102 protein-coding genes (1 of these 102 running past the window's edge) are annotated in these 115,343 nt (G+C 56.4%); 45 read left to right on the top strand and 57 right to left on the bottom strand.

Annotated features, from left to right (window positions below):
- Positions 1-73: 73 nt before the first annotated feature.
- The 3 genes from recA to FAES_RS04130 all read right to left on the bottom strand — a co-directional run bounded on the left by recA (position 74) and on the right by FAES_RS04130 (position 4,879).
- The gene (gene recA, locus FAES_RS04120; RefSeq protein WP_015329938.1) at positions 74-1,165 is read right to left on the bottom strand and encodes a recombinase RecA; all 1,092 of its coding nucleotides are present in this window, start codon (positions 1,163-1,165) and stop codon (positions 74-76) included.
- 28 nt (positions 1,166-1,193) lie between these two features.
- Positions 1,194-4,292, bottom strand: a complete 3,099-nt coding sequence (locus FAES_RS04125; protein WP_148289289.1) for a hypothetical protein — start codon at positions 4,290-4,292, stop codon at positions 1,194-1,196.
- A gap of 122 nt (positions 4,293-4,414) precedes the next feature.
- The gene (locus tag FAES_RS04130; RefSeq protein ID WP_015329940.1) at positions 4,415-4,879 is read right to left on the bottom strand and encodes a hypothetical protein; all 465 of its coding nucleotides are present in this window, start codon (positions 4,877-4,879) and stop codon (positions 4,415-4,417) included.
- A gap of 121 nt (positions 4,880-5,000) precedes the next feature.
- On the opposite strand from FAES_RS04130, the gene FAES_RS04135 reads away from it, so the two are divergent.
- The 3 genes from FAES_RS04135 (at position 5,001) to rlmB (ending at position 8,242) form a co-directional block, all read left to right on the top strand.
- Positions 5,001-5,726, top strand: a complete 726-nt coding sequence (locus FAES_RS04135; RefSeq protein WP_015329941.1) for an ABC transporter ATP-binding protein — start codon at positions 5,001-5,003, stop codon at positions 5,724-5,726.
- 63 nt (positions 5,727-5,789) lie between these two features.
- Entirely contained in the window at positions 5,790-7,196 is a 1,407-nt protein-coding gene (locus FAES_RS04140) for a GWxTD domain-containing protein (RefSeq protein ID WP_015329942.1), read from the top strand.
- Positions 7,197-7,519: 323 nt separating this feature from the next.
- On the top strand, positions 7,520-8,242 hold the full coding sequence (gene rlmB / locus FAES_RS04145; RefSeq protein ID WP_051054363.1) for a 23S rRNA (guanosine(2251)-2'-O)-methyltransferase RlmB: 723 nt from the start codon (positions 7,520-7,522) through the stop codon (positions 8,240-8,242).
- Positions 8,243-8,340: 98 nt separating this feature from the next.
- Here the strand turns inward: rlmB and FAES_RS04150 are convergent, their stop codons facing one another.
- Entirely contained in the window at positions 8,341-8,721 is a 381-nt protein-coding gene (locus tag FAES_RS04150) for a c-type cytochrome (RefSeq protein WP_015329944.1), read from the bottom strand.
- A 231-nt stretch (positions 8,722-8,952) separates the two neighbouring features.
- Between FAES_RS04150 and FAES_RS04155 the strand changes: the two genes are divergently transcribed.
- Entirely contained in the window at positions 8,953-9,165 is a 213-nt protein-coding gene (locus FAES_RS04155; protein ID WP_041257543.1) for a hypothetical protein, read from the top strand.
- Positions 9,166-9,250: 85 nt separating this feature from the next.
- Here the strand turns inward: FAES_RS04155 and pyk are convergent, their stop codons facing one another.
- A complete protein-coding gene (gene pyk, locus FAES_RS04160) occupies positions 9,251-10,690 on the bottom strand; it encodes a pyruvate kinase (protein WP_015329946.1) in 1,440 nt (479 codons plus the stop codon).
- 238 nt (positions 10,691-10,928) lie between these two features.
- Between pyk and rpmH the strand changes: the two genes are divergently transcribed.
- Positions 10,929-11,096, top strand: a complete 168-nt coding sequence (gene rpmH / locus FAES_RS04165) for a 50S ribosomal protein L34 (protein WP_041257544.1) — start codon at positions 10,929-10,931, stop codon at positions 11,094-11,096.
- A gap of 89 nt (positions 11,097-11,185) precedes the next feature.
- Here the strand turns inward: rpmH and FAES_RS04170 are convergent, their stop codons facing one another.
- Positions 11,186-11,815, bottom strand: coding sequence for a hypothetical protein (locus tag FAES_RS04170; protein WP_015329948.1), 630 nt, complete (start codon positions 11,813-11,815; stop codon positions 11,186-11,188).
- A 358-nt stretch (positions 11,816-12,173) separates the two neighbouring features.
- Between FAES_RS04170 and FAES_RS04175 the strand changes: the two genes are divergently transcribed.
- From FAES_RS04175 to tsaB, 3 genes are all read left to right on the top strand, one after another.
- On the top strand, positions 12,174-12,668 hold the full coding sequence (locus FAES_RS04175; protein ID WP_015329949.1) for a ribonuclease P protein component: 495 nt from the start codon (positions 12,174-12,176) through the stop codon (positions 12,666-12,668).
- Between the two features lie 86 nt (positions 12,669-12,754).
- Positions 12,755-14,407: a S41 family peptidase gene (locus FAES_RS04180; RefSeq protein WP_015329950.1), complete on the top strand. Its 1,653-nt coding sequence runs from the start codon at positions 12,755-12,757 to the stop codon at positions 14,405-14,407.
- Positions 14,408-14,490: 83 nt separating this feature from the next.
- On the top strand, positions 14,491-15,189 hold the full coding sequence (tsaB, locus tag FAES_RS04185) for a tRNA (adenosine(37)-N6)-threonylcarbamoyltransferase complex dimerization subunit type 1 TsaB (protein WP_015329951.1): 699 nt from the start codon (positions 14,491-14,493) through the stop codon (positions 15,187-15,189).
- Positions 15,190-15,341: 152 nt separating this feature from the next.
- On the opposite strand, the gene FAES_RS04190 is transcribed toward tsaB, so the two are convergent.
- The 7 genes from FAES_RS04190 to FAES_RS04220 all read right to left on the bottom strand — a co-directional run bounded on the left by FAES_RS04190 (position 15,342) and on the right by FAES_RS04220 (position 20,253).
- Positions 15,342-15,644: a GIY-YIG nuclease family protein gene (locus FAES_RS04190; protein ID WP_041257545.1), complete on the bottom strand. Its 303-nt coding sequence runs from the start codon at positions 15,642-15,644 to the stop codon at positions 15,342-15,344.
- A 145-nt stretch (positions 15,645-15,789) separates the two neighbouring features.
- A complete protein-coding gene (locus FAES_RS04195; protein ID WP_015329952.1) occupies positions 15,790-16,380 on the bottom strand; it encodes a gluconate 2-dehydrogenase subunit 3 family protein in 591 nt (196 codons plus the stop codon).
- Complete coding sequence (locus FAES_RS04200; RefSeq protein ID WP_015329953.1) at positions 16,377-18,101, bottom strand: GMC oxidoreductase; 1,725 nt, start codon at positions 18,099-18,101, stop codon at positions 16,377-16,379. The genes FAES_RS04195 and FAES_RS04200 overlap by 4 nt, the downstream gene beginning before the upstream one ends.
- Before the next feature lie 79 nt (positions 18,102-18,180).
- Complete coding sequence (locus tag FAES_RS04205) at positions 18,181-18,393, bottom strand: heavy-metal-associated domain-containing protein (RefSeq protein ID WP_015329954.1); 213 nt, start codon at positions 18,391-18,393, stop codon at positions 18,181-18,183.
- On the bottom strand, positions 18,390-18,704 hold the full coding sequence (locus tag FAES_RS04210; protein WP_015329955.1) for a DUF3817 domain-containing protein: 315 nt from the start codon (positions 18,702-18,704) through the stop codon (positions 18,390-18,392). The genes FAES_RS04205 and FAES_RS04210 overlap by 4 nt, the downstream gene beginning before the upstream one ends.
- Positions 18,705-18,805: 101 nt before the next feature.
- Positions 18,806-19,270: a hypothetical protein gene (locus FAES_RS04215; protein ID WP_015329956.1), complete on the bottom strand. Its 465-nt coding sequence runs from the start codon at positions 19,268-19,270 to the stop codon at positions 18,806-18,808.
- Between the two features lie 50 nt (positions 19,271-19,320).
- Positions 19,321-20,253, bottom strand: a complete 933-nt coding sequence (locus FAES_RS04220) for a helix-turn-helix domain-containing protein (RefSeq protein ID WP_015329957.1) — start codon at positions 20,251-20,253, stop codon at positions 19,321-19,323.
- Positions 20,254-20,386: 133 nt separating this feature from the next.
- On the opposite strand from FAES_RS04220, the gene FAES_RS04225 reads away from it, so the two are divergent.
- The 6 genes from FAES_RS04225 (at position 20,387) to FAES_RS04250 (ending at position 27,683) form a co-directional block, all read left to right on the top strand.
- A complete protein-coding gene (locus tag FAES_RS04225) occupies positions 20,387-20,821 on the top strand; it encodes a DUF2141 domain-containing protein (RefSeq protein WP_041257546.1) in 435 nt (144 codons plus the stop codon).
- 195 nt (positions 20,822-21,016) lie between these two features.
- Entirely contained in the window at positions 21,017-22,480 is a 1,464-nt protein-coding gene (locus FAES_RS04230) for a gluconokinase (protein ID WP_015329959.1), read from the top strand.
- Positions 22,481-22,547: 67 nt separating this feature from the next.
- Positions 22,548-23,198, top strand: a complete 651-nt coding sequence (locus FAES_RS04235; RefSeq protein WP_015329960.1) for a DUF4230 domain-containing protein — start codon at positions 22,548-22,550, stop codon at positions 23,196-23,198.
- Between the two features lie 32 nt (positions 23,199-23,230).
- Positions 23,231-24,205 (top strand): esterase-like activity of phytase family protein, encoded by a 975-nt coding sequence (locus FAES_RS04240; protein ID WP_158408747.1) that lies wholly within the window; start codon positions 23,231-23,233, stop codon positions 24,203-24,205.
- Entirely contained in the window at positions 24,206-25,294 is a 1,089-nt protein-coding gene (locus FAES_RS04245) for a hypothetical protein (RefSeq protein ID WP_015329962.1), read from the top strand.
- Positions 25,248-27,683, top strand: a complete 2,436-nt coding sequence (locus FAES_RS04250; protein ID WP_015329963.1) for a hypothetical protein — start codon at positions 25,248-25,250, stop codon at positions 27,681-27,683. The genes FAES_RS04245 and FAES_RS04250 overlap by 47 nt, the downstream gene beginning before the upstream one ends.
- A gap of 137 nt (positions 27,684-27,820) precedes the next feature.
- Here the strand turns inward: FAES_RS04250 and rnhB are convergent, their stop codons facing one another.
- Positions 27,821-28,396, bottom strand: a complete 576-nt coding sequence (gene rnhB, locus FAES_RS04255) for a ribonuclease HII (RefSeq protein ID WP_015329964.1) — start codon at positions 28,394-28,396, stop codon at positions 27,821-27,823.
- A gap of 49 nt (positions 28,397-28,445) precedes the next feature.
- On the opposite strand from rnhB, the gene FAES_RS04260 reads away from it, so the two are divergent.
- Entirely contained in the window at positions 28,446-28,766 is a 321-nt protein-coding gene (locus tag FAES_RS04260; protein ID WP_015329965.1) for a heavy metal-binding domain-containing protein, read from the top strand.
- Between the two features lie 124 nt (positions 28,767-28,890).
- Positions 28,891-30,120 (top strand): hypothetical protein, encoded by a 1,230-nt coding sequence (locus tag FAES_RS04265; protein ID WP_041257547.1) that lies wholly within the window; start codon positions 28,891-28,893, stop codon positions 30,118-30,120.
- Positions 30,121-30,200: 80 nt separating this feature from the next.
- Here the strand turns inward: FAES_RS04265 and FAES_RS04270 are convergent, their stop codons facing one another.
- The 3 genes from FAES_RS04270 to FAES_RS04280 form a co-directional block, all read right to left on the bottom strand.
- Positions 30,201-30,782: a GDSL-type esterase/lipase family protein gene (locus FAES_RS04270; RefSeq protein ID WP_015329967.1), complete on the bottom strand. Its 582-nt coding sequence runs from the start codon at positions 30,780-30,782 to the stop codon at positions 30,201-30,203.
- A gap of 110 nt (positions 30,783-30,892) precedes the next feature.
- Entirely contained in the window at positions 30,893-33,190 is a 2,298-nt protein-coding gene (locus tag FAES_RS04275) for a TonB-dependent receptor (RefSeq protein WP_015329968.1), read from the bottom strand.
- Between the two features lie 148 nt (positions 33,191-33,338).
- Complete coding sequence (locus FAES_RS04280; protein WP_015329969.1) at positions 33,339-34,874, bottom strand: P-loop NTPase family protein; 1,536 nt, start codon at positions 34,872-34,874, stop codon at positions 33,339-33,341.
- A 199-nt stretch (positions 34,875-35,073) separates the two neighbouring features.
- Between FAES_RS04280 and FAES_RS04285 the strand changes: the two genes are divergently transcribed.
- Together FAES_RS04285 and bioD are read left to right on the top strand one after the other, a co-directional pair.
- Positions 35,074-37,383 carry an IPT/TIG domain-containing protein gene (locus FAES_RS04285; protein ID WP_015329971.1) on the top strand — a complete coding sequence of 770 codons (2,310 nt, stop codon included), beginning with the start codon at positions 35,074-35,076 and terminating at the stop codon, positions 37,381-37,383.
- A gap of 57 nt (positions 37,384-37,440) precedes the next feature.
- Complete coding sequence (gene bioD / locus FAES_RS04290; RefSeq protein ID WP_015329972.1) at positions 37,441-38,061, top strand: dethiobiotin synthase; 621 nt, start codon at positions 37,441-37,443, stop codon at positions 38,059-38,061.
- 262 nt (positions 38,062-38,323) lie between these two features.
- On the opposite strand, the gene FAES_RS04295 is transcribed toward bioD, so the two are convergent.
- Positions 38,324-38,824 carry a rhodanese-like domain-containing protein gene (locus tag FAES_RS04295; RefSeq protein WP_015329973.1) on the bottom strand — a complete coding sequence of 167 codons (501 nt, stop codon included), beginning with the start codon at positions 38,822-38,824 and terminating at the stop codon, positions 38,324-38,326.
- A 631-nt stretch (positions 38,825-39,455) separates the two neighbouring features.
- Between FAES_RS04295 and FAES_RS04300 the strand changes: the two genes are divergently transcribed.
- Together FAES_RS04300 and FAES_RS04305 are read left to right on the top strand one after the other, a co-directional pair.
- Entirely contained in the window at positions 39,456-42,545 is a 3,090-nt protein-coding gene (locus FAES_RS04300) for a serine hydrolase domain-containing protein (protein WP_015329975.1), read from the top strand.
- A gap of 43 nt (positions 42,546-42,588) precedes the next feature.
- On the top strand, positions 42,589-43,827 hold the full coding sequence (locus FAES_RS04305) for an NADH-quinone oxidoreductase subunit D (protein WP_015329976.1): 1,239 nt from the start codon (positions 42,589-42,591) through the stop codon (positions 43,825-43,827).
- A gap of 38 nt (positions 43,828-43,865) precedes the next feature.
- Here FAES_RS04305 and FAES_RS04310 read toward each other — a convergent pair whose 3' ends face one another.
- Both FAES_RS04310 and FAES_RS04315 read right to left on the bottom strand, forming a co-directional pair.
- Complete coding sequence (locus FAES_RS04310) at positions 43,866-45,323, bottom strand: ATP-binding protein (protein ID WP_015329977.1); 1,458 nt, start codon at positions 45,321-45,323, stop codon at positions 43,866-43,868.
- A 113-nt stretch (positions 45,324-45,436) separates the two neighbouring features.
- Entirely contained in the window at positions 45,437-45,817 is a 381-nt protein-coding gene (locus FAES_RS04315; protein WP_015329978.1) for a DUF4296 domain-containing protein, read from the bottom strand.
- A 144-nt stretch (positions 45,818-45,961) separates the two neighbouring features.
- Here FAES_RS04315 and FAES_RS04320 point away from each other — a divergent pair, with 144 nt between their 5' ends.
- From FAES_RS04320 to FAES_RS04330, 3 genes are all read left to right on the top strand, one after another.
- Positions 45,962-46,828 (top strand): DUF58 domain-containing protein, encoded by an 867-nt coding sequence (locus tag FAES_RS04320; protein WP_015329979.1) that lies wholly within the window; start codon positions 45,962-45,964, stop codon positions 46,826-46,828.
- 124 nt (positions 46,829-46,952) lie between these two features.
- Positions 46,953-47,804 carry a hypothetical protein gene (locus FAES_RS04325; protein ID WP_148289290.1) on the top strand — a complete coding sequence of 284 codons (852 nt, stop codon included), beginning with the start codon at positions 46,953-46,955 and terminating at the stop codon, positions 47,802-47,804.
- A 48-nt stretch (positions 47,805-47,852) separates the two neighbouring features.
- Positions 47,853-48,875 (top strand): VWA domain-containing protein, encoded by a 1,023-nt coding sequence (locus FAES_RS04330; protein ID WP_015329981.1) that lies wholly within the window; start codon positions 47,853-47,855, stop codon positions 48,873-48,875.
- Here the strand turns inward: FAES_RS04330 and FAES_RS04335 are convergent.
- Both FAES_RS04335 and FAES_RS04340 read right to left on the bottom strand, forming a co-directional pair.
- Complete coding sequence (locus tag FAES_RS04335) at positions 48,872-49,726, bottom strand: MBL fold metallo-hydrolase (protein ID WP_041257548.1); 855 nt, start codon at positions 49,724-49,726, stop codon at positions 48,872-48,874. The two genes, FAES_RS04330 and FAES_RS04335, sit on opposite strands and share 4 nt — an antisense overlap.
- 26 nt (positions 49,727-49,752) lie before the next feature.
- A complete protein-coding gene (locus FAES_RS04340) occupies positions 49,753-50,649 on the bottom strand; it encodes a helix-turn-helix domain-containing protein (protein ID WP_015329983.1) in 897 nt (298 codons plus the stop codon).
- A 156-nt stretch (positions 50,650-50,805) separates the two neighbouring features.
- Between FAES_RS04340 and FAES_RS04345 the strand changes: the two genes are divergently transcribed.
- Positions 50,806-51,639, top strand: coding sequence for a phytanoyl-CoA dioxygenase family protein (locus FAES_RS04345; protein WP_015329984.1), 834 nt, complete (start codon positions 50,806-50,808; stop codon positions 51,637-51,639).
- 323 nt (positions 51,640-51,962) lie between these two features.
- A complete protein-coding gene (locus FAES_RS30600) occupies positions 51,963-54,194 on the top strand; it encodes a protein-disulfide reductase DsbD family protein (RefSeq protein WP_229364420.1) in 2,232 nt (743 codons plus the stop codon).
- 99 nt (positions 54,195-54,293) lie between these two features.
- On the opposite strand, the gene FAES_RS30545 is transcribed toward FAES_RS30600, so the two are convergent.
- Together FAES_RS30545 and FAES_RS04360 are read right to left on the bottom strand one after the other, a co-directional pair.
- Positions 54,294-54,707, bottom strand: coding sequence for a hypothetical protein (locus FAES_RS30545; RefSeq protein WP_015329987.1), 414 nt, complete (start codon positions 54,705-54,707; stop codon positions 54,294-54,296).
- A 12-nt stretch (positions 54,708-54,719) separates the two neighbouring features.
- Positions 54,720-56,936, bottom strand: a complete 2,217-nt coding sequence (locus FAES_RS04360; protein ID WP_041257549.1) for an FG-GAP-like repeat-containing protein — start codon at positions 56,934-56,936, stop codon at positions 54,720-54,722.
- A gap of 92 nt (positions 56,937-57,028) precedes the next feature.
- Here FAES_RS04360 and FAES_RS04365 point away from each other — a divergent pair, with 92 nt between their 5' ends.
- The 4 genes from FAES_RS04365 to FAES_RS04380 all read left to right on the top strand — a co-directional run bounded on the left by FAES_RS04365 (position 57,029) and on the right by FAES_RS04380 (position 60,608).
- Positions 57,029-58,333, top strand: a complete 1,305-nt coding sequence (locus FAES_RS04365; RefSeq protein ID WP_015329989.1) for a UDP-N-acetylmuramoyl-tripeptide--D-alanyl-D-alanine ligase — start codon at positions 57,029-57,031, stop codon at positions 58,331-58,333.
- Positions 58,334-58,411: 78 nt separating this feature from the next.
- The gene (locus FAES_RS04370; RefSeq protein WP_015329990.1) at positions 58,412-59,056 is read left to right on the top strand and encodes a GDSL-type esterase/lipase family protein; all 645 of its coding nucleotides are present in this window, start codon (positions 58,412-58,414) and stop codon (positions 59,054-59,056) included.
- Between the two features lie 105 nt (positions 59,057-59,161).
- The gene (locus FAES_RS04375) at positions 59,162-59,614 is read left to right on the top strand and encodes a 3-oxoacyl-ACP synthase (protein ID WP_041257550.1); all 453 of its coding nucleotides are present in this window, start codon (positions 59,162-59,164) and stop codon (positions 59,612-59,614) included.
- A gap of 85 nt (positions 59,615-59,699) precedes the next feature.
- Positions 59,700-60,608, top strand: a complete 909-nt coding sequence (locus FAES_RS04380; protein ID WP_015329992.1) for a manganese catalase family protein — start codon at positions 59,700-59,702, stop codon at positions 60,606-60,608.
- 80 nt (positions 60,609-60,688) lie between these two features.
- Here FAES_RS04380 and FAES_RS04385 read toward each other — a convergent pair whose 3' ends face one another.
- From FAES_RS04385 to FAES_RS04395, 3 genes are all read right to left on the bottom strand, one after another.
- Positions 60,689-60,934 carry a hypothetical protein gene (locus tag FAES_RS04385; protein WP_015329993.1) on the bottom strand — a complete coding sequence of 82 codons (246 nt, stop codon included), beginning with the start codon at positions 60,932-60,934 and terminating at the stop codon, positions 60,689-60,691.
- An 81-nt stretch (positions 60,935-61,015) separates the two neighbouring features.
- Complete coding sequence (locus tag FAES_RS04390; protein ID WP_015329994.1) at positions 61,016-61,528, bottom strand: GNAT family N-acetyltransferase; 513 nt, start codon at positions 61,526-61,528, stop codon at positions 61,016-61,018.
- Positions 61,528-62,289: a hypothetical protein gene (locus FAES_RS04395; protein ID WP_015329995.1), complete on the bottom strand. Its 762-nt coding sequence runs from the start codon at positions 62,287-62,289 to the stop codon at positions 61,528-61,530. The genes FAES_RS04390 and FAES_RS04395 overlap by 1 nt, the downstream gene beginning before the upstream one ends.
- A 233-nt stretch (positions 62,290-62,522) precedes the next feature.
- Between FAES_RS04395 and FAES_RS04400 the strand changes: the two genes are divergently transcribed.
- On the top strand, positions 62,523-63,284 hold the full coding sequence (locus FAES_RS04400; RefSeq protein ID WP_015329996.1) for an SDR family NAD(P)-dependent oxidoreductase: 762 nt from the start codon (positions 62,523-62,525) through the stop codon (positions 63,282-63,284).
- 137 nt (positions 63,285-63,421) lie between these two features.
- Here the strand turns inward: FAES_RS04400 and FAES_RS04405 are convergent, their stop codons facing one another.
- The gene (locus FAES_RS04405; protein WP_015329997.1) at positions 63,422-64,975 is read right to left on the bottom strand and encodes a DEAD/DEAH box helicase; all 1,554 of its coding nucleotides are present in this window, start codon (positions 64,973-64,975) and stop codon (positions 63,422-63,424) included.
- 271 nt (positions 64,976-65,246) lie between these two features.
- Here FAES_RS04405 and FAES_RS04410 point away from each other — a divergent pair, with 271 nt between their 5' ends.
- The gene (locus tag FAES_RS04410; RefSeq protein WP_015329998.1) at positions 65,247-67,475 is read left to right on the top strand and encodes a glycoside hydrolase family 36 protein; all 2,229 of its coding nucleotides are present in this window, start codon (positions 65,247-65,249) and stop codon (positions 67,473-67,475) included.
- A 25-nt stretch (positions 67,476-67,500) separates the two neighbouring features.
- Here the strand turns inward: FAES_RS04410 and FAES_RS04415 are convergent, their stop codons facing one another.
- Together FAES_RS04415 and FAES_RS04420 are read right to left on the bottom strand one after the other, a co-directional pair.
- Positions 67,501-71,037: a DEAD/DEAH box helicase gene (locus FAES_RS04415; RefSeq protein WP_015329999.1), complete on the bottom strand. Its 3,537-nt coding sequence runs from the start codon at positions 71,035-71,037 to the stop codon at positions 67,501-67,503.
- Positions 71,038-71,106: 69 nt separating this feature from the next.
- Positions 71,107-73,536, bottom strand: coding sequence for a TonB-dependent receptor (locus FAES_RS04420; protein WP_015330000.1), 2,430 nt, complete (start codon positions 73,534-73,536; stop codon positions 71,107-71,109).
- Between the two features lie 375 nt (positions 73,537-73,911).
- Here FAES_RS04420 and FAES_RS04425 point away from each other — a divergent pair, with 375 nt between their 5' ends.
- The 3 genes from FAES_RS04425 to FAES_RS04435 all read left to right on the top strand — a co-directional run bounded on the left by FAES_RS04425 (position 73,912) and on the right by FAES_RS04435 (position 77,158).
- Positions 73,912-74,427 (top strand): RNA polymerase sigma factor, encoded by a 516-nt coding sequence (locus tag FAES_RS04425; protein WP_015330001.1) that lies wholly within the window; start codon positions 73,912-73,914, stop codon positions 74,425-74,427.
- Between the two features lie 296 nt (positions 74,428-74,723).
- The gene (gene crtID / locus FAES_RS04430) at positions 74,724-76,214 is read left to right on the top strand and encodes a bifunctional phytoene desaturase/3,4-desaturase (protein WP_015330002.1); all 1,491 of its coding nucleotides are present in this window, start codon (positions 74,724-74,726) and stop codon (positions 76,212-76,214) included.
- Positions 76,215-76,321: 107 nt separating this feature from the next.
- Entirely contained in the window at positions 76,322-77,158 is an 837-nt protein-coding gene (locus tag FAES_RS04435) for a phytoene/squalene synthase family protein (protein WP_015330003.1), read from the top strand.
- Positions 77,159-77,233: 75 nt separating this feature from the next.
- On the opposite strand, the gene FAES_RS04440 is transcribed toward FAES_RS04435, so the two are convergent.
- Entirely contained in the window at positions 77,234-78,940 is a 1,707-nt protein-coding gene (locus tag FAES_RS04440) for a hypothetical protein (protein ID WP_015330004.1), read from the bottom strand.
- A 117-nt stretch (positions 78,941-79,057) separates the two neighbouring features.
- Between FAES_RS04440 and FAES_RS04445 the strand changes: the two genes are divergently transcribed.
- Positions 79,058-80,254, top strand: a complete 1,197-nt coding sequence (locus FAES_RS04445; RefSeq protein WP_229364421.1) for a flavin-containing monooxygenase — start codon at positions 79,058-79,060, stop codon at positions 80,252-80,254.
- Positions 80,255-80,256: 2 nt separating this feature from the next.
- Here FAES_RS04445 and FAES_RS04450 read toward each other — a convergent pair whose 3' ends face one another.
- Positions 80,257-81,510, bottom strand: coding sequence for a TCR/Tet family MFS transporter (locus FAES_RS04450; protein WP_015330006.1), 1,254 nt, complete (start codon positions 81,508-81,510; stop codon positions 80,257-80,259).
- Between the two features lie 160 nt (positions 81,511-81,670).
- On the opposite strand from FAES_RS04450, the gene FAES_RS04455 reads away from it, so the two are divergent.
- From FAES_RS04455 to FAES_RS04470, 4 genes are all read left to right on the top strand, one after another.
- Positions 81,671-82,147 carry a DUF2721 domain-containing protein gene (locus tag FAES_RS04455; protein WP_015330007.1) on the top strand — a complete coding sequence of 159 codons (477 nt, stop codon included), beginning with the start codon at positions 81,671-81,673 and terminating at the stop codon, positions 82,145-82,147.
- A 101-nt stretch (positions 82,148-82,248) separates the two neighbouring features.
- Positions 82,249-84,816, top strand: a complete 2,568-nt coding sequence (locus FAES_RS04460) for a DUF11 domain-containing protein (protein WP_158408748.1) — start codon at positions 82,249-82,251, stop codon at positions 84,814-84,816.
- 66 nt (positions 84,817-84,882) lie between these two features.
- On the top strand, positions 84,883-85,629 hold the full coding sequence (locus FAES_RS04465) for a proteasome-type protease (RefSeq protein WP_015330009.1): 747 nt from the start codon (positions 84,883-84,885) through the stop codon (positions 85,627-85,629).
- A gap of 72 nt (positions 85,630-85,701) precedes the next feature.
- Positions 85,702-86,541 (top strand): transglutaminase family protein, encoded by an 840-nt coding sequence (locus FAES_RS04470; protein WP_015330010.1) that lies wholly within the window; start codon positions 85,702-85,704, stop codon positions 86,539-86,541.
- Between the two features lie 92 nt (positions 86,542-86,633).
- Here the strand turns inward: FAES_RS04470 and FAES_RS04475 are convergent, their stop codons facing one another.
- Positions 86,634-86,969 (bottom strand): translation initiation factor, encoded by a 336-nt coding sequence (locus FAES_RS04475; RefSeq protein WP_041258578.1) that lies wholly within the window; start codon positions 86,967-86,969, stop codon positions 86,634-86,636.
- A gap of 172 nt (positions 86,970-87,141) precedes the next feature.
- Between FAES_RS04475 and FAES_RS04480 the strand changes: the two genes are divergently transcribed.
- Together FAES_RS04480 and FAES_RS04485 are read left to right on the top strand one after the other, a co-directional pair.
- Positions 87,142-87,831, top strand: a complete 690-nt coding sequence (locus tag FAES_RS04480) for a DUF3239 domain-containing protein (protein WP_015330012.1) — start codon at positions 87,142-87,144, stop codon at positions 87,829-87,831.
- 48 nt (positions 87,832-87,879) lie between these two features.
- Positions 87,880-89,094: an MFS transporter gene (locus tag FAES_RS04485; protein ID WP_015330013.1), complete on the top strand. Its 1,215-nt coding sequence runs from the start codon at positions 87,880-87,882 to the stop codon at positions 89,092-89,094.
- A gap of 40 nt (positions 89,095-89,134) precedes the next feature.
- Here the strand turns inward: FAES_RS04485 and FAES_RS04490 are convergent, their stop codons facing one another.
- On the bottom strand, positions 89,135-90,085 hold the full coding sequence (locus tag FAES_RS04490) for a DUF2279 domain-containing protein (RefSeq protein ID WP_015330014.1): 951 nt from the start codon (positions 90,083-90,085) through the stop codon (positions 89,135-89,137).
- A 114-nt stretch (positions 90,086-90,199) separates the two neighbouring features.
- On the opposite strand from FAES_RS04490, the gene FAES_RS04495 reads away from it, so the two are divergent.
- Positions 90,200-91,345 (top strand): T9SS type A sorting domain-containing protein, encoded by a 1,146-nt coding sequence (locus FAES_RS04495; protein ID WP_015330015.1) that lies wholly within the window; start codon positions 90,200-90,202, stop codon positions 91,343-91,345.
- A gap of 8 nt (positions 91,346-91,353) precedes the next feature.
- On the opposite strand, the gene FAES_RS04500 is transcribed toward FAES_RS04495, so the two are convergent.
- The 22 genes from FAES_RS04500 to FAES_RS04605 all read right to left on the bottom strand — a co-directional run bounded on the left by FAES_RS04500 (position 91,354) and on the right by FAES_RS04605 (position 112,031).
- Positions 91,354-92,334 (bottom strand): radical SAM protein, encoded by a 981-nt coding sequence (locus tag FAES_RS04500; RefSeq protein WP_015330016.1) that lies wholly within the window; start codon positions 92,332-92,334, stop codon positions 91,354-91,356.
- 75 nt (positions 92,335-92,409) lie between these two features.
- A complete protein-coding gene (accD, locus tag FAES_RS04505; RefSeq protein WP_041257553.1) occupies positions 92,410-93,252 on the bottom strand; it encodes an acetyl-CoA carboxylase, carboxyltransferase subunit beta in 843 nt (280 codons plus the stop codon).
- Positions 93,253-93,349: 97 nt separating this feature from the next.
- Complete coding sequence (locus FAES_RS04510; RefSeq protein ID WP_015330018.1) at positions 93,350-94,054, bottom strand: DNA alkylation repair protein; 705 nt, start codon at positions 94,052-94,054, stop codon at positions 93,350-93,352.
- Positions 94,055-94,119: 65 nt separating this feature from the next.
- Positions 94,120-95,514: a cell division protein FtsZ gene (ftsZ, locus tag FAES_RS04515; RefSeq protein WP_015330019.1), complete on the bottom strand. Its 1,395-nt coding sequence runs from the start codon at positions 95,512-95,514 to the stop codon at positions 94,120-94,122.
- Between the two features lie 135 nt (positions 95,515-95,649).
- Positions 95,650-97,077, bottom strand: coding sequence for a cell division protein FtsA (gene ftsA, locus FAES_RS04520; RefSeq protein ID WP_015330020.1), 1,428 nt, complete (start codon positions 97,075-97,077; stop codon positions 95,650-95,652).
- Positions 97,077-97,787 carry a cell division protein FtsQ/DivIB gene (locus tag FAES_RS04525; RefSeq protein ID WP_229364422.1) on the bottom strand — a complete coding sequence of 237 codons (711 nt, stop codon included), beginning with the start codon at positions 97,785-97,787 and terminating at the stop codon, positions 97,077-97,079. Before FAES_RS04525 ends, ftsA begins: the two co-directional genes overlap by 1 nt.
- Positions 97,788-97,876: 89 nt before the next feature.
- Positions 97,877-99,223 (bottom strand): UDP-N-acetylmuramate--L-alanine ligase, encoded by a 1,347-nt coding sequence (gene murC, locus FAES_RS04530; protein WP_015330022.1) that lies wholly within the window; start codon positions 99,221-99,223, stop codon positions 97,877-97,879.
- Positions 99,224-99,346: 123 nt separating this feature from the next.
- A complete protein-coding gene (gene murG, locus FAES_RS04535; RefSeq protein WP_015330023.1) occupies positions 99,347-100,465 on the bottom strand; it encodes an undecaprenyldiphospho-muramoylpentapeptide beta-N-acetylglucosaminyltransferase in 1,119 nt (372 codons plus the stop codon).
- Between the two features lie 90 nt (positions 100,466-100,555).
- A complete protein-coding gene (locus FAES_RS04540; RefSeq protein WP_015330024.1) occupies positions 100,556-101,680 on the bottom strand; it encodes an FtsW/RodA/SpoVE family cell cycle protein in 1,125 nt (374 codons plus the stop codon).
- A 99-nt stretch (positions 101,681-101,779) separates the two neighbouring features.
- Complete coding sequence (gene murD / locus FAES_RS04545; protein ID WP_015330025.1) at positions 101,780-103,126, bottom strand: UDP-N-acetylmuramoyl-L-alanine--D-glutamate ligase; 1,347 nt, start codon at positions 103,124-103,126, stop codon at positions 101,780-101,782.
- Between the two features lie 182 nt (positions 103,127-103,308).
- Positions 103,309-103,638 carry a large conductance mechanosensitive channel protein MscL gene (gene mscL / locus FAES_RS04550; protein ID WP_015330026.1) on the bottom strand — a complete coding sequence of 110 codons (330 nt, stop codon included), beginning with the start codon at positions 103,636-103,638 and terminating at the stop codon, positions 103,309-103,311.
- A gap of 87 nt (positions 103,639-103,725) precedes the next feature.
- Complete coding sequence (locus FAES_RS04555; RefSeq protein WP_015330027.1) at positions 103,726-104,688, bottom strand: DUF3078 domain-containing protein; 963 nt, start codon at positions 104,686-104,688, stop codon at positions 103,726-103,728.
- A 45-nt stretch (positions 104,689-104,733) separates the two neighbouring features.
- Positions 104,734-105,567 carry a mechanosensitive ion channel family protein gene (locus FAES_RS04560; protein ID WP_015330028.1) on the bottom strand — a complete coding sequence of 278 codons (834 nt, stop codon included), beginning with the start codon at positions 105,565-105,567 and terminating at the stop codon, positions 104,734-104,736.
- Positions 105,568-105,651: 84 nt separating this feature from the next.
- A complete protein-coding gene (locus FAES_RS04565; protein WP_015330029.1) occupies positions 105,652-105,831 on the bottom strand; it encodes a hypothetical protein in 180 nt (59 codons plus the stop codon).
- Positions 105,832-105,850: 19 nt separating this feature from the next.
- Entirely contained in the window at positions 105,851-106,441 is a 591-nt protein-coding gene (locus FAES_RS04570) for an RNA polymerase sigma factor (protein WP_015330030.1), read from the bottom strand.
- Between the two features lie 170 nt (positions 106,442-106,611).
- Positions 106,612-107,445 (bottom strand): translation elongation factor Ts, encoded by an 834-nt coding sequence (tsf, locus tag FAES_RS04575; protein ID WP_015330031.1) that lies wholly within the window; start codon positions 107,443-107,445, stop codon positions 106,612-106,614.
- Positions 107,446-107,626: 181 nt separating this feature from the next.
- Positions 107,627-108,487: a 30S ribosomal protein S2 gene (gene rpsB / locus FAES_RS04580; protein ID WP_015330032.1), complete on the bottom strand. Its 861-nt coding sequence runs from the start codon at positions 108,485-108,487 to the stop codon at positions 107,627-107,629.
- 186 nt (positions 108,488-108,673) lie between these two features.
- Complete coding sequence (gene rpsI, locus FAES_RS04585) at positions 108,674-109,060, bottom strand: 30S ribosomal protein S9 (protein ID WP_015330033.1); 387 nt, start codon at positions 109,058-109,060, stop codon at positions 108,674-108,676.
- Positions 109,061-109,063: 3 nt separating this feature from the next.
- Positions 109,064-109,507 (bottom strand): 50S ribosomal protein L13, encoded by a 444-nt coding sequence (rplM, locus tag FAES_RS04590; protein ID WP_015330034.1) that lies wholly within the window; start codon positions 109,505-109,507, stop codon positions 109,064-109,066.
- Positions 109,508-109,657: 150 nt separating this feature from the next.
- Positions 109,658-110,773 carry an OmpA family protein gene (locus tag FAES_RS28845; RefSeq protein ID WP_015330035.1) on the bottom strand — a complete coding sequence of 372 codons (1,116 nt, stop codon included), beginning with the start codon at positions 110,771-110,773 and terminating at the stop codon, positions 109,658-109,660.
- An 82-nt stretch (positions 110,774-110,855) separates the two neighbouring features.
- Positions 110,856-111,455, bottom strand: a complete 600-nt coding sequence (gene gldD, locus FAES_RS04600) for a gliding motility lipoprotein GldD (RefSeq protein ID WP_015330036.1) — start codon at positions 111,453-111,455, stop codon at positions 110,856-110,858.
- A gap of 84 nt (positions 111,456-111,539) precedes the next feature.
- Entirely contained in the window at positions 111,540-112,031 is a 492-nt protein-coding gene (locus FAES_RS04605; RefSeq protein ID WP_041257555.1) for a hypothetical protein, read from the bottom strand.
- Between the two features lie 65 nt (positions 112,032-112,096).
- On the opposite strand from FAES_RS04605, the gene FAES_RS04610 reads away from it, so the two are divergent.
- Complete coding sequence (locus FAES_RS04610; protein ID WP_015330037.1) at positions 112,097-113,644, top strand: M20/M25/M40 family metallo-hydrolase; 1,548 nt, start codon at positions 112,097-112,099, stop codon at positions 113,642-113,644.
- Here the strand turns inward: FAES_RS04610 and FAES_RS04615 are convergent.
- A complete protein-coding gene (locus tag FAES_RS04615) occupies positions 113,628-114,083 on the bottom strand; it encodes a MarR family winged helix-turn-helix transcriptional regulator (protein WP_015330038.1) in 456 nt (151 codons plus the stop codon). The genes FAES_RS04610 and FAES_RS04615 overlap by 17 nt on opposite strands.
- 38 nt (positions 114,084-114,121) lie before the next feature.
- On the opposite strand from FAES_RS04615, the gene FAES_RS04620 reads away from it, so the two are divergent.
- A complete protein-coding gene (locus tag FAES_RS04620; protein WP_015330039.1) occupies positions 114,122-114,847 on the top strand; it encodes a carboxylesterase family protein in 726 nt (241 codons plus the stop codon).
- A gap of 145 nt (positions 114,848-114,992) precedes the next feature.
- Positions 114,993-115,343, top strand: partial view of a M13 family metallopeptidase gene (locus FAES_RS04625; protein WP_015330040.1) — the beginning only. It continues 1,749 nt past the right edge of the window; only the first 351 of its 2,100 coding nucleotides appear in the window; its start codon is at positions 114,993-114,995; its stop codon lies beyond the right edge, outside the window.

A 115,343-nucleotide genomic window follows, 5' to 3' on the forward strand; every position in this document is an offset into this window, starting at 1 on the left:
GCTCCAGCAAATGGAGCGGCTTTTTTATTGCAAAAACCTACAAGGTCTCCGAGACCTTGTAGGTTTGACTACTTTAGTCTTCGATAGCGCCTTCGTCGTCATCTTCGGTACCGCCAATGGGATCGAGGAGGGCGTTGGCATCTTCGTTGATCTTCGCCCGGATTTTGGCTTCTAGTTCGGCCATCAACTCAGGGTTATCGAGGATAAGGTCCTTCACGGCGTCGCGGCCCTGTGCAAGGCGGCTGGCCCCGTATGAGAACCACGAACCCGACTTCTTGATGATCTCCATCTCAACGGCGAGGTCGAGGATTTCGCCCACCTTCGAGATACCCTGACCATACATGATGTCGAACTCGACGACTTTAAAGGGAGCCGCCAGTTTGTTCTTCACCACTTTTACCTTGGCGCGGTTACCGATGATGTTGTCGGCGCCTTCTTTGATCTGCCCAATCCGGCGGATGTCGAGGCGAACCGAGGCGTAGAATTTCAAGGCGTTACCACCGGTTGTGGTTTCGGGGTTACCGAACATCACGCCGATTTTCTCACGCAACTGGTTAATGAAAATGCAGCAGCACTGCGTTTTGTTAATCACGCCGGTCAGTTTCCGTAGTGCCTGCGACATCAGACGGGCTTGCAGACCCATCTTGCTTTCACCCATCTCGCCTTCGATCTCGGCTTTGGGCACGAGGGCGGCAACGGAGTCGATGACGATGATGTCGATGGCGCCTGAACTGATCAGGTGTTCGGTGATCTCGAGGGCCTGCTCGCCGTTGTCGGGCTGAGCGATCAACAGGTTATTGGTATCGATGCCCAGCTTCTCGGCGTAAGTCCGGTCGAAGGCGTGTTCGGCGTCGATAAAGGCAGCCAGGCCGCCTGCTTTTTGGGCTTCAGCGATGCAGTGCATCGTGAGCGTGGTTTTACCAGATGATTCGGGACCGTAGATTTCAACCACCCGACCCCGCGGAACGCCACCAATACCAAGGGCCAGATCGAGGCCCAGCGAACCGGTTGAGATCACGGGAATGTCGACGACTTTGCTTTCGCTCAGGCGCATAACCGTACCCTTGCCGAACGCTTTGTCTAACTTTTCAATGGTGGTTTGGAGGGCTTTCAGCTTATTGTCATTAGCACTTGCTGTGGCCGTGGCCAAATCAGATTTTGCCATGTTTGGGAAGTTGTTTAACTGATTAAAATTACGACTTTTTGATGGGTTTTCCAAGCCCGGCTCCTAATGTTTGCGGGATAGTTTTAAGCCGTTTAGGCGGTAAAGAATCAGTGCAGAACGACGAGGTCAGCAGGGTCTTTATCTGGCACAGAACACTCGCCTTCGTTTCGTTTAAACCGGCATGGATGTCGCCCCGTACTTGCTCGCTCATCTTCTCGACGGCGGGTTTCGAGATGTACCAACCCAGTGGGTAATGGTGGCGGCGGGTGTCGAGCGTCAGGCTGGTGTAAGAAAAACTAAGATCTTTCGAGAGGGTGTTGGCGATAAGCTGATCGAGGCCTACGCTGTTACGGTTCCAGGTGTTTAGGAACCCTTTGACGGGTTCGGCCAGGAAACGTAACGTGCTCAACGTACCCGGCGTATCCGCCGCGGCGTAGTTGGGCAGGAAGATGAGAAAGTAACGTACCTGACGGGCAACGGCGCGGCGAGTCGGGCCGATTCGGATGGTGTCGCTGATCCGTTGCAGGCTCTTGATAAGCTGCACGGCCGTCAGGATACCCGTGTTCTCGGCATAGCCGCCGTCGATGACGTGGTAGCTGGTTTGCTGGCAGTTGGCCCCCGTAATATTGGGCAGCGGACCGGTTGCCTTGCCGCCGCTGGTCACGAACGGAAACCGGGCGCAGAGAAACGTCGCGGTTTTATAGGGCACGTCGCTGCGGATGCTGGCAAACAGGTCGGCCACGTCGTAGAAGGGATTGAGCGAATCGGCCGTGTTGCCCAGATTGAGGTTGGTCATGATTACTTTTTGCCCGGTTTCGGCAGCTGCCCCGTTAAGGAGCAGGGCCGGGAGCGCCAGCGGGTTTCCCTTTAGTTCGGCGGTAGATGGCCACAGCCGTAGGAAGGACTGCGGAAGCACCTGGTGCGTGGTTGAATCGAGGCGGACGCTGTCAGATAGCATACCGCGCTCCCACGCATCTTCGAGCCAGCGGTTGCGGTCGAGGGCGGGCACCACAACCGGCATGAGATTATGCACGCCTCCACGGAAGAGCATGGCGGCGGCCGTCGGTGAAATCAGGTCTTCGGTGATCACGCGCTGCACCGGGTTTTTCAGGCTGGCCGCATCATGGCGGGGCTGGCAAGTGAGCGAGTCACGATGGCCGGCCAGCGTAGCCACGTAGGTAGCCGCCCCCACACCTCCGCCCGATACGCCGCTGATGGCAAACAGATGGCGGTCGAAGCAGGCAATGGAGTCGTTGAGGGCGCTCAGAGCTTCGGTCGTCCAGGCCGCCGCGCGAATGCCGCCCCCGGCCGTGGCCACCACAATGACGGGAAGCGGACTGGTGGTATCGCCTTGAAGGCGGGTCTCCAGCCATTGCCTGTAGTAGGCCGCCACATCGGGTCGTTGCAGCGCCAGCGATGAGTCGAGGCTGGGTGTTTGCGCGGCAGATACGTTGCAGGGGGCCGTAAGGGCCGTGTTTGGGCCAGAGGGGATGCTGAGCCGGATGTCGCTGTTGTCGTTGTAGCGCGAGAACAGCAGCACCAACATGACCAGAATCACGATGAGCGGGAAATCGGGCAGGTTGTTGAACTGATAAATGAGCGTGCCCAGATACGCCACCGCCGCTAGCCACAAACAGACCACCGCGTAGAGGCCAATGGTCTGCGCGGCGGGTAAGCCCGTTACCGTCGGCAGAAAGACCATCAGCGTGGCGACCAGCAGCCCTTGCCCGAACAGAATGCTGCGCGGCGCCAGATCGACCAGCAGCGCGTAATCATGCGACGGATTCAAGGGTTCGAACAGGGCGATGTGCTGCGCATCGAGCGACCGGTGATAGGGGCGGAGAATCCAGTAAAAGACCAGCCCACTGGCGATGACCGCCATCAGCAGCGTGATGTAGGCCAGGCCCGCGTTGGCCGTTTGCTCGCCCATGAGTGCATTCAGCCGTCCGTAGTTCAGGATGAGCGTCAGCGCCATGATTACAAACGGAGCATGGGCGAGCCAGAGCGGCACGTTTCGCAGCAACCGCAACTCGGGCTGAAGCGCCAGCAGTTTTGCGGCTGAATCGGCGGGCTGATCGGGCTTGAACTGCCCGAAATAATTGGGCTGGACGAACAGGAGCAGCTTACTGCTGACGTAAACCATGCCACCTAGCAGTCCAAGCGACACTAGCGAAAAGAGCAACACCCAAAAACGCGATTTGCCATCGTTGTTGATGAGCGAATAAAACAGCTCGTCGAACTGATCGAGCTGAAGCAGGCCAAACAGCAACAGCAGCAGATATACGATAAACTGCACGTTGAGAAACCCGCGCCAGATCGTCCGGAAATACCGCCGGAAGGTAAGTGGCGGCAGCGTTGGCTGCGGGTGCTCCAGCGCCCGAAGCTGCTGATTTACCGCCGCTTCGTTCTGGCGATGTTGATCAATATGGTGCAGCAACCCCAGCCGAATGGGTTCCTGATCGTAGTGGTACAGGCCAAAAAGGCGGAAGAACGCTTCACGAAACGAAAGCAAAATGCCCAGCGGATGCAGCAGAATGTACCACAACGCCAGGGCAATCGGAGCCATTTTGACCATGCGAATCGCGCTGAGCAGTCCGCTGCCTACCCAGCCGACCGGCCAGTCGAAGAGCCAGCCAATCAGTACCAGATTCTCGAACACATCGGCGGCGGCCCCAACGAGTGTGCCTAGCATAACGGCCTGCCCCAGCGCGCGCATCAGCCGGGTCAGGCGGGGGCGGCGTGGGTTGGTGACAAACAGCGAGTGTTCGGTATAATAGCCGCACCAGGTCAGCAACGTACCCACGTAGGCCGGAATGAACAGGAACATGTCAAGCAGCATTTCCAGCAGCGCCAGCTGCCATTGCCCGTTCAGGTCGGGCGTGTGGCGCCATTGTTGGAGCAACTCGGTTGGGTTGGGTCCCTTGCTCGCATATTGGCCACCCAGCGCGTTCATGTTCTGCTCGCCCAACTGATTTTCGGCAAAAACCAGAAAACTGGCGATGATCAGCGCACCCACCAGCCAATACACGCGGTTATCGGCCTGTTTGCGAGCGAAGGTAAGCGCGGGCTGAAGGATGGGGGCCAACCGTTGTCTGGTTGAGGCCAGTAGGGTATAGAGCCGATTCATGAACGTATCTGGTCGGTGATTGATGAGCAAAGTACCATGTATCTGCTCATATGTGCCGGCCATTTTAGTAAGCGTCCCGGAGCGTCGGTTGAACGGGGTAACAACGTACCTGGCCCAGGTAACTAATGAACGGGCTGTTCGGTACCAAGGCGGCTGGCGAAGGGCTGCGGTCGATGCTGTTTCAGCGCATTCGACAGAAAATCAGCGATATCCAGCGGCACCGTGCCCGCCTCATACGTGGGGGTGATCCGCACCAATTCGTGCCAGTCGCGGTCAGCTTCGTGCGGATACGCCAGCGCCAGACACGGTAACCCGCAACGGCCCGCGTCGAAATAAAGGCCGTCGTAGAACAAAACGGCGATCAACTTCTTTACCTGATGGACGGTAATGGCGTAGGTGTTCGTCAGCACCGCCTCGCCAAGGCGTTCGCCAAGCAGATAATCATAATACCGGTACTGAATAGCAACTCGTGGCGGAATGCTGGCCGGCAAACCGGGTTGAGGAATAGGGAGGCTGCCAAACGGGGAGCGATCAACGAAGGCGGTGGCCAACGCATCGCTTAGCGGGCCTCTTTCTGGGTTGTTCATGGCTTGATTCGCGTACGTTGTTTACTGGTAGTTCATTAATCACGCGGGCAAGCTACACCCGGCACAACGTAGCCTATTTACGGTCCACCATTTATTTTCGTCTATAGCATCACTATTCGTCATGGCTACACCCGCCATTGTTTTGTCACAGGTAACCAAGCGCTACCATCAGCAGCCGGTCGTTGATTCGGTGTCGTTAACGATTGCGGCCGGCGAAACGCTGGTCTTGCTGGGTACGTCGGGGAGCGGGAAAACTACCACGCTGAAAATGATGAACCGCCTGATCGACGCCGACGAAGGCACGATCGCCATCAACGGCACCGACGTACGGCAGCAATCGCCCCACGAGTTGCGGCGCGGCATCGGCTACGTGATTCAGGAGGCGGGGCTGTTTCCGCACTATACCGTGGCCGACAACATCGCGCTGGTGCCGCGTTTGCTTGACTGGCCCCCCGACCGCATCGCCCAACGTACCCACGAACTGTTGACGATGCTACATTTGCCCGAAAGCCTGCTGACCCGCTTTCCCGATCAGCTCAGCGGCGGGCAGCGCCAACGCGTGGGGCTGGCTCGTGCGCTGGCGGCCGACCCGCCCATTATCCTGATGGATGAACCCTTCGGGGCGCTCGATCCGCTCACACGGGCCGATATTCGCCGGGAATTTCGGGAGCTGGACGCCCTGCAACGCAAAACAATTGTGCTGGTCACGCACGACGTACGGGAGGCTTTTGCCCTGGCCGATCGCGTTGCGCTGATGGATGCGGGCCGGATTGTGCAGCTTGGCGAACCTAACGTGCTGCGTGATAGCCCCGCTACGCCCTTCGTCAGACGATTTGTTGACGCATAGAACCAAACGAAACGGCTATGGTTTTTCGTTGGAAGTAGGTAGATTGACTTGATCTTTTCGCATATGCGTCGCTTATACATCGTTCCGCTGCTTGGCCTGCTGGCCGCCTGTGCGCCCTCAAAGCCCAAATTTCCTACGCCTGATGGCACCGCCGCAACTGGTTCGGCGCCGGTGGGTACGTCGTCGGCTCAAAGCCGCCCCCGCTCGGCTGACCCGGAAGGCGACCGAATGCGGCCGGCTGGCCGGGTTCAACCCCGCTCCATTCCATCAACCGACGTGGGCGCCGCGCCCGTCACGCCCGATCAGCCCCAGAGTGAGTGGTCGGTGCTGGCAATCAAGGGCAAATTTCTGGCCATCGATACCACGGCCCTGCGCGTGTACCTGAACGTGATTACGAGCCAGCCCAATGGGCAACCCATGCCCGTGGCTACGTTTCAGGAGCGGTTTATGGTCAATTTTGTGATCTACCCCGATTACAACAATCGCGAGCGACTGGCCTACGGCAACGTGGCCCTTACGCCCGAAACGCTTACCCGCGACAACGATCATCTGGTGGTGTCGTTCACGATTCCACGGCCTAAAAACGCAGGAAATGCGATTATGCTGACCGAAATTTCGGAGAAGAATACGGGCAAAAAAGCGCTGAACGACCTGCCGCTCCGTTTCAAGACAACCCGCCTGTCCGACCAATATGCGCTTTTCGATGCGGCGGGTCGGCTACCACAATTGCGTAACTTTGCGCGAGCGCAGGACACCGTGGTGATCCGCGACGTATCGGGCACCAAACGTACGTTGTTTGCCTACCGCTACAAACACGAGTTTGACCCGGCCCTGCCACCAATGAGTTCATCGCAACGGCCCGCGCCCCGCACCCTGGCTATCGACACTACACTGACCATCACGACCAACGAACCCGTCCGGCTTCCCGGCGAAGGGTTGTATTACTTTGTGGCCGATACGGCCGATCAGAGCGGTATCGGTCTGCTGGTGGGCGATGGTCGTTACCCCAAAATGACCCGCCCCGAACGCCTCGTGAAGCCCTTGCTTTACATGAGTACGGGTACGGAGATTGCCGAACTGAATGCGTCGAAAGAAGCCAAAAAAGCGCTCGACCGGTATTGGCTAACGCTGACCTCGGGTAATGAAGAGGTGGCGAAGCGGGCGATTCGGGCGTATTATGGCCGGGTCGAAGAGGCCAACGCCCTGTTTACAACCTATAAAGAAGGTTGGAAAACCGACAAGGGCATGATCTACATCATCCTCGGGGCGCCCGACCGCGTGCAGCGCAGCCGCGACCGTGAGGTGTGGGTGTACAACAAGCGCAGCAACCTGTCGGAAGTGAATTTTACATTTAATCGTAAACAAAATCAATTTGTCGAGGACCATTACGAGCTGGTGCGCTATGTCGAATACCAGCCCATTTGGTACCCCGTCGTCGAAGCATGGAGAACCGGCGCAATCCGCGAGTAAATCGCCCCAATACCGAGTGGAACCCCAATGAACACGATCGCGGTGATGAAAATCGGCCGCGTGATTTTACTCGTGATGAGCGGGGCGATGCGCCAGAGCAACGGGATGAAGAACCGCGTCGCCAATCGCCCGTAGGCCGGTCTGGCGGCGGGCGAGAGACTCGGGATTACCCCCGGCGCGACGATCGCGACCGGAACGACGTACCCAGCCGCCCCCGAAATGACCGCGACGATCGGCGCGATAACCGGCCGTCGGGTGGGTATGATAAACCCCGGCCTGCCTACCGCCCCAAAGAAACCCGCCCGGAGCCCGGCCCCGACGAGATGGTCTACGGCATTCAGTCGGTGATCGAAACGTTGCGTTCGGGTCAGCAGATCGATAAGCTCTACATGGAGAAAAGCCTGAGCAACGCCGACATTCAGAATCTGGCGTTCCAGAATCGGGTGACGATCCAGCGGGTGCCGGTGGAGAAGCTCGATCGCCTGACGCGGAAAAACCACCAGGGTGTGGTCTGTCTGGTGGCGGCGGTGCAATACGTGAAGCTCTCGAATGTGATGGCCGACGTGCACGAGCGCGGCGAGGTGCCGTTCCTGCTGCTGCTCGACCGGATCACCGACGTGCGCAATTTCGGCGCCATTGCCCGCACAGCCGAGTGTGCCGGGGTGCAGTGTATCGTGATTCCGGGCAAAGGCTCAGCGGCCATCAACTCCGACGCCATGAAAACGTCGTCGGGCGCCCTAAACCACATTTCGGTCTGCCGGGAGTTTAGCCTGGTCGATACGGTATCGTACTTGCAGAAGTCAGGTGTGCAGGTGCTGGCTTGTACCGAGAAATCGCACCGCGATCTTTACACCTTATCGAATGATTTTAAAGGCCCGCTTGCGATCGTGATGGGCTCCGAAGAAGACGGTATCTCGCCCGACATCCTGCGCGTCGTCGACGGTCACGTCAAAATTCCGCTGCTCGGCGAAGTCGGCTCCCTCAACGTATCCGTCGCCACGGGCGTCGTGCTCTACGAGGTAGTCCGGCAGCGATCGGAGGGGTGATTGATTGATAATGAATGATGTATAATGAATAATGGGGGCTGACGCGTCTTACTTTCGTGTCAGCCCCCATTATTCATTATACATCATTCATTATCAGCCTAGGCTTTCTTGCCCTTGGTCGCGCCTTTTTTGGCACCAGCTTTAGCGGGTTTGCCGTCGAGCGTGTTGATCCAGGTGGCGAGTTTCAGCGCGTCTTCCTTCGGCACCTGCTTCATGGGGGCCATTGCGATGTAGCCCGGCCAGTTGCTTGGTTTTGGATTGTAGATCAGCTCAACGATCTGATCATTGGTGTAGTTGCGTTTAGCCACGTCTTTGTAGGCCGGGCCAACGAGTTTGGTATCGACACGGTGGCAGGCGATACACGTGTATTTTGTCATCAGGGCCTTCATGTCATCAGGAATGTTATCCTGCGCCTGAGCCGTAAACGATGCCGTAGCCAGACCGGCGGTGGCAAGAAGGAAGCTGAGTGCTTTTTTCATTGTAACGAAGAAATGGGCAATTGGTTAGACAAAACACGGGTTCACAGCGACCCCGCAAAAGTAAGTAACTGACCCCTACCGAGCCAATCCGGTATTGGCTTAATGCTATTGTAAAACAGTAATAAGACGCCGATTTACCCGAAAGGTTTAACGAGGCCTCCGAATCTTATCAGGTTGATGGCTCAGGCGCCCGCTTGCGAACTCCCAACGGAGGTCCGTCGTTCATCGGCTATGACGACCTACGATTTCAGGACCTACCACGTTCGGTCTATCAACGCCGCTTCTGCCGAAGAGCGCGCAGCCATCAATCAGGAGTTGAAGGATCTGTATGCTAGCCTGCCCGCCGCCGAGCAGGACAACTTTAACCGGCAACTACAAACCTTCCTGACCCGCGAAGTCGGTCGCCTCAAAAGCGACTACGAAGCGATCAAGGGAAGTGAATGAATAATGAATACTGTAGGATGTATAATGAATTGCTGCGTCAGCAGTCTGCCGCCTGGGCCATTATACATCCTACAGTATTCATTCTTTACTCCACCACGCTCAGCTTCACCGTGTTGGTGCGGCGCTGCTTCGAGAGCGGCATGCTGAGCGTATTAATGAAGATGTCGCCAGAACTTAGTTCGCCCCGGTCAACCAGGGTTTGCTTGATCGCCTCGACAGTCTGATCGACGTTCTGATTCGTTTCGGGGTTATACGGAATGACCTGTACGCCCCAGTAAAGACCCAGCACGTTGCGCAGCCGGGCATCGGGCGAGAATACGAAAATGCTCGCTTTGGGCCGGTGGTGGCTCAACCGCACGGCCGTGTAGCCCGACGTGGTGATGCCGATGATCGCTTTGGCTTTGGTATCGCGGGCGAGGCGGCAGGCGCTCATCACCACGTTATCGTTCAGCACGCTCTCGCTGGGGTGGTCGTTCACCTGCGCGTGGTGCTTGTAATAAATCTTATCCGAGTTGGCTTCGACGTTGCGGATCGTCGCGCTCATGTTCTCGACGGCCAGAATGGGGTAGCTACCCGATGCCGTTTCGGCCGATAGCATCACCGCATCGGCACCGTCCATAACCGAGTTGGCCACGTCGTTGATTTCGGCGCGGGTCGGGCGGGGGGCGTCGATCATGCTTTCGAGCATCTGCGTCGCCACGATCACGGGCTTGGCGGCCCGGTTGCACTTCTCGACCAGCATCTTCTGGATCATCGGTACTTCTTCGGCGGGCAGTTCAACGCCGAGGTCGCCACGGGCTACCATGATGGCGTCGGTCGCTTCGATGATTTCGTCGATGTTGGTGATGGCTTCTGGCTTTTCGATCTTGGCCACCACGCGGGCCAATTTGCCCTTCGACTTGATGTACTCTTTGATTTCGTGAATTTCCCGCGCTTCTCGCACAAACGAGAGGGCGATCCACTCCACGTCATGCTCAAGGCCAAAGTCGAGGTCGGCCCAGTCTTTCTCGGTTACCGACGGCATCGACACTTTCGTGTTGGGCAGGTTTACCCCTTTCTTCGACTTCAGGGGGCCGCCGTAGACGACCTCCGTTACCACGTCGGTGCCTTCCACGCCAATCACTTTTACTTCCAGCTTGCCGTCGTCGAGCAGGATCCGCTCGCCGGGGCGCACATCGCGGTACATCCCTTTGTAGGGTGTACTCACCCGTCCCGACGTACCCACTACTTCTTCATTGGTAAAGACCAATTTGTTGCCTGGTAGAATGGGGACACCATTCTTAGGGTCTTCAACGGCGCCAATCCGAATCTTGGGACCTTGTAAATCTTGCAGAACGCAGAGGTTCAGGTTATTCTCTTCGTTGATCTCGCGGATGCGATTCAGGCGCATGAGGTGGTCTTCATGCGTGCCGTGCGAAAAATTGAGCCGGAACACATTTACGCCCGCACGGGCAAGGGCCAACAGTTGATCTTTGGTTTCTGAGGCCGGGCCAACCGTGGCAACAATCTTGGTTCGTTTAAACATGGAATAGAACTGAAGAGAAGCGGATGCTGAACGTATCGGCCACAAAATTAACCGGATCGTTGAGAATAGCTTAAGAGTTTGGCGTTTGCCGTTTGATGTTTACCATTCATTTGGCACAATCAACAGTAAACCGCATAGGCTAAATACCAAACTCTTGATAGTCATTTGGTGATCTGGATTCGTTCTGTTACTTTTGCGGACTCAATTCAGAAACAGGCATTTTAGTCGCAGCTATACAATGAAAAGAACGTATCAACCGTCGAACCGCAAACGCCGCAACAAACACGGCTTCCGGGAGCGGATGGCAACGCCCAACGGGCAGAACGTGCTGGCGCGTCGCCGGGCGAAAGGTCGCTGGAAGCTGACCGTTTCAGACGAAAAGAAAGGCAACCGGTTTAAACTGTAAGGCCCGACTTTTACCAGTCATTAAAAAAGCCGCTCTGATGATCAGAGCGGCTTTTTTAATGACTGGTAGTCCTGAATACCTACTCATTCTCATTTTGAGCGGGGAGACAGATACCAGTTGACACCAATGCCAAGTAATAAAAATCGATTGAAGGGAGCCAGCTTGCTACTGCGAAAGGCGTCCTGTACGTCGTCAACGCCCAGTGTAGCCGTCGCGTCAACGCTGAGCCGATTGCCCACAAAATAGCTAACGCCTACTCCAGCGTTGGCCCGGATGGTAGCCGGGGTTCGCCCGACTAACCCCGCTACTTGCAGGTCTCGCGTCGAGGTGATAGCGTTCCAGCTATAACTGCCTTCTAGGTGAACGAAGGGCTTGAGACGTCCTTCTGAGAAATAACGCCGGGCGATCAGTGACAAACCGACCGATGAACTGGTAAACTGGGGCGGCTCACCTGACTGGCCCAAAAATCTGTACTGGGTTGTGCCAAACTCGACGGGTACACCGAGGCCGATGAACACGTTCTTTTTGGGAAAGAAACCAGCCGATGGCGTCAGGCGAAAGCTGGAACGGGTCGTAGACGATGATATCGTGTTCGGGTCGTTTGGCCAGATACCCGTTGCCGCGTTCAGGCCCAGCGCCCAGGTGCCTTTTTCGGTTTGGGCGTGTGCTGCATGAATCAAGCCCAGCAGGCAGGCCAGTAAGAAGCAACGTATTTTCATCGTTGAGTTAGTTTGATGGTTAATAATCAGTAAAAGAACCGCTGCGCACTGGCTGCGCCAATCAATTTCTCACCCGTCTGCGCGGCTTCAACATACCCGTACATAGGAGCAGGAGGTTAAGCAAGAGTGTATCGAAAAGGAAAAAGCAAAGAAGGATAAAACAGATTTTATTAAGGGGAGTACCGACGTGGCGAAAGGTCAGATCTGTGCTGGTAACGTGTAAGTAGTTACATGACCGTATTAGCGGATGATGGTTGGAATTCAGTAAATAAATAGCCTAAATTCATAGACTACGTAGTTAGGCCTGACGAATAAGCGGAGGTAGATTCAACTTGCTTAGTGTAGCTTTGCACCCCTCATGCCCAATACGTTTCCCAAAACCGAACGCCTGACGAGCAAAAAGCTCATCAACCGACTCTTTGACCGAAGCGCCCAAACCGGCGCCGATGCGGTGCAGTCGGTCTATGCGCATCCGTTTCGGGTCATGTTTGTGTTGCCCGGATTGGCACCTGCCACCAACGTACCTGACGCCGTCGACGTACGGGCTGTAGATTCAGCCGAAGCAAACGAGGTAACTACCAACGTACCTGAGGTAGTGCCGAAGCCTTCGCCGCAGGCATTGCCGCAGGTACTGTTTAGCGTGCCCAAACGGGCCTTCAAAAAAGCGGTGGACCGTAACCTCGTACGGCGGCGTTGTCGCGAGGCATATCGGCTGAATAAGTGTATCTTGCAGAAGGCCGCTGTCTCTCCCGTTGCGATTACATTTCTGTATACCGCCAAGGTCAAAATTTCGTTTGACGAGATAGATAAAGGCATGAAATTGGCACTCAAACGGATGAACAATGTACGATGACCAATGCACAATGATCCTGCTTCGGCAGCGCATCGTTCATTGAGTAAACCATTGTGAATTGTTCATCATACATTGTTCATTACGTTATGCGGCTCCGTAAAAAACTCATACTTGGCACCTCGGCCCTGCTCGTTGCGGGTGGGCTGACGGCCTTTACGCGCGATGATCGCTTTTTCGAGATCGCCCGGAACCTCGACATCTACGCCACCATGTTCAAAGAGCTGAACATGTACTATGTGGATGAGGTAAACCCGAACCGGATGGTGAAAACGAGCATCGACGCGATGCTGAAATCGCTCGATCCATACACCAACTTCTACGCGGAAGACGACATCGAAGATTACATGACCATGACCACCGGCCGCTATAACGGCATCGGGGCCGTGATCGGTGATCGGCAGGGGCGCAACATCGTGATGATGCTGTATGAAGGAACACCCGCCGAAAAGTCGGGTCTACAGATCGGCGACGAGATTCTGAAAATCGACGGTGTCGACATCAAGACCCGGCAGGATGCCGATCCGGGTAAGTTGCTGCGGGGACAGACCGGCACGGCGGTGAAACTGACGGTGAAACGGTACGGCCAGAAAACGCCTGTCGACCTACAGGTGCAGCGCGATGTGGTGAAGGTGACCAACGTGCCCTACTACGGCATGCTCAATGATGAAGTAGGCTACATCGACCTGAAAGATTTCATGGCTGCTGCTGGCCGCGAAGTGAAAGCCGCCTATCAGGACCTGAAAAGCAAGGGCATGAAAAAGCTGGTGCTCGACGTGCGCGAAAACCCCGGCGGGTTGCTCGATCAGGCCATCGACATCTCGAACGTCTTTATCCCGAAAGGCTCGGAAGTGGTGACGACGAAAGGCAAAGTGTCCGAGTGGAATAAATCGTACTCGGCAATGGCCCCCGCCCTCGATACCGAGATGCCTATTGTAGTGCTCACCAACAACCACTCGGCCTCGGCGGCCGAGATCGTATCGGGTGTGATTCAGGATTATGATCGGGGCGTACTGATTGGGCAACGTACCTACGGCAAAGGTCTTGTGCAGACGACCCGCCCGCTCTCGTTCGGGACGCGCATGAAGATCACGACGGCCAAATACTACATTCCGAGCGGCCGGTGCATTCAGGCCATCGACTACAGCCACCGCAATGCCGACGGCAGCGTGGGCAAAATTGCCGATTCGCTACGCACGGCCTTCAAAACCCGCGCCGGTCGGGTGGTGTATGATGGCGGGGGAGTAACGCCCGATGTCCAGACGGAAGCCCAAACGCCGACGCCCATTGCCCAAAGCCTGACCAGCAAGGGACATATTTTTGATTACGCCGTCAAGTACAAGAGCGAGCACCCGACGATCAAACCGGCCCGCGAGTTCCGCCTTACCGACGCCGAGTATCAGGAGTTTGTGAAATGGGTGTCTGACAAAGAATACGACTACACCACGCAGGTCGAGAAAGACCTGGGTGTGCTAGAGGCATCGGCCAAAAAAGAAAAGTATTTCGACCAGATTCAGGATCAGCTGAAAGCGCTGAAATCGAAAATGTCGCACAGCAAAGATGCCGACATGAAAACCTTCCAGGCTGAGATCCGGACGTTGCTGAACGAGGAAATAGCCAGCCACTATTACCTGCAAAAGGGCCTGAAAGAAGCGTCGTTTGCGACCGATCCCGACATCAAAGCCGCCCTTGACCTGTTCAAAGACATGAACCGGTACAATGGAATTCTGAAAAAGAAGTGATGCTTTCTACATGATGAATGCGCTGCTGATTCTCCACGTTGTGATCTGGCAGCGCATTCATCATGTAGAAAGCATCGTTACGTATGATTCTGTCCCTCGATACATCCACTACCGTTTGCTCGGCCGCGCTGCACACCCTGACGGGCGAGTTGCTTGGTTGTTACGAATTGTTTACGGAGCGCACGGCGTCGTCGCGCCTGACCACACTCCTGCACGATGTGGTTGCTCATGCTGGGTTTGCGTTGGCCGATGTGTCGGCGATTGCCGTAGCCAAAGGCCCCGGTTCTTACACAGGGCTCCGCATCGGGGTGTCAACGGCTAAAGGGCTGTGTTTCGCGCTCGACAAACCGCTGATTGGGATCAACACGCTCGTGGCCATGACCGAGCAGATTCGGCCGTTTTATGCGCCGGGCAACGCTTTGTCAGGTACGTTGTTTTGCCCCATGATCGACGCCCGCCGCATGGAGGTGTATTGTGCCATTTACGATCAGCAGGGGCAGGAAGTTCAGCCCACCTCGGCTACCATTCTGGACGAGCAATCGTTTGCCAATTGGCTGGCTCAGCAGCCGGTTGTCTTTTTCGGCGATGGGGCGGCCAAAGCTCGCCCCGTCCTGACGCACCCCAACGCGATCTTCCCGGCCGTGCAGGTACGTCCCTCGGCGCGCACGGTGGGTACGTTGGCTGTCCAAGCCTATGCTGCCGGGCAATTTGAGGACCTGATCGCGTTTGAGCCCTATTACCTCAAAGAGTTCATGACCACAAAGCCGAAAGCGGTGCTTTGATTTGTACCCTAACGAAGGAGAGATCTTGACGCTGCTTGACATACAAGCTGAATCCGATAAGCGGTTTTCCTTCTAGCCGATTTGCAATAAACACACCTGTCCGTTAGTAAACCTCAAGATCCCTCCTTCGTCGGGATGACAGAGGGGAGTCACTACGGTTGGATAGCTGCGTTTAAAAGCTCCCAAGTTGGGTTGATCGATTCAATCAGGGCAACCTTTTTCGCGCGTCGCCACCCTTTGATTTCTTTTTCACGCTCGATAGCATGGCGCACATACTGGTGAAATTCCCAATAAACCAGCCTATAACAAAAATACTTGCCTGCAAACTTGTCGACCTGTCCTCGTGATTCGTAATGCTCCGCTAGCCGTCGAACCAGATCATTAGTCATACCCGTATACAAAACAGTCTGAGCAGGATTAGTTGTGATGTATACATAGAAGGCATAATTCTTCATATCAGGTTTTAAATGGGGTGGAGGTGTCTTTTTTGTCATCCCGACGCCAGGAGGGATCTTGAAGCATACTAACGAACAAGCCATTATGCTTCAAGATCCCTCCTGGTGTCGGGATGACAAAAGCAATGATGAAAGTAGAAAGCGCTTACTCGTTCCAGGCGTTTTGGCTGTTAAGGGGCATGCAGGCAATGTATTCACCGGGGACGGGGTCGTAGGCTAACACCTCCTTGCCGATCTTTTCGCTGGTGTAGTACCCCAGTAGCGTCAGGCTTTTGAGGCGGCGGAAGAAAGCGGGTGGCCCGGATGGTTTGAGCGTTATGCCCCAAAGCGACGGCGGAAACGGCTCGGCTTCTTTGTCGAGTGCCAGCAACAGGGCCTCGCGCTGAGCGGGCGTACACTCGACAAACGATTTCCCGTATTTCGATTCACAACGCTCGTCCAAGGATTCCAGGCCCGCCAGAAAGTCCTTCTGATCTTCCTCCGACAGTAGATCGTGCAGCATCTTGTCCACAAACTGCGGCACGCCTAGTTCTTTGGCGCCTGGTGTGCTGGTCTTGGGTAGAATCGTCTCGGTAATTTCAGCAATGGTATTGGCCTGTTCAGGAGACAGAAAAACGGGCTTCCAGTCTAGCTTGACCGTTTTCTGGCAGGCTATGAAGGTTTCGGTCAGGGCTGTGGCCGAGACGGCGTAGCCCATAAACAGAGCCGAGGTTTTGAGGGCGTTACGGCGGTTCATAGGTCGTTGCGGTTTTTGGCTTTCGTGGCAAAATCAACGGCGCGGGCTGTTAGGGCCATGTACGTAATCGACGGGTTCACGCACGATGACGAGGTCATGCAGGCGCCATCGGTCACAAAGACGTTGGGGACGCTGTGGAGTTGATTGTTCCCGTTGACGACCGACGTTTTGGGGTCGCGGCCCATCCGCGCCGTGCCCATTTCGTGAACACCCACGCCAATACCGCCCGAATAGTCAAACGTGGTGATGTCTTTAAAACCGGCAGCGTCGAGCATCTCGGCGGCATCGGCCATGATCTGCTTGCGCATTGCCAGTTCGTTCTGCTTGAATTCGGCGTCGAACACTAGCATGGGCAAGCCCCACTGATCGTTCTTGTCGGGATGCAGGGTCACTTTGTTGTCGTGGTAGGGGAGCACCTCGCCGAAGCCCATCAGCCCCATGCTCCAGCCACCCGGCTTGAACAGCGACTCTTTGAAGGCGGCCCCGACACCGGGTGTATTGACGCCCCCGCCCCAGTTGCCGCGGCCTGCTCCGGCACCCTGGTAATCATAACCCCGCAGGAAGTTCGGGTTCTTCGATTTCTCGTCGATGTTCACATACTTCGGAATGAACAACCCGGCGGGTTTGCGCCCTTTGTAGTACTGATCCTCGAAGCCATCGTAGCTGCCCATCGCGCCCACGTGGTAGTGGTGGTCCATGATGTTGTGGCCCAGCTCGCCGCTGTCGTTGCCCATCCCGTTGGGAAACCGCTTCGACGTTGAGTTGAGCAGAATCTGCGTCGTGGCCATTGTGGAGGCGCAGCAGAAGATCAGGTTGGCGAAAAACTCAGTTATCTCCTTCGACTCGGCATCCACCACGCGCACGCCCGTGGCCCGGCCCGTAGCTTCGTCGTACATAATCGAATGCACCACCGAATGCGGCCGGATTGTAAAGTTTTTGGTCAGGTTGGCGGCGGGCAGCGTGGCGGCGTTACTGCTGAAATAAGCGCCGTAGGGGCAACCCCGGCCGCAGCGGTTCCGGTTCTGGCATTTTCCACGCCCCAGTTCGAGGTGCCACGGTTGCGGGTCGGTGAGGTGAGCGACGCGGCCCGGCGTTACGTAGCGATTACCATACTTCGTTTTCATCGCCTGCCGGAAGTGCGACTCCAGGCAGTTGAGCGGAATGGGCGGCAGAAACTCGCCGTCGGGCAGGTGATCGAGGCCCAGCTTCTCGCCGCTGATGCCCACGAACTTTTCGACGTAGCTATACCAGGGGGCAATGTCGGCGTAACGGATAGGCCAGTCGACGGAAATGCCTTCGCGGGCGTTGGCCGTAAAATCGAGGTCGCTCCAGCGGTAGCAGTGTTTCCCCCAGGTGAGCGAACGCCCGCCCACGTGGTTGCCCCGGATCCAGTCGAACCGCTTGGTTTCGATGTATGGGTCGTTGAGGTCGTTGGTGAAAAAGTGCTTGTTGCTCTCGCCTACGAAGCCACTGCGCGTCTGCACGTGATACGCTTTCTGGTCGTCGTGGTTGAGGGCGCCGCGGTGGTCAAACTCCCAGTGGTCTTTCATCGCCGTGGGGTAGTCTTCCACGTGAGTCACCATCCGGCCCTTTTCCAGCACCAGCGTTTTGAGCCCTTTTTCGCACAATTCTTTGGCCGCCCAGCCGCCGCTCATGCCTGAGCCGATGACAATGGCATCGTAGCGGTGCGTTTTGTTAATGGTTGTATTGAGGTTTGCCATGTGAGTAGGTTAAGCCGGTTTTTGATAAAGCCAACCCGCCCTCTAATCTCACCTGACAGAAAATCGCAGGTACTTCTCCTCAAGGCAGCTCTTCGCAGAGAAAGCCCGCACGGCCGACAGCCTGACGGATCACGTCGGCCGAAATGGTGGTCGTTTCAACCCGCAACACCCGGTCGCAATCGTCGAGATCGACCGTCCAGCGAATGGCGTTGCCGAACGTACCCAGCGCCTGCCCAACCGTTTGGCGGCAGCCTGCGCAAACCATATTCGTTCTGAAAACTAACACGTTCATGGCTCCTGGGTCTGTTCGCGCAGTTTCCGAAAAATCACATAGTCGGCGTAGAAGGTGCCGCCAGGCACAAACGAAGCGAGCAACGCCAGCAACGTCTTGCCAAGCGGCCAGCGGTACTCGGTTTTGGCCTGAATAACGGTGAGCGCATACCAGACAAACAGCAACCCGTGAATGGGCCCAATCGCCTGCACGACAGCCGGTTGCTGGTAAAGGTGTTTCATGGGCACGCCCACCAGCAACAGCACCAGCAACGACGTTCCTTCGAGGAAACTGGCCACCCGCAGACGGAATTTGGGAGAGGTAAAGAACATGGGGTTTGGGGTTTGATGTTTAGCGTTTAATGTTTGATGGATTGATTGACAGACAATTGGTTAGATGGTTGAGTGAACGTTAAACCTTAAACGCCAAACTGCTACCAACGTACCCAGGGGCGGGCCGCCAGCGGTGAAAATGGCCAGGGAATCGCCGCCAGAATCAGCACAAGGCCAATGGTGAAATACAGGGCGGTAGTTTTGAACTGCTGCCGGGCGTCGGTTTGTCGTTTGGCTTTGCTCGATCCGATCGTCATCAATACTACGGCGGTGAGCATCAGGCTGATGTGGATAAGGGCGAAGAACGGAAACGCGGCGGCCTCAGCGAAGGAGGGTTTTTCGCGCCAGTAGTAGCGGATGATGGGGCTGATGGCGTAGAGGTAAAAACCAATCAACAGTTGGGTATGGGCAATGGAGGTGGCCATCACCCGGATGATTTGGTCGGCTTTGGTGTAGAAGCGGCGGTTGATCAGCCCCGAAAAAGCACTTACCAACGTACCCAGCAAGCTGAACAGCACCAGCCAGCGCAGGGCATTGTGAATCACTAAAGCAATCTGATACAGCATTTGACAGACGATTTCTGCCCGCAAAGGTCGCACCCGCGGATTCGCTGGCGTTAGGCCATACCCGGCAGAAATTGGTTTCTATCAATCATTCTTCGGAATGCGCCTGGACTGGTCTGCGCGTAACGCCGGAAGAGTTTGCCAAACGTGGCCTGGTCAGCAAAGCCTAGTTCAGCGGCAATCTGCCCCACCGTCAGGGCCGACTGGTAGAGCAGAACTTTGGCTTCCAGCACCCGCCGTTGATCAATCCAGACCGAGGGCGACTGCCGGGTACGTGCCTTCACCACTTTGTTCAGGTGGTTAGGGCTCACGTTGAGCAGATCGGCGTAATCGCTCACCCGAACCCGCCGGTTGTCATGGGCATTGAGTAGGTCCATAAAGCCCTGCACTAGCCGGTCGCCCGCGTCGGTTTGTGTTGGCAACGTACCGGCATACGCCCGGTTTATCTCGGCCAGTAACGCCTGCAGGTACGGCCCAATGAGGTCGGTTCGGCTGGCGCCCGCTTCGTAGTATTCGACGGCCAGCCGGCTGAATAGCGCGTCGATGAATCCGGTTTTGGCGTCGGTCAGCGTAATGAGTGGTTGGCTGGTTAGCTTCAGAAAATCAAAGGCGGCGTTGTGGGTGGCACTGGCCAGCATATCCCGTCCCACAAAACACATATACCCCATCGCCGTTTCGCCAATGGCCGGTATCGAGAAAATCTGCATCGCCGGAACCACGGCCAGTTGTTGCGGCTGCATCGTATAAGCCTGGTGCCCCACCGTCAGGTCGAGGGAGCCGTCGGTGAGCAGAAATAAAGCGTGGTTGCCCGTGCGTGCTGCCGGAACGGGAAGCTTGATCACGGGCCGGGCGAAGGCAATCGAGGCAATGATAAACTGGTCGAAATCGGGTCGGAATCGATGCTCCCATTGATCGTCGCGGATCAGAAAACGGTCCCGTGCGTGGCGGGGGCTAACTGGTGGAAACAGGTCGTTGGCTGGGTCCATAAGCTATCAGAACGGTTAAAGATACGCGTCCTGGCGTGCCATTTGTCCCAAAAACGTGCTGTTTGCCCCTGCCTGTCGGTGATGCAGGCCGTTGATGGATAGGTTTGAGTCAGAAACCAAACCGCGCTCGTTTATGAAAACCCTACTGTACACCATCGCCCTGTTGATTGCCGCCCTGTTTGTGCATCGCCCGCTGCTGGCTCAGAACAGCACCTACAAACTCACCATTACTATTCCGAACATCAGCCAGCGAATGGGGACGATGCACGTCGGGCTGATTATAAAGCCCGAACACTTTATGGGCAAATCGGACCTTGACACGGCGGTGGTGGTGCCTGCCGACGGCCCGCTGACGATCGTGATACCAAATTTGAAGCCGGGCCAATACGCCATCCAGCTTTATCAGGACCTGAACAACAACAACGTGATGGACCGCGCAGGGATGATGCCTACCGAACCGTTCGGGTTCTCCAACATTGCCATGCTGATGGGCCCGCCTTCGTTTGAGCAGGCTGCTTTCGAGATAAAAGACGATACGGAAATTCGCGTACGGCTGCTGGGTAATTAGTTAATTGTTTTTTGGTTAAATCAGTTGATTACGACCGAATTAACGATGGGCAGCGTAGCAGGTTGCGGGTCAGCCGCCCATATACTGTCACGCTGCCTGCGTGCTTCTATACGCGACAATGGATAATGTGTAATAGTTTCGTTTGCTGGAAGTGGCCGTTGAAAGCCACATGTAGTACACCTGATCCACTGACGTATGCTGTTACTTGGCGTCGACATCGGCACGACCAATCTGAAAGCGCTGGCGATTGATACCGAAACGGGCCAACCCATTGCGCAGGCCACCCGGCCCGTAACGACGCTGGTGCCCAAACCCGGCTGGGCCGAACAGGACCCCAACGCCATCTGGCACTTGGTTGGCGAGGTCATTGGCGAATGCCTGACCGAACTGGGACCGCAGGCGAGCAAGGTGGCCGGGGTTTGTTTCAGCACGGCCATGCACAGCCTGCTGGCCGTTGATGATACGGGCCGCCCCCTTACCAACGCGCTGATCTGGTCGGATAACCGGGCCAGCCGCGAAGCCCTCGCCATCCGCACGAGCCATGCCGAGGTAACCAAAGCGCTGAACGTACCTGTGCACCCGATGTTGCCGCTCTGTAAGCTGGCCTGGTTCAGCGCGCACAACCCGCGCCTGCTGAAACGCGCGGTCCGCTGGCTGTCGATCAAAGAATATGTATGGTGGAAACTGACGGGCCGCTACGAAATCGACTACGCGATGGCGGGCGCGACGGGCCTGTTCAACAACGCCAAACGTACCTGGCTGGCTCCTGCGCTGGCCGTCGCTAACGTCCGCGCCGATCAGCTTTCTACGCCCGTCAACACCACGCATACCGTTGCCTATGCCCCAAAAGCAGGTAGTCCGGCCCTTTTCGCGACCGATACGCCCCTCATTATTGGTGCTTCCGACGGCTGTTTGGCCAACCTGGGGGCAGGTGCTATCGAGCCGGGCGTAACCACCATTACCATTGGTACCAGCGGCGCCGTCCGCCGAACGAGTTCCCGGCCTGTGGGCGACGACCGCCTGTTTTCCTATCTGCTCCACGCCCGCGATGCCACCGAGCCTGACCGGTATGTGGTCGGCGGCCCTACCAACAACGGCGCCAACGTGCTCGAATGGTTGTCGGAAAAACTCATTCAGCACGATACCCCGACGGTGCTGACCGAAGCCGCCACCGTGCCGCCGGGCGCCGATGGTCTGCTGTTCCGGCCCTATTTGCAGGGCGAACGCGCTCCTCTCTGGGATGCCAGCGTGCGCGGCAGCTATCACCACGTCGACTGGCTACACACGCGGGCGCACTTTGCCCGGGCGGCGCTGGAAGGGGTGCTGTTCAACCTGCGCCGCACCGAACTGCTGCTGGCCCGCAATGCCGGCCCAACGCGGGTGATTCATGCCAACGGCGGTTTTGCCCAGTCGGCATTCTGGGTGCAGATGATGGCCGACATCTTCAATGTGCCGGTGCGGCTCAACGCCAGCAACGAGAGCGGGGCCATCGGTGCGGTCAAACTCGCTCAGTTTGCGCTGGCCAGTACCACCCGTAAACCACTATCCTTGACCGATTTGGCCGCAACAACCGAATTTGGTCATACCTTCCAGCCTAATTCCGAGGCCGCCGCCTTGTATCGGAAGCAATACAAACGCTTCGAGGAGCTGGGCGAGTAAAGGATCAGCCATGATCGGCCGAGAAAGTGCCCTGGTCACGTAGTTATTATCCACCGTACATTCGTTTATGGACTTTCTGAACACCTTACTGTTACTGACCGTCGGCGGAGCCGGTGGTGTTGGCTTGAGTCTATGGTTGCGCCGAAAGCCAGCCAACACCGTTACCGACGTTCGGCACGAGTCGACGCTGCTGCTCGAACGCATCGAGAAAGTATTCAAAGTCGTGATGGCCGAGGGCTATTTCTCGGAGATCTACAACTACCAGGATCAGCGGACGATCCTGTACGTGTTCAACGATCCCAAAAAGGCCATGATCATCGCCAAATCGAAAGTGCTGGTGGGGTTCGATTTTCAGAAAGTGCGGTTCCGGCAGGTGCAGACTGGCGAGAAAACGCTGATCGTCGAAGCATTTCCCGGGCCCGAAATCTTGTCGATCGATACCGATTATAAGTTTTACGACATTCAGGCGGGCATCTTCAACCATTTCAGCAGCGAAGCCTACACCAGCATTCTGGAAGAAGCCAAGCAGGTCATGCACGAACGCGCCATGCAGAGCGATCTGCCCCGCATCGCTAATAATCAGATTCAATACATGATGTTCCAACTGGCCGCGTCGATGGGCTGGACGCTCCAGCTTCCGGAAGCCGATCAGCGCCGGATCGAACTGCTGGACGAAGGCAAAGCCCTGCCCCCCGGCGAAACCACCGAATCGGCTTGATGAAAGGTTGTTGTAGTTTCTTATTGCTCGCTTTGGCCTGCCTATCGGCGCGGGGGCAGGCGTTTACGTTTGTGTCGAGCACCACCTTCTCGCCCGCCTACAACGGGGGGGCGTTTCGGGGGCTGTCGGGTATCGACTACGTACCTGGCCAGGGCTGGTATGTCGTGAGCGACCGGGGCGGTTCTCGAACGCGCGTCAACGAAGGGAATATCTTTCTGACCGACAAGCTGCCGCCTGACACCGACGCACGCCAGCTTACCCCGAAGGCAATGCCGTTTAGTCTGGAAAGCATCCGCTACGACGCCCGCCGCGACCTGGTTTACCTCTCGGCCGAGCGCGACTCGGCGGCCGCAGGCGAGCAGGATTCAACGGTGGTGCTGGCGCTGAAACGAAGTGAGCTGGGCAATCCGGCGCAGGCTGTTCGGCTCCTCAGCTGGGTCAGCGGCTCGACCAACAAGGGTGTCGAGGGGCTGGCCATCACGCCATCTGGGCAGCTTTGGGTGGCGCCCGAAGCCGGTTGGGCGGGCGAAACGGCCATGACCAATCCGACGGTTCATTTTCTGCGTTACAAAGAACCCGCGCCAGGCAACGTACCTGACTCAATCAGCTACCCCATCGACCGGTTTCCCAACGCCTATTACCGAAACGACAAACCCGGTGGCATTGCCGAATTGCTCGCCATCGACGACTCGACGTTGCTGGTGCTGGAACGGGCTTACCACGTATTTCTGGATCAGGATCAGGGAAAACGGGAAGTCGTGCTGGCGCGGCTGTACCGGGCGCAACTCGATGCAAAAACCGGGGCTTTTGCCAAAACTGAAGTGTTCAATTTTAACGATCCCAACCAGTTTTCCGATGGCATCCGCAATCTGGAAGGCATGGCGTGGGGGCCCGCTTCGGCCGAGGGTAAACGCCGCCTCTACATCGTGGCCGACGATAACTTCGAATACCGGCCGGAGCGGATGACAACCCAGAAAAATCAGCTAATCATCCTGGAAACGCGCTAAATGAACGCTTATCTGGTTCGATGGTGGCTGGTCGGGAGTTGTCTGCTTAGTGCAGCCTGCCACACCCAAACGAAGGAACGTAGCGGGTCGGCAGCCACCGTTGACCCGGCCGATATTCAGCCCACCGTTCCTGCCTTTTACCATTGGAAAAGCACCTATGCACCCACGCCCCCGGAGCTGGCGCTGCTACGCGATAGCAACGTACAAACGGTATACATCCGTTTTTTCGATGTCGATTGGGACGACGCCACGCAGCAGCCGGTGCCAACAGGACCGGTAACGTTCCGGGCCAAACCCGTAGCGAAGCGGCTGGTGCCGGTGGTATTCATCACCAACAAAACCCTACTGAATCTGCGCCTCGCCAACGTGCCTGAACTGGCACGGCGCATCGTTCGGAAAGTGGCGCAAACGGCCCAAGCCGCCGCCATCACGTACCCAGAGCTCCAACTCGACTGCGACTGGACCCGCAGCACCCGAACCCGCTACTTCTCGCTGCTCAAAGCCATTGCCGCCGAGGCGCGGGTGCCGCTGTCGGCGACAATCCGGCTGCATCAGGTGAAGTTTGCGGCGCAAACCGGCGTGCCGCCCGTCGGTCGGGGGATGCTCATGGCCTACAACATCGGCGACTGGAAGCGGCCCGAGACGCACAACTCCATCCTCGACCCCGCCGACCTGCGCCGCTACGTCGATTACCTGCCCGGTTACCTGCTTCCGCTCGACATTGCCCTGCCCCTGTTTCGCTGGACGATCATCTTCCGAAACGGGCGCGTGCTGGCCCTGCGTAACAACCTCAACGCCGAGCAGGTACGTTCTCAACCAGTTGTGAGCCCCACTGCATCGGGCGACACCACCCGCTTCACGGTGCGCCGCGACACCACACTGTGGGGCGTCTCACTCCGGCGTGGCGATTTGTTACGGACCGAAGCCTGTTCGTTGCCGCAGTTGTTAACTGCCAAGGAACTGCTGTTAACCCGATTGCCCTCCCAAACGCGTACATTTACCCTTTACCATCTCGATTCGACGGTTCTCCATTCGTACCCACATGCTGCCCTCAAGCAACTCTTCGGTTCGCCTCCGCCAACTCCGTAGGCCGCTGCTCTTACTCGCCATTCTGATCGGATTCGCCTGCGCCGGGGGCGACGAAGGCGAGTTCTGGAGTCTCTTCCAGCCTGAAACCGCCAACACCCAGCCCGACGATCGGCTGTACGCGTTTACGCCGCTGCTCTACAACACTGATTATAGTGGATTCGACGACGGAGCGACCGATGATTCGCTGTCGAATGAGGCCAACGTAAAAGCCTGGACGGCTTATCTGGGAAATGGCTACACGGCCGATCAGGTTGAGGCGGCCCTGGCCGATAGCGCCGCTGGTCCGTTGGTGGCTCGCCTGGCGCAGACCAATGCCCCAGCGGCAACGTACCTGCGCTTTGCTTACGAGGCCCAGGCGGCGTCGGCACACGGCTCTGCGTGGGAACGAGTTCCCGGCGATACGACCCAACTTCGCTCACTGGCTACCAAAGCCCGGCAGCAGGCACAAACTGCAGCTGACCCGTTTTTGAAAGAACGGTATGCATTTCAGGCCGTCAAACTGGCCGACGAAGCGGGCGAATTTGCCCGTAGCCGCGAGGCATATGATCAACTGGTGGGATCGCTGTCCAAACGCACCTTTATCAGCGATTGGGCGCGGGCCCGGCAGGCGGGGGCCTTGTTATCGCTGGGTGAAAAAGATCGGGCCCTGTTCGAGTTTGCGCAGGTATTTGCCAACTGCCCCAGCCGCCGCCACGCCGCCGAGCGAAGCATCCGGATGGGGAATCTGCATTTCACCGAAGGCGCGCTGAAGCTGGCGAAAACTGATGCCGAACGAGTGGCGATCTACGCCATCTGCGCCATTCAGCCTAAACAGGACGGGCTACCCTTGCTGGAAAAAATGGTGGCGCTGGACCCCAAACATCCGCTGAACGAACTGGTGCTGACTCGCGAAATCAACCGCAACGAGTACTACGCCAAACAAACCCGCTGGACCGGCTACGTTGACGCCGAAAACGACCGGACCGATTCACTTAATTTTGAATCGCGGCGCACGTCGGTGGCCGATTATAACCAGAAATTACTGGCGTTTGCGGAAGGGGCCGCCAAAAACACGGCGTTGGGTAACCCCGCCCTTTACCTGACCGCCGCTGCCTACCTGCACTACCTCGCGGGCGACTATACCGCCGCCAAAACCACGCTCGACGAAGCCGCCAAACAACCAACCTCAAACAGTGCCCTGAAACAGCAGATCGCTCTTCAGCAGATGCTGCTGCTCTCGGCCCAGCCCGACGTACCCGAAGCCCCTACCGAAACGCAGTTTGTGAGCTACCTGACCCAGTTTCAGCAGAACGCCGAAACGCGCTACGACAACGGGGCCGCGCCCTACAACTTCCGGTTTGCCAATGCTCTGTCGGCAGCGGGCTTGCAGATGGCCGATCGGTATCTGAGCGGCGCGGCGGCAACGTCGGGCGGCTGGCTGAGTAGCTGTAGCTCGAAAAAGAAAGCTGAAACGGTGAACGGCCCCAACGCGGCCAAAGCCTTCCTGATGCGGGTCATCGCCGCAAAGGCTCGGTCGACAAACTTCTATGGCGACGATCAACTGACGCTCGAAGATTCCACCGACACACCAACGGCCCAGGCCGTGGCCGATTTTGTTACTAAACCCAGCGGTGAGTTCGACGAACGCCTGGCCAAACTGGCCGGTTTCGATGCCGACGTGGCCTATCAGCTGTTGGGGCGGCGCAACATCGCCGTGGGTAACTACGAAGCCGCTGCGCTGGCCTTCGCCAAAGTGAGCCCCAAAGCGTGGGCCAGTGAAGCCTACACCACCAACCTGACCGTCGACCCGTTTACGGTTAATTTTCCCGATGAGGGCAAACCGGCTTCCAAGGTTAGCCCGCTCCAGTTTGTGCAACGCCTCGCCGACCTGCAGACCAAAGCCAAACAGGCCGCCGCCAGCCAGCAACGTGGCGACGTCGTTGCTCAACTCCATTATGAACTGGGTTGTGGCGCGTATAACCTCAGCTATTGGGGCAACGCCTGGATCCTGAACCGCCGCGCCCGCAGCAGTGCCGAGCCGCTACTGTATGGGCAGACCGCCGCCACGTTCGAGCGCATTTTGCAGGACCCGTATTACGTGAACACCATCGCCCTGCATCACTTTGAGCAGGCGGCTCAGTTGGCACAATCGCCCGAACTGGCCGCCAAAGCAACGTACCTGGCCGCCCGTTGCCAGCACGATGCCCTTCGGGTACGTCGCGAGATCGAGAAAGAAAAGACAGGTACGTATGTCGACGATGAAGACCCGGCCTTCAACCAGAAGATCGCCGGTATCGCCCGCGCCGAATACGATTCGTCAGCCAGCGTATTCCGTCAGCGGTTCCGTAGCACTCGATTCGCGCAGGATATGCTCACCAACTGCGCTCTCTACAAAGACGTGGTACAGTGAAGAATGAGGTACAATGAATAGTGGATGATGAATAATGTATAATGAGACGGGCGATGGACCGCTGACGCGTCAGCAATACAACAGCGCTAGCGGTCTGCCGCCCCTTTCATTATACATTGTACATCATCCATTATTCATTAAACCAACCGAAAGCTCATCCGGTGGTATTCGGTGGGACCGTGCAGGCGGAGGGCGTCGCGGTGGTGGGCGGTGGGGTAGCCTACGTTCTGCGCCCATCCGTAGGCTGGGTACGTTCGGCCCAGTGTTTCCATCAGTTCATCGCGGTACGTTTTGGCCAGCACCGACGCCGCAGCAATCGACAGATAGAGTGAGTCGCCTTTGACGATGCAGGTGTGCGGCACCATCGGGTATGGCCGGAACCGGTTGCCGTCGACCAGCAGGTGTTCGGGGCGGACGCTGAGCGCATCGGTAGCCCGGTGCATTGCCAGAAAGCTGGCCTGTAAAATATTGATCCGGTCGATGTCGGCGGGCGACACCTCGGCAATGGCCCAGGCAATGGCGTCGCGGCGAATATCGGCTTGCAGGCGGTTGCGCTGGGGGCGGCTCAACTGTTTGGAGTCGGTCAGGATGGGGTGCTGGTAATCGGGGGGGAGGATTACCGCCGCCGCCACGACGGGCCCGGCCAGGCAACCCCGTCCCACTTCGTCGAGACCGGCTTCTAATAAGCCAGCTGTATGGTATGATCGGAGCATCAGGTAAATTCTGTCCGTTTATCTTTGAGCCTCATTCAACTCAAACGGTATGCTCGTTACGACTACGCCCAGCATCGAAGGCAAACGCATCATTAACTACATTGGTCTGGTCAATGGCGAGGCCATTATTGGTGCCAATATCGTCAAGGATTTCTTCGCGGGCATCAGCGACATCGTCGGCGGGCGGTCGGGCGCTTATGAACAGGGCCTGCGCGAAGCCAAAAGTATTGCCATCCGCGAGATGATGGACCAGGCCACGCGGCTGGGTGCCAATGCCATCGTTGGCGTCGATCTGGACTACGAAACCATCGGCGGAAACGGCTCGATGTTGATGGTATCGGCCAACGGAACAGCGGTTGTTATCGAATAGTGTTAAAAAGGGTGAAAGAGGCTTTTACCAATGAATTTCGTTGGTTAAATTTGGGTTATTCTAATACGGACTTACCCGATAGTCAGAACCGAAAACAAACGTTAGGCCTCTTTTTCGCCGCTTCATGACCGTACTCAATCCGATCCGTTTCAATGGGGAGAAACGGATGGATACTCACCCACTTCAGTCTACCGAATACACCAGCCAACACGCCGCCGAGGCGAATCATCACTTCGACGAAACCGTCAGACGGTTTCTGCGCCAGTGGATCGAACAGGGTACGGTTTTACATACAAGCGCCGACGACGTGCACAGCGAGTATGCCGCGCACGACCTGGATGCCTTTGTGGAGGGCGGTGCATTGCGCGCCTTTTTCAAACACCATGACGATGCGCTTGAGCAACTGCTCAGCCAGCCCGATATTGCCCGGCATCTGCTCCGCACCGGCAACGACGTTCACTTTGAGCCCGACGCCTACGAACCGCTGCTGTCGCGCTTCGAGCGCCGCATCTACAACCTCGCCGCCCACCGCGAACACCGCGAGGTGCCGTTTCGCTACAGTCCCACTAGTCGGCAGGGTATCCACGGCGATTCGATCGGCTGGACCGACACCGTGCAGGAAGGCGAAAACCCGCCCCGCGAAGACATCGGCTATTATTTTGGTACCCGCCGCTCCGACGAAATGGCGTTGAGCATTCTGGCCCGGCAGCTGCACAACGAAGCGCAGGTAGCCTATGAGCTGCCCATGCACGTGATGACCGATGGCTACATGGAGGACGCCCTCCGGGCCATTCGCACGACAACCGAACAGCTTGGCGAAGCGGGCGAAACAGCTTTGCGGGGGTTTGTGATTCAGCGCCGCCATGCCGCGCATGATCGCCATCTGGGCGCGGCGTTTCTGCTGATGAACCCGGCTCAGCCCGACCAGCCCCGGCGCGTGATTTTCTGCGATACGCTCAACCCCAGCGGCACACCGCCCTGGTGGAATACGTTCAAGCGGGTGCTCGACGCGGTTTTTCCGCAACCCGACGGCACCGCGCCCGTATCGGATCGGCTGGAAGATGGAAGCGTTAACCTGCAACGGCTGCACGATGGCGTGCCTGTTCGTCATCAGGACATCGACTGCGCGTTTTACACGGCGTCGATTGCCAAAGCGTTGATTCAACTGGCGGCGCAGCAACCCGATCTGCTGCTGTATGGACCCATCGAGCACGTCGTGAGCCGCATGACTGAGCGCATGCCCGATTATTTCCTCGAAGCCAACGTACCCAAGCTGCCCACCGTGGTACGCGAAACCAACGTGATCCGCCGCTGGAACACCGGCCGCGAAGCCCTGCTGGAGTATACCAAGTAAGTTAAGTTCAACGATAAGCGGTCCAGTGGGCAAAGTGCTGTATACATTCACTTTGCCCACTGGACCGCTTATCGTTGAATCTATTTCACATACCCGATCAATTGCTCGCGCCAGCGGGCGTAGCCGGCGGGGCTAAGGTGCAGACCATCGGCCTCATACAAGGAATGGTCAGGTCGGCCGTCGGGCGTGAGCATGGCTACGGTGGCGTCGATAAACTGAAACTGCGGTCGTCGGCTTATATCGTCAGCGATGAACCGGTTGGCCAGCCGGATCGAATCGACGAGTTGCCAGCGCGCCGGGCTCGGTTTGATCGACAAAAACGAAACCGGCACGTTGGGCAGGTGTTGTTCAATCTGCCGGGCCAGATCGCGGAAAAAGAGACAGACCTCCTCGGGTTGCCGCCCTTCACCCAGATCATTATCGCCCGCGTAGAGGATCAGCGCGCGTGGCTGGGCCGGTACGACCAACCGCTCAAAATGCCAGGCGCAGGCCGCTAAGGTAGAGCCGCCAAAGCCCAAATTTAACGCGTCAATCTGGGGGAAATCGCGTTCCAGATTTGCCCAAAGCCGGATCGACGAGCTGCCGTAGAACACCGTTCTGCCGGGCGGGGTAGCCTTTACTTTCTTTTCTAATGCGTTAATTTCTTCCGAAAACAGGAGCATACTGGTGACTCTAAAATGACCGTAGGCTAACGTACCTGGCCGTTCGTAACGTGGCCTTTATACGTTGGCCCTGTACGTTATACGGTTATGGCGCTACTTTGTTTGGCCGTTTACCAAAACCAGGTAGCGCTTAGGCGGGCGAAAAAGGGCGTTCCGGGCGTGAAATGAATTTCATTGACGGCAGTGGCCTCATTCCGCAGGCGGCTTTCGGTCGCAAACTGCGTTTCCTTCCAGCGTGTATTGAACAGGTTTTGTAATGACAGACCCAACGTAAACTGACGTCGAGCGTAATTGACTTGCATATCCGTTACGAAATAGCCTTTTGCCATTATCGACCGATCCTCATTGGCAGGTCGATCGGCCATGTAGCGGTAACGGAGTGACCCACTGAAACCCGTCTGGCGTTGAAGCGACAACCCACCCGTAGACGTGAAGGTAGGCGCGAGCGGCAGGTAATTCTGACCCGCTTCGGCGTCGAGTGAGCGGGGGGTAGCCGTGTTGAGATCGACGTCGGCATACAGGTTTCTAGCGAGCTGATAGCGGGCTGATAGGTCGAGCCCGTAGCGGCGCGACCGGCCGCTGGGTTCGACCACGCCCTCATCGCCAACCCACACAAATTCCTGTTGCAACCACAGGTACCAGCCCGCCGCGTTGATGAGCAGGTTGGGCAATGGTTTTACAATCAGCCCCAGGTCGGAGCCGTAGGCTGGTGGTAGAATCTGCCGGCCGCGCTGCGCCACTACCACCCGCGTATCGTTGGAGTGAAAGCCTTTGCCCGTGTTCAGGTACAGTTGCAGCGACGGGTTCAGCGTGTAGTACAGGTTTAGCTTGGGCGAAACAATGGCCGCGTCGGCCTGCTGCCAGGTACGTTCCGTTGGGATGAGGTCGAGGTAGCGGTTCTGAAAATAATCAAGCCGGACACCCGCGTTGAGCGTGAAGCGGTCGGAAAGCTCAAGCGTGGCGTCAGCGTAGGCCGCGGCGTTGCGCTCATTGACACTGCCAAACTGAAGCCGTTCAAGGGTTTCGGTGCGGTTAACCGTATGCGACAGTTCGCTGGCGCTGCCTTCCTCATCGCCCGTAATGTCCTGTCGGTACTGAAGCCCAGCGGCGGCCGTCAGGGGGCGATTGCCCAGGCGGTAGGTATGCGAGACGATGCCGTTATACCCAAACAGATGCCGTTTTTCGCGCTGCCGGATCTGATCACCGTTGATCGAGTCGTTTAAGAAAAACGTGAAGTTGGAGTAGAGTTCAAACGTGTACCGGCTGTAGAAAAACTGGTTTTTGATCGTGGTTTGGCCGGGCGTAACCGTCACGAGTTCGAGGTTGGCGTTGGTGCGGCTGGTTTCGCCGCCTTCGGTCGGGTCGATGGAGCCGAAGAACCCAATCTGCCTGCTGTCGACGGCCCGGTCGGGGATTTGGCCGGAATGATTCCAGCGGCTCCAGAACGTCGAGCCGGTCAGCGTAAGGTCGGTTGTTGGGGACAGATGCCGGTGGTATTTGCCCAACAGGTTGATGCGGTTGAATCGCTGTGGATTCTCGAAATACGAGTCGGAATACGAATACTCGCCCGCTACGTAGGCCGACTGATCGCGGCGCAGTTGATCGGGCGACAGCGGTTTGGGCTGAATAAGGTTGACGCTAAAAACGGTGCGGTAGGTGTTGTATTGACCTATTTCGACCTTGGCGAAACTCCGATCCAACACGGTTTTCGTCCGGAAATCGGCCCAGCCCGCCGTAGTCAGATTACCCTTGTCGGTTTCATAAGGCCCTTTTTTGAACGAAACCCCGGCGACCAGTTCAGGAATAACGAAGTGCAGATCGGCGTAGCCCTGCCCGTGTGCGTGCGACACCATGTTGACGGGCATCCCGTCGACCGTCAGTCGGATGTCGGTGCCGTGATCGAGGTCGAAACCGCGCAGAAAAATTTGCTCGGCCTTGCCGCCGCCCGCGTGTTGCCCGATGAACAGCCCCGGTACCAGCCGCAGAATCTCCTGCGAATTCACAATCGGGCGGGTCGTAATGTCGATAGCGCTGATGAGTTGCTGTCCCTGCGTTTTGCCCGCCGACACCACCACTTCCCGCAGTTCCAGCGTTGACCGGCCTAACGGAATGCTGACGGTCGTGGTTTCGTCGTCGAGGATAGTCAAGTCGATGGTGACCGATGTGTAGCCCAGGTACGTTACCTCGAGTTTGTAGGGCGAAGGCGGTAGGCGGTCGAACACGAATTGGCCCAGCTCATTCGTCGTGGTGCTGCGGCCTAAGCCCGTCAGCTGCACGGTAGCTCCCCGAAGTGGTAACTGCGTCGCCTGATCAATAACCGTCCCGGCTAATCGGCCTAGGTGCGCCCAGGCCGACAGGCTGACCAAAAGCAATGACAACGTCAGGAACAGCGTAGACAATCGGTTCATTAAGTGTATTCTTTGGGCGAAAATAGGTTGGTCAGCGCATTGCTACTGTATCACTAAAAGGAAACAGAGGGGCCGATTGGGCCTTGGCTACCAACAAAAAGGCCCTGACTATACGCCAGGGCCTCCTCTATTCGTTGCAGTCGACGGCTTAATACCGATCGTCGTCGTCCTCTTCCTCATCTTCCTCGCCAAAGTGCTTGGTAGGATCGAACATCGAGCCGACGAGGTCTTTAAACTGTAGACCGGTGTCGAGGGCTTTCTTACCAACGAGCGAGTATTCGGCCACGCCGTGCAGGGCAAACTCCATCATAAAGAGGCGTTCTTCCTTGCTCAGGCGAGGGTGAAACTGATCGACCAGGTCATCGAGACCGTCGATGGTACGGAGGCGGCTTTCGTAATCACGGTTGGGCAGGTCGTTGAGCAAGTCCATGACATTGCCATCACCAAACCAGTCGGTGATTTTCTTGTACGGATTGCCACGCTTGTCTTTTTTGGCTTTCTCAGGATTCGGGAAGTAGTTGAGAAACTGGGTACGTAGCGCTTTGCCAATGAGGTTCTGCGCCACAATCACCGGTCCTTCTACCTCGCCTTCGTACACGAGTTCTACTTTACCACAAATCGCCGGCACCACGCCGTAGAGGTCGGCAATGCGTACGTACGTCTCTTTCTCGCTGTTCAGCAGCGTACGAAGTTCAGCGGCCGACAGGAGGTTTTCGTAGGCCGAAATGGTCATCCGGGCCGATACGCCGGATTTGGCATCGACGTATTCGCTCTGCCGGGCTTCAATGGCGATCTGCTCGATCAGGTCGGCCACGAGGTCGTTGGTTTTCACCAGCCCTTTCTGCTCCGTTTTCACGATGGCTTCCTGCTGCGTGATCTTCCGGCCTGTTTCGATGCTCTTCGGATAGTGCGTCACGATCTGGCTGTCGATCCGGTCTTTCAGCGGCGTCACGATACTACCCCGGTTGGTATAATCTTCCGGGTTAGCCGTAAACACGAACTGAATGTCGAGCGGCAGGCGCAGCTTGAAGCCCCGAATCTGAATGTCGCCTTCCTGCAAAATGTTGAAGAGCGATACCTGAATCCTGGCCTGCAAATCGGGTAATTCGTTGATGACGAAAATGCAGCGGTGCGAGCGCGGAATCAGCCCGAAGTGGATAGTCCGTTCGTCGGAATAAGGCAGTTTCAGCGTGGCCGCTTTGATGGGATCCACGTCGCCGATGAGGTCAGCTACCGATACGTCGGGCGTGGCGAGCTTCTCGGTGTAGCGGTCGTCGCGGTGCAGCCAGCTGATAGGCGTCGCGTCGCCCAGTTCGCCGATGCGGTCATGCGCATAGCGTGACAGGGGGTGTAGCGGATCGTCGTTCAGTTCGGAGCCCTCAACCACCGGAATGTATTCGTCCAGCAGATTGACCATCAGGCGGGCAATCCGGGTTTTGGCCTGCCCGCGCAACCCCAGCAGGTTGATGTGGTGCATCGACAGAATGGCCCGCTCGATATCGGGAATGACCGTGTCTTCGTAGCCCCAGATGCCCGTGAACACGTTTTCTTTCGCCTTCAGCTTCTGAATCAGGTTGTCGCGCAACTCCTGTTTAATGGTGCGGGTCTTATAACCGGCGGCTTTCAGCTCGCCCAATGTCTTTATGGTAAGCAGTTCCTTCGCTTTCAGGTTGCGGTAGCTCATGTAACGTTTGCTAGTTGTCGTCTACGATGTGTCGTTCGTTCGTCAGCAGATCCTGCTCAGGCAAGGGTACCATCGAACGATAAACGACAAACGTCAGACAAAAAGGAAACAGCCTTTTTCCGCAAATGGTTTGTGGGGCCAATGGTTTGGCCTGCCGCACAAAGCTGTTAATTTTGTATACATAGTTTTACGCAGTTGAATGGAAAAACGGGTACGTTTCGCAGTACAGGGGCTTTGCCTGCTGGTCATGCTGATGGCCGCGCTGGCGGGTTGTAAGGTCAATGAGTTTCCGCCCGAACTGTGGAGCGTTAACCCGAGCCAATACGAAATCGGCCGGACGGTGGAGCTGAAAGGCGCGCAGTTTGGCGCTGAGCCGATCGTCACCTTTGGGCAGGGTGCTACGGCCGTTCAGGCGAGTATCCAGAGCCGGTCTGATCAGGTGCTCACGGTCACGGTTCCCCGCATCGCTACCGGCCCAACGCAGGTGCAAGTGGCCAACAGCCAGGGTATGACCCCGCCACTGTCATTCACGGTAGTACAGCCCCGGCCCGTGCTGACGGCCCTTTCGCCCGCTAATACTCCGCCGGGTGGCGTGATGAAAGTAACGGGTGATAACATCGACCGGGTTACGAGCATCCGGTTTGATACCACGCGGGCGGCTTCCTTTACGGTTGTTTCACCCAACGAGGTGCTGGTAACGATTTCGCCGACCCTCCCTAAGGGACAATACATTTTTCATTTTGCGACGGAAGGTGGCGAATTCGGCACGCCCTATCTGGTGGCGGGTACCCCCGTTATCACGGGTTTTACGCCTAAACGGGGGCGCACCGGACAGGAGATCGTGATCACCGGCCGCTACTTGGCTGATGGGCAGGTGTTTGTGAACCGCGGCCTCGCCGACCCGTCTACTGTGCGCGGTACTGATACCGAAATCCGGGCCATCATTCCGCCCGACGCTACGACGGGTCGGGTGAGTGTGCGCACGTTCAATCAATTGACCGGCATTAGCGCCGACAGCATTTATCTGGCCAGTACGCCCGTAATACAGGCCGGGCCGACACCCGCCGAGGGGATTGTGGGCGATAAAGTCATCATCACGGGCCTGAACTACCGCGACGTGAGCGAGGTGAAATTCGGCGCCGTTACGGCGCCTTTCCGCATCTTGAACGACACGCAGCTGGAGGTAACGGTGCCGCCCCGTACCGAGTCGGGCAACGTACCTGTGACCATCAGTGGCATAGGCGGCAGCACGACGGGTAATCAGCCGTTCTTCTACATTCAGGCCCCGACCAACATTGCCTTCACCCCCCTTCGCCGCGCCAAAAACAAGCAGGTCACCATCACGGGACAGAATCTCTTTCGCATCCAGTCGATTACGCTCAATGGGAAGCCGGTGAGCATCCACAGCGCCGTAGAAGGGGTCGAGGTAACCTTCTTTGTGTCGCCTACTGATGTGTCGGGACCCATTACCGTCACCAACCGGGCGGGCACAGCCATCTCGACGCGCTCATTGACAATCATTCAGTCGCCCACCGTGACCGACTATCCTCGACGCGTTGCTGCTGGTGCGCGCATGGTGTTGAAAGGTACCTGGCTGCGCGATGCCGTGGTGCAGTTTAGCGGAGCCGCGAGCCCGGCGCTTATCGATGGCAAAAACGAAGACAACGAACTCTGGATACGGGTACCCGACGACGCGCAGACCGGTTCGTTCCAACTCGTTACCGACTCGCCCGACGTGTTCTCGTCGGAGCAGGTGACGATCATCAGGCCCGTACCCAACATCGCTTTCACGCCCACGTCGGGCAAAGCGGGTGACGAAATCACGGTGACCGGTACGTTCTTCGAAGACGTGACCGACGTGCGGTTCAACGGTGGGGCTTCGCTGCCCGCTACCTTCCGGCGTGAGTTTAATAACCTCAAAGTCATCGTACCAGCCAACGCCGTCACCGGTACCATCTGCCTCACCAATCCGGCGGGTATTGCCTGCTCGGCAGGTACGTTCACCGTGCTGCGGTTGCCGTCGGGCCTGAGTTTCTCGCCCAAAAAGGGGCTGGCTGGTAGCGAAGTGACGATTTCTGGGCAAAACCTGGCCGACGTGACTGAGATACGGTTTAGCGAAGGCAAGTCGCAGCCGGCGGCGTTTCGTCGGGTCGGGGCTACTCTTATTGCAACGGTACCCGCCGATGCCGCCGATGGGTCGATTTGCCTCACCAACGGCGCAGGTACTGTCTGTACAAGTGAGTTTTACGATGTGCTGCTGCCAATCAGTAACGTAGCCGTCGTAACTACGACGGCGAAAGTCGGGGCGGAGGTGATCATTACGGGAACCAACGTGCTAACGGTGTCGGAAGTACGCTTCAATAACGGCCGCTCATCAGCGGCAAAATTCCGGGGTGTCGGCGCTACGTTGGTCGTTACGGTACCCGCCGACGCCGCATCGGGCCCCATTTGCCTGACCAACGAAGCCGGTACCGTTTGTACGAAAGAGACGGTCACTATCGAAAAATAAAGCCGGTAGCTGCCAGCTACCGGCTCAACCATTCATCAATAACTCGTTACACTACGTTTGGAAACCAATCGATTTGTCGTTGCCGGCATCGGCACCGAGGTAGGCAAAACCGTGGCATCGGCGGTCCTCGTCGAAGCACTGCAAGCCGATTACTGGAAACCCGTTCAGTCGGGGTATCCGCCTGACTCGGACACCGAAACGGTTCGTTCGCTGGTAAGCAATACCCAGTCACAATTTCACCCGGAAGTATACCGGCTTCGGGAGCCGCTGTCGCCCCATGCAGCGGCCGCGGCTGAAGGCGTCCTTATCGACCCGGCTCGCCTGCAAGTACCCGAGACCGCCAACCGGCTGTTGATCGAACTGGCGGGGGGGTTGATGGTGCCGCTCACCCCAACGTACCTAAACATCGATTGGCTAGAACAGCTTGGGTACCCGGTGGTGCTGGTGACGCGCAACTACCTGGGCAGCATCAACCACACGCTGTTGTCGGTAGAGGCGTTGCGGGCGCGGCGTATCCCGATAGCCGGCCTGGTTATTAATGGCCCAAGTGTGCCCGCTACGGAGTCGGTACTACTAAGCTACACGGGCTTGCCCTGCCTGCTGCGGCTAGCCGACGAACTTCACCTGACCAAAGAGACCGTAAAAGCGTGCGCAGAACAGGTCAGAATGATTGGCTAAGCTCAATTGAAAAATAAAAGGTACTTTGTATTGCATAGTACAAGACAAAACCTATACCTTTGGGGTATCAGATAACGACATGCCCTATGAAAGCGGTTTTGACTTGTTTGCTGCTGTTGATGACCTGCCAGATGAGCTTTAGCATTGGCCGGCCACATAACCTGTTCGTTGCTCGCAAAGCCCTGCTCGAACGGCGGGCGGCTGTTTCTACGCCAGCGCCGACGGGTATCCGTCCGCTGATGCGCTCGGCGCGGATACGGGTTTACTCGTATACTTTTTCTCCCTGCTTAAGCCAGATGCTCCACGCCCGCGAATAGGCGTGGACGCGTTTTGTGGGTTTCCCCGCCGCATCGACCACGGGGTTTCCTTGGTTAACCCATTCAAACAGGCTGCCGTAGAGGTTGTGCACATTAGTATACCCTGCCGCCTGTAGTTTTTCGCCCACCTTTTCACTACGGTACCCCACCGAGCAATACAGCACAATCGGCGTTGATTTGGGGAGATCGGCCACCCGGCTGATATCAAAATCGTCGTAGCCCACCCAGCGGGCGTTGGGTAGGTGGCTCACCAGGTATTCCTTTTTTTCGCGGGCATCGAGCCGAACCGCAGCGGGCATCTGCTTCAGTTCGTTACAGGTTACCACCGGCACCGACTCCTTAATGAGCGCGTCAACCATGACGCCAAACGCCTTGTTGGTCGTCCGTTGGGCCACAAGCGGGGATGTCAGGCTTAAGAGCATCAGGGAAATAAGCGAACGGATCATTGGCTAAAAGGCATTGGCAAACCGGGTCGGCTACTCAATTAATCTCTCTTCTAAAAAATAGAACGAGGTGGCTATCAGGGCGTGCTCATCATCGAACTCAACGGGCGCCGCTGCCGGCTTGTGAGCTGATAACCAAGTTCAAGGGGCGATATGTTCGAGACAACGTACCCAACCGACAAATTGATGCAGTTGATACCAAACGAATGACGCTTGGTGGGCAGGTTGGCGAAGCATCCAGCAACGATGCATCACAGAGCTGCGTGTAGGTTTATAAGGTGGGTCGCCTGTGCTCTGAACAGGCCTATGTTGGGTCGGTTAGTATCTAGGAGAAGGCTATGCGCAGCCGGAGGGACGTAGGTGGGTACGTTCATGCGTTGACAGTAGTGAGCGTACAAAGCCAGAACAAGCTGGTAACAAAGCGTCGCATGAGGGTGGGAAAGCCGGTACGACGGAGGGGACAGCGAGGCTACGACGGAGGCGCAGGCCGCCCAAATAAACGGTGGAAATCGAAGCTATTTTCCAGTTAGGCTATGGTTTAAACGGCGCATTGGCTAATTTTAGGGTCTCCTAGCCACTTTTGAGCCGAATACCTACCGTGAGATTGTAGAAATTTTTGACCTAAAGCGTACTTATGCGGAAGCGTATCGTTCTGCTGACTGTTGTTACCAGCCTGTTGGTTGTGGCCTATCTAGCGAATGGCGGCACAAACTGGTCCGGTTTTTCGAAGACTTTTCGGCTCCGTCTACCTACCGCCAACCGGAGCCTTGCCATCGGCCCCACAGAAGGCCGTCCGGTGAGCAAGGTCCGCTCGATTCCCCTGGCTACGTTTGATGCGGGCGTCGACGTGCTGGCTATGTCCAACGACGGCGAGCACTGGGTCGACAGCGTATTCAACACCATGACGGTTGACCAGAAAATTGGTCAGTTTTTTATGGTGGCGGCCTACTCGAATCATAGCGACAACCACCGCATCTACATCGAGCACTTGGTGCGCAACTACCACATCGGCGGGGTTATTTTCTTCCAGGGTGGACCGTACCGGCAGGCTGTGCTGACCAACCGGTTTCAGGCGGCATCGAAAATTCCGTTGTTTATCGGTATTGACGGGGAGTGGGGCCTGGGTATGCGCCTCGACAGCACGATGGAGTTTCCGAAGCAGATGACGCTCGGGGCCATCCGCGACAATGAACTGATTCAGCGCATGGGGGCCGAAATCGGTCGGCAGTGCCACCGCTTGGGCATTCACATCAACTTCGCGCCCGTTTCCGATATCAACAGCAACCCGCAAAACCCCGTTATCGGGATCCGGTCGTTTGGCGAGGGGAAAGAAAACGTGGCGTCCAAGGCGTCGGCCTACATGAAAGGCCTGCAAGCAGAGCACATAATAGCCACCGCCAAGCATTTTCCCGGCCACGGCGATACCAACGTCGATTCGCACACGTCGCTGCCTGTCATCAGCCGGTCGTCGGAGAAACTGCACGATATTGACCTATACCCGTTCCGCAAGCTGATTGCCGACAGCCTGATGGGCGTGGTGACGGGCCACCTGCACGTGCCGGTTTTCGACAATCAGATGCCGGCCATTGCTGCCACCTTGTCGGAAAAGGTCGTGACCGATCTGCTGAAGAAAGAACTGGGTTTCCGGGGGTTGGTCTTCACCGACGCCATGAACATGGGCGGTGTAACCCGCATCAACCGCGCCGAGATCGTGAACCTGAAGGCGTTGATCGCTGGCAACGACATTCTGCTGTATCCCGAAAATATCCGCGAAGCTACCCGGGTTATCCGCGAAGCCATTCAGTCAGGTACGTTGCCGCAGGCGTTTGTCGACGAAAAAGTGCGCAAGATCCTGCGCGCCAAATACTGGTCGGGCCTGGGGCAATACAAACCCATTCCGCTGGCCGGGCTTATTCAGGACCTGAACTCGCCCGAGGCCAAAGCCCTCAAACAGGAGCTTTGCGAAAACTCGGTCACGCTTGTTAGCGATCAGAAACAGTTGCTGCCGCTGGTCACGACCGATTCCAGCGAAGTCGTCTCCATTGCAATGGGGGCTACGGCGGGCAATGCGTTCCAGAAAACACTGACCCAACTGGCCCCCGTTCAGCCGATTGCCGTGCCTGACCCGCCGCAGAGCGACGCCGCCGTTACGGAACTGATTGGGCGCACCGGCGCGGCCAACACCGTGATTGTGAGCCTGCACGGCATGAGCACGTCGGCCTTCCGGCGGTATGGGATCAACCTGAATACGATCTCGCTGTTGCAACGGCTACGGGCGCAGGGCAAAAAGGTGGTAGTGGTGGCCTTCGGGTCGGCCTACAGCCTCAATTTGCTCACCGATGCTGATGCGCTCCTGTGCTCATATCAGGAGTTTGAAGAGATGCAACGGGCAACGGCCAAGGTGATTTTTGGTGCTTTGCCCGCAAAAGGCTCACTGCCGATTTCGAGCGGCGACTTTAAAGAGGGGCTCGGCGTGGTGCCAGACCCAACCGGGCGGCTCGTGCCGGCTACACCCGAAAGCGTAGGGATGAAAGCCAGCGAACTGGCCAAAATCGACAAGATGACCGAGCTGGCCGTTCACGATCGGGTTATTCCCGGCTGCCAGATTCTGATCGCCCGTAAAGGCAAAATCGTCTACGACAAAAATTTTGGCGGGCTGACCTACGCGAGTAACGCCGAAAAAGTGAGCGACAACACGCTCTACGATCTGGCTTCGCTGACGAAGGTGCTGGCAACCTTGCAGGCAGTCATGGTGCTGTATGACCGGGGGAGCATCAACCTGTCGGAAAAAGCATCGACGTACCTGCCCGAGTTGAAAGGCAGCAACAAGCAGAACATGACCTTGCAGGACCTGCTCTGGCATCAGGCGGGTCTAATCTCGTTTTACCCCACGCTCTGGGACCGCACCCGCACCTCGTCGGGTGCGTTGAATCCGGTCTATTACAGCAACAAGGCCGACAGCGCCCACACCTTGCAGATCGCCCCCACGCTCTGGGCTGTGCCTGCGGTGAAAGACTCAGTCTGGAAATGGGTGATTCAATCGCCGCTATCGCGGAAAGTCGATGCCGATGGCAAGCCGTCGTTCGTCTACAGCGACCTGAGTTTCCTGATGTTGCAGAAGATTGTGGAGCGCGTCAGTAAGCAGCCGCTTGACCGGTTTGTCGAGCGGGAAATTTACGGACCGCTGGGCCTGAAATGGCTCACGTTTACGCCCTTGCAAAAGCTGACTAATCCACACTGTGCGCCTACGGAGCAGGATACGTATTTCCGAAATCAACTCTTGGTCGGAACGGTACACGATCAGATGGCGGCCGTGCAGGGGGGCGTCTCGGGGCATGCGGGCCTGTTTGGCAATGCCCACGATATTGCCAAGCTGCTGCAAATGAATCTGCAACGCGGGTTGTATGGCGGCACGCGCATTCTGCAACCCCTGACGGTGCCCTACTTTACGCAGACGATCAGCAACCGGAGCCACCGGGCGCTGGGTTGGGATAAGCCTAATGCCGAAAGCAACACCAGTAGCTACCTGGCTCCGCAGGCCTCGGCCCAGTCGTTTGGGCATACCGGCTTCACGGGCAATGTGGTTTGGGTCGACCCCGCCGAAGAGCTCGTCTTTGTGTTTCTGTCGAACCGGCTGTTCCCCACGGGCGGCAACAACGCCATCAACACCACCCGGCTCCGCCGCCGGATTCACGAAGCGATTTACAGCTCGTTGAAGCCGTAATTGCGGGTGTTGCCGCGTTGGGAACCCTTATCTTTGCAGGGTCATGACAACACCAATCAGTGAGCCTACCAATCGTATTCAGTACGAATACAGCCCCGGCCATTTTCGCGCCTCGGAGCCGAACCTGTACGAACCCGAACGGCTGGCCGATGGGGAGCTGATCCTGAACATGGGGCCGCAGCACCCCAGCACGCACGGTGTGCTACGGCTGGAAATCATTACTGACGGTGAGATCATCGTCGACGTGGTGCCGCACCTCGGGTATTTGCACCGTTGCTTCGAAGCCCACACGCAACAGGTGCCATTCAACCAAGGCATCCCCTTCGTCGACCGGCTCGATTACCTGGCCGCCATAAACGGCGAGCACATCTGGGCAATGGCCGTGGAGCGTATGCTGGGTATCGAGAACGACATTCCCAAGCGCATCGAATACATCCGGGTACTGGTAGCCGAACTGAACCGGATTGCCTCGCACTTCGTCGCCATCGGTACATACGGGATCGACATTGGCGCGTTTACGCCCTTTCTGTGGGTTATGCGCGACCGCGAGCATATTCAGCGGATGCTCGAATGGGTGAGTGGCGCCCGCATGCTTTACAATTACATCTGGATCGGTGGGCTGTTTTTCGACCTGCCCGTTGGTTTTGAAGAACGCTGCCGCGAGTTTGTCACGTACCTGAAGCCCAAACTGGTGGAATTGCAGGAGGTGCTGATCGACAACAAGATTTTCATTCAGCGCACGGCCAACGTGGGTGTGCTGCCCCTGCCGGTGGCGATCGATTATGGCTGCACGGGACCGGTGTTGCGTGGGTCGGGGCTGCGCTACGACCTGCGCCGGGTTGACGCCTATTCGGTGTACCCCGAACTCGATTTCGACGTACCTGTGGGCACAGGCAAGGTCGGTACTGTCGGCGATTGCTGGGATCGTAACTACGTACGTGTGCAGGAATGCTGGGAGTCGCTGAAAATCATCGAGCAGTGCCTCGACCGCCTCACTACCGATTACCGACGTACGCCCGATTTCGACCCGCACGCGGTAGTGCCCAAGAAGATCCGGCCCAAGGCGGGTGATTTTTATTTTCGGGGCGAAAGTGCCAAAGGCGAATTGGGCTTCTTCTTCCGCACCGACGGGCGCTCCGACATACCGGTGCGGTCGCACTGCCGGTCGTGTTCGTACCACAACCTCTCGGTGCTGCCCGAGATCAGCCGGGGCAGCATGCTGGCCGACCTGGTGGCCGTTATCGGCTCCCTCGATCTGGTCATGGGCGAAGTCGATCGATAGACTCGTGCAGCGCCCATCGATGAGCAACTGGTCACTGCCTAAGCAACAGCGGCGCGGCGCACCACGGCGGCGTCGGGCGTGGGCGACGTACCCAGCGGAATGGTCACGATGACGCGGGTGCCCTGATCGACTTCCGACGCGAGCCGAAAAACGCCATTGAGTAGCCGGGCTCGTTCGCGCATGTTGTGCAGGCCATGCCCGTTCAGGATCGACTCCGGGGCGGCGGCGGCTACCCCGCGCCCGTTGTCGCTGATGGTCATGAGCAGGTTGTCGCCGCTAATTTGAAGCAGCACATCAATTTCGTCGGCATCGGCATGCCTGATGGCGTTGTTGAGCGCTTCCTGGGCAATGCGGTACAGGCCAATCTCAACGGCGGGGTCCAGGCGGCCTACCTCGCCTTCCGACTCGATCAGGATCGTCAGGCCGGTTTGGCGCACTTTCTGGTCGACGAGTTGGCGCAGGGCCGGTTCGAGCCCAAAATCGCTCAAGACGGGCGGCATCAGGTTGTTCGAAATCTGGCGCGTTTCCTGAATCGTTTTAATGACCAGGTCTTTCAGGTTTGCGTAAGCGCGCTGTTCTTTTTCGGGGAGCAGATGCACCGAACGCACATTTTCGACCAACAATTTCAGGCCCGTCAGCATCTGACCAAGACCATCGTGCAGATCGTGCGACAACCGCCGCCGTTCTTCCTCCTGCCCCTGCATGAGCGCCGCCATCCGCACCACCTGCTCGTTCATCTGTTGCTGGTGCCGCAACGCCGATTCGCGCAACAACTTTCCCTGGGCGTCCTGCAAGGCCTGATTGCTTTGTTGTAAATCGTGATTCATAGATTGAGTAGTCTCCTGGGCGGCGGTTAGCTGGCCGAGTGTCTGGCCCAGCGCCCGCACGGCCGGTCGGAAAATAAAAATCGCTTCCAGCACCAGCACCAGCAGCGTGATTGCCAGGAGCAGCAGTTCGGTTTGGCGGAGCGCCGCAATTTTCTGGCTCGCCTCGGCTTCATATTGCTGCACGATACTGTCCATCTGGCTTAGAAAAGCGGGATCGTGTTGCAGGATGGTGGCTACGGCGCTACGGGCTTCGGCGGGCGAAAGCGTTGACTGCGCAAACCGGCGGGCTTCCTGCTGAATGGCGCCAAAGTGCGGGTCAAGCCTGATAAACATCGCCTGGATGGTCGCGCTGTTGAGCGATTGGGCGTGCCGAACCGTGAGGTTGCCCGACTTTAATTGCTGATGATACGTTGCCCACTGGGTAAGCGTACGGTTCAGCCGGGCGCGCGTCTCTTGTGCAATTGAGGCTACCGGTGCATTCACTAATAACAAGACGTCCTTCACGATCATCTGACTCCGAAAGCGCTGCCGACCGGCTTCGTTAATCAGCCAGGAATCGTTCTCCTGTTTGTCGAGTTGCCGTTGGATCAGCACCTGCCCCCAGATGGTCAGACCGGCAATAAGCGACAAGGCCAGGATGTAGCGGTACGTGAAGAGACGTGTGAGCATTAACCGGACGATTAGCCCCTCAAGTTACGTAAATGCCTAGTTTTTGCATACGGCTGATAAACAATTCGTTTGTATGAACCACAAACGATTAACTGGTTTACGCAGATGTATCCTCAGGAAACCGGCTTTTTGCTCACCACTTTTTCTTTAGCTTTCTGAGCCTCTTTGAGTTGCTCGACCACGCGCTCGTAGATGCGGGCCAGATCGGCCGGCCGGGCCGAATAATAGATGTAGCTCTTGGTATAGGCAGAGGTATCTACCCCATACTGCTTCAAGGTTTTGGCTTGCAGCCGGTTAAACAGGATCGACGCCGAATCAGACGAACTAAGGCCGTATTTGCTGATTCGGGCCTCGTTGAGGTGTACCTGCATCAGTATATTGGCCATGGTCTCTTCGGGAACCAGATTGGCCGGTTTCTCACCCAGCTGACTCTCCGAAGAGCCGCATCCCAACGCCATCAGCCCGAAAAAAACAACAGAAAGGAATCGTAGCATCCTGATTAAATTTGAAAACTGCTTCGCAACCTAAGCACCTGCGGCCCGGCTCCAACAGCGTTGGAAAGCCAGTGTACCCGAGTACAGTACCTTAACGCTGAAGCGCCGTAATTTTAACAGAAAGTGACTGGTAAAATTCGTTAAATGAATGATTTTTTGATCAGGGCCCGCGAGTTCGAGATTCGGATTCGGAAGGCCGTCAGCTCGCAGATGCGGGGCAATTTTCGGTCGGTATTCAAAGGGTCAGGCCTTGAGTTTGCCGATCTGCGCCCCTACCAGTACGGCGACGACGTGCGGGCGATCGACTGGAACGTCTCATCAAAAGGGCACGGGGCCTTCGTGAAGGTATTCCGCGAAGAAAAAGATCAGACGGTTTTTTTTATGGTCGATGTAAGTGCTTCACAGCAAGTGGGTTCGTTTCAGCGGTCAAAACTGGATACGACCAAAGACGTCTGCGGGGCATTGGCTATGTCGGCTATCAACGAAGCCAGCCACGTGGGTATGTACTGCTTTTCCGATCAGAAGGAAAAGTACATGAAACCGGCCAATACGCTCAAACAGGGGTATCAGATGATTACGGCGCTGGGCAAACTGGAGCCGCAGTCGGTGAAAACGAATGTGGCCGACGCGCTGCTGTTTACCATGAATGTGTTGAAGCGCCGCAGCCTGATTTTTCTGCTGTCTGATTTTATCGATCAGGGGTATGAACACAACCTCAAAGCGCTCGCCCGAAAGCACGACCTGGTGGTGATTCATTTCTACGACCCCCGCGAGATCAACCTGCCTAAACTGGGCGTGGTGCCGGTTTTCGATACCGAACTAAGGCAAACGGTCTGGCTGAATACGTCGGCCCCGCGCTTTCGGAATGCCCTCCGCGAACAGTTTGCCCAAAGCCGCACCCGCCTCGAACGCCTCTGCCGCCAATACGATGCCGATTATGTGGCCCTGGACGCACAGGCCGATTTTGTCCCGACCTTAGCGGAGCTTTTCCGGGCCCGGAAGTATCGGTAGCCGGCGATAGGCAATGAACAATGAACGATGCACAATGGACAGTGAACGGTACGCAGTGAGCTGGCTTCTGAACGGCTGGTCACCACGTAACGGCTTGATCTGGCTGGTACATTGTATCGCATTCATGGTACACTGGTCATCGGCAGTGGCTCAGCCCGTGGGTACGTTCATCGACGACACCATCGAGATCGGGCGACCATTTCGCTATGCGCTTTCGGTGCGCCACCCCGCCACGCAGGATGTGCTCTTTCCCGATACGGCCCGGCAATTTGCGCCGTTCTGGGTACGTGGTCTATCGGTGTTCCCAACGCGCACCCGGCAGGGCGTTAGTGTCGATAGTGCCGTATATACGCTGGTTTCGTTTGAAGTGAGCCGGGCGCGGGTGTTGCAGGTGCCTGTCTATCTGATCGCTGGCTCCGATTGTACGGCCGTGCTGTCGTCGCCCGATACGGTGTTTCTTTTTTCGTCGGTACTGGCCTCGGCCCGGCCCGATACGTTGCAGCTAAAGCCCGACACAACGCTGGCCCCGTTGCCACAGCAACTCAACTACGCCAACCTGGTGCTGGTAGTGATGGTGGCGGGGGTCATATTGGCGGCTATTTACATTTTGTTTGGGAAAGCCCTCCGCCAACGCTGGGCGCTATACGTGCTGGGGCGGAAACACCTGCGGTTCATGACAACCTACAATCAGCTAACCCGTAATGTTGGCCCCGAGTCGACGGGCGAGCTAACCAATCAGGCGATCGTGGCGTGGAAACAATACCTGGAGAAAACCGAACGGCAGCCGTATACATCGCTCACCAGTAGCGAAATCGCCCAGCGGATTGGTGACGACCGTGTGGCCGATGCGCTGCGCGAAACTGATCGGATGATCTACGGCGGTGCCTTCACCGATCAGTCGCCGCTGGCCTTACGCGTCTTGCGCGATGTGGCGATGGCTGCCTATCAGCGACGGCGCGAAAAAATTAACCAGTAATCCGACGGCGCTCACCCGTGTCTCGTTTTACGTCGTTTATTCGTCTTTATGCCTTGGTACTCACTTTATTGGCTGATGCCGTCGACGTTGCGGGCGTTCCACTACGATAACCAGTGGGCGCTGCTGCTGATTCCGTTGACAATCAGTTTGTTTCTCTTTCGGAATGTGCTGGGGCAACGCTACCGGCAGCAACTTCGGGTGTCGGGGTTGGGGCTAACGGGCGTACGGCCTGGTGGCTGGGCGCGTTTCGTGAGTCTGCTCCGGCTACTGGTGCCGCTGTCGTTGTGGTTGTCGATGGCTTTCTTATTGGTGGCCTTGGCCCGGCCCCAGACGGTACGGCAGCTGCGCGAAGAGCAATCGGTCGGCATCGATATCATGCTGGCGCTCGACGTGTCGTCGTCGATGCTGGAGACCGATCTGAAGCCCAATCGGCTGGCGGCGGCCCGGCTGGTGGCGCAGCAGTTTGTGGCGGGGCGGCAACACGACCGCATCGGGCTGGTGGTATTTGCGGGTGAAGCGTATTCACTTTGCCCCCTCACGACCGATTACGCCCTTCTCCGGCAATACCTGCGCGAGCTGAGCCCCAATCTGGTGCGCACCACCGGCACGGCCATTGGTGACGCACTGGCGCGCGGGATCAACCGCCTGCGCGATTCGCCCGCCCGCAGCCGGGTGTTGGTGCTGCTCAGTGACGGCGACAACACCGCGGGCAACCTCGATCCGCTGACGGTGGCGCGGCTAGCAACTCCTTTTAATGTGAAAATTTACACCATTGCCGTAGGGCGGCGATCGGCCCGGACCGAAGACGGAAGCCTCGCCTCGCAGTTTGACGAAGGCATTCTGAAATCAATCGCCGAAATGGGGCAGGGGTATTTCTTCCGGGTAACCGACGTGGGGCAGCTCCGGCAGGTGTTTGCCCGCATCGATCGCCTCGAACGGGCACCTACATACGTCGAGACCCACGAAGACGTGCAGGACCAATATCGGCCGTATCTCCGGTGGGGCGTCGTTTTGTTGGTGTTCACACTCTTGCTGAAAAACACACCCCTCGGCAACGTGCTGGAAGACTAGTCGGCGCCGTTCGCCCGGTCGTGCAGAGCAGACCGGATCAGGTACGTTACGGCGACGTCGTTGCTGGTGAAGGCGCGCATAAACCAGTCTTCGCGCAGCCCAATCCGCCGCAGAATTATGGCCTCGCTTAGGCCACGCCGTTGCCCTTCAAGCGACTGATCGACGATGCGTTGCAAGTGATCAATTTTGGCCTGGATGGCAGTCTTGGCATGTTTCAGAACAGGACGGTGGCCGCAGAACAGCGTGTCGAAATCGTAGGTAAGCAGGTGGCGGGCGGCTTCCAACTGCTGGTAGATGTTCTCGCCCCGCCGGAACACGCGCAGATTGCCCACGTAGAAATCGCCCGAAAAGAGCCAACCTTCGTTGGGCTCCAGTAGTACGTGGTGGTCGTCGGAATGGCCGAGGGTGGGGATGGGCAGAAACCGGTAATGCGCCGTTTCGACTGGGGCTGGGTACGTTGCCAGTACCTCCACGCCCACGGCGGCCGAGCAGGCTTCGATGGGGCCAAACCAGTAGCGCTCGTAAGGCAGCAGGTGGTAGGGATAGGCGATCCGCTCGGCCGTGAGCAGACCGCACCGAACCGGGCAGCCGTGCTGCCGGGCTAACGCCGCTGCATTGGCCGCGTGGTCTTCGTGAAAGTGCGTCAGCGCAATCTGCTCGATCTGATGGCGCTCGTAGGTCGCCAAAACGGCCCGCTGCGTGTAGCGGGAGCCCGTGTCGATCAGTAAGCCATCCACGTAATACGTCCAGACCGGAATAGGGCGGGGCCACGGCAGGCGCGCATAGCCAAACTGATGCCCTTCGACGGGGCCGTGTCGTAACGAGCTGGAAACGTGTGTCGCGAGCGCCAAAGCAAATGGTCGGGTTGAGCGGATAACTAGGGCAGGCTCGGCATGGCGGCCCGGGGCGGGGCCATCGTTTCGCGGTAGGTAGCCTGGTACCGCAGGGGCGTGGTGCCGGTTTGCTGCTTGAACTGCCGGTGAAAATGCGAGATATTGTTGAAGCCGCATTCCAGGCCTACCTGCCCCACGCTGAGGTCGGCGTGGGTAAGCAACTTGCGGGCGTGGCTGATCCGCAATTCGTTCAGGTATTCGACAAACGACTTGTTGGTGCGTTTTCGAAAATACCGACAAAACGCCGCCGGCGCCATGCCCGCTACCGATGCAATCTGCTCTACCCGGATCTCGTCCCGAAAGTGGGTCAGCATAAATTCCAGTACCCGCTTCATCCGCTCGGTTTCGGCTTCGCTGGCCGACAGCTGATAACTGTCGGAAGCCAGGAGACGGCTGTCGCGGTCGGTGGCCAACGTATTCAGAATGCCGAGCAGTTCCAGTACCTGATTCATGCCATCGTGCTGCGTGATACCCAGTAGGCGCGGGCGTATGTTGGCGACGGCGGCGGCACTGAAGCGGAGCCCAAACTGAGCCCGCTGCAACAGTTGCCGTAGCGAATACGCTTCGGGGAAAATCCGCAGCAGGCCATCGTTGAGCAGTGCCGTGAATTGTACCACGACGGCTTCCGCCGGTGCGTCGGCGGGCTGCTCGTCATCATTTCGCCAGAAGTGGGGCAAATTGGGCCCAACCAGCACCAGATCACCCGCTTCAAAATCGCTGACATGATCACCCACGAACCGCTTTCCAGTGCTACGGATGATGTGAGTCAGCTCATATTCCGGGTGATAATGCCAGGGTGCGTCAAACGAAGGGAGTTGGAGGTGCTTAACCACAATCGAGTGTTCCTCGTCGATGGTGACCTTTTCATAAAGCGCTTTCATTGGTAAATTTTGACCTATTCGCGGATCACGTTTCGAAAATTAGTCAAAAAATCACACAAAGGGAGCAACAATAGCCGCAACAGGTGCAGCTAACCGTCCTAATTTTGATTGATGGTAACAATCGTAATGTTCTATAATACCAACAAATAGTCTTATATGCAGGCAGTAGCTACCGAAACCACGTTGCAGGCCCGTTTGCAGGAGCCTTACGAATTGTCGCAACAGGCCGTCGCGTTTTACCGAGAGAACGGGTATGTAAAACTGAAAAACGTACTCAGCCCCGACCTGATCGATTACTACGGCGCCGTCATCACCGATCTGGTCATTCGGCTCAACACGCTCACGAAGCCCATGGAAGACCGCACGACCTACGAGCGGGCGTTTCTCCAGATCATGAACCTGTGGACGCAGGATAAGGCGGCTAAAGAATTTGTGTTCAGCAAACGGCTGGCCAAAATCGCCACGGACCTGATGGGTGTGGAAGGGGTGCGCCTCTACCACGATCAGGCCCTATATAAGGAGCCATCCGGGGGCATTACGCCCTGGCATGCCGATCAGTTTTACTGGCCGCTGGCGTCGCCCCACACCGTCACGGTCTGGATTCCGTTGCAGGCAACACCCATGACCATGGGACCATTGGCCTTTGCGGCTAAAAGTCAGCGGGTAGAACTCGGCCGCGATCTGGAGATTAGCGATGAAAGCGAGAACGTGCTATCCGATGAACTGCAAAAGCTGAATTTCGACGTCAACGATACGCCCTTCGAGTTGGGCGAAGTCAGTTTCCACGCGGGCTGGACCTTTCACCGGGCCGGCCCAAATACTGCCAACGAAGCCCGCAAAGTGATGACCATGATCTATATGGACAAAGATCAGGTCGTGATGGAGCCGCGCAACCCCTACCAACAGAACGATTGGACCACCTGGCTTAGCAGTTGGCCCGTTGGCACCACGCCCGACGGACCGTTGAATCCAATTCTCTTTCAGTATTGACTTACAATTTAGTAAGTTGATCGCGTCTGGTAATAAATAATGGGCGTCGCTACGTTCATTGGGCATACCAGGCGCTACTTGGTCAAACCAACGCCCACATGGTTTATGTTGGGTTTTGCAAACACCGTTCTGGCCATTGCCGGACCGGTGTTTTTTTTGGGTATAGACTATTTTTGGTTCAAAATCTGTTACGGTAGCAACACGTACGAAATTACCGACGTAACAAGTCAGTTGCTGTATCTATCATGACTCGGTTTTCTCCCCACCCGAATAGATTATCCCGTTTATTACTGTCGTCACTGATTTGGCTGTCCATGGTAGGCATGACCAGCCAATTAGCTGTGGCCCAGATTCGCAAAGATCCCACACGCTGGACCATTAGCGGCCCGGCCAAACCGGCCAAAATCGGCGACGTCGTTGAACTGACCATTCAGGCATCCATTGCCGAAAGCTGGCATATTTACTCGCCGGATCTCGACCCCAATATTGGCCCGATTCCCACATCCATCAAATTCAAGCCGTCGGCGGCTTACAAACTGGTGGGTGCACCTGTACCAGTGGGCGTTCAGGAAATCTATGTGGAAGTGTGGGGCGCTAAAGTGCGGCAGTTTGAAGGGAAAGCAATAATCCGGCAAAAGGTGAAGGTCTTGGCCGATAACCCTACCATCGAACTGACGACCGAATATCAGGCCTGTTCAGATAAGGATGGCACCTGCCTTCCGCCTGCCGAAGCTGAATTACAAACGATAGTCAAAACAACTGCCGCGGTAACTAGCCCTTCATCAACGACAGCCGGAAAACGTGTTGGCAACGTACCTGCAGTAAAGACTGAAACAGTAGCGCCTGTAGCCTCTGCTACAGAACCATCGCCCGCCGATCTGGCTACCGCCACGACTTCGGCCGTAACAGACACGGATACACTGACTCAGCAAGCCGAAACACGCGCTTCGGCGCAGGCATCGCTCGCGGCTACGCCCGTCGAGGGGCAGGGGCAATCATTATGGGCGTTTGCGCTGGCGGCGTTTCTAGCCGGTCTGGCGGCCCTGCTCACGCCCTGCGTATTCCCGATTATTCCAATGACTGTCAGCTTTTTTACGAACCAGAAAGGTGGCTCGTGGAAGGCGCTGCTCTACGGCGCGTCGATTATTGGTATCTACGTGCTGATCGGCACGGTGGTGTCGCGGATTAACGGGCCGGGTTTTGCCAATTTCGTGAGCACGCACTGGCTGCCCAACCTGCTCTTTTTTGCAGTCTTCTTCGTCTTTGGCCTCTCGTTTCTCGGGCTGTTCGAAATCACACTGCCCAGTTCCATCGTCAATCGGGCCGATGCGGCTTCGGAGCGGGGTGGGCTGGCCGGTATTTTCTTCATGGCCTTCACGCTGGTGCTGGTGTCATTTTCGTGCACGGGTCCCATTGTGGGTAGCTTGTTGGTTGCCTCGGCGGGTGGCGAAGTGGTGAAGCCCATCGTGGGTATGGCGGCGTTTTCGTCGGCCTTCGCCATTCCGTTTACGTTGTTTGCGCTCTTCCCGCAGTGGTTGCAGAAACTGCCCAAATCGGGCGGCTGGCTCAACGCCGTGAAAGTGGTGCTGGGCTTTCTGGAACTGGCGCTGGCGCTTAAATTCCTCAGCATTGCCGATCAGGTATACCACTGGCACCTGCTCGACCGCGAGGTGTATCTGGCCTTCTGGATCGTTATTTTCAGCATGCTGGGCTTCTACCTGCTGGGTAAACTCAAACTCCCCCACGACAGCGCCCCCGTTTCGACGGGTAAACTGAACCTGCGTGAGTTTGCTATTCGCGGGGTCATGAACCAGCCCGTTGGGGCGCTGGTCGACTCGGACGCGGCCGGACAGTTGACCCTGACGGGTACGCCCACCAGCGGCACCGTGCAACTGACGGGCGGTAACGATACAAAAGTGAGCATTCCGCGCCTGCTGCTGGCGATCGTGACCTTCACGTTTGTGGTCTATATGGTTCCGGGCATGTGGGGGGCGCCGCTCAACGCGCTGGCTGGCTATCTGCCGCCCCTGGCCACGCAGGACTTTATTTCACGTGGTGGCCCGGCTTCAGCGACGACCCAACAGTCAACGGCCGTTCGGCATGGTAATCTGTTCAAATTGCCCCACGGCTTGCCGGGCTTCTTCGATTACAAAGAGGCACTGGCTTATTCAAAAACCGTGAAGAAACCTGTCTTTATCGACTTCACCGGTCACGGCTGCGTAAACTGCCGCGAGATGGAACAGCGCGTGTGGAGTGATCCGAAGGTGCTGTCCCGTCTCCAGAATGACTACGTGGTGGTGGCACTGTATGTCGATGATAAAACGGAACTACCCGAAGCCGAATGGTATACGTCGGGCTACGATCAGAAAACCAAGAAGACGATTGGCGCGCAAAACGCCGACTTGCAGGTGGTGAAGTACAACAATAACGCCCAGCCGCACTATTGCCTAGTCGACGGTACGGGTACGTTGCTGGTTTCGCCCATCAACTACAACCTCAGCGTCGATAAGTTCGTCGCCTTTCTGGATGCTGGTAAGGCGGCGTTTGGAAAATAAAGCAGGCTTGATGCGAAAAGGTCCAGGGATCAACGTTAGGTAGCACGTTAGTTTAACGCCGACTCATCGTTGATCCTTGGACCTTTTTTTTGCTCTCTTTTAAGCTCGTCCGTTGAAATTTTCGCCGTATTCGGCGTTGCGGGCGTCGGCTTCTGACTCGCCGCCCTCTTCGTCACCAAGCATGTCCATTTCGGCCTCCATGCGGGCCTCACTAACATTGTCGGGGTCATTGTAAAATTCAGCGGGCAGCGTGTCGTCGGTTTCGGTTTCGGCCACCATATCGGTCATGTCCGTGGCGACGGCATTGTCTGTGTACAGAATGGTATCTGAGGCCTCTTCATCACCGGGGTTCATCACATCGGGCTGACCGTCGAGGCCAAATTCTGCATAAACGGCGTTTTCTTCGTTGACGTCGTTACCCGGCATATTGTTGAACTGCGGCGACATGCCTTCCAGCGGGCCGCCCGTGTTCTGTTCGTTCAGTTGCTGATCGGAGTTATTCAGGTTTTCCATGATCGTTGAGCTTTACCGACCTAACACCACCCGACTCACTTTTGTTGGCTGGTCGGCCGCGCTGAGCCGCAGCAGATACACCCCCGACGACAACGTACCCAGATCGAGCGGCTGATCGATGTGGGCACCCACCCGAATCGGGGTGAGTACAGTACGTCCGTCGATGCTGATGACCTCCACTTGCCCTCCGTGCGGAGCGCGAATGGTCACATAGCGATTGGTCGGGTTCGGAAACGCCCAGGTCGAGACAGGCTCAACGGCCAGCACAGCCGATACTTTATCCGATGTATTACGAACGTACCTGAGCCCCCCGGCCAGACTACCCAGCACCAGATCGGGCAGGCCGTCGCCAGAAAGGTCGCCTGTGGCCAGAATTGGGTTGAGACCAGCGGTTGGCAACGTACCCAGGGTGTCGAGCAACGTGGCCGCCTGCGTGGGTTGGCTCGCCAGCTTATACACCCGCAACTGTCCCGTTCGCGTAGCCAGCATCAACCGTTTCTGGTTATCCCCGTTTACATCGGTCAGGGCCAATGAAGCATTCCGGTTATCGAACGCAAAATCGAAGCCCGCAAACCGGTCGGTCACCAGCGTGAAAGCCGGCTCGCTCACCGATCCGCTGTTCCGATAGTAGCTGATGTTGCCCGCGCTGCCACTCACCAGCAGGTCGGCCTTACCATCGGCGTCAAAATCAGTGAAGAGCACGGGCGATGCCGCTGAATAGCCATCCGACAGTGTTAAGCTCCTGGCCGTGGCGGGTGTGAAGCGCATGGCCGCGCCTTTGGCGGCACTGTTGGGTAGCCACCGCAGTACACTACCAGTTTTGGAAAAACCGGACAGCACCAGATCGAGTGAGCCATTGCCATCGAGGTCGGCGAACGTTGGGCGGAGGTACGTGAGCGAATCGGTGGTGGTGAGGCCGAGGTAATCGGTGGTGACGAGGCTAAACGCGGGGTTGCTGGTTGTACCCTTATTCTCAAACTGCCACAAACTTGCCCGAAAACCATTAGCCAACGGAACGCCGCCATTCCCAACCAGCAAATCCAGATCGCCATCCCCATCGAGGTCGGCGAGTACCGGGGCCGCATTTTCGCCCAGGTCCAGCATGTCACTTTGCAGAAAATCCGTCCTGACCAGCTGGAAGTCGGGAGCTGTGGCTGTCCCCGCATTGCGGTAAAAATGGTTTGTCGATCGGAAGTCGAACAGGCCCCGCTCATTCACATAGACGTTGGGTGAAGCCACCATATCAGTCAGGCCGTCGCCGTCCAGGTCGTCGAAAAAAGCGGCCGGAAACGACGCAAAACGCACCGGATTTTGCTTCGGAAAGTCGTATTCGAACCGCGTAAACGCGGCATTCTGATTACTGGGGCCAGTGTTATGCAGCACCGATAGGTTGTTACAATCAACGTACCCAAAAATCAACTCGGGCTTGCCATCACCGTCGACGTCCTGGAGCCGGATGGTATTGCCCGTGTGGTTGGGTCGGCCGTTGGGATCACCCTGTCGGCCGCCAGTGGCGGCGCAATCGGCGTTAGCCGTGAAATCATTGCAGAATTCTTTCCTGAAGCGCCCCCAGCAGCCCGGCTCCGTACGGAAGTCGAGCCCGGCCGGGGCGGCGGCATTAGTGCGCTGTTTGCTCAGGTTCTGGTAATACACCGCCTGATTGCCCGTTGGGTCAAAGGCCACCACGTCTACGTCGCCGTCGCCATCGAGGTCGGTGATAGCAGGGGTATCCGGCCCGGCCACGTACACGTTCGATCGAATTCCCGACAGCGCATCGGTCTGTAGCGACGGCGTCACCAGCTGCCACGCCAGTGTGCCGTTGGCGGGTGTCGCATTGCGCCACACTTGAATGCCGCTGGGGGCCGACGCAAACAGATCTTTTCGGCCATCGCCATCATAATCGACCAGGTAAAACCAGTTGCCGATGGTCGGGAAAAGGCGCTCATACTGCGGGGCATGTTGCCAAAACAAGGCGTTGTTGGGGCCGGTCGTCGCCAGAAACGTGCTGATCCGGCTGGTAACCCGGTCGAATACCACCAGATCGGGGCGGGCGTCGGCATCCAGCGGCAGGGTGGCAAACTGGCAGGCATTGAGCCCGCCCGCCCAGGCGTTGGGCAGGGTGCGGCCCGCTAGCTCAATGGTGGGCCGGGTGTCGTACTCAAACGCAATGCGTTGCGCCTGACCAGCCAGTGAAAGCAATAAAAAGAGAAAAGTAGACCAACGAGCCATCGAGTGAAAGCGCGTAGTTTTGGGGCACGCTACACGCCTTTCCTGTAAACGAAGTAACCAAACCATTTCGTTGTCAACTAACTGAGAAATTTATGCTGACCACAGCAGCTTTATACGAGAAGTACCGGGAATGTACCACCGTTTCGACCGATACCCGCCAAATCGCGCCCGATTGCCTGTTTGTGGCCCTGCGCGGCGATAAGTTCGACGGCAACCAGTTTGCCCTACAGGCGCTGGAGGCCGGGGCCCGCTACGCGCTGGTCGACAATGCCGACGTGGCCGCTCAGCACGACCGCTGCCTGTTGGTGGCCGATACGCTGCTAGCCTTGCAGGAACTGGCCCGGCACCACCGTCGTACGTTTGGTTTCCCGGTTTTGGGCCTGACCGGCTCGAACGGTAAAACCACCACCAAAGAGCTGATTGCGGCGGTGCTAGCCAAAAAATACGCGGTTGAGGCCACGCATGGTAACCTCAACAACCACATTGGCGTGCCGCTTACCCTGCTGCGCATCGACCCTGCCCGCTGCCAGCTGGCGGTGGTGGAGATGGGGGCCAATCACCAGCGCGAAATCGATCTGCTGAGCCGGATCTGCGAACCCACCCACGGGCTGATTACTAACGTGGGCAAAGCGCATCTGGAAGGTTTTGGCGGAGTCGAAGGCGTGCGGAAAGGCAAGGGTGAACTCTTCGACTACCTGGCCGAAACAGGCGGGACCGTGTTCGTCAACGCGCAGAACGCCGTGCTGATGGCCATGCAGGCCGAGCGCAGCACCCGAACCCCCAACTTTGGTAACGTCGTTTTTTACCTGACCGACAACGTACCTGAACTGCTGACTGAAGCGCCGGTGGCGACGTACCGGACGGCCACGGGCGAGGTGATCCAGACGCATCTGCCGGGTCGCTACAACTTTGAGAACGTGGCGGCGGCACTGGCTATCGGGCAGTATTTCGGTGTGCCCGACGCCGATGCCAATCAGGCCGTGGCCGACTACAACCCGACCAACAACCGGTCGCAGGTGGTAGTGCGCGGTACCAACACCGTACTGCTGGATGCCTACAACGCCAACCCGTCGTCGATGGCAGCGGCGGTGCAGCAGTTTGGGCAAATGCCCGCCGAACGCAAGGCGGTTATCCTGGGCGATATGTACGAACTGGGCGACGAAAGCCCTGCCGAGCACGCCGCCCTGGGTACGTTGATTGCCCAGCAGCACTTCGATCTGGTCATTCTGGCGGGCAAAGACATGCAGTATGCGTTGCCTTCCCTGCCCCAAGCCTACTACTTCCCCGACAAGTTTTCGCTGCACAACTGGATCATGGATAACCCCATGCAACATACCCACGTGTTAATTAAAGGGTCGCGCGGCATGGGATTAGAAAGTGTGCTTCCGTTTATTTAGTGGCGGTAAGCCGACAGCCATACGTGGCTAAACCTCGTTGTGCTTTTCTTGTCTTACTTCACAAACACACAGTTGCTCATGAAAAACTTCCTGATTGCGGTAGCCTTTCTGCTTGGTACGGCTACGGCTTCGTTGGCCCAAAAGGCTGACTTTGAACCAGAAATTGCTGCCTTCGAGGCTCAGCCTGCCCCGGCAGCCAACAGCATTGTCTTCGTCGGAAGCTCGTCCATTCGGGTCTGGAACGGACTGACCGAGGCCTTCCCCGGTAAGACAGTCGTTCAACGGGGTTTCGGCGGTTCGGAGATGAACGACGCCATCAAATACATTGGGCGCATCATAGCCCACGACCGGCCCAAACAGATTTTGCTGTATGAGGGCGACAACGACATTGGTCAAAGCAACGCTTCGGCCCGCGACGTGTATGCCCGGTTTACGACCTTTTTTGCCCTAGCGCGGAAAATGGCCCCATCGGCTACGATTACGTTTATTTCCATCAAGCCCAGTGTAGCCCGCAAGCAGTTTCTGGCCACGCAGGCCGAAGCCAACCGCCTCATCAAGACGTACCTAAGCGGGCAGAAAAACGCGTCATACATCGATGTATACACGCCCATGCTCGATGCAGGCGGACAACCCCGTGCCGAACTTTTCCAGGCCGACGGTCTGCACATGAACGCCCAGGGCTACGACCTCTGGAAGCAGATCATTGGCCCGGCCTTGAAATAAATGAGTCAATTGCCTTTGGCGTTATTGGTAGTCATTCGTTGTAAAAAAGCTATGAATGACAATAAATGACTACCAATGACGCCAAAGGCAATTGACTTTACCCGAATGAACCCACTAAAACAAGCACTCTACGCGGCCTGTATGGCCTATGTGCAGCAACGTATCGATAACGCTGCCGAGGCCATGCGGGCCGCGCAGGAAGCGGCCAATTCTGAGGAAAAGAGCTCGGCGGGCGATAAATACGAGACAGGCCGCGCGATGGCCCAACTTGAACGCGATCGGCACGCCCAACTGCTGGCGCAGGCCCAGCAAATGAAGCAGGAACTGGAATTGCTGGACTACAAGACGGCATCGGACGTGGCGCGGGCCGGTAGCGTGGTCAATACGTCGCAAGGCACGTTCTTTCTGAGTATCAGCGCTGGCCGCCTCACGGTCGATGGGGCCAGCTACATGGCTGTCTCCATCGCATCACCCATTGGTGCCCTGTTGCGAGGCCACCGGGCAGGCGACGAGGTTCGCTTTAACCAGACCACGTATCGAATCGAAGGTGTACTCTAATTATCTATATTTTTGATAGATTAAATAAACTATAGATCAGACGGCGGGTTAGACGGACAAGTATCACGTCAAACTCGCATACGTTATGATCTTAAAAATGGACCGGTTGCCTGTTGAGCTGCCAACACCAACCAACCCGTCGGCCAACGATGCTGCCGCTGTACAGGAACTACTGGGTGGAAAGTTTGGGGAGATGTCGACCCTGATGAACTACACCTATCAGTCGTTCAATTTTCGGGGGCGCAAAAAGCTCCGGCCCTTCTACGATCTGATCTGTAGTATCGCTGGCGAAGAGTATGGCCACATCGAGGTGGTGTCGTATACCATCAACCTGCTGCTGACGGGAGTTAGCAAACGGGGAATCGATCCAACCATCGCTCCGCTTGCCGATGGCGTGAATGCCCGGAACACCTACCATTTCAACAATAGTGGGCAGACCGCACTCCCGATGGACTCGATGGGTAAGTTCTGGTCGGGTGATAACGTCTTCAGCAGCGGTAACCTGAAGCTCGATCTGTTGCACAACTTCTTTTTGGAGTGCGGGGCGCGGGCCGGTAAGATGCGGACCTACGAGATGGTATCTGACCCCACCGCCCGGACGATGGTTGGTTACCTACTGGTACGCGGTGGCTTGCACGTAGTCGCCTACGCCAAAGCGCTGGAATTGCTTACGGGCGTGGAGGTGACCAAACTGCTCCCCATCCCCGATCTGAGCAACGATAAATTCCCCGAGGCTAAGAAGTTCATGGAGGATAAAATGCACCTGAAGCTCTATACCTTCAGTCAGGAAGATTACAAACAGGTAGCGCTGATCTGGAACGGTACCCACCCCGAAGACGGACAACCGCTGGAAGTGATTCAGGGGGCTATTCCCGGCCACGCCGTCCCTGACCTCGACGAAGAGCCCCAACTCAACGCACCCGGCTCTGATGAATACGCCTACGACCCGCAGATGTTCGCCGACATGGCCAAGAAGATGGGGATTAAGTTGTAGGAACGAATACTGTATAATGAATAATGGGGCTAACGCATCTATTCTTGCGTTAGCCCCATTATTCATTATACGTTTACCACTTACTTGTCGAGCGAATCGCGGCGGGCTTCTTTGGCCGCATCGCGATACTCTTTATTGGCCGAGTCGAGGTCCGCTTTTTCGTCGCGAATTTCGCTGGTATCACCTTCGGCGCGGGCTTCGTTCAGGTCTTCCTGAGCGTCCTGTACCTCTTCGGCTTTATTTTCTTTCTTTGAATCGCAGGCTACAAATGTGGTGGTGGCAAGAAAGGCCATCGACAAGGCCAGTACCAATTGTTTGGTTTTCATGGTGTTCGTTTTTTTTGCAAGAACTACCCAACCAACAGGTAAGCGCCGAAAGTTGTTTAAAAAAATCGAGGAATCGGTATGTCAACTGGGTGCTGAAAGGCGCTTTTCGTAGCAAAAGAAACGTAGACCGGGTCGGAAAGCCAGGTCGATTTCACCCGCGTACACGTACCCAAGGGCTGGAAAAAGCCGTTGCGTAACCTGGTTCTGCGTATTGGTGTCGATGCGCAGGATGGCGATACCCCGTTGCCGGGCCACCTCGTCGGCTTGTTGCAGCAGGGCCTTACCTACACCCCGACCCTGATAGGCCGGGTCAACTGCCAGCCGATGCGTTACGATGGCGGTTTCGGTGATATCCCAACCTACCTGGGCATACTCGGCATCCTGATCGGTTGTAATAGCCGCAACACCCGCGATTTGGCCGTCGATGTCGGCTACCCAAAGCTGTTTTTTCGCAATGTCATTGCCAAAAACGGTTTCGTTTGGGTACGTGGCATCCCACTGAAAATTACCAGCCGCCTGCATCAGGGGCACCACCCGTTGCAGGAGCGCCACGAGTGCAGGTAGATCGGCTGTTGTCGCCTCACGAATGCGCATCAGTCTAATCCTGGCCGTTTAAAGGCACGGGCGGTCGGGAAGAGCGCCTCAAGCTGGCTCGTCAATCGGTTCAGGCCAGCCAGCATATCAAGCATGCCATCCAGTTTTTCGGGGTAATAATACAGAATCGTCTGCCACGAAGCGATCGAGCGATCAATGCTAACCAACACCAGTTTGGCCTTGCCGTTGTAATAGTCAAGCAGGTACTCGTCGTTGGTGGGTTCGTCGAGGGCGCGAAGGGTCGCCATCGTTTTCACCGGAATCAGCGTGCGATACCATTTTATCTGCTCGTAGGCGTTTTTCAGCGCCGTCAGTTGCACCATAGCCTGATCTTCCGTGCGCAGGCCAAGGTTTACCTGTTGCAATTGCTGCCTACCGGCCAGTTCGAGCAACCGACGCTCGTCCCTGAGCCATGCGCCGGTTTGTTGCAAATAAACAGAAGCCAGCGTAGCCACCGGATGCTCCTTGGTTCGGTGCCGACGAATCAGCACCTGCTCTTCCAGCGTTTGCTGCTCCGCTTCCGAAGGGCCATTAACCAGCAGCGACGGGTTTTCGCTCTGTAGCTTTTCAATGTAACGTTTGGTCATGTTCAGGGCTTCGGTGAGCTGATCGACCAATGACGCGTTGGTATCAACAGGCTGATCGGTAGCGACCTGCTGTTGCATCTGAAAACTGCGACAGCGACTGGTGAGGCGGCAACGCTCGCACCACGAGTCGCAGAAATTATAGATGCCTGGGATTAAATCGGAGTTGGAAAGCATATGACAGGTACGTTTACAGATACGGCAGTAAGAAGTCCAGCTTAAATATAGATTGCCTAACGGCCGGGCCGTTTAAACAATACCCGCTTTTTTTTGGCTTACTTTGGGCGGTTGGCATACGGGCTATAGCTCATTAGACGCTACGGGCTGCCATCGGCTACAGCCTTGGCGTTCCTTTTTTTACGGCCTGTACGTAGCGACTGGTAATTGCCTCATTCCGGTACATTCATAGCATGACTTCGTTCACTAAACAGGTAGCTCTCGTAACGGGAGCCGGATCAGGAATCGGACGGGCCACGGCCCTCGCCTTTGGCGCGCTGGGGGCCGCCGTTGTCGTATCAGACATAAATGATGCCAACGGGCAGGCAACCGTAGCGCTCATTGAAGAAGCCGGTGGTACAGCTAGTTACACGCGCTGTAACGTGGCCGATGCCGAAGCGCACAAGGCGGCGGTAGCCTACGCGGTGGCTACGTATGGCCGGCTGGATATCGCGGTCAATAATGCCGGTATCGGTGGGAATTTTGCCCGACTCATCGACCAGACCCCCGCCGATTGGGAGCAGATGATGGCCGTAAACCTGGGTGGCGTTTTCTACGGCCTGCAGGCCCAAATCCGGCAGATGCTGACTCAGCCCGAAGGTGGTAAAATCGTGAACGTGGCCAGCATTGCGGGGGTGAAAGGAATGCCGATGGGCGGCCCCTACAGCGCGGCTAAGCATGGCGTGATTGGCCTCACTAAAACAGCGGCGCTGGAATACGTGAAGAAGAAGATTCGGGTCAATGCGATCTGCCCGGTATATACCCATTCGGCGATGGTGCACGACCTGATGAGCCAGATGCCCGATATGGAGGAGCGCATGCGGCGGGTCATTCCGATGGGGCGTTTTGGGCAGCCCGAGGAAATCGCGCAGGCGATTGTGTGGCTTTGCGCCGACGAGAACGCATTCTGCACCGGTCAGGCCATTCAAATGGATGGCGGCATGACGGCGGGGTAATAAGGCAGTCTGAAAAATCAGTATAGTAAAAAAGTCCGAAGTCCGGACAGTCGCTCAGGTGTTGCTTACGCAGGCCTATAAACGACTGTCCAGACTTCGGACTTTTTTACTATACTGACTTCTTCTCCTTAAGAAGCCTATTTCTTCTTATCGAACCGATCGGGCGAGGTCGACAGGTAGGACGTCCAGGGGCGCCAACGATCGTCTTCACTAGCCGATGAACCCGAGTCACGCGGGGCAGGCTTCTGGCCACGGTTATTGTTCGACCGGTTCCGGTTGTCATTGCGGCCCGCAGGCTGTGCGTTGCCCTCGCCACGGGGTTTTTGTCCGTTGGCCGAACGTACCTGATCGGGGCGGCGCGTCGACTGGGTGTCGTCGGTCCGCTGGGTACGTTGCTCCGAGGCGCGAACCAGTTCGGGGCGGTTCTGCTGCTGTGGGCCTTTTTCGGCACGGCGCGGCTGGTTAGCCCGGCCGTTGCGTGCCTCGCGGGGTTCGCGCGGCTCACGTTGGTTTGGCTTGGGCGGCTTGGCCACCTCGATCGGGTCGCGGTTGTCAGACGGGAACGGGTTGTTCGCCACCTCAACCGGCACCTTACGGCCAATCAGCTTCTGAATATCTTTCAGGTACGCCCGCTCATCGGTTTCGCAAAACGAAATGGCGATGCCACTGGCGCCCGCGCGGCCCGTCCGGCCAATGCGGTGTACATAGCTTTCGGGAATGTTGGGCAACTCGAAGTTGATCACGTGCGAGAGGTTATCGACGTCGATACCCCGCGCAGCAATGTCGGTAGCCACCAACACCCGCGTGGTGCGCTCCTTGAAGTTGCTCAGGGCGCGTTGCCGGGCGTTCTGGGCTTTGTTGCCGTGAATCGCTTCGGTTTTGATGCCCTGCTTATTCAGGAATTCGGCCACCTTGTCGGCGCCGTGCTTGGTCCGGGTAAAGACCAGCGCCGATTCGATGGCTTTGTCTTCAAGGATATGGCGCAGCAGATTGCGTTTGTTGTCGCGCTCAACCAGATACACCGATTGGCGAACCGTATCGGCCGTCGATGAAACAGGCGTTACTTCCACCTTCACCGGGTCGGTCAGGATGGTATCGGCGAGCTTGACAATTTCGGGCGGCATGGTTGCCGAGAAAAACAGCGACTGCCGTTTGTTGGGCAATACGGCCAGGACCTTACGCACGTCGTGGATAAAACCCATGTCGAGCATCCGGTCGGCTTCGTCGAGCACAAAAAACTCGATGCCTTTCAGGTTTACGAAGCCCTGGTTCATCAGGTCGAGCAACCGGCCGGGCGTTGCCGTCAGGATGTCGACGCCCCGTGCCAGCGCATCGGTTTGTGGTTTCTGACCAACGCCGCCAAAAATAACGGTGTGGCGAAGGCCTACGTGCCGGCCATACGCCGCCAGACTTTCGTCGATCTGGATGGCGAGCTCGCGCGTCGGTGTCAGAATCAGCGCCTTGATCTTGTTTGACCAGTCGCCGGATTGCTTTTTCGTGTATAAGCGCTGAAGCGTAGGAATCGAAAAGGCGGCTGTTTTGCCAGTGCCAGTCTGGGCGCACCCCAACAGATCGCGACCGGCATTTACGTGTGGAATAGCTTGTTCCTGAATTGGAGTTGGGGTAGTGTATCCTTCTTCGGCCAGCGCCTTCAGGATTGGAGCGATAATCGCTAAGTCGTTAAAATTCATTCATGATGGGTGATGTTGAAGAGGCGCCTGCAAAGGCTATGCCTAACCCGCATCACGAGCAGTAATTACTTCCATTACGAAGAAAGTCAGTCATTTAGTTCCGGACCTACCTTGCCGCCCTTGCCGCCCCCACTCATAGGCCTTTCCCGAACCGCATACACATTCCGAGGCCGACGGCTGCCCATAGGACAAAAACTGTTAGGTATTTTTGTCTGTCAGGTCAATTCAGGTTGATCTGATACGGAGACGAATAGCCTACTAGTCACCATTCATGAAATACAGCCTCACTCTACTCGGGATTCTTTTCGCGTCTGTGGGCGCATTGGCCCAGCCATCAGCGCAACAACGCATCCACTACGATGAAACCAAGCGCCAGTTTAGTCTCGAAAACTCGCTGGTGAAACGGGTGCTTCAACTGACGCCGTCGGGGCTGCAAACGGTAGCCTACACCGATCTGCGCACAAAGACCAATGTGATCCGCGACCCAAATCGAGTGAGGGAGATAGCTTTTCAGGTCAACGGTATACCCTTCACGGGGCGCGGGGCGGCGGGCTTTGCCGTGACGTATAAAACCCACACAATCAGCGAGAAAGTCGGGCAGGGGAGTGTGTTGCGCGTTGATTTACAGGTGCAGCATCCCAACCGGTTTATCGTGTTCGACCTAAGCCTGTACTACCAGATTTACGCCGATCTGCCCCTGACGCGCAAATGGCTGACGATCAGAAATACGGGCGGCGATCCATTGCGTATCAGTGAGCTGGACTGGGAAAACCTGAACCTCGACCTAACGGCGGGTGGAGTGGGTCTCACCACGGCGGTTGATGTGTACGCAGCCTACGGGCGGCTACCGACCCGGCCCCCTTACATTGGGCGTACCGACGATGCTGCGTTGCTGATTCATAACCCCGAACAAAACACAGGTATACTGTTGGGCAATGAAGCCCCGGCGGTGATGAAGCGGACTCATGTATACCGGGATTCTACCGAAGTAGGGATTGGCATGGGGTTCGAAGCCGACGATTTTCCGTTTCAGAAGACCCTACTAACCGACGAAACCTTTACCTCGCCCAAAGCCTTCGTTAGCTTGTTCAAAGGGGCTGTCTGGCAGGATGCCTTTGCGCAGGATCTGGCCACCTACGTGCGTACGCAGCTGGGCACACGGTTGTTTGCGCACAAGAAAACGCCAACGGCTTTCTACAACACCCGGCTTCCGTTTGGGCGTAACCTTAATGGCCCACAACTCAAAAAGCTCGTCGATGAGCTGGCCCCCACGGGCATTGATTACCTGATTCTGGACGACGGCTGGCAGGATAACTACGGCGACTGGAACGTGGATACCCGCAAGTTTCCGAACGGCCTGCGCCCCCTGACTGACTACATCCGCGCCAAAGGGATGACGCCCGGTTTATGGCTGGCACTGGCCACCGCCGCCGATACCTCGGCGGTAGGGCAGGAACACGCCGACTGGTTCATGAACAACCGCGACGGGCAACGCCATTCTTTACAGGGTAGCGGTGCTAAAAACCTGTACACGATGAGCCTCGATACCCCCTGGTTCGATTATATACTTCAGAAAATCAGAACGTTGGTTGATGAGCATGGACTTGGGTACATCAAGCTCGACCTGGCGGCAGCCTGTTCGGCTTATCGGCTCAACAGCAGCGATGCGGGCGACTGGGCCACGGGTGCTGGACGTACCTACGCCAATCAGCGGGAATCGTTGTGGCGGCTTTATGAACGCACGGGTCAGCTTATGGATTCGCTCAAAGCCAGCCACCCTAACCTGCTGATCGACTGCACCCATGAACTGTACGGAAAGGCCAACGGCGTCGATCTGTGGCTGCTACAACACGCCGATTACGCCGGGCTCGCGTCGAACCGGATAGGGGCATCGGCGGGAAGTCGTGCCCTTCGGCAGTTGACCTACGATCGGGGGCAGGTGGTGCCGTCAGGTACGTTGCTGACGGGTAACCTGCGCCTCGATGAGCCACTGGCCAAACAGCAGTACCTGTCGATGGCTTCTTCGACCATTGTCTTCACCGGCGACGTTGCCAAACTGCTTCCTACTGATAAAGCGTGGCTCAAAGCCTGGAACGGCTGGCTGGCGGCGCTCAACGAACGTACCCAGTATACGCGATTCTACCAGACGGGCGATGTCCTGCCCCGACCCGATACGCACAACTGGGACGGTGCCATCCGGTTCAACCCCGAGCGTAACGGGGGGCTGCTGTGTTTTTACCGCAACGATTCCCCTGAAGCAACCCGCATCTTCCCGATCCGAGGCGTGAAACCGGCCGGTACGTACCTGATTCGGCAGGGTGGGACCAACGCCGTCGTGGGTACGTTCACGGGGCAGCAACTGCTCACTACAGGCCTGCCAGTCACGATTCCGAACCGCAACGAAGCCTCCCTGCTCTCCATCGAACCGTTCGTAAAACCCGAAGCCGCCAAAGTTGAGCCCATCGCTGCCAAAGAACCCGCCAAGATGCCGGTGAAGTAGGCGGGGGTAGCCAGAACACTGGTGACTACCCCAAACTGACGAGTTCCTTCAACTGATCATCGTTGAGATCGCCGAGCCAGGTTTCGCCGGTCTGCACGCTGAGGTCGGCGAGTTCTTTCTTGGAGCGGATCATGGCGTCGATCTTTTCTTCCAGCGTTCCTTGGTTCATCAGGCGGTAGACGAGCACGTTTTTGGTTTGGCCGATGCGGAAGGCGCGGTCAGTCGCCTGTGCTTCCACGGCGGGGTTCCACCAGAGGTCGTAGTGGATGACATGGTTGGCCTGCGTGAGGTTGAGGCCCGTGCCACCCGCTTTCAGCGACAGAATAAACGTGTGGTCGGAGCGGTTTTTCTGGAATTGCTCGACCATCTCGTCGCGGTCGGCGCGCGAAACGCCCCCGTGCAAAAAGAGCGGCTCCTGCCCGAACGCCTGCTGAATAAACTGCTGTAGCAACTCGCCCATCTCTTTGTACTGCGTGAAAATCAGTACTTTCTCATGGCTAGCGTAGATTGTTTCGAGCAGGTTGAGCAGCAGTTGTGCCTTGCCACTCAAGGCGGCGTTGTCGGGACCTTTCTTGAGGTACTGGCGCGGGTGGTTGCCAATCTGCTTCAGAGCGGTCATCAGCTTCAGCACCAAACCGCGCCGGGCAATGCCGTCTTTGGCTTCGATGGCCCGCATGCTCTCCTGCACTACACTTTCGTAGAGGGCGGCCTGCTCCTGCGTCAGCGAACAATACTGGTTGTTCTCGATCTTATCGGGCAGGTCGCTGATGATGCTCTTGTCGGTCTTAATGCGGCGGAGCAGAAACGGTCCCGTCACGCGCCGGAACAGGTCGAGTTTCTGGTGGTCGCGCTCCTGCTGAATGGGCTTGCCAAACTCCTCGTTGAACTTGCTCACGCCACCCAGATACCCCCGATTGACGAAGTCCATGATACTCCAGAACTCCGACAGCCGGTTTTCAACGGGCGTACCGCTGAGCGCGATCCGGACGTCGCTTTTGAGCTGTTTGACAGCCTTGGTCTGCTCGGTATCGCTGTTTTTGATGTTCTGGGCTTCGTCGATGATCAGCACCGCCCAGGTGGTTTTCTTCAGCGTGTCGAGGTCGGAGCGTACCACGCCGTAGGTGGTCAGGATCAGGTCGGGCGAGGTCGCTTTTTTCAGATCGGGCAGTTTGCGGTTGGGTCCGTGGAAAACCTGCGCCTTCAGGTCCGGGGCAAACCGGGCAATCTCTTTCTGCCAGTTGGTCAATAGGGTGGTGGGTAGCACGACCAGCCCCTTCTGTTTCTGGAAACGCCCTTCCTGCCTGAATTTTAGCAGCAACGTGATGATTTGCAGCGTCTTGCCCAAGCCCATGTCGTCGGCTAGGATACTGCCCATACCGAGCGCCGTGTTCTTGGCGAGCCAGTCGTAGCCGCGAAGCTGATAGGGTCGTAACTGCGCGTTGAGGTGGTCGGGGAGGGGGTGTGGCTCGGCGTCGGTAAATTGTTTCAACAGGTCGCGTACATCGGCCCCAATACCCACGCGGTTGCCCTGAAACTCTTCGGCCAACGCGGCCCGTAGCAGATCGGAGCCGGTGAGTTCGGGTGGTTTGCTAAGCTGCTTCTGTAATTTGCCCAAGTCGTTGGGGTCGATCAGCACGTATTGATCTTTGATCTTGATCAGGCCCGTTTTGTTACTGACCAGCTGCTCGAACTCGCTGTACGAAATGAACTCGCTGCCCACGGCCACCTGCCAGTCGAAGGTGAGCATGTCGTCGAGTTTCATAAATGACGGGTTGGCTGCCCCGCTGCCCGATTTGGCTTTCAGCCGTACTCCCGCCTGCGGGCGTACCCAGTGTTGCAATGACCGCGGCAGTAGCAGCGAAATGCCCAGCAATTGCATACGGGGCAGCTTTTCGAGCAGAATCTTGACAAAATCGTCGGGCGCGTAGCTCAGGTGCGTTGGCGCGTTTTTCTGAGCGAGCTTGGCCAAATCGGGGAAATGCCGCGACAGCACCAGCAGGTCCTGCAACACGGCCATCCGAATGCGGGCGTGCTTCGGCTCGTCCAGAATTTCGGTGAGCGACACGGGGGCACTGTCGACCTCATTGGCATCGCGGTCACGGATGAGCAGGCTCAGCTTAAACACGTCACCAAACTCCGAATCTTCAACGGCCAGAATGGGTACGAATCGTTTCTGGCCCAGGAAGAAATCATTGAGCCATAGCTGCATGGCCAATGGTTTTTCGCGTTTGCCAAACCCATCGAACCGCAAAATCTCCTGCCCAAAAAACAGGCGGTCGGCGTCTTCGAGCGGCCATCGTTCCCAAAGCTCCACGGTCGGCTGCTTCACGGGCTGGCGCAGCAGCAGGCTACACACCATCAACACCTGTTCGGCGGGCGAAACGGGCGCTAGAATATCTTTCTGCCAATAAACCGAGAGCAACGTTGGGGGCAGTTGTGTACCCAATTGCTCGGTCAGGCGGCGGACGGCTTCGTTGAGCGTAGCTGGTACCCAACGTACCCGGTACTGGTTTTCGTCGGGGCCGATGCGCAGCAACTGAGGCACCACGGCCCCGCGGCGCAGTAGGGCCGCCGTGAACTGACGGGTGAGGTAAAGCGCCCGCACCGAATCGCTCATGTCGGGCCAATCGGCGTCGGTGAGGTCGGCCAGCCAGCCCATCAGGTCGGCAATGCCGAAGTGGGGCAGGCGGCGCGAATCGCCATGCTCGCTGAAAATATTGATCTTCCGCAGGTCGAGCAACTCGTCCAGCTGAAGTTCGAGGCTATCGCTGGGTGCGGGGTGGCTCGTCACCACCTTGTCCTGCATCGGCTTGGTAAATAGCTTGTAGGCCTTGCTCAGGTCCTTGAGGAAATCCCGTTTCGTAAATGTTGTTTCGGGTTCGAGCAGGTCGAGCAGCGAATCGGCCAGCGTAGGCAGTGTTGAGAAGTCGATGGCCGCTCGAGCCGCTTCGTCGGGCTTCCAGTCTTCATCTTCCTCGGGCAGGTCGTCGGTGAGCAGGTCTTTCACCAGCAGTACGCTGTCCATCCCGCCCGATACCCCGGCTGAGTCGTCGGCGCGCAGTTCATCGAGCAAATCGAGGCCCTTGAGCTGAAAAACCAGAAACGGATTCTGGTCGATTTCGTTGGCAATCAGGTAAATGACAGCGGCCAGGTGCTTGCAGGGCATAGCGTCGTCGGGGCAGGAGCAGCCTGCCTGTAATTCACCAAACGAACGCGGAAACAGCCGGATTCCCCGCTGATCAGCAAACTCGATCAGGTCGGGCGGCAGCTGCCGGTTGAGCAACTGAGCCAACAGCGCCGGATTCTGCTGAATTTCGGTCAGCAGGTCTTTTTTGTCTTTAGCATCGAACAAGGGTACCGCCAGTTTCACCTTGTAGGGGCGGGGCTTGCTGCCCTGCACCTGCGCGCTGATCTGATTGACCTCTATTTTGAGCGCCTTTACGGCTCCTTTGTTGGCGTATGTTTTTCCCCTGGGCAGGCGGTTTCCTTCGTCAATGCTGGTCAGTGCCTTAAGCCACTGCTGACCCCACCAGGTTTTGCCATACGTAATGCGCTCGGCCATGCTTTTCCTCGATTGGTATTTCGCGGGCGCAAAGGTAACACCTTCGCGAATGGCTACTGTATTACCCCATCAGAAGCCCCACTTCACTCGGAGGGCGATATTGCGGCCAATATCGTTGGCGTAATACCGGAACCGGTTGAGGTAGTCGCGGTACTGCACGTCGAACAGGTTCGTCGCCGTCAGGCTAACGTCGATATGTTGCTTGTCGGAAAACGCCCAGGTACCACCGACCGACGCGGTCCAAAGGCTGTAGGCGGGTGGAGGCGGGGCAAAATCACTGTTGGCTGGTACGCGGTTTTGCCGGGCTACCAGCAGATTGCCAACGCTCAGGTACGTATCCCGCCAACGGCCCGACCGGAACGTACCCGGCTGGGCCACACTTGGCTGGGCCACTCCTGGCTGGGTACGTCCTAACGCAAACCGGAGGGTGTTTTCCCAACGGTTGGGCGGAATCATCACGATAGCCTGATCGGTGCGCACATCCTGCACGTATAAGTACGAGGGCTTGGTAGTCCAGTTCCAGCGGGTACCGAGCAACACATCCACCGTCGCGTCCAAACCCGTGTAAATAGCGTCAGTCTGGGTGTATTTGAAGAACGGAAAAGCGCCGCGCACCGTCAGAATGGGCTCGGGCTGCGGTTTCAGGTAGATGTAGTTACGGATGTAATTGTAAAACACGCCAACCTCGGCCTGCACGCGCGCCGTGTGCCATTCGGTGGTCAGGTTGAGGCTGTAGTTGGTTTCGGGCCGCAACTGATCGTCGCCCTGCTCGTAGGCCGCCGCTCCGTGGTGAACACCATCGCTGAACAACTCGCTGATATTGGGCGCGCGCCAGGCCGTCCCGATGTTAAACCGGGTGGTCCAATGGTCGTTGTGGTAGTGCGTTGCGCCGATAGTCCCCGACGGGCTGGCAAACAGAAAAACGGGTTCTTCCAACACGCGGCGGCTGCCAGACCCAACGTACCTGAAAATCTGCATCCGCCGCCAATCGATCCGCAGGCCAGCCTCATACTCCCAGCTGCCCACGCGCAGTTTTTCGATCCAGAACGTACCCAGCGTGTAGTTCTGGAAGTTCGGAATCAGCGGACGGCCACTCATGATATTGTACTGGAACAGCCCGCTCACGCCTACTGAACCGCTCCGGTTGCCGCCACCGCGGTGCGACCTGACCAGATCGGCTGTGTAGGTTGTCAGTTGAAAACGAAGTTCGGGGCGGTTCAGGGCGGCGAGGCTGTCGTTTCGGGGAACGTGCAGGTCATATTCCATCCGATCGTCTGACTGCCGGGCCAGCGTCAGGTTCCAGTCGACGCCGGGGTGGGGTTTGTAGCTGGTCTGCCACTTCAACAGATCGTGCGTGATTTGCTGGTTGGGTCGCCCGATAGCGTAGCTAAACCCTGATTTGATCAGCGGCTCGCCGGAAGTAAGTACCTGTTGCAGGTCGGTCAGGCTACCGATGTGCGAACCCGAAAAAATGCCGATCGTTGAGGAAAAACGGCTGTAAAAGACGTCTGATTGCCAATTGGTTGTTCGATACGTTAAGGCCGCAGAGCCATTCAATTCGCTCACGCCCGTATTGTCCAGGTAATAGGTGGGCGTTCGCAGATTCCCGGCTCGTTTGGCGGTCCCCTGCACGCGCCAGCCAAAGCGCGCAGTGGGTGTGGGGAGACTGTCGACCACGACCGCACCGCCAAATGTCCCTTCTACCTGCACCGAGGCCACGCCCTGTTGCCCATTGCTGAACCCCGCCAGATTGACCTGTCCGTGGATGCCGCCCGCCGTGGGCAACACCGCCGGCTCGACCAGGATCACGCCGCCGATGGCATCGGAGCCGTAACGTACCCCGGCCGCTCCCTTAATCAGCAACACCCGGCTGGCCACAAACGGATCAATCTCGGGCCCGTGTTCCGAACCCCATTGCTGCCCTTCCTGCCGAATTCCGTTGTTCAGGATAAGCACCCGGTTACTGTGCATGCCGTGGATCACGGGTTTCACTACCGACGCCCCCGTTTGCAGCGTGGTTACACCCGTCAGGTTACGCAGCGCATCGCCCAAGGTGAGCCCGCGCGTCTGATCGAGGGCACGGCCCTCCAGCGCCACCACCGCCTGACTACTCATGGCGTCGGTTTTCTGGGCCGTTACGTTCACATTCTGAAGGTGTTGTACTTCTTCCGAAAGTAGCATCTCGGCCTGCGCTTCGTCGGCATGGTGTTCCAGCACCACGCGTTGCTCAATTTCTTTGTAGCCGATGATCCGGGCCACGAGCGTGTAGGTGCCTTCACACAGGTTGTCAATGCGGTATTTGCCATCCGGGCCAGCGGTGGTGCCGCGTCCGGTTTCTTTAATCAATAACGTAGCGCCGGGAATAGGCTGGCGGGTTTCCCGGTCCAGCACGTCACCCTTCACGAAGCATTGACAAGGCGTTTGTCCCAAACTGGGGAATGCGTTACCCAGCCCCCACAGAATAAGTGTACCAATCGAAAGAAAGCGGATAGAGCGCAAGGGAAGAAGAGGGCGAATACCTGATAAATTGTTTATACGCAACAAAGTTGCAACAACTTGTCAACTATATTTTGATCAAACAGGCTTGTGTTTAGCGGATTTTTTTGTAGAAAATTTTTTTTGTTGAACTTATACAGTAAGATTGTTCAACAAAATACACAGGGCCTGTTCCACAAAGTGGGGAATTTTCTACCCAGCACCCCGTAAAAGGTGAGTGATCGATCGGAGTGGCACGGGTTTAAATGGATTTTTAAATGCCTGTTTATCAGTGGTTTGTTTTGAAAAAGGGATGAGTGGTTTAAATCCTTGAAAAACTGGTCGGGATTTTGTCTAAGTGGAAGCAAGATCGGTTCAACAAGAAAACTTTTCGTAATCATGACAGCGCTTGAATTTACATACCACATTGGTAAGGTTTCTAAATCCCTTCGTCCGTTCGCGCTCCGCCTGACGAAAGACGCAGAAGACGCCAACGACTTATTGCAAGACACGCTGTTAAAGGCGTTTACGAATCGTGACAAGTACACGGACGGTACCAACCTGAAAGCATGGTTGTACACGATCATGAAAAACACGTTCATCACAAATTACCAGCGGATGATCCGGAAGAATACGTTTATCGATACGACGGATAACCTGCATTATATCAACTCAACCGAGAGCAGCACCGATAACCTCGCGTACTCGTCGTTTGCTCAGGAAGACATTGCTCGGGCAGTAAACAACCTCGATGATACTTACCGGACGCCGTTTATGATGCATTTCCGGGGTTTCAAGTACCACGAGATCGCCGCTAAACTGGATATACCCATCGGGACGGTTAAAAACCGCATTCACATTGCCCGTAAAGAGCTTAAAAGTAAACTGCACGTTTACGCCCACTTCAATTCATAAGGTGTCGTAATGGTTGCATTTCATCAATAGAGAGCACAGTTGAGAGACTGTGCTTCTCCAGACTAATATATTGATTGAGTAGTTTTTGGTTAAAAAAGAGGAAGGTTCCGAAAAGTTAGATGCGCTGCGTCTAACTTTTTTTGTGCTTATAATCAGTTTGATGTTTGTTGCGGTCCGCCGCCGCGGTTTACTGTCTGACGTTTGTGGAAACTTGACACTGACCCATTAGCGGATACACGGCAACGTCAGACAGTAAACCGCGGTGTCGAACCGCGATAAAAATCAAAACCGACTGAATGCCTACACGCGTTACTGTTATTGGGGCCGGCTTTTCCGGCCTATCCGTTGCCACGAGCTTAGCCGACAAAGGCTATGACGTTACCATCCTCGAAAAAAATGAGTCGCCCGGTGGTCGGGCCCGGCTCTTCAAAGCCGAAGGATTCACCTTCGACATGGGCCCTAGCTGGTATTGGATGCCCGATGTTTTTGAAACCTATTTTGCCCGCTTCGGCAAGAAACCATCCGACTATTACAACCTTGTTCGGCTCGACCCTTCCTACAGCGTCGTGTTTGGGCCCGACGAAGCGGTGGATATTCCGGCCAGCCTGCGTGAACTGAAAGCCCTTTTCGACCAGATCGAGCCGGGCAGTGGCGCGCGGTTAGATGCTTTTCTCAATCAGGCCGCCTACAAATACAGGGTCGGGATCCACGATTTCGTGTGGCGCCCGAGTCGCTCCATTACGGAGTTCATGAGCCTGAAGCTGCTCTACGACGTGGCCCGGCTCGATGTGTTTCAGTCGTTTGCCAGCCATGCCCGCAAATTCTTTAAGCACCCGCGGCTGTTGCAACTGATCGAGTTCCCGATTCTGTTTCTGGGGGCTACCCCGCAGAATACCCCCGCCATGTACAGCCTGATGAACTACGCCGAGATGACTGGCGGTACCTGGTACCCGATGGGCGGCATGCACGAGATCGTTAAGGGGATGGTGACGTTGGCCGAAGAAAAAGGCGTGAAGATGCTCTACAACGAAGCCGTTGAGCGCATCGAAACCGTCGCAGAGGCGGGTGGACAGACCTCGGCCAAACGCATTCACACGAATCAGGGCATTTTTGAGGCCGATGTGGTGGTAGCGAGCGCCGACTACAACCACGTTGAAACGACGCTGGTTGCCCCGAGCGAGCGAAACTACAGCGACGATTACTGGAAAAAACGGGTCATGGCGCCCTCGTCGCTGCTGTTTTATCTTGGCGTCAATAAGCGTATTCCGAAGCTACAGCACCATAATCTGTTTTTCGACGAAGACTTCGGCCTGCACGCGCAGGAGATCTACGAAACTCCGAAGTGGCCCACGCGCCCGCTGTTCTACGCCTCGGCACCCTCGAAAACCGACCCAAGCGTGGCCCCGGCGGGCATGGAAAACGTATTCCTGCTGATACCTGTAGCGCCTGACCTGGTTGATGATGAAGCCACCCGCGAGCACTATTACCAACTGATTATGCAACGTTTAGAGGCCTACGTGGGCGAGAACGTGCGCGATCATGTGGTGTATAAACGTAGCTACGCTCACCGCGATTTCAAGGCCGACTACAATGCGTTTCGGGGGAACGCCTATGGCTTGGCCAATACGCTGATGCAAACGGCCTTCCTGAAACCGAACCTCAAAAACAAAAAAGTGCGTAACCTGTTCTATACTGGTCAGCTCACCGTTCCCGGGCCCGGCGTTCCGCCCTCGCTGATTTCTGGGTTAGTCGTGGCCGATGAAGTAGCCAAAGAATTTAACGTTTGATGTTTACATCGTTTCCTACGCCGGAGTTAGTATCTTGCCTCGGCAGGATAGTAACATGAACGTTAAACATAAAACGTTGAACATCATTTTCCTGAGCCTTTAGCCATATGATGTCGTTATTCAACCAGACTGCGCTGGAGTGCAGTAAGCTCATAACCGAGCGGTATAGCACCTCCTTCACCCTGGGTATTCGAACACTTGACAAGAAGTTTCATCTACCCATCTACGCCATTTATGGCTTCGTTCGCTATGCTGATGAAATCGTAGACACCTTCCACGACCACGACAAGCAGGACTTGCTGAACCGGTTCCGGGCGGATACCTACCGCGCTATCGAAGAAGGCATCAGCCTGAACCCGGTGCTCCACTCGTTTCAACTGGTGGTGCGGCAATACCAGATCGAGCGTGACCTGATCGATGCCTTCCTGCGCAGCATGGAAATGGATTTGCACCGGCACGACTACGATACCGCGGGCTACTCCGAATACATTTACGGCTCAGCCGAAGTGGTTGGTCTGATGTGCCTGCGCGTATTCTGCGAAGGCGATTGCGACGAATACGACCGCCTGCGTGAACCCGCCCGCAAACTGGGGTCGGCTTTCCAGAAAGTAAACTTCCTGCGCGACATCAAAAGCGACTATCAGGAGCGGGGACGTACCTACTTCCCCGGTGTCGACTTCACGGATTTCAGCCGCGATGCCAAGCAACTGATCGAAGACGACATTCAGCGCGACTTCGACGACGCCTACAAGGGAATCCTGGCTTTGCCGCGCGGAGCCAAAATGGGGGTGCATCTGGCCTATACCTATTACCTGAAGCTTTTCAACAAAATAAAAGGGGTGCCCGCCTCGCGCATTCAGAACGAACGCATTCGGGTGCCTGACCCGCAGAAGCTGGCGCTGTTGGCCAAAACCATGCTGCAATACCGGTTGAACTTGCTGTAAATGACCCTGTACTAAAAAAGCTGGCGCAACTTTGTGCGTCAGCTTTTTTATGGGTAATCGATACGGTAGTGGAGCCTATATTTTGTTGAGGCGGGGGAGTACGTCGCTCAACTGCTTCACCTGCCTGGTGGTCAACTGTAGCGATTTGTCGAGTTCTTTCAGTAGTTCATCAACGCCGCGTCTGGCCCCCACGTTGAACGCCTCGGTGATGGTTTCTTCATTCATCTCGCGTTTTTCATCGACGGCTCCATCGTCCATCTTGTAGCCCAGTTCCAGCAATTCGCGGGTGATCCCGCCCAATACGTACTGTTCGATCAGCTCAAAAGGCGGGCAGGTCAGGCAGGGGTTGGGCTCGGGGAAAGGGGCCACCTGAAACAATTTGGGTAACTCAAGGGGGAGCACATCAAGCACCCACCGTGAAATGATACACTGGCTGGCACGCAGCCCCAGCGCATCATAGGCCGTACCGCCCAGTTCCCAGATGGGCATTTTTGGGCTCAGTCGTTCGAGAAGTGGGTACCGAAGCACCATGCCCCAGGTAGCGCGTTTAAACATGCACTGCTGTTTGGCTTTGGGCGATAGCCAGATGGCCACATTGCGGAAATAATTGTCGATCCGGGCTAGTGCATTCAGGCCTGCCGGCGTAGCCCGGAAACCCAATGTTTTGGGATTGGTACCGTTCATTGGCGCTGAATCCAAGTTGCCTATGGGTCGGCCAATCAGATTGACATCAAACCAGTGGTGCCAGGTCGAATCAACTACAACCCGCCCCGGATGCTGGTCGGCATCGCTAGCCAGAAAGCCATCGTAAGCGCCGATGACGCCAAACGTCTTGGCCGTGGCGTTACCCTTGTTGAGGTCGCTTCCTAGGAAGTGGTCACCCTGCACGACGGCGGTAGCAATGCGTTCGGGTGCGGCCGTGCCGCTGTTGGGGTATTCGTCTCGGTTTGCGTAGGCCCCAAATGTGAACTTGCGGTTCAGGTCGATGGCGCCCGTGTCGAGCACTTCGCCTTCGTGAGGGTGATCGGGCAGGATATCGATAACACCCTCCTGACCGCACAGAATGGGGTGCGGGCGACTCCGGCGGATAAACGGACTCCAACCGCTCAGGTAATAGCGTTTGGGCGTAATTGACATCGGCTGATCGTCCGATTCATCGTCGAAGGTATACGTGGTGTCGGCTCCTTTGCGGAGGGTATCGTGCCGGTCGACGCCGGTGGGTTGTGGTACGCGCTGCCCAGTGGTCCATTTACGCATGGTACTTACGCGCGGAATCCGCGAGCATAAAGCGGCACCCAGATCGGCATGATCACCAGTGGCAAAAACCCCGCCACCCTTGTCCATCCAGCGCGACAGAATTTCCAGTTCAGCATTGGTCAGGCCGGTAGGGTGCCCTTCGCCATAAAAACCAAAAAACCAGACCTGATCGAAAACGTCCAGGTTAAAGCCGGGCTGCGTAAAGCGGAAGCCTTCGAAATGGGGCCCGTAGCGTTCCCAGGCGACAGGGTCCTGCGCCTGGTTTGGTTTCATCAAATCGGTATTCCGGTGAGCGCGGGTTACGTCGAATTTGACGTAAAACTCGGGATTGGTTCGCAACACGTCGAGCACGTGTGAAAGGCCAAAATAGGCATGGCTGAAGGAGATAGACGCATCAACAACCATCAGTATCTTTACCCGGCAGGGGCGCAGATTGGGAAAGAAGACCAGGTCGCCCCGGTCGGCCAGCTCAAACCGGTTGAAGGGCTTGCCGCTGAGTAGGTCGAACGATTGAAAATCAGGCATGGAGTATGTGGGTTTTAGTGAGACACAAAGGTCTAACTAAGCACACGCGGCGCCATCCCATATTCGGGTGACGTGGAAACTACCTGTACCCCAAGTGTTTATACTTTATAAGCGATTATGAAAACTATGCCTGCTCAACCCGATCGTTCCAATAAATCATCAACGTTGATTCTGGGCGCCGGGCCGGGTGGTCTGGCTATGGCTGGCCAGTTGGCCTACCGAAAGTGGCCGTTCACCCTCCTCGAAGCCAGTGATAAAGTGGGCGTGGCCTGGCGAAATCACTACGACCGGCTGCACCTGCATACGGTGAAAGAGCACTCGGCACTGCCGTTTTTGCCGTTCCCGGCCGATTACCCTACCTACGTCTCCCGCGCCGAACTGGTAACGTACCTGGAACAGTACGCACACCACTTCGGCATTCAGCCCCGCTTCAATCAGGTTGTAACGAGCATCGAACGTACCCGGTACGGAGGTACGCAGCCGGGGCGATGGACCGTTCAGACAACAACCGACACCTTCATTGCCGACCAGCTCGTGGTGGCAACGGGGTACAACCGCGTCCCCAACGAGCCGCAACTACCGGGCTTATCCACATTTAAGGGCGACGTTATCCACAGTCGGACCTACCGCAACGGCGATCCGTTTCGGGGCAAACAGGTGCTGGTCGTGGGTATGGGCAATACCGGGGCCGAACTGGCACTCGATCTGTATGAGCATGGTGCCGAGGCCACCATCTCGGTGCGTGGCCCCATCAGCATTGTCCGGCGCGATGTGCTGGGAAAACCGACTCAGCCGACGGCCATTTTCCTCAACAAATTTCCCAACTGGTTTTACGATCTGGTGGCGGGTATCTCGCAACAACTCACCGTGGGCGATTTATCGGCCTACGGATTGGGCAAGCCCAAGTACCCACCTTCGCGCCTGATTCGCGAGTTTGGCCGTATCCCTGTCATTGACCTGGGTACGTTGGATCAGATCAAAGCCGGTAACATCGCCGTAGCGCCGGGCATCAGGCAGATCAACGAGCATTTGGTAACGTTCACGGACGGGTCACAGCGTCCATTCGACGCCATTGTTCTGGCTACCGGCTATCGGCCGGCGCTATACGAGCTGCTGGAGCCCGAACTGGCAGCCCGTGTGCTGAATGAACGCGGCTATCCCACGGCCCTCTGGTATGACCAACCCGGCCTGAGTGGGCTGTATTTCCTGGGATTTTCTACCCCGCTCACGGGCATTCTGCGTAGCCTCAACATCAACTCCGGCCTGATTGCTGATCACCTGACCCGGCAATCGACCGTTCCGCACGTGCTCTGACGTTAGTGCCCTTCTACGGGTAATGGAATCTCAGTCTTCGTTGGCTGTACGTAGTTTTTCAACGCACTTGCCGTCAGAAACAGGCTGATGATGATAAAGACTGCACCCATCAGATACGGTGCACCGGGAAAGTAAACGGGCGCGCCGGGCTTGGTGAAGTAAGCGAACAGGTTGGTCATCAGCAGCGGCCCGACGATGCCCGTCAGGCTCATCAGGCTGGTGAGGCCACCCTGCAACTCGCCCTGCTCGTTGGGAGGAATCTGCCCCGAAATAATCCCCTGAATAGCCGGGCCGGTGATACCCGCAAAGGAATACGGCGCGATGAGCGCAAAGACCATCCAACTCTGCGTGGCGAAGGCAAAGCCGATGAAGCTGACTACGTAGATGGACAAGCCCAGAAAGACGGCGTTCTTCTGCCCGATTTTCGGGATAATGAGCCGAATGAGCCCCGCCTGCACAATAGCTACGGCCAGCCCAACTACGCCCAGCGAAATCCCCACGAGCCGCTCGGTCCAGCCGAATTTGAGCATGGTGAAATACGTCCAGACAGACTGCATCACCTGCCCGGCCAGGTACATAAACACCAGCGCCACGATCAGCGTCAGCAGCGACCGGTAGCGCATCAGCGCCCGGAAGGAGCCGAGCGCATTGGCCCGCCGCCAGTCGAACGCCCGGCGGTTTTCGGGTGCCAGTGATTCGGGTAGCACAAAGAAGCCGTACAGCCAATTGAGCAGCGAGAGCGCCGCCGCCACCAGAAAGGGCACCCGGGGCCCATAGGAACTAAAGAAAGCACCAAGCGTAGGGCCGATGATAAAGCCCAGCCCGAACCCCGCGCCGATCAGACCGAAATTCTGCGCTCGTTTGTCGGGGGTGCTGATGTCGGCGATGTAGGCGTTGGCGGTGGTAAAACTGGCGCCGCACAAGCCGGCTACGATCCGGGCCACAAACAGCCAGCCGATGGTGGGCGCGTAGGCCGAAACCAGAAAGTCGATGCCCAGCCCGAAGAGCGAAATCAACAGCACCGGTCGCCGCCCGAAGCGATCGCTGAGGCCACCCAGCACGGGGGCAAACGCGAACTGCATGATGGCGTAAGCAAACGTAAGCCAGCCCCCATACTGCGAAGCCGTGCTGAGGCCGCTGCCCGTAAGCTCTTCAATTAGTTTCGGAACAACGGGGATGATCACGCCAATGCCAATGCAGTCAATCAGAACGGTGATAAAAATAAAAATTAATGCCGGATGCCGCTTTTCAGCCATAATCGGGTTAGTTGCTCGTTAGAACGCCCGCGCAAGTTACGGCGTTACAGAGTCTGGAAAGCCAGTTTTAATCGCAGACGCGAAGTTTAACGAAGCAACGGTAAATGAGCGCGCCGGATAGGCTTTGGACAACAGCTTTCTGCCTACTCACGCCAGTTTTATGGAACTCACCATCAGTACGCCTGCCTTGCTTTTTTCAACCGTTTCGCTGTTGATGATCGCCTTTACGAATCGCTTTCTGGCCATTTCCAGCCTCATTCGCGACCTGCACGAGAAATTTCGCACCAACCCCGAAACCGTTTATGTGAAGCAGATCAAAAGCCTGCACAAGCGCTTGCGGCTGATTCGGAATATCCAGATTCTGGCGGTGCTTAGCCTGCTGGTAAGCGCCGTGTGTATGTTCGTGATCTACAAAGGAAGCCAGGTACTGGCCAGCTATCTGTTCGGGCTGGCGCTGCTGCTCCAGATTGCGGCGTTGGTGATCTCCGTCTGGGAGATTTCTATCTCGATCAACGCCTTGCAGATCGAACTCAGCGATATGGAAAAGGAATTGGGCCGCAGCCGCTTCGACCTATTTGCCCTGCGCTCACGCATGGGCGGTTCTGCAACGGCCGCCAGCCCGCCCGACGAATCTTAACGCATCGAAGTGTGGTTAATTGGTGAATAAAAAGTTATTCATATATCTGTAGGTGGGGGCATAGTTATTGATCAGTTAAGGTACGTAACATGTGCCTTAATATGCGTATAAATGTACAATTGACTGCGCCGGGTTCACTGCTTCTCTGCGCTCTACGAATCGCCCTCAGCAGCATAGTGCTGGTAGGGGGGATGGTAACCGCCGCCGTTGCGCAGTTACAAATCACGTACCCGCGCGACCGCATGGTGGTGCAGCGATCAAACGATAATATAGCATCTGTACAGATCGCGGGTAGTTACTGGGAGCAACTGGATCAGATCGAAGGCCGCTTTTTGAGTCTTCAGGGTGGCCAGACAACAGCCTGGTCGACCATTCAGATGAACCCCGTGAACGGGCAGTTCAACGGTTCGCTCACGGCTCAGGGTGGTTGGTACCGCATCGAAATCCGGGGCAAACGAAACGGGCAGGTTGTTGGTACGAGCTCACTGGCTCATTTTGGAATTGGCGAGGTGTTTGCCATTTACGGCCATTCCAACGCGCAGGGCAGCACCTGCAACGGCACCCATGAATGCGACTCGCCGGGAGGTGCCACAGACGAACGAGTTGTGAAGGTCAGGCTGGTCGATAACCAGCGATTACGTACCTACGAACAAACCGCCGATCCGCAGTATCTGCCCGACTTGTTGTTTGAGCAATGGACGCCTGAGTATGGGGCGGCACCCTTCCATGGAGACCCGTGGTTATGGGCGCGGATGGGCGATTTCCTGGTGCAGAAACTGGGGGTGCCTGTTCTGTTTTATGGGGCGGGGTTTGGGGGAACCAGCATCCACATGACCTATCTCTCCATGAACAACCAGTACTTCGAACACAGCTTCTGCCGCTGGGATCTGCAAATGCCCTATGCCAACCTACGCAACCTGATGAACCTGTATGTGCCTTCGACGGGCATACGTGGTATACTGGTCATTCACGGAGAAAACGACCGCGACAAATCGCAGGAAGACATCAGAATGTATTTCCGTGAGTCGATGAAGCAGATTCGGCAAAAGCTGAACAAGGGTCAACTCGCTTGGGTCATTGCGCTTTCGTCCTACGTCAGTATGCGACACGACCACGTACGCAATGCCCAGTACCTGTCGGTAGCAGACATCAACAATGACCCTACGCAGGCAAAGGTTTATCTGGGCCCAGACCTGGACCCACCAGTGGGAACGACCGGCCCCACGCCCTACCGCCCCGATGGTGCGCACTATTCAACGGCGGGGCAACTGTATTACGCACAACTATGGGCCGATAACCTGACGGCCAACAACAACGCTTTTTTCACTACGTCGGCGCCCTATCTGGCCGAAACGCAGCCGTTGGCGTCGATCAGCTGCGCCAACGCGCAACAAGTAAAACTGCGGCTACCCGACAACTTTACCACGTACCGCTGGGACGAAAACACGCCCGGTCAGGAGCGGCTGGTCGACCAGGGAGCCTATGCCTCGCGGGTGCAAAGTGGCACGATGGCCACCCCAGCCACCCGCGATCAGATGCGCATTTATTTTCCGCCTGCCGTGGCGGTAGCACCGGGCCAGAAGATTCCCGACGTACCCACGATCACCGCGTCGGGGCTGGTACTCTGTAGTCCGTCCGTTACGTTGCAGTCGTCGGCTACGGGGCGCGCGCTCTGGAACACGGGTGCCAGCACCCCTGGCATTACCGTAACGACCCCGGGGCCCTACTCGGTGCAGGATCGGCATCCGGCCTACGAGTGTGCGTCGGGAGTCCGCAGCGTGACCGTTACCCCCGCCGCTGCCGACCTGCGTATTCAGGTAATGGGCTCGAACAGAGCATTAGCTACTAACGAAACGCTTGCCCTGACCGTGACGATCCAAAACGAAGGGCCCTGCGGCGCATCGGGTATTCAGTTTGAAAACAAGCTACCCAGCAACCTGCTCGTAACCGCCGCCGACGCCGGGTTGACCTTCACCGCATCGACGCTAACCGGGACCATGCCTACCCTGGCTCCGGGCGATTACGCTAGCAAAACGTTTACGGTGAAACCCACGGTGCCGGGTTACTACACCAACGCCCTTCAGCTAACGGCGGCCTCTGTGCCCGACCCGGATAGCCAAACAAACTCAGGAACCGGCGACGGGCAGGATGATTGTGCGCAGATAGACATCCGGACGAACGAGCCGGGCGCAACCTACGTGTCGCCGAACCCCAACCAGGTGCCATTGCCACCGGTGCTGGGCAATCAGCCTCAGCCCGATACCAATAAAGCCGACCTTAGCCTGAATCTGGTCAGTAGTCTGCTCATCGGAGAGCCGGGACAGGTGCTGTCGGTTAGCCTGCTGGTGCACAACGAAGGCGGGCTCGACGCGACCAACGTGCAGGTACAGACCGAGCCGCTCCCTACCGGCCTGACGTTTCTGGCTTCCCCGTCGGGCCTGACCAGCACGGCGAATCGGGTGGGGGGCACAATTGGCCTGCTGCGGTCGGGCGAAACGGCTACGCTGGTGTTTACGGCTATGCTGACTGGCGGCGCGAGTGGGGCAGGGCTACCGCTGAAAGCTGAAATCAAGGCCGTTGACCAAACCGACCCCGACAGCCTGCCGGGTAATAGCACCGCCGGGCGGGGCGAAGATGACGAGGCGCAGCTGCTGATACGGATTCGCTGAGGGGCGTCGGGCGTTTGCCTATAATTGTATCTTTGCCCAAACTCGCCGGGCCGGGTGTTAACTTGTATGACGTACTGCTTAGGGATTAAAGTGAAATCAGGGCTGATCGCGATTGCCGATACCCGCCTCACGTCGGGGACAGAAGTCTCGACCAACCGGAAAATCACCGTTCACGAGGTCAAGAACCATTCGTTATTCATCATGACATCGGGGTTGCGGTCGGTGCGCGACAAAGCCATCACGTATTTCCGTGAAGTGCTGGCCGAGCGAGACCAGACGTTCAACAAGCTGTACAAGGCGGTCAATGCCTTCGGCGAGCAGGTGAAACGGGTGGCCGCTGAAGACAGGGCGTCGATTGTGGCCAGTGGGTTGAATTTTAACCTGCACGCCATTGTCGGTGGGCAGCTGGAAGACGACGAAGAGCACAAGTTGTTTTTGTTATATCCGGAGGGCAACTGGGTCGAGGTCGATTCGGGGTCGTTATTCAAGATTATCGGGAACTCGGGCTATGGCAAACCCTTGTTATTCCGTAACTTACACTACGATTCAACCTTACAGGAAGCCCTGAAAATTGGGTTTTTGGCGTTCGATGCCACCCGCGTCAGTGCCAACGATGTCGACTATCCGCTCGATGTGGTGGTTTACACCAAAGACAGCTTCCACATGACCGAGCATCGGCTTGAAAAAGACGACATGGACGAGATTTCGCATCAGTGGAGTGCGCTGCTCAACAATTCCGTCAGGCGGTTACCCAGTTATTGGATGGACCCCATTTTCGACAAGGTCGTGAAGCCCGTCAATAATGGGCAGTGAACAATAAACTGCCTTTCCGGGTGACGAATTGCATCGGCAGCTGTTCATTGGTTAGTGACAATCGTTCATTCTATGTACATTTCTGTTGAGCATCAGTTGCGGTACCAGTACGATCAGCCGGTTGCGCTGGCCCCGCACACACTATATCTCTATCCACGAACGTACCCCTACCAACGGCTTCGGCGCTACGAGCTACAGATCAGCCCGGAGCCCTCGAAGGTGGTGCGTAATGTGGACGTGGAAGGGAACGTACAGCAGGTGGCCTATTTTGGCGGCCCTACCGATTACCTGACCATCACCGCACAGATCGAGCTGGACTCTGATCCGTTTCAGTCGCTCGATTTTGTGCTTTACCCGTTCGAAACGCAACGCGTGCCGTTTCCGTATCCGCCTCAGGTACGTTCGTTACTGGAGCCGTATCTTATCCGGGAAGGCGTGACCGAGCTTGTCGAAAACTGGGCCCGGCAGGTGGCCGCCAGTGTAAACTGGCAAACCGTGCCGTTCCTGATCGCGCTGAACCAGGCGATCCGGCAGTTTACGTACACGGTTCGGGAAGAAGGCGCTCCGCTGGCTCCCGAGCAAACCCTGATCGATCAGCTCGGCTCGTGCCGTGACTATACGACCTTGTTCATGGCGGCTTGCCGGAGTCTGGGGCTGGCGGCTCGTTTCGTGAGCGGCTATCTGTTTGGCTCAGCGCAACAGGAGCATCAACTACACGCCTGGGCCGAGGTGTACCTGCCCGGTGCCGGTTGGCGCGGTTTCGACCCCACCGAAAACACGGTGGTCGTCAACAAACACATCTTCCTGGCGTCGTCGGCCCGCGCTGAGCTCACCGCGCCCGTCAGCGGTACCTTTACCGGCCAAACACAATCGCGCCTCGAAGCCGACGTGCGCATTAAGGGTAAAGAGTGAACGAGTGAATGAGCGAACGAGTGGCTGACGCCTGATTTTACGTGCGTCAGCCACTCGTTCGCTCATTCGCTCATTCACTCTTTTGTTTCTCCTTATCCCCCTGCCTTTTTCGCGCTGTATTTTTTGCTTGTCAGGTAAGCGAGGATTTTGTCGCGGTGGTCGCCCTGAATCTGGATTTCGCCGTCTTTGACGGTACCACCGGTGCCACAGGCATTTTTAAGCGCTTTGCCCAGGTCGTTCAGGTCGGCGTCGGTACCCACAAACCCCCGCACGGCCGTCACGACTTTGCCGCCGCCTTTGCGGTCGAGCCAGACTTTCAGTTGTTGTTGCTGGGGCGGCAGGGTGTCGGACGTTGGCTGATCATCGCCCTGATATTGGTAATCGGGATCGGTTGAGAAGACGATGCCCGAGCGGTTTTTCTTACTCATGGTAATAGCTGCAAACGAGTACGAAGATAAATACGTAGGCTGCATATTTCGGTTACGGCTCATGGTCGACTGGCAACTCAGGTACGTTTCACGCCTGATTTTGAATATAGACGCTGGTATTATGTGCTATAAATAGCTATTTATGTAGACAACTATCAGATGATGTAGAACTATGCCAGCGAACAGAGAAGTAGGTGAGCCGGGGGAGTCGATAAACTTCTCGCAGGCCACCCGTGCCGCCAACCTCGATGTGGATAGGCGGTTGGTAAACCAGTATGATCAGTTTCAGACGAAATACGTCTGGCTGGCACGGATAGCCTACGTGGTGGCACTTGGCTTGCTGGGAGCGAGTGTCTGGCTGTGGCGGAGCAATCATGGCCTATGGGCAACGGTGGTTGGGCTGCTGGGGCTGGCTGTTGGCCTGTTGGGCTACATGCTCGGGCAGGGCGCCGGCAGCGGCCCGTACGAAAATGGGCTGCTGGTGCCCGGTATCGTCACGAGTTTAGAGCCACTGGCGATAGCCGTGCTGGCCAACATGCACAAGGCGGAAGATAACAACGAACCCGTGCTTTGGGGCGCTCTGAAAATCGACGTAAATGCCTTGCCACTACACGCCCGGCGGGTTGGTGAACAGGTGCCCTGCGCGGCCCTGTTTTCGGGCGATAAGAAAGGGTATTGGGCGCAACTGGAACCCCGCCCGCTAGCCTGGGCAACGGCCAACGAGCAGGTGATCCGTGACGCCATCACGACCATCGATCAGCACGAGTGGCAGGCCCTTAGCCGACTGTTGCCAACGTTGGCCACGTTACCATCTGATGTTGTGCAGTATTACCGGGCTGATTTCACGCCCACAACGCTGTAGGCTGGTTTTTGCGGCGTTGGCGGGTCCAATTCTTGTACCTTCGCGGCCATGTTCAACGACCGGCGGCTGCTTCATATTTACGCCATTATCTTTCTCGACGTCGTGGTCGGGTCAATTATCGGGCCTGTGCTTCCTGAGTTCGTGCGGGGCCACACCCAGCCGCAACTCTGGCTCGCGCTGGGTACGTCGCTATTCCTGGGCGTGCAACTCGTTTCGGCCCCGCTACTGGGTAAACTGTCTGATGCGTACGGCCGTAAGCCCATTTTCCGACTGTCGGCGCTGGGTACGTTCCTGGCCGATTGCCTGCTGCTGCCGGTCAGGATGGGCACGTACCTGGCCAACCGCCTCAGCGACGGGCTGACCAACGGCCTCTACGCCACCGTGCGGTCGGCCATTACCGACATTTCGCCCAAAGAAGCACTGTTCCGTAACCTTGGTATCGAGGGGGCAATTATCTCGCTGGGTTTCGTGATTGGCCCGGCCATAGCGGGCTTACTCATCACGACCCTCAACCTGACTGAGCCCGTCGAGCAGGCCAGGTACGTTGTCATGATGGCCGTTGGGCTGTCGGGGCTGAATGTGTTGTTGAGCTTTCTGCTGCGCGAAACGCATCCTAATGATGGTGCTGCCAACACAAGGGGCGTGCTGTGGACCGATCTGAAAGTGGCACTGGCGCAGTCGTTGAACGTCGGCAGTCTGCTGGCCCGGCTCCGGCAAAAAGAGCGGGAGCATCCGGGTTTGCTGAATCTGGTGCTCATGCAGGTGGCTCTGACAATGGCCGTAGGGTATTACAACTACTTTGTGGCCTACGTGAGCCTGGGTACGTTGCAGATGAACGCCACCGATATCTCGTATTTCTTTATGTATTTCGGCGGGCTGAGCGTAGCGATCAGCTACGGATTTTACGGGTTCATCGCCGACCGGATCAACCAACAACGGTGGATTTTCTGGCTGGCGGCTGTTGGGGCTCCCGTGTTGGCCTCGTATGGGCTGGTGGGTACGTCGCGGGTGTGGCTCTACGTCATCGTAACCATCGACTGTTTTACGTATTCGCTCATCCAGGGACTGATCGAAGGATTGATGGCGCAAAAAACCACCGACACTGACCGCGGCGAAATTTTTGGCCTTAATCAGGCAATGCAGGGGCTGGCGAGTTTCGGTACGACGCTGGTCTTTGGGGCGCTATCGATCATCGACCTGCGGTTGCCCTTCGCCTGGTTTGCCGCTTGCCTGGTGGTCGTAGCCTGGCTGGCCAGGAAGTGAGCAGGCGGGCGTTTTATCCGCTCATTTCATATCAACGCTTTCACTCTTTGGGGAGCAGCAGCGGGTGAAAACGGAGCTTGTTGACCCGGTTATATTCGAGTGAGGGCGCGGCTATTTTAAAAAACTGCACCGTGCCTACAAACCGCTGCCAGGGTAGAGGCTGTAACGGGTCGGGCTGGTTAATGCGTGACAGATCGACGTCAGGCGAAAGGAAAAATTGCCGGAAGCGCTCGAATTTAATGGGCTTCCCGTCAGCATCGACCATCGGCGGGTTCTCGTGGCCGCCTGTCATGCCACTGCCGCTATAGCCCAGATCGAGGTTCAGCCAGCGCGGAAACGACGGGCCAACGGGCAACACCGACGCCAGATTGACCGACAGCCAATATTGCTGCCCATTGTAATCCTTCAGCATCTGCTGTCCGGTTGTTTTACCAAGCAGATTGGGCCGGAAAGGGGGATAAATCGTTTTCCGAAAGCCGTATTTCATGGAAACCACCTGCTGCCCCGTACCAAACTGCTGGCCCATAAACAGCGCCGTGCCGGCTACGTTCGCCACCATATCGCCTTTCGAAAAACCCCAGCCTTCGGCATGGCCGTCATACACTTCGAGCGTGGTCTGGAATAGCAACGCCAACAGGCCGCCCGTCAGGATACTGGCCCGCTCGTCGACGCCGCTCCAGCGCATCAGTTCGTAGCCGCCCCGGCTCATGCAGTAGGCAGTCGCCATGTGGCCGACCTTATCCATTTGTAGCCATTCGGCGTTGTCGTTGAAGGTGTGGAACGGCTGTTTTTTTTTGTACCACTGCTTTTTCAGCAGAATCAGCGTGATGGTGTAAAACGCCGCTGTGCCCACCATTACGCCAATAAAACGCCCCTGACGAATACCTGACTCGCCAGGCAACGTACCTGGCGTACCCGGTAAAGGCTGCGCTGAAGCCGTAGGCCGTAGTATCGCCAGTGTCAACAAGATGAATAACAAACGAGCAAGCATGGGCGCAAACCTACAGCCAGAACGCGACATTATTGATTGACTGATGTATACGGAAACTGCCACTCAGTGAGTTATATCGGTAACTAAACGCTCACGTCTATTCCGTATACCTTTATGCGCTCGCTTTGCTACCTGTTACTTGCCCTGCTGGTAGGGCCAACGGCATTTGCTACTCATATTCTGGGTGGATATATCAAAACGGCATCCGTTTCGGGGCAGGTCAATACCCATCGGATCACCGTCACGATGTATTATAATCTAGTGGAAGGTGCCGCCGCTGCCAACGCCGCCCAGACCATTTCCGTTTGTTTCGGCGATGGAAATACGGCCCAGGTGAGCCGTACTAGCAGCCAAACGGTCACTGGTAATGCCCTGTCCCCGGCGGTGTCGGTCAATGAATACACGGTAACGCACCTGTATAATGGGGCAGGCGTTTACTCGATCAAAGCGTCGGTTATAAACCGAAATGACAACATTCGGAATATCAACAATGGGCAGTCGCTCAACCTGAGCTTCGCTATCCAGACAACCGTACAAGTTGGTTTGGCCAATCAGACACCCGTGCTGGCGCTTCCGGTGTCGGGCTTACTGGTCGCGTTGAATCAGCCACTGTCTTTATCGCTGGCCGCAACGGATGCCGACGGTGATAGTCTTTCCTACGGAATGGGTCTGCCGATGAGCAGCCTCGAACCAGGATCGGAGCTAACCCGCTTTTGCAACAGCTTTTCGGTTGTTGCTGGTTATCAGTTTCCCAACGACGTCAAGCAGGTAGGTACGTACCGGCTTAATCCGCAAACGGGCCAGCTCAACTGGAACATACCCACGGAGCAGGGACGCTACTCGGCTGTGATTTTGGTATCCGAATGGCGGGACGGAGTACTGATTAGCCAGACCCAGCAAGAGTTTATGTTGCTTGTTGTCGATCGGGGTGGTTCGCCCGTGACACCCCCCGTCTACGAACCGGCTCAACTGGCTACGATCACAGCTACGGCTATTGATCAAGTGAAGTTGCAACTGACCGTTTCTCCTAATCCAATGGCCAGCGGCTTAATACAAGTCGAACTGACAGCGGCGTTGCCCAAACCAGCTACCCTGGAGTTACTCGATAGCCAGGGGCGCATCCACCGGTCCGTTGAGTTAAAACAAGCTGCCGAGACGCGGCGCCATGCGTTTGATGTGAGCAGTTTGCCCGCGGGCCTGTATCTGATTCGGGCGGAAAGCAATGGGCAGCAGGTAGTTAAGAAAGTAGTGAAGCCCTAATGCCGATGTTACAAACTTGGTAGCAACTGCTTCCAGGTACCCTTCATGCGGTTGTATTTGAGGGTGCTCGGCAAGGCTTTCCACCAGTATTTCGATAGCTCCACGGCAAACGAGGGCTGCATGTAGCAGTTGATGGCGCACCCTTCGCAGGCAGGCAGTCGGCCTTCAAGCGCCACCAGTTGCTGTACGGCGGCTGATCGGTATAGCTCGTGCAACTGATCGTTAATCGGGAACGTTTGCAAGCCCAGATGGTAGCAGGGGAGCACCAGTTCGTTTTGCGGCGAAATGACGATGGTGGTACTGGCCGCCCGGCAAACGGGCTTGTTGATGTGGTTACCGCCATCGCGCCGAAGCTGAACAAACCCATCGTTGAGGTACACGCTGGGCCGATTGCCCCACTGTGTCAGCGTTTGCAGCGCCGATTCGGGCAACGTACCCCCAACGCCATTGTACTCGAATACCGGATTCAGAATGAGCACCAACCCGTTCGGGCGGCAGATCTGCTCGTACATCGCCTCGATCTGACCGATGTTGTGTTCGAACACCGTGAACAGGATGTCAGGGCGCTCACCCAGCGAGTTGGCTAGCGCAATCGACTCCATCACTTTGTCGAAGCAACGTACCCCGCGGCCTTGGTCGTGTTCGGCAGCATTGGGCGAATCGAGCGAAAAATGCAGCATATCGACCAGTCCCCGCAGCCGTTCGGCCTGTTTGGGGTACAGCAATCCGTTGGTCGTGATGGTGGTAATAAAACCCTGCCGTTTGGCTTCGGCGAGCAATTCGGGCAGTTGGCGATGAAGGAGGGGTTCGCCACCCGTAAAATCGACAACCCGCACGCCCAGCCGCCGAAGGTCCCGCAGATTAGCCCGTACCTGATCGAGAGTTACGTAAGGCGAAGGCTTCTCCCAGATGTCGCAGAAGCCACACGTTGCGTTACAGCGGTACGTGACGTAATAATTGCACAAAACCGGGTGACGAACGAGGCGCATAGATAGGGACGCTAGGAGTAGGGGCTGGGGCGCAATGGTGCTAGTTGCCCCGTGCCTTACGCCCCCAGTCCTACGCTAATTCAGCATTTTCAACAAGCTGCTCAGCTTGTCTTTCAGGTCTTTACGGTCGACGATGAAATCGAGGAAGCCGTGTTCCAGTACGAATTCAGCGCTCTGAAAGCCTTTGGGTAAGTCTTTACCAATGGTTTCCCGAATGACGCGCGGCCCGGCAAAACCAATCAGTGCCCCCGGCTCGGCGATATTGAAGTCGCCCAGCATGGCGTATGACGCTGTCACACCACCCGTGGTAGGGTCGGTCAGCAGCGAAACGTAAGGGAGGCCTGCTTCTGACAGCCGCGCCAGCTTGGCCGATGTTTTCGCCATCTGCATCAGCGAGAAACCGGCTTCCATCATCCGGGCACCCCCCGACCGCGAAATCATCAGAAACGGCGTTTTGTTGGCCAGCGCGTAATCGATCGCGCGGGCAATTTTCTCGCCAACCACCGAGCCCATCGACCCGCCAATGAACCCGAAATCCATGCAGGCGACGGTGATTTCAGTGCCATTCATAGGTCCATGAGCCGTTCTGACGGCATCTTTCAGGCCCGTTTTAGCCACGGTGGCCCGAATCCGGTCGGGGTATCGTTTTGTATCGGTAAAACCCAGCGGGTCTGCCGAGATCATATTCTCATCGAGTTCGGTAAACTCATTGCCATCAAAAAGCAGTGAGAAATAGGCGTCCGAGCCTACTTTTTCGTGGTAATTGCAATGGACACACGTATACGCGTTCAGCTTATGCTCACGGGTATGCATCACCTGTTTGCAATTCGGGCACTGATACCACAACCCATCGGGGGCCTCCCGCTTCATTTCGGTCGGGGTCTGAATGCCCTTATCCTTTCGTATAAACCAAGACATGTTTGTCGAGCTAAAAGAAAGCAAAGATACGAAGGGGAAAATGAGGTTGGCTGTTTGACGGCTGATGTTTACGGATGCGCCGTCGAACAGCCAACCCTTATTTGGCCATAAATGCCCGCCGACTGACGGGGTCGTGCCGTTCGAGCGCGTAGCGCAGGGCCGTACGCGGCAATTGGCGGGCATGGTCGTGCAGGAATTCGTTGAGGGCATCAAGGTTACGTTTGCCCACTTCGCGCAGCATCCAGCCCATCGCCTTGTGAATCAGATCGTGACGGTGGGTGATCAGTTGCTCGACCAGGGCAAACGTATCGCTAAACTGCCCGTGCCGGATAAACTGCCAGGTGGTCACCAGGGCAATCCGTTGGCTCCAGAGGTGATCCTGCTGGGCCAGTTCATACAGCAAGGTCCGGTCAGCCGTGAGCAAAGGCAGCCCCAGTAGGGTGGGGCAACTGCTATCGACCAGGTCCCAGTTGTTGATGAATTGCCGGTTGGCAACGTACCTGTCGGCCAAGGCCTGCCGTAGCACCGTTCCGCCCCGTTTGGCCTGTAGATTCCAGATCAGCAGGCCCACCATGCGGCACTCGTGGTATGGGTCCTGAACGAGTTGCTCAGTATCGGCAATGGCCAGGTTGCGAAACTGCCGGGCCAAGGCGTGTTGTTGCGGCATCGACAGACCCAGAAACACATCGCCCTCCCCGTATTGGCCGGCCTGTGTTTTGAAATAACGAGCTGCGAAAGCGGCGCGCTCAGGTTGTTCCTGCGCCAGTATAGTTTGCCGAACGGTCTGGTAGTCTGGGGTCATGGGGTACCAACGAAAAGGCACGAGCCGAAGCCCGTGCCAATAAAGACAAATCAAGTGGGTGTTGCCTAATCGAACAGGCGTGAGCGAATCAGCTCGTGGTCGGGCAACAGTGGAATTTCGTACAGCATTACCCGGTGACGGCTAAAAGCCGGAGCTTCCAACTCGCGCTCGCTGAAGCGGTTTTGCAGAAAATCGGTGATGAGTTGCTTCACCTCTTCCGTATCGTCGGGTCGGGTCGGGTTCAACGTGATGCCGTTATAGCCAGCATGATCGTTCGTCCCCAGCCCATTGGCATACGGACCAGGTACGGGTGGCACTGGTACCGGCCCGCTGTGCGTAAACGTAGGTGTGCTGACGCCCGCCTCATCGAGTACCAGCTCGGGCTGGTTAGCTTCCGGTGCGCTCGGTGTTTGGTCCGGTGTGTCAACGGCCTCAACGGGTTTGGCGGGTTCTTCTCTGGCAATCGGCAGCGGGGCGATAATGCCATCCATGTTGGTCTCAAAACCAGCCGCGATGATCGTTACCCGCATTCGGGCGCCGAGCGAATCGTCGAAGATGGCACCAATTTTAAACAGACGGGCTTCTTCGCCAATCTTCTCCACGATGTAGTTGGAGATGATTGTCTGTTCTTCCAGCGTGGCTTCGTACTCCGAGCTCGACGAAATGGTCAGCAGGATGCGCTTGGCCCCCAAAATGTCGCTGTCGTTCAGCAGCGGTGAGTTGAGCGCCTCCTGAATGGCGTGCAACGCCCGCTCTTCACCTTCTGCATCTGCCGAGCCCATCACCGACGGCCCTGCATCCTGCAGTACCTTCTTCACGTCCATGAAGTCGGTGTTCACGTCGCCGCGGGTGGTAATGACTTCGGCAATACTTTTCACGGCGGTAGCCAGCACGTTATCGGCATGAGCGAAGGCTTTCCGAATGCTGAGCTTGCCATACAGGTCGGCCAGCTTGTCGTTCATGACAACCAGCACCGTATCGCAGCTTTTCTTTAGCAGTTCGATGCCTTCTGCCGCCTGCGAACGCTTGTCGATGCCTTCATATTTGTAAGGGGCCGTCACGACGGCAACTGTCAGCAGGCCCATTTCGCGGGCGAGCTGGGCTACTACCGGCGCTGCGCCCGTGCCGGTACCACCGCCCATCCCGGCCGTGATGAAGACCATCTTGATCGATCCACCCAGCAGGTTGCGCAGTTCGTCGAGGCTTTCGGTAGCGGCTCGGCGGCCCACTTCCACGTCCATACCAGCCCCTTCCAATCCCGTGCCGAGTTTCAGCTTCGTTTTCACGTCGCTGCTCATTAAGGCTTGCCGGTCAGTATTGCAGATCGCGAACTCGACATCCTTTACACCCATCTTAAGCATATGCTGCACGGCATTGCTACCGCCGCCACCCACACCAATAACCTTGATGATCGGGGCGTTTTGCTCGGGTATATCGAGGGTAAATCCGTGGTCCAACATAGCTTGATTCCTTAATGGTGTCCGATTAATCATGAGGGCGGTTAGGTTGTGGTAAAGCGTGTATGGGGTAAGCGATGGTACAGAAACAAGGCCAAACCCGGACTTTAGTTCGCTTTTGGCCAGCAAAATTATTGGCTAGTCCCGATACGAGTCGTTGATGTCACCAAGCTTGGGGTTAATTAGTTTTTTCAGCCAGCTCAGCCAACCCGTCGATTGGCCTGTCTCGCCCGCATCATCAGCTGGCTTGGCTGGCGACGTACCTGCGTTACCCTTCGGCCCCGGATTTGGGCGCGTGGTATCAACAGGACGACCCTGCCCATTGCCATTGATCGGCGCCGAACTAGCCAGACCCGGATCGCTGATGAACGAAATCCGATCATCGACGCTGCGGAACCCGGCCCACACTAATCCCACCGCCGTGGCATAAGCCGGATCGCTGACCAGATCAGCGCGCAAATTGTATTCCAACTGTTCGGGGTAACCCACGCGCACATCCATCTCAGTGACGGTTCGGAACACTTCGTCAATGCCTTCGATGAGCGCGGTGCCCCCGGTCAAGACAATACCACCCAGCAATTTATCTTTGTAACCTGACCGAATAATTTCGGCCTGTACGAGTGCAGCAATCTCTTTGAGCCGTTCGCTCAGGATGATCGACACATTCCGTAACAGCACGTCTTTGGGCTGGCGACCTGGCAACCCCGGCACCGATACCACCTCGTTGAGGCGGTACGTAGTGGGGTTGGCGTTACCAAACTTGATCTTCAGCAGTTCGGCCTGTTGGGGCAGGACCTTGCATCCATCCTGAATGTCGTTGGTCAGGCAGTTGCCCGCCCAGGGGAACACCGCCACGTGGCGCAGCACATTCCGGTAATAAATGGCTACGTCGGTGGTGCCGCCGCCAATATCCACCAGGGCCACACCGGCTTCCCGCTCTTCGGGGGTCAGCACCGCCATGGCCGAAGCCAGTGGCGATAGTAACACCTGATCGCGCTGAAGATGGCTGGCCGTGCGCTCGATACAACGCCGTACGTTGACTGCCGCATCGGCCTGCGTGGTAATGATCTGGAAATCGGCCCCCAGCTTAACACCATTTCGGCCAACGGGATCCTCAACCCCCGTTTCACTATCGACCGTGAAGTCCATAGGAAGCACGTGCACGATTTCCTTACCCGCCAGTTGGGGGGTGCGGTACATGTCGCGTAGCAGGTGATCGATGTCGGCAGGCGTTACCTCATCACCCGGCGAGAGTCGGGTAATGCTACCGGGCTGTTTTTGCGAATTGATATTGTGGTTGCTGAAGCTGACGTTGACCAGCCCGATGTCAACGTTCGACTGATTCGACACTTCTTCAATAGCCCGGTTAATCGCTTCAACCGTTCGGCTGATATTCATCACTTTGCCTTTCGTGACGCCTTCGGAACTGGCCCGGCCAGCGCCCAGCACTTCCAGCATAGGCTGGTTGTTGCTGCTTCGAGATAGCCGACCCGCCACCGCACAGACCTTCGTGCTGCCGATGTCGAGTCCTACCACAATCTTGTCATCCATAAGGTGATGGGTCATCACTCGCAAACTAACTGGTTACGGTACTGCACATTTACCCGTTGGTAGCGGTCCCAGCCTTTGCGGGGCGCTATCTGCGTGTAGAACAGTTTTATTTTTTTAAACTTCGTCTCCAACTCATCAGGCGTTCCAAACTCAATCCGGTACGTACCCACCTGCGGCCAAAGGGTCACCTCACCCGCCGCGTCAACGGTTAGCTCGGCAATCTGCGCCCGCCACAAATCAGAGTCGCGTATGTAGCGCAACAACTCAAGTAGCGGTTCGCCCGCTTTATCGGCCAGGGTCCGATGTTGCCGAAACCATTCGCCCGACACCACCGGCACGCGAGCCGTGTAATTCATCGACAGCGGGAAAAATCGCCCTTCGTCGCTGATGTACTGACCACCTACGCCCCGAACGACATCGTCGGGACCGTTGCTGATCAACCGAGCTACCGGGTGTGGCTGTTCTACATCGACCAGCAGGTTACCCGCCAGATCGTAGGAGACATGTGCCCGCCGAATAAGCCCGTATTGCCGAAGCCGTTGCTCCAACTGCCCGAAATTGATCTGATCCAGTGCCTTTCCCACGACCGGCTCGGCCCCGTTGTTGGTCAGAAAACCCGTGACATCCCTACGATTCAGAAACCGCTGCTCGTCGGTGCCGTCGATCCGGACGACTACTGACTCGCAGTGCGTGTGCCGCAGCCGTTGCTCGGTAAACGCAACCAACCCGAAAAGGGTTAAGCCGCCTGCTGCTCGCCAAAGCCACTTTTTTCGGTTACTAAAAGTAGAAAACATCTGTAAATAAGCTAAATCAGCTAATTGATTATTTTATCCATTGGCTTCAATTCTGCTTTCAGAAGGGGCAACAGTTGGTCAATATCGCCTGCGCCCACCGTAACGACGAGCGAGGGGCTCATTTCTCGCAGAACGCCGAGCAGGTCGTCTTTGGTACTAATTTGTTTGGTCTTTGAGGTAATGTGACGGAGGATACTGTCGGATGTCACGCCCTCGATGGGTGCCTCACGGGCCGGATAGATGTCGAGCAACACCACGTTATCGGCCAGGGAGAGGCTTTCGGCAAACTCGTTGGCGAAGTCGCGGGTGCGGCTGAACAGATGCGGCTGAAACACCACCGTAAGCGCCCGTTCGGGGTACAGCGCTTTCACCGACGACAGGAACGCCCGCACCTCGGCCGGATGGTGGGCATAATCATCGATCAGTACCAGTTCGTCGGTATCCAGCACGTATTCAAAGCGCCGCTTCACGCCCCGGTAGGTGTTGAGTCCATCGCGAATGGCGTCGGGCGACACGCCCACCTGAAGGGCTACTGCCGAGGCCGCCAGCGCGTTTTCGACGTTGTGAAAGCCGGGAATCACCATGCGGATGTCGGTGATTATGCCGTCCGGATACACCAGATCAAAGACAAACCGGGCCTTTTCCACCCGAAGGTTGGCTGCCCGGTACTCGGCTCCGTCCAGGGCGTAGGTACGTACCGTTGCTGGCGTCTTATCGGCCAATGACAGGCCATCACGCATAAACAGCACGCCGTCGGGCTTGATCTGACTTACGTAGGCGGCAAATGAATCGAGTACCGAGGCGTGATCGCCGTAGATGTCGAGGTGGTCCGCATCGGTCGAGGTAACGATCGCATACTGTGGAAAGAGCGTCAGAAACGAGCGATCAAACTCATCGGCCTCTACCACACAGATGACCTTCGAGAGATCGTCGGCTGGCTCGTTGAGCAGGAAATTCGTGCCGTAGTTCTGGGTGATGCCGCCCAGGAAAGCCGCGCAGTTGACACCCGCCTGCCGAAGCAGATGCGCCACCATCGATGACGTTGTGGTTTTGCCATGCGTGCCGGCCACACCAATGGTTGTCATGCGGCCTGCCAGCCAGCCCAACACCTGCGATCGTTTTTGCAGGGTGTAGCCGTTCTCGGTCAGGTAGATGTATTCAGCATGTGTTTTCGGGACGGCCGGTGTATAGACAACCAGCGTTTCTGCCGGGTTTTCCCGGAACGAAGCCGGTATTTTGGCGATGTCTTCGTCGAAATGAATAGCCATCCCTTCGGCCGTTAGGGCATCGGTCAACGCGGTTGAGGTGCGGTCATACCCGGCCACAGCGTAGCCATTGACCAGAAACCAGCGGGCCAGCGCACTCATCCCGATACCACCTATACCGAGAAAGTAAACATTACGAATGGTGGATAAAGTTGAATGACTCAAAGGAATGTGAAGGAGTGGTTAAACAAAAGTAAGTCGATGATTTACACTCAGGCAAGCAGTCTATACTAATTTATTTCTTGAGGTAAGTTTCAGCACCTCCTGGGCGATGTCAGACGCTGCGTTAGGAAATGCCAATAGCTTAATTTGTTTACTCAGATTTTCTTTTTTTGCTGAGTCAGTTAATAAGTTGAGTGCTTCAGTAACCAGGTTTTGCCGGGCATCCTGATCGCGTACCAGCAGGGCCGCATCGCGCTCTACCAGGGCCATTGCGTTCTTGGTTTGGTGATCGTCGGTAGCGTCGGGAAAAGGGACCAGGATGGCGGGTCGGCCCACGAGGCATAACTCCGACACCGACAGCGCGCCCGCCCGCGACACCACCACATCGGCAACGGCGTAGGCCCGATCCATCTCGTAAATGAATTCGTACGGATGCACGTTTGTGGCTCCGGCTTTGGCCACCGCTTCGTTGGCTCGTCCGATAAAGCCTGTGCCGGTTTGCCAGACCACCTGCACTCCCGCCGCCATGAGCTGTGGTAAGCCCGCTTCAATACTTTCGTTGAGCGTACGTGCGCCCTGACTACCGCCAATAACCAGCAGCGTGGGTACCGGTCCGGCGTCCCGGTTCGCCAGCCCAAACTGCACCCGCCCCGCCTCGACCTGCTGATCGGCCAACTGAATGTCGCTTCTGACCGGGTTACCCGTCAGCCGGATTTTATCGGCAGGGAAAAACGCATCCATGCCGGGGTAGGCAACGCAGATTCGTTTGGCCCAGCGCGCCAGCACTTTGTTGGTTAGGCCAGCATAGGAGTTCTGCTCCTGAATCAGCACAGGTACGTTCTGCCTGGTGGCGGCAAGCAAGGTGGGACCACTCGCGTAACCGCCCACGCCCACCGCCACGTCGGGCTTGAAGTCGCGCACGATCTGTTGGGCGCGGCGCAGACTCCGGGCCAGTTTGAACGGAAAGGCGAGGTTGGCGAGCGTCAGGCTCCGCTGAATACCCACCACGGGCAGCCCTTCGATGGTATACCCGGCGCGGGGTACTTTTTCCATTTCCATTTTTCCCTCAGCGCCGACAAACAGAATGTTCGTGGTGGGGTCGAGCCGTTTCAGTTCGTTGGCAATGGCGATAGCGGGGTAAATATGGCCCCCCGTGCCGCCGCCGGAGATAATTACGTTCATAGAAAACCAGATGTCCGTCTTCAGTCCGCTGACTTCTGTTCTTTAGCACCCCAACAGAAGATAGCGAACTGGAGACGGACCAACATGTTGTTATAATTTACTTTCGTCGGCTTCGTCGCGGCTGACACTGATGACAATCCCGATGGCCGCGCCGGTGAAGAGCAGCGACGTTCCGCCCATACTGAGCAACGGGAGTGGCAGGCCCGTAACGGGGACAAGGCCAACGGCTACCGACATGTTGATCATGGCCTGAATAACGATGCTGAACGTTAGCCCCGCCGAAAGCAGCCCGCCGAAGGGCCGCGTACTACTTCGGATGGCTCGCATGCCCCGCGTCAGCAGCCAGAGATAGGCCAGCAGCACCGCGATACCGCCTAGCAGCCCGTATTCTTCGACAATGATGGCGTAGATGAAATCGGAGTAGGGGTGCGGTAGAAAATTGCGCTGATGACTGTTGCCAGGCCCTTGCCCCGTCAGGCCGCCATTGGCCAGCGCGATGTACGACTGCTCGACCTGAAAATCGATTTTCTCATTGTCCTGAAATCGGCTGATCCGGCCTACGAACGTTTGATACCGCTGCCCAACGACCAGCGCAAAACCGCCCGCCACGAGGCAAAACAGTACCATGCCCGCCAGATACCCACGCGGCACCCGCCCGATGTACATGAGCAGGAAGCAGGTGGCCCCCAGCAGCAGCGCGGTGGAGGCGTTGGAGATCACGATCAGGGCGCAGATCAGGCCAATCCAGCCGATCATGTTCACTAGCACCTGTGGCTCGTAGGCGACGCGCTGCCGCTTAGCCAGCATCGCCGCCAGATTCGAGATCAAGGCTAGTTTGGCCAAATCGGATGGCTGAAACGTCTGGTTAATCAGGGGGATGGTGATCCAGCGGGAGGCATCGTTGAGGTTGGCCCCCTTGAAATACGCCCAGATCAGTAACGGAACAGACAGATAAAGCCCGAATTTGGAGAGTCGGGCGTAGTGAATGTAGTTGACACGGTGCGCCAGAAACATACAGCCAAGACCCAGCACCACCAGCGCCCCATGCTTGAAGAGGTAAGCTTCGGTGTTGCCACCCATTTTCTGGTAGGCAATGGTGCCCGTCGCGCTGTACACGACCAGCACGCTCAGGATGGACAGAAACAGCACGATCCACCAGATTTGGCGGTCGCCTTTCAGGTTGTCCCGGACAAAATCGCGGATGGAGAGGGTCATGGGTTATTTGGTGCTATTAAATGAAGATTGTATGATGTATAACTGAATGAGACGATTTACCACGGAGCCTCTCTATTCAGGCATACCATTATACATTCTTCATTTTACATTCTTCATTAAAGATTTCACGGCCTGCTTAAACTGCTCGCCCCGGTCTTCGTAGTTTTTGAAGAGATCAAAGCTGGCACAAGCGGGGGAAAGGAGCACCGCGTCGCCGGGTTGTGCCAGATCGAGTGCCAGCTGCACCGCTTCGGTTACGCGTTGCGTTTCGCGGATGGTAGTAAACATATGCCCAAAGTGATCAACCAGCTTCTGGTTGTCGACGCCAAGGCAAATCAGCGCTTTGACATGCTGGCGGGCTACTGCGTCGAGCTGACTGTAGTCGTTGCCTTTGTCTTGCCCGCCCGCAATCCAGATGGTGGGTACGTCCATGCTCGACAGGGCGTAAAAGACCGAATCGACGTTGGTGGCTTTCGAGTCGTTGATGAAACGTACGCCATTGATCGTACCAACGGGCTCCATGCGGTGAGCGGCGTTCTGGAACGTACCCAGCCCTTCGGAGATGGCCGCGTCAGGTACGTCGACCGAGAGCGCAGCCAGGGTGGCGGCCAGCATATTCAGGGCATTGTGTGGGCCTTTCAACGGCAACGGGGCCGTGTCGATCTGAAACGTTCGGTCGCGAAACTGGGCTGTCAGGTGGCCGTCGGCAACGTACCCACCGGGCGATGGCTGGCTTTCGAGCGAGATCGGTAAGGCATATACGTCGGGTTGGCGGGTGGCCAGTTCCTGCATCGTCGGGGCGTTCTCGCGGAAATAAATGAACGTATCGGTCGGGCGCAGGTTCTGCAAGATTCGAAACTTGCTGTCGATGTAGTTCTGGAACACGTACCCATACCGGTCGAGGTGGTCAGGCGTGATGTTGAGCAGCACCGCCGTGTCGAGACGGGTTTGGTACATCGTATCCAGCTGGAAACTACTGAGTTCCAGTACGAAATAGTCGAACGTATCGGAAATGACCTGCTTGGCAAAGCTCTCGCCGATGTTGCCGGCCAGCCCCACGTTGTAGCCTGCCGTTTTCAGCAGGTGGTAGGTGAGTAGGGTGGTGGTGGTTTTACCGTTGCTGCCCGTAATGCCGATCAGTTTGGCGCGGGTGTAGCGCGCGGCAAACTCAATCTCCGACAGGATGGCCGTTCCCTGCTCGCGCAGTTTGGTAACCAGCGGAACGGTGTCGGGAATGCCGGGGCTCTTCACAACCTCCGTGGCGTTCAGAATGAGCGACTCGGTATGCTGGCCTTCTTCAAAAGGAATGCCCGCGGCTTCCAGCGTTTGCTTGTAGGTGGCTTTCAGCAGCCCACGGTCAGACAGGAAGACGTCGTACCCTTTGGCTTGCCCTAACAGCGCAGCTCCTACGCCCGACTCGCCCCCGCCAAGAATTACTAATCGCATCAATCTGGTTTTCTGTTTTCAGTTTCGCGTTTTCAGTTATGGCGCCGATGAGTCAGTTGATGCGTAAAAACACAACTGAAAACTCGCTGCCCACAAACTGAAAACTTTTACAAAGCTACGCATTACCAAAAAAGCCCCGGAGGATTAGTCCGAGGCTTTTTATGGGTTGGATTTGCAAACGACTATTTGGCTTCCGCTGAACTAGATAGTTTTAACCGGTTTGCTGCCTTCACAATTAGAAAAATAACCCACGCCACAATCAGAAACTGAATGACGATGTTGAGAAAGTTTCCGTAACGGATCGCAACTTCCGGCTCGGTGCCGACTGCCTCCTTCAAGACGATTTTTGCCTGTGCCAGGTCACCAGCTGGCAGAATTAAACCAATAATCGGGTTCAAAATGTCTTCAACCAGTGAGGTGGTAATCTTGCCAAAGGCAGCACCAATGATTACACCAACGGCCAGATCAAGCACATTGCCCTGTGCAATGAATGTGCGGAATTCTTTAATCATAACAATTTGGATTAGGGTAAGACAAACAACTTTACTGAGTAAGAATTTGACTAAACCTATTGATTTATAGCCGAATAAGCAACGTTTTTACTTTTTTCGGAAGGTGCTGGCGTTATAAATCAGCCCAATCCCGAGCGACTGCTGAATCTGCAAACCGTCGAAGAAGTCTTTGTCGTAAAGTGCAATGACGCCGAACGTCGTGCTCAGGTACCGGTTCAATTTGGCCGTCAGCAGCAGATCAACGCGGTGATCGATGGCGCTGAGCGTTTGGTAATTGGCGTAAAGCTGATAACGGGCATTCAGACTGATATTCTCGCTTAGTTTTTTGTTCCAGACGGCCTGAAGTTGCAGTGATAACCACTCTGAACGCGACGACTTCCCAGCCTCGACGCCATACGCTTTGGCCGTTGGGTCTGGAATAATCACCCCGTCGGCGCCCGTTCGGTACCGAACGGCATCATCGGCCAGGAACGTAAAACGAGGGGCAAACGGGCTCAGCCGCAACGAGAACTCGTCGTTCGGTTTATAGGCTACCCCCCAGGCAAGCGTCAACTGCGCCGGCGCAAAAAAGCTGGACACTTTGAAGTCTGACCGGCCCGCCGGCAACTTGTCATACACGAAGCCGGGTGCAAAGAAGGAATTGAACGTACCTGAGGCAAACAGATCCCACTTAGGGGCAATCTTGTGCCCAACCACCGAAATGATGATCAGCTGGTCGGATGACTTGCGTGTAACGCCGCGTTGGGTAATGTAGCCCAGCTGGAAATCCGCCGTGTTATCCCACGACGTTTTGCCTTTTTCGTAGAGCGCGCGGGCTGCCACAACGCCCCCGATCGCAATCGAGTTGACGCCGCCGCCTACCCAGTTGCTGAAACTGGCCTGATTGAGGTTGATACCACCCGTGATCGATTTCTGCCAGTATGTTGTGTCTTTTTTTACTGAAACGGTATCTTTAAAGTTAGTGGTTACCTGCGTCGTGGTGGGATCCTGCGCAGCAGCCGTCAACGTGCAGCCGACGAGGGCTGCCGCGTAAAGCGTTTTACAGAGCATGATGGGTACGTGTTTGTTACGAATGTGGGACTAATTGGGTACGAACTAAGACTCTAAAAATTCAATGGTTTTCGTCTGAAGCAACTGCATCGGGATACTCGTCTTCGATTCGCCGGTTTGCAGGGTTAGCGACGTGGCATCGACATGGACGATCCGGCCCGTAATCCCGTCTAGCCGAATGATCTGACCTTCTTTGAAGCGGCTTTTGCTGTAGAAAGAGGATACCAGATTGGCCATGACATCGCGTGAGGCAAAGCCATACCCGATCGCAAAAGCGAAGACGATCCCGCCAATGAGTAGGTTAAAGCTCGATTCCAGCAATTCGGTGTTGATGCCCGCCTGACCCAGGGCCGAGATGATGGTGATGATCAGAAAAAAGAAAAAGACAACCATTCCCAACAACCGCCCCGACGCAATACCAAAGGATTGGCAAAGGCTCACAACGCCTCGTTTCAGCACGTCGGCAACCAGCACACCGACCTGTAGCATAATCGCGGCGGCAATGAGCTTCGGGATAAAATTGACCAGCGATGTCACCATGCCCGTGATGGCGGCAATGCCCAGGGTTTCGGTGGCTGCCGACAGAAAAACAAGCAAAATGAAATAATAGAGCACCTTAGAGACGATATCGCTTAGCTTGATCTCGGTTTGCAATTGCCGGATGATATCGATCTCGTTGAGTTTGTCGCCCAATCGATCAAACCCAGCTCCCTGCAACAGCTTTTTAACCACAGAGGCTGTCACGCGAGCCACTAGTATACCAATGGCCAAGACGACGATGGCGCCGATCAGGTTTGGAACGAAGCTCACAAACTGCGTAATGAGTGAGCGAAAGGTATTGATTAGTATTTCGTACAAGTTCGGTAGGTGGGGAGTCATGAGAGGCTGTGAATAAAGTGTGAGCAATGCATTGAGCAGGTGGCCAGATGGCGCCGCTCAAGTAGAATGCGTACGAGGCAACCCTTACTTCAGGTTGTTCGACGAGGTTGCCAACAGGCCGTTGATCGTAGCAAACAGATCGCCGGTATAGACTTCAACCACTTTGAGGGCATTACGAATGAGGTCGATTTCAGCGACGATCGCCTGGCGTAGCTCAGGCGGGCAAGTCTCTGTCGACTCAATCTGTTTGAATGGGTTTTCCATGGGATGTTGTCGAAAGCAGTTATTTCCACGCAGTCAGCGCTTTGATCGCAATTAGTAACCAGAAGATCAGGGCCTCCAGGTAGCGACGGCGCAACTTCTCCTTAGCCCGCATGAGGCGCATCTTTACGGCGCTTTCGGTGATTTTCTGCGTATCAGCAATGTCTCGGATACTGATGTCTTCCTGGTACTTCATGAGCAGAAGACCACGCTCATCGGGAGTCAGGTAATTGAGCGCCCGGTTCAGTCGTTGGGCTTCCATCTCAACGAGATCCGCATCGTTGTCGTCGGCATACGTACCCAGCGTTTCATACATATCCTCGGCGTAAACTTCGCGCTGACGCGGGCTACGCATCTGATCCATGCAGTGATTGTATGTTACTGAGTATAGCCAGGTCGAAAACTTAGCCTGTTCCCGAAAACTGCTCAGTTTTGTGACGATGCGCAAGAAGATATCATGTGTGAAGTCTTCGGCCTTGGCTTTGTTCTTCGTAAACGACAGACATTTACGAAAAACCTTGTCGCAATGGCGGGTATAGAGCGCTTCAAAATAAGTATCCCGCTGTGTCTCAATGTAGAGACGCACCAATTCCTCGTCGGATAAATGTTTCATTTTAAGTTACGGTAAGACCAGATACGTCTGGGAAAGTAACACAAAACAACAAAAAAAGCCTGACCGTGTGGCCAGGCTTTTACTGTCAATCCTATTTTGGTTACTCAACGGGACAATCTGAGCGATTTTTGCAAAAAATGTTACTGACTGGCCCGCGTGTGAATAACTACTTAACCAATAGACACCCGTTTGAAGGCAGATACGGTCAGACCCTTGCTGGTTTTGTCAAGCAATTGGGCGATCGTCAGTGAGCCGTCTTTAACAAACTCCTGGTTCAGCAGGGTATTCTCTTTGTAAAATTTGTTGAGGCGACCCAACGCGATCTTCTCCAGCATAGCCTCGGGCTTGCCTTCGTTGCGAGCCTGATCTTTACCGATTTCGATCTCACGTTCGACCACCGATGTATCTACGCCATCTTTATCAAGGGCAATAGGCTTCATGGCCGCGATCTGCATCGCTACGTCTTTGCCTACTTCGGTCACGTCGGTACCGCTGGTGTTGGTCAGCCCTACCAGCACGCCCAATTTGCCATTCGAGTGGATGTACGACACCACTTTTTCGGCAGTTACGACCTCGTAAGCAATGATGTCGATCTTCTCGCCGATTTTGCCCATCAGGTCGGTGATGTGGTCTTGCAGCGTACGGCCATCCGCCTGTGTGGCGCTAAGCAGGGCCTCTTTGTTGTTGGCCTGCGTAGCTACAGCATTGCTCATCGTGGCCATGGCCAGATTCTGGAAGTCGGCTACTTTCGAAACGGGTTCGGTTTCGCAAGCCAGCGCGATGATACGGCCTACGCCACCATCTTCACTGACGTGGGCCAGCACGATGCCTTCAGCGGTGGCGTTGTCGGCCCGCTTATCGGCAATTTTCTGACCCTGTTTGCGAAGAATGGCTTTAGCTTCTTCGAAATCGCCATTTGCCTCGGTGAGGGCTTTTTTGCAATCCATCATACCGGCACCTGTTTCCTGCCGGAGTTTGTTTACGTCTGCTGCGGTGATCGCCATTTTGAAAAAAGTTTTCGGTTTTCAGTTTCGTAGTTGGCGCTGACGGGCGCAACCAGGTACGTATGCGGTAGCCAACGCCAGCTACGAAACTGAAAACTCTTTTAAACTGAATAAAAAATAGCCCATAGCCGTGTTGGGGCTACGGGCTATCCGGTCAATCGTCTGTGTCTGTTAATTAATACTAATCGGTGTTGCCTTCTGGTGTTGCGTCGAGAGGAGCCGCTTCAGCTTCAGGCGCTTCCTCTACGGCCACGGCTGCGGGGGCATCAGCGCCTTCAGCAGCGGCAGCGCGGGTGTCTTCCTGGCGCTTCGCATCTTCTTCTTCCTGTGCAGCCTGGCTGTCTTTGTCCTGCTTGCGCTCCATCAAACCCTCTTCGATGGCTTTCCCAACGGCCAGCGTGATCAACGAGATCGACTTGTAGGCGTCGTCGTTGGCTGGGATGGGGAAATCAACGAGGTTCGGGTTTGAGTTCGTGTCGCACATGGCAAACACGGGGATGCCCAAGCGGTTAGCTTCCAGAACAGCAATGTTTTCACGCTTCACGTCAACGACGAACATAGCCGCCGGCAGACGAGTCAGGTCAACAATACCACCCAAAACCCGCTCTAATTTTTCTTTTTCGCGCGTCAGCGTCAGCCGCTCCCGCTTGGCGATGTTCTTAACGAGGGCTTCGTCTTTGAGCGTCTTTTCCAGCGTTTGCAGTTTCTTCAGCGACTTGCGGATCGTGGCGAAGTTAGTCAGCATACCACCCAGCCAACGGTCGGTCACGTAGGGCATTTTCAGCCGACGTGCTTCTTCCGACACAATTTCCTGCGCCTGCTTCTTCGTCGCCACAAACATCACCTTACGGCCTGAGCGCACGATGCCTTTGATGGCATTCTGTGCTTCTTCCAGCGACGCGAGGGTCTTGTTGAGGTCAATAATGTGGATGCCGTTCTTCTCCATGAAGATGTACGGAGCCATCCGGGGGTCCCACTTACGCGTAAGGTGGCCAAAGTGCACACCCGCGTCGAGTAGGTCTTTATATTCAACTTGTGCCATTTCCGATTAAGAAAAATGTGTTTGAAAAATTAATACGCAGCACCCCACATCGGCATCATCTAAGCGGGGTCTGGACGAAAGGGAATGGATAGTGAAAGATGTAGAATGAACAATGGTCTTTGAATCGGCGTAGCGTACTCCAACAAACACATCATACATTCTTCACTGTGCACTATACATTCATTATTAACGCTTGCTGAACTGGAAGCGACGACGGGCCTTTTTCCGGCCGGGCTTTTTCCGTTCAACCATGCGCGAATCCCGCGTCAGGAAGCCTTCTTTCTTGAGGGCCGGGCGGTTTTCGGCATTGGCTTCAACCAGCGCGCGTGAGATGGCCATGCGCGTAGCTTCAGCCTGACCCGTTACGCCGCCACCCCGAACGTTTACTTTCACGTCGTAAGTTGCGTCGGCTTTCACCGTGGCGAACGGCTGGCGGGTGATGATTTGCAGTACTTCGGTCGGGAAGTACGTGTTCAGTTCTTTTCCGTTAACCGTGATGGTTCCGTTACCTGGCTGCATGTAAATGCGGGCAACAGCGGTTTTCCGGCGACCGATGGTGTTAATACGCTCCATTGGTTAGAATTTGATTTCTTTCGGTTGCTGCGCCGCGTGGGGGTGAGTCTCACCCGTGTACACGTACAGATTGGTGAATAAACGGCGGCCCAGACGGTTTTTGGGCAACATGCCACGGATGGCGTGTTCGAGAACGCGCTCAGGCGTTTTTTCGAGCATGATGCGGGGCGTTGCAAAACGCTGGCCACCGGGATAACCCGTGTGCCGCACATACACTTTCTCGGTCATTTTCCGGCCCGTAAACCGGATTTTCTCGGCGTTGATTACGATGACATTGTCACCGCAATCAGCGTGGGGGGTGAAGTTGGGCTTGTGTTTGCCACGAATGCGGGCCGCAATCTGGCTAGCCAGACGACCTACAATGGCATCCTTTGCGTCAACGACGATCCACTCCTTGTTTGCGGTCCCTTTGTTGGCCGAAACAGTTTTGTAGCTTAACGTATCCACTGGATTTGTGAGCGGTATTTATTGATTAACAGACGATTGCACGAAGCAAAGTATTCCCCGCCCGAAAACGGGAGTGCAAATGTAGCGGTTATCTGACTGAAAAACAAGGATAAAGCCGGAAAGGAAGGACGAACGCCGACAGCGAATTCCTTACTGACGGGGCGCTACGCGTACCTCGACGCGGCGACTTCCAGCTTTAACGGCTTCGGTGGCATCGGGCGTGGCCGTGGAGTCGGGTCCTTTCCACTGCGTAGTGAGCCGACTGATGGGTACGCCGCGGCCCGCTAGGTACGTGGCAACCGTGCGGGTGCGATACTCCGACAAGGTTATGTTGGGCGTTAGAGCGCCAACATTATCGGTATAGCCGGTGAGGGTAGCCTGTAAAGGACTACTGATAAGCACGTCGGCCAGGGAGTCGAGTGTGGGTAGCACCTGGGTACGTAGTGTGTATCTGCTTTGATCGAAATAGAGGGTCGTCCTGCTGGGCGCGGTGATGCTGGGTCTGGGTACGTTGCCGGTGGTTGGTAGTGAGCTTGCGGCGCTATCAAGATCGGCGGGCTGGGTACGTTGAAGAGGCTCTTGAGCCAGATCGGCTGGCTTCTGAGCGCGAACGGTTTTGAACGTAATACCGGGCTTAACAAGTACCGTTTCGACTGATAGCAAACGGCCTTCCTTGTCAGTCAGTGTGGCCATGTATTCGCCAGGTTCGGCACTCACGGGCAGGCGGATGATGCCTTCATGCCTACGAGCCGATGTACCAACCCAGTTGCTTTTTCCTGTTTCTAGGTTGGTGAGTTTGTAGGTAAGCAAATCGGTGTGCAAACTATCGGGCAGGATAATCTGGCAATTCAGAAATTGACCGTGTTTATGCTGTAAGTCTTCTGGTTTCGGTAATGAATCGACAGGCGTCATGTCGCCAAGATAGTATAGCGCAAATGGACTGTCAGTTGGTCTATCGTCGGCAAAATTGACCTTCAGGGTGACGGTTCGATAGCCGGGCATTTCCAAAATCAACTCAGTAGTACGAGTTGGGATGGAGACACTGAAGGTTCCTGTCTTGGGCTCAAACTTGCCTGCGTCGTTACATTCCCCCAACCTCTGCCGTTTGCCATCGACAACGGCAGAGATGCTGGCCTTCAGGCCAAGAGCCGTATAATAATCGTGACAGCGGCCTGCAATCTGATAGGTCGATGCTAGATTGGGTTGTTGCGCTGTTGCCCGCAACGTAGTAAAAAGGGCCAGTAAGAGAAGAAGACGCTGTTTCATACGGGGAAGGCTGGTTGAATGCACCGGGTCGCTTCTGTTCCGATGCACTCAGCCAGCCTTTTCCATACGGCTGATTGATAACTTAGTCCTTCTTCCACACTAGCGTATTCAACATCTGCATCATATCGGCGCGGACATAGTCGATCACGGGGGCAAGCGAGTCGTTGGCCGTAGCCGTGTCGAAGTAAAGCGCGCCCCGCAGAAAATGGCGGGTGCTGTCGGTCGTGACGAACTGAAACTGAGTGGGTACTTCGCCTTCAAGGGTAATCAGGCTGGCCGCAATGCCGTTTTTCAGTTTCACTTTCTGCTGCTGAATCGAATACGCTTTTACGTTGTGCTTGGCCGTCAGCTTGTAGGCATCGCCCAGCAGATTGCGGAGCCGTTCGACGTCGTTATTGACGGGCTTGTAGGTAAGTTGAACGGTGGCTTTCAGCGTGGGGTAATACACGAAAATCCAGTGCGGTTCGGCTCGTTTGAACGTATCGGGCAACACGCGGGCAATCTGGTTCACCTGAAACTGGTATGGATGGCCCGGCTCTATGGCAACGTACCTGGCCGCCGGCAGATCGATGCGGGGGTACCCTTTAGGCTTGGGTACGTAGTCGGCTGACTCCTGCGAGGAGCCACAGGCGGCAACGAAGAGACTGACTAAAGGGAGTAGCAGGAACGAAAGGCGTGTCATGAACTGATTAACGTAGAAAGCGCACAAAAATCGTAAATCATGGCTGGTAAATCGTGCAGACAGCGCTTTTCGGCTTTGGCTGGATTAGTGCAGACGCACGAAGGTTTCTGTAGGGGCATCGAACCATGAGCCATTATCGAAAACCAACCGATCGTTGCAGACATAGAAATAGGTACTGTTTATGGCTACGTCGCCAGTGTTAATGGCCGGAATAGTGTCGTTTAGGGTCAAGCGTAGAAGTGGTTTGTCGAAGCCTGCAACTTGCTCTTCCGTGATCCTGTACGAGAGGGATTTTGCCGGGGCGCTGTTCTTGCCAACGATCAGCTCACCCGTGTCTGTGAACGTCAGCCGGGTGGTTTGGCTGGTTTGAACGGACTGACCCGAAAAGCCTGCACGCTGCTGCGTAAATTGCCATGTACCAAGTATGGCCTGCTTTATTCTGTCCGTTTTAGCTGCGTCAGTCCAAACGTTGCAATAGTTGCGTGGCTCATCTGTTAGTTCAACTGCCTGTTGGCAAGCTAATGCGGTAAACAGGCAGCTCAGCGTGCTCCACTTAATCAGTTGTTTCGCTTTCATGGGCGGATCTATTTACCAACAAGATACGTAACGCATAAGAATGGTTGTAAACGAATAGTCATTTGATGAAACACTATTTATTCATTTTCGCTTGGTTAATTGCCCTACCATCCTTCGCCCAGTCACTCACCACCGCGCAGTTGCAGGCCATCACGCAGCGCTACGTGAAGGCGTCGTATGCGGACCTGGAGGCCCTGCTGCGTATCCCCAACGACGCGCATATTGCCGGACAGATGCAACCCAACATCGACTGGCTCCAACGGGCGTTTGAACAGCGGGGCTTTCGCGTATCGACGCTCAAAACGCCGTCGAACCCGCTAGTGCTGGCTGAAAAGTCGGCCAATCCGAAGGCAGGTACGTTGCCCGGAAGCAGTCCCAAAACCCTGTTGCTCTACATGCACTTCGACGGGCAACCGGTGGTGGCGAGCCAATGGCAACAGCCCGACCCATACCAGCCGGTGCTGAAGCAACGAGCCCCCGATGGTAGCTGGACGCCCATCGACTGGGCCAGCCTCCAAACCGACTACAACCGTATCGACGGATCGCCCGACTGGCGGATTTTTGGGCGCTCTTCGTCGGATGATAAAGGGCCGATTGCCATGCTGCTGGCGGCGCTAACGGCGATGGAACGCGAGAAAATCCCGCAACGCTATAACCTGAAAGTGATTCTGGACAGCGAGGAAGAGATCAGCTCGCCCCATCTGGCCCAGACCGTGCAGGCTAACAAAGAAAAGCTACAGGCCGACGTGTTGCTGGTGATGGATGGCGGGCGGCACCTGTCGAACCTGCCCACGCTGGTCTACGGCTGCCGGGGCATCACGACCGTGACCCTGACGACCTACGGCCCTCGTGGGCCGCAGCATAGCGGACACTATGGCAACTACGCGCCCAATCCGGCGCTACGGATGGTGCAATTGCTGGCGGGCATGAAAGATGACGATGGCCGCGTCACGATTCCGGGTTATTACGATGGCATCAGCATCGACAACAAGGCCGCGCAACTGCTCGCCAGTGTGCCCGATGATTCGGCGCAGATTGCCGAAACCCTGGGGATTGCCAGCACTGATCGGGTTGGGCGCAACTACCAGGAGGCGCTCCAATACCCATCACTGAATATTCGGGGACTTCAAAGTGCGTATGTGGGCAACCAGTCGGGCACGGTGATTCCTGACCGGGCGGTGGCCGAGCTCGACCTGCGGCTGGTGCCCGAATCGGACCCCGCGCGGCTGCTGTCGCTGTTGCGGCAATACATCGAAAGCAAAGGCTATCACATCCTCGACCGCGCCCCAACCGAAGCCGAACGTACCCAGTACCCCAAGCTGATTTCGATGCAGGCCAGTGGCGAGATGTTGCCTTTTCGCACCGAAATCGGCATTCCGGCGGATGTCTGGCTCACTCGGGCGATGGTGCGGGCGTTCGGGCGTGAGCCCGTGAAGATCCGCATGACGGGGGGCTCGGTGCCCATTGTGCCGTTTATTCGCACGCTGGGCATACCCGCTATTCACGTGCCGATGGTTAACCTCGACAATAACCAGCATGCTCCTAACGAGAACCTCCGACTGGGTAATTACGTCGAAGGGGTCACAACCTGGCTGGCTATTCTAACGAATTAAGCGTGGTTTCCCGGGGCTGTTCCAGGTTGTGCACGATCGCCTGGAGCGTCTGTACCGTCAAGGCATATTGTTCGTTGGTAATGTCTTCCATCGCCTGCTGCCGGATGAGTGTCTGCTGAGCAAAACAACGGTCGTGCAGTTCCAGGCCCGATGGTGTGCAGACCGGTACGCTATCGAGGTGTTCATCCCAGGTGAGCAGGCCCTGATTCAACAGTGTCGTGAGCACGTGCTGAACATCGGGGGCAGGCGCAAACGGAGCAACCAACTCGGCCAGGATTCGGACCGAGAGGGGTGGGCGAGTACAGATCGTATGGAGTAACTGCCAACTCAGTCGGTTCAGGCCAAACTGTTGCTGAATGGCATCAATATGGCTGGTCAGCACATCGTCGGCTTTTTTGATCCAGTAACCTATTGGTTTGTCGAGTGATGATGCGTGCATAAGATAGAGTTAAAACAGTATCGCTAAAAGTACCACCTATGCGTTTGTTTACCATCCGTTTGTCCATCTGTTTATTGGCCGTACTGATTTCGGTGTCGGCGAGAGGTCAGTTAGTCAAACCGAAGGCGCGATACGACTACATGCTCTATCTGCCTAAGGAATATGCGGCCAACAAAGCAACATACCCACTGCTCATCTACCTGCATGGCGGCTCGCAGCGAGGGCATGACCTCAACCAGTTGAAGGGGTATGGCCCGCCGAAAGAAGTGGCCGGAGGACGGGCGTTTCCGTTTATCATAGCCGCCCCGCAATGCCCCGACGGAAAGTACTGGTCGACCGAAAACTGGTTCGATACGCTCTACACCGAACTGACCACCCGCTACCGAATCGACCCCAGACGCATTTACCTGACGGGCATCAGCATGGGAGGCTATGGCGCCTGGCAAACCGCCGTAGCCTATCCCGACCGGTTCGCGGCTATTGTTCCGCTCTGCGGTGGCTGCGACGATTCAACGCAAATTTGCCGCATCCGCAACGTACCTGTCTGGGCATTTCACGGCGCGGCCGACGATGTTATCCCGATCAGCGAGACCGAGCGACTAGCCAGGCGGCTGAAGGCGTGCAAAGGTAAGGTTACGTTTACTCGGCTGGCCGGTCAAGGGCACAGCATCGAGTATCTGTACGAAGGCAAAACGCTGTACAACTGGCTACTGAAACATCGGAAACGGGTATATCCGAACCCGGCTAAGCCGGTGACTCGCTGATCAGATGGTGATACGTGCGGAACACTACGTAGCACTTGATGGAGTTAATTCGACGTTTGTTTCTGCCTGAGTGTCAATGGCTGGGTACGTTGTTCTGTTGGGCTCTCGCAACGGCTTCACGGAGCATTTATAGCAGACAGTGCAGATGATGCGTACATTTCTGCGGCAAACCCGATCGCTTTACAAAATCACCTTTCTGATGATCACCCTCAAACAAACGCTCATTAGCGCCGCCTGGCTCATGGCGGTTATAGCTTGTCGGCAAAAAGACAAAGACGAAACCCCCGCCCGCACGTCCTTTTTCGACAAGTCGGGCATGGATACGACCGTGGCACCCGGTAATGATTTTTTCACTTACGCCAACGGTAATTGGGTGAAGAAGACCCAGATTCCTGGCGATCAGACCGGCTGGGGATCGTTTTATCAGCTCTACGAAGAAAACGAGCGAAAAACAAAGACTATTCTGGAAGAAGCGGCTAAAGCCAACGCGGCGGCG

Origin of the sequence: Fibrella aestuarina BUZ 2, assembly GCF_000331105.1 — a bacterium.
Taxonomy (GTDB): domain Bacteria; phylum Bacteroidota; class Bacteroidia; order Cytophagales; family Spirosomataceae; genus Fibrella; species Fibrella aestuarina.

What these genes read in the sequence shown, in the direction of transcription:
- FAES_RS04280 (WP_015329969.1), bottom strand. Translation starts at nt 34,874, where the DNA reads ATGAGCTACCGCAACCTGAAAGCGAAGGAACTGCTTACCATAAAGACA.
- FAES_RS04615 (WP_015330038.1), bottom strand. Translation starts at nt 114,083, where the DNA reads ATGCACGCATCATCACTCGACAAACCAATAGGTTACTGGATCAAAAAA.
- FAES_RS04130 (WP_015329940.1), bottom strand. Translation starts at nt 4,879, where the DNA reads ATGAACAACCCAGAAAGAGGCCCGCTAAGCGATGCGTTGGCCACCGCC.
- tsaB (WP_015329951.1), top strand. Translation starts at nt 14,491, where the DNA reads ATGATTCTGTCCCTCGATACATCCACTACCGTTTGCTCGGCCGCGCTG.
- FAES_RS04475 (WP_041258578.1), bottom strand. Translation starts at nt 86,969, where the DNA reads ATGAGTAAGAAAAACCGCTCGGGCATCGTCTTCTCAACCGATCCCGAT.
- FAES_RS04200 (WP_015329953.1), bottom strand. Translation starts at nt 18,101, where the DNA reads ATGGCAAACCTCAATACAACCATTAACAAAACGCACCGCTACGATGCC.
- FAES_RS04190 (WP_041257545.1), bottom strand. Translation starts at nt 15,644, where the DNA reads ATGAAGAATTATGCCTTCTATGTATACATCACAACTAATCCTGCTCAG.
- FAES_RS04250 (WP_015329963.1), top strand. Translation starts at nt 25,248, where the DNA reads ATGCTGCCCTCAAGCAACTCTTCGGTTCGCCTCCGCCAACTCCGTAGG.
- FAES_RS04310 (WP_015329977.1), bottom strand. Translation starts at nt 45,323, where the DNA reads ATGCTCACACGTCTCTTCACGTACCGCTACATCCTGGCCTTGTCGCTT.
- FAES_RS04150 (WP_015329944.1), bottom strand. Translation starts at nt 8,721, where the DNA reads ATGAAAAAAGCACTCAGCTTCCTTCTTGCCACCGCCGGTCTGGCTACG.
- FAES_RS04170 (WP_015329948.1), bottom strand. Translation starts at nt 11,815, where the DNA reads ATGAAAATACGTTGCTTCTTACTGGCCTGCCTGCTGGGCTTGATTCAT.
- FAES_RS04555 (WP_015330027.1), bottom strand. Translation starts at nt 104,688, where the DNA reads ATGCTCTGTAAAACGCTTTACGCGGCAGCCCTCGTCGGCTGCACGTTG.
- FAES_RS04540 (WP_015330024.1), bottom strand. Translation starts at nt 101,680, where the DNA reads ATGACCCTCTCCATCCGCGATTTTGTCCGGGACAACCTGAAAGGCGAC.
- FAES_RS04490 (WP_015330014.1), bottom strand. Translation starts at nt 90,085, where the DNA reads ATGCTTGCTCGTTTGTTATTCATCTTGTTGACACTGGCGATACTACGG.
- pyk (WP_015329946.1), bottom strand. Translation starts at nt 10,690, where the DNA reads ATGTTTAAACGAACCAAGATTGTTGCCACGGTTGGCCCGGCCTCAGAA.
- FAES_RS04265 (WP_041257547.1), top strand. Translation starts at nt 28,891, where the DNA reads ATGACCGTACTCAATCCGATCCGTTTCAATGGGGAGAAACGGATGGAT.
- FAES_RS04470 (WP_015330010.1), top strand. Translation starts at nt 85,702, where the DNA reads ATGTACATTTCTGTTGAGCATCAGTTGCGGTACCAGTACGATCAGCCG.
- FAES_RS04480 (WP_015330012.1), top strand. Translation starts at nt 87,142, where the DNA reads ATGCCAGCGAACAGAGAAGTAGGTGAGCCGGGGGAGTCGATAAACTTC.
- FAES_RS04360 (WP_041257549.1), bottom strand. Translation starts at nt 56,936, where the DNA reads ATGGCTCGTTGGTCTACTTTTCTCTTTTTATTGCTTTCACTGGCTGGT.
- FAES_RS04560 (WP_015330028.1), bottom strand. Translation starts at nt 105,567, where the DNA reads ATGACTCCCCACCTACCGAACTTGTACGAAATACTAATCAATACCTTT.
- rnhB (WP_015329964.1), bottom strand. Translation starts at nt 28,396, where the DNA reads ATGCTCCGATCATACCATACAGCTGGCTTATTAGAAGCCGGTCTCGAC.
- FAES_RS04295 (WP_015329973.1), bottom strand. Translation starts at nt 38,824, where the DNA reads ATGATCCGTTCGCTTATTTCCCTGATGCTCTTAAGCCTGACATCCCCG.
- FAES_RS04510 (WP_015330018.1), bottom strand. Translation starts at nt 94,054, where the DNA reads ATGACCCCAGACTACCAGACCGTTCGGCAAACTATACTGGCGCAGGAA.
- FAES_RS04330 (WP_015329981.1), top strand. Translation starts at nt 47,853, where the DNA reads ATGCCTTGGTACTCACTTTATTGGCTGATGCCGTCGACGTTGCGGGCG.
- FAES_RS04400 (WP_015329996.1), top strand. Translation starts at nt 62,523, where the DNA reads ATGACTTCGTTCACTAAACAGGTAGCTCTCGTAACGGGAGCCGGATCA.
- FAES_RS04210 (WP_015329955.1), bottom strand. Translation starts at nt 18,704, where the DNA reads ATGTTCTTTACCTCTCCCAAATTCCGTCTGCGGGTGGCCAGTTTCCTC.
- FAES_RS04175 (WP_015329949.1), top strand. Translation starts at nt 12,174, where the DNA reads ATGCCCAATACGTTTCCCAAAACCGAACGCCTGACGAGCAAAAAGCTC.
- FAES_RS04180 (WP_015329950.1), top strand. Translation starts at nt 12,755, where the DNA reads ATGCGGCTCCGTAAAAAACTCATACTTGGCACCTCGGCCCTGCTCGTT.
- accD (WP_041257553.1), bottom strand. Translation starts at nt 93,252, where the DNA reads ATGTCTTGGTTTATACGAAAGGATAAGGGCATTCAGACCCCGACCGAA.
- FAES_RS04500 (WP_015330016.1), bottom strand. Translation starts at nt 92,334, where the DNA reads ATGCGCCTCGTTCGTCACCCGGTTTTGTGCAATTATTACGTCACGTAC.
- FAES_RS04565 (WP_015330029.1), bottom strand. Translation starts at nt 105,831, where the DNA reads ATGGAAAACCCATTCAAACAGATTGAGTCGACAGAGACTTGCCCGCCT.
- FAES_RS04435 (WP_015330003.1), top strand. Translation starts at nt 76,322, where the DNA reads ATGATGTCGTTATTCAACCAGACTGCGCTGGAGTGCAGTAAGCTCATA.
- rlmB (WP_051054363.1), top strand. Translation starts at nt 7,520, where the DNA reads ATGGTCTACGGCATTCAGTCGGTGATCGAAACGTTGCGTTCGGGTCAG.
- FAES_RS04605 (WP_041257555.1), bottom strand. Translation starts at nt 112,031, where the DNA reads ATGAAAGCGAAACAACTGATTAAGTGGAGCACGCTGAGCTGCCTGTTT.
- FAES_RS04405 (WP_015329997.1), bottom strand. Translation starts at nt 64,975, where the DNA reads ATGAATTTTAACGACTTAGCGATTATCGCTCCAATCCTGAAGGCGCTG.
- mscL (WP_015330026.1), bottom strand. Translation starts at nt 103,638, where the DNA reads ATGATTAAAGAATTCCGCACATTCATTGCACAGGGCAATGTGCTTGAT.
- tsf (WP_015330031.1), bottom strand. Translation starts at nt 107,445, where the DNA reads ATGGCGATCACCGCAGCAGACGTAAACAAACTCCGGCAGGAAACAGGT.
- FAES_RS04245 (WP_015329962.1), top strand. Translation starts at nt 24,206, where the DNA reads ATGAACGCTTATCTGGTTCGATGGTGGCTGGTCGGGAGTTGTCTGCTT.
- FAES_RS04320 (WP_015329979.1), top strand. Translation starts at nt 45,962, where the DNA reads ATGAATGATTTTTTGATCAGGGCCCGCGAGTTCGAGATTCGGATTCGG.
- FAES_RS28845 (WP_015330035.1), bottom strand. Translation starts at nt 110,773, where the DNA reads ATGAAACAGCGTCTTCTTCTCTTACTGGCCCTTTTTACTACGTTGCGG.
- murG (WP_015330023.1), bottom strand. Translation starts at nt 100,465, where the DNA reads ATGAACGTAATTATCTCCGGCGGCGGCACGGGGGGCCATATTTACCCC.
- FAES_RS04340 (WP_015329983.1), bottom strand. Translation starts at nt 50,649, where the DNA reads ATGAAAGCGCTTTATGAAAAGGTCACCATCGACGAGGAACACTCGATT.
- FAES_RS04325 (WP_148289290.1), top strand. Translation starts at nt 46,953, where the DNA reads ATGGTACACTGGTCATCGGCAGTGGCTCAGCCCGTGGGTACGTTCATC.
- rpsI (WP_015330033.1), bottom strand. Translation starts at nt 109,060, where the DNA reads ATGGAGCGTATTAACACCATCGGTCGCCGGAAAACCGCTGTTGCCCGC.
- FAES_RS04375 (WP_041257550.1), top strand. Translation starts at nt 59,162, where the DNA reads ATGAACCCACTAAAACAAGCACTCTACGCGGCCTGTATGGCCTATGTG.
- FAES_RS04195 (WP_015329952.1), bottom strand. Translation starts at nt 16,380, where the DNA reads ATGAACCGCCGTAACGCCCTCAAAACCTCGGCTCTGTTTATGGGCTAC.
- FAES_RS04415 (WP_015329999.1), bottom strand. Translation starts at nt 71,037, where the DNA reads ATGGCCGAGCGCATTACGTATGGCAAAACCTGGTGGGGTCAGCAGTGG.
- FAES_RS04220 (WP_015329957.1), bottom strand. Translation starts at nt 20,253, where the DNA reads ATGGACCCAGCCAACGACCTGTTTCCACCAGTTAGCCCCCGCCACGCA.
- FAES_RS04285 (WP_015329971.1), top strand. Translation starts at nt 35,074, where the DNA reads ATGGAAAAACGGGTACGTTTCGCAGTACAGGGGCTTTGCCTGCTGGTC.
- FAES_RS04620 (WP_015330039.1), top strand. Translation starts at nt 114,122, where the DNA reads ATGCGTTTGTTTACCATCCGTTTGTCCATCTGTTTATTGGCCGTACTG.
- FAES_RS04205 (WP_015329954.1), bottom strand. Translation starts at nt 18,393, where the DNA reads ATGAACGTGTTAGTTTTCAGAACGAATATGGTTTGCGCAGGCTGCCGC.
- FAES_RS04365 (WP_015329989.1), top strand. Translation starts at nt 57,029, where the DNA reads ATGCTGACCACAGCAGCTTTATACGAGAAGTACCGGGAATGTACCACC.
- FAES_RS04260 (WP_015329965.1), top strand. Translation starts at nt 28,446, where the DNA reads ATGCTCGTTACGACTACGCCCAGCATCGAAGGCAAACGCATCATTAAC.
- FAES_RS04570 (WP_015330030.1), bottom strand. Translation starts at nt 106,441, where the DNA reads ATGAAACATTTATCCGACGAGGAATTGGTGCGTCTCTACATTGAGACA.
- FAES_RS04445 (WP_229364421.1), top strand. Translation starts at nt 79,058, where the DNA reads ATGAAAACTATGCCTGCTCAACCCGATCGTTCCAATAAATCATCAACG.
- gldD (WP_015330036.1), bottom strand. Translation starts at nt 111,455, where the DNA reads ATGACACGCCTTTCGTTCCTGCTACTCCCTTTAGTCAGTCTCTTCGTT.
- FAES_RS04345 (WP_015329984.1), top strand. Translation starts at nt 50,806, where the DNA reads ATGCAGGCAGTAGCTACCGAAACCACGTTGCAGGCCCGTTTGCAGGAG.
- FAES_RS04410 (WP_015329998.1), top strand. Translation starts at nt 65,247, where the DNA reads ATGAAATACAGCCTCACTCTACTCGGGATTCTTTTCGCGTCTGTGGGC.
- FAES_RS04465 (WP_015330009.1), top strand. Translation starts at nt 84,883, where the DNA reads ATGACGTACTGCTTAGGGATTAAAGTGAAATCAGGGCTGATCGCGATT.
- rpsB (WP_015330032.1), bottom strand. Translation starts at nt 108,487, where the DNA reads ATGGCACAAGTTGAATATAAAGACCTACTCGACGCGGGTGTGCACTTT.
- FAES_RS04425 (WP_015330001.1), top strand. Translation starts at nt 73,912, where the DNA reads ATGACAGCGCTTGAATTTACATACCACATTGGTAAGGTTTCTAAATCC.
- FAES_RS04300 (WP_015329975.1), top strand. Translation starts at nt 39,456, where the DNA reads ATGCGGAAGCGTATCGTTCTGCTGACTGTTGTTACCAGCCTGTTGGTT.
- FAES_RS04495 (WP_015330015.1), top strand. Translation starts at nt 90,200, where the DNA reads ATGCGCTCGCTTTGCTACCTGTTACTTGCCCTGCTGGTAGGGCCAACG.
- FAES_RS04125 (WP_148289289.1), bottom strand. Translation starts at nt 4,292, where the DNA reads ATGAATCGGCTCTATACCCTACTGGCCTCAACCAGACAACGGTTGGCC.
- FAES_RS04215 (WP_015329956.1), bottom strand. Translation starts at nt 19,270, where the DNA reads ATGCTGTATCAGATTGCTTTAGTGATTCACAATGCCCTGCGCTGGCTG.
- ftsA (WP_015330020.1), bottom strand. Translation starts at nt 97,077, where the DNA reads ATGACCCATCACCTTATGGATGACAAGATTGTGGTAGGACTCGACATC.
- FAES_RS04385 (WP_015329993.1), bottom strand. Translation starts at nt 60,934, where the DNA reads ATGAAAACCAAACAATTGGTACTGGCCTTGTCGATGGCCTTTCTTGCC.
- FAES_RS04450 (WP_015330006.1), bottom strand. Translation starts at nt 81,510, where the DNA reads ATGGCTGAAAAGCGGCATCCGGCATTAATTTTTATTTTTATCACCGTT.
- FAES_RS04395 (WP_015329995.1), bottom strand. Translation starts at nt 62,289, where the DNA reads ATGCTTTCCAACTCCGATTTAATCCCAGGCATCTATAATTTCTGCGAC.
- ftsZ (WP_015330019.1), bottom strand. Translation starts at nt 95,514, where the DNA reads ATGTTGGACCACGGATTTACCCTCGATATACCCGAGCAAAACGCCCCG.
- murC (WP_015330022.1), bottom strand. Translation starts at nt 99,223, where the DNA reads ATGAGTGCGCTGGCCCGCTGGTTTCTGGTCAATGGCTACGCTGTGGCC.
- FAES_RS04235 (WP_015329960.1), top strand. Translation starts at nt 22,548, where the DNA reads ATGGACTTTCTGAACACCTTACTGTTACTGACCGTCGGCGGAGCCGGT.
- FAES_RS04610 (WP_015330037.1), top strand. Translation starts at nt 112,097, where the DNA reads ATGAAACACTATTTATTCATTTTCGCTTGGTTAATTGCCCTACCATCC.
- FAES_RS04135 (WP_015329941.1), top strand. Translation starts at nt 5,001, where the DNA reads ATGGCTACACCCGCCATTGTTTTGTCACAGGTAACCAAGCGCTACCAT.
- FAES_RS04155 (WP_041257543.1), top strand. Translation starts at nt 8,953, where the DNA reads ATGACGACCTACGATTTCAGGACCTACCACGTTCGGTCTATCAACGCC.
- murD (WP_015330025.1), bottom strand. Translation starts at nt 103,126, where the DNA reads ATGCGATTAGTAATTCTTGGCGGGGGCGAGTCGGGCGTAGGAGCTGCG.
- FAES_RS04370 (WP_015329990.1), top strand. Translation starts at nt 58,412, where the DNA reads ATGAAAAACTTCCTGATTGCGGTAGCCTTTCTGCTTGGTACGGCTACG.
- FAES_RS30600 (WP_229364420.1), top strand. Translation starts at nt 51,963, where the DNA reads ATGACCAGCCAATTAGCTGTGGCCCAGATTCGCAAAGATCCCACACGC.
- FAES_RS04140 (WP_015329942.1), top strand. Translation starts at nt 5,790, where the DNA reads ATGCGTCGCTTATACATCGTTCCGCTGCTTGGCCTGCTGGCCGCCTGT.
- FAES_RS04275 (WP_015329968.1), bottom strand. Translation starts at nt 33,190, where the DNA reads ATGAACCGATTGTCTACGCTGTTCCTGACGTTGTCATTGCTTTTGGTC.
- FAES_RS04270 (WP_015329967.1), bottom strand. Translation starts at nt 30,782, where the DNA reads ATGCTCCTGTTTTCGGAAGAAATTAACGCATTAGAAAAGAAAGTAAAG.
- crtID (WP_015330002.1), top strand. Translation starts at nt 74,724, where the DNA reads ATGCCTACACGCGTTACTGTTATTGGGGCCGGCTTTTCCGGCCTATCC.
- FAES_RS04305 (WP_015329976.1), top strand. Translation starts at nt 42,589, where the DNA reads ATGACAACACCAATCAGTGAGCCTACCAATCGTATTCAGTACGAATAC.
- recA (WP_015329938.1), bottom strand. Translation starts at nt 1,165, where the DNA reads ATGGCAAAATCTGATTTGGCCACGGCCACAGCAAGTGCTAATGACAAT.
- FAES_RS04460 (WP_158408748.1), top strand. Translation starts at nt 82,249, where the DNA reads ATGCGTATAAATGTACAATTGACTGCGCCGGGTTCACTGCTTCTCTGC.
- FAES_RS04315 (WP_015329978.1), bottom strand. Translation starts at nt 45,817, where the DNA reads ATGCTACGATTCCTTTCTGTTGTTTTTTTCGGGCTGATGGCGTTGGGA.
- FAES_RS04390 (WP_015329994.1), bottom strand. Translation starts at nt 61,528, where the DNA reads ATGCGCATTCGTGAGGCGACAACAGCCGATCTACCTGCACTCGTGGCG.
- FAES_RS04230 (WP_015329959.1), top strand. Translation starts at nt 21,017, where the DNA reads ATGCTGTTACTTGGCGTCGACATCGGCACGACCAATCTGAAAGCGCTG.
- FAES_RS04485 (WP_015330013.1), top strand. Translation starts at nt 87,880, where the DNA reads ATGTTCAACGACCGGCGGCTGCTTCATATTTACGCCATTATCTTTCTC.
- FAES_RS04225 (WP_041257546.1), top strand. Translation starts at nt 20,387, where the DNA reads ATGAAAACCCTACTGTACACCATCGCCCTGTTGATTGCCGCCCTGTTT.
- rpmH (WP_041257544.1), top strand. Translation starts at nt 10,929, where the DNA reads ATGAAAAGAACGTATCAACCGTCGAACCGCAAACGCCGCAACAAACAC.
- FAES_RS04455 (WP_015330007.1), top strand. Translation starts at nt 81,671, where the DNA reads ATGGAACTCACCATCAGTACGCCTGCCTTGCTTTTTTCAACCGTTTCG.
- FAES_RS04380 (WP_015329992.1), top strand. Translation starts at nt 59,700, where the DNA reads ATGATCTTAAAAATGGACCGGTTGCCTGTTGAGCTGCCAACACCAACC.
- FAES_RS30545 (WP_015329987.1), bottom strand. Translation starts at nt 54,707, where the DNA reads ATGGAAAACCTGAATAACTCCGATCAGCAACTGAACGAACAGAACACG.
- FAES_RS04440 (WP_015330004.1), bottom strand. Translation starts at nt 78,940, where the DNA reads ATGCCTGATTTTCAATCGTTCGACCTACTCAGCGGCAAGCCCTTCAAC.